The following is a 113,085-nucleotide window of genomic DNA, read 5'->3' on the forward strand; positions in this document are numbered from 1 at the left end:
CTGATCCCGAGCATGACCTTCAATGTACCCCATGCCCGAAGATTACACCGTCCCGGTACGCTCGGGAATCCACAACCCTGTTTTCGGACGGTCTGCTCCCGTTTACGGGAGGGGCTTTAGAACAAGAGTGAGGCATCCTCACTCACACCCATCGAAATTCCCGCACGCGAAACCCGGTTGACGAACCGTCGCCTCGCGCCCATTTGCCAATCGGACCAAATCCATCCGATTGGAGATCATGCGCCTTTCCAGCCTAGCCGATTATGCGGTCGTGATGATGACCGCCGCCGCGCGCGAGGGTGCCGGTGGGCGGAGCAATGCGACTCTGCTGGCCGGGCAGACGGGCGTGCCGCTGCCCACCGCGCAGAAGCTGGTCAGCCGTCTGGCCACCGCCGGGCTGATCGAGAGCACGCGTGGCACCGGCGGCGGAATCCGTCTGGCGCGCGACGCGGATGCGATCAGCCTGGCCGATATCGTCGAGGCGGTGGACGGCCCGATCGCGCTGACCGCCTGTGTCGAGGGGGCTGCGCATGAATGCGGCCTGGAGATGCAATGTCGCGTCCGGCCGCATTGGCATGTCGTCAATCAGGCGGTACGCGCCGCCTTTTCCGGGGTGACGCTCGCGACGCTCGCCGCCGATCCTGTTGAATCGCAAGTGATGGACGCTTCTCCGCGTCCGGGGGTATTCGCCTGATGGCCACGAAGAATGCAGAGGCGCTCGCCGCCGCCAACAAGAAATATGAGTGGGGCTTTGCCACCGAGATCGAGCAGGACTTCGCGCCCAAGGGGCTGAGCGAGGATACGGTCCGCTATATCTCGGCCAAGAAGAACGAGCCCGAGTGGATGCTCGACTGGCGGCTGAAGGCGTTCCGGCTGTGGCAGACGCTGGAGACGCCGGACTGGGCCAAGCTGAACATCCCGCCGATCGATTATCAGGACGCGTATTATTACGCGGAGCCCAAGCAGAAGAAGACGATCGCGTCGCTGGACGAGCTCGATCCGGAAATCCGGCGGACCTATGAGAAGCTGGGTATCCCGATCGCCGAGCAGGAAGTGCTGGCGGGCGTCGAGGGCGCGCGCAAGGTCGCGGTCGACGCGGTGTTCGACAGCGTCTCGGTCGCGACCACCTTCCGCAAGGAACTGGAAGCGGCGGGTGTCATCTTCCGCTCGATCTCCGAGGCGATCCGCGAATATCCCGATCTGGTCCGCAAGTGGCTGGGCAAGGTCGTGCCGCAGCGGGATAATTATTTTGCGACGCTCAACTCGGCGGTCTTCTCCGACGGCACCTTCGTCTACATCCCAGAGGGCGTTCGCTGCCCGATGGAGCTGTCGACCTATTTCCGCATCAATGCGGAGAATACCGGTCAGTTCGAACGCACGCTGATCGTCGCGGACAAGGGGGCCTATGTCTCCTATCTCGAAGGCTGCACCGCGCCGATGCGTGACGAGAACCAGTTGCACGCGGCAGTCGTCGAGTTGGTCGCGCTGGACGATGCCGAGATCAAATATTCGACCGTGCAGAACTGGTATCCGGGCGACGAGAATGGCGTCGGTGGCATCTACAACTTCGTCACCAAGCGCGCGCTGTGCCAGGGCAAGAACAGCAAGGTGTCGTGGACGCAGGTCGAGACCGGCTCGGCGGTGACGTGGAAATACCCGTCCTGCGTGCTGGCGGGCGACGGCTCGGTGGGCGAGTTCTACTCGGTCGCGGTGACGAACAATCGCCAGCAGGCCGATACCGGCACCAAGATGATCCATCTGGGCAAGAATACTCGCTCGACCATCGTGTCGAAGGGGATTTCGGCCGGGCGCTCGGACAACACTTATCGCGGCCTCGTCCGCGTGGCGGCGACCGCCGAGAATGTCCGCAACTTCACCCAGTGCGACAGCCTGTTGCTGGGCGACCAGTGCGGTGCGCACACCGTGCCGTACATCGAGGTGAAGAACCCCAGCGCGCAGATCGAGCATGAGGCGACGACCAGCAAGATCAGCGAGGACCAACTCTTCTACGCGATGTCGCGCGGGCTGGACCAGGAAGCGGCGGTCGCGCTGATCGTCAACGGCTTCGCGCGCGAAGTGCTGCAGCAGCTTCCGATGGAGTTCGCGGTCGAGGCGCAGAAGCTGCTGGGGATTTCGCTGGAAGGGTCGGTCGGGTGACACTGACGTCGCGCGACGATGCCCGACGCCTCGACACCCCTCCCCTTCAGGGGAGGGGCCGGGGGTGGGGCGTGTCCGCGCGGGTCATCGACCGTTTGTCGAGCCACGCTCGCCACATGCGTCGCGAACCGACCGAACCCGAAAAGCGGCTCTGGGCCCATTTGTCCCGGTCGCAACTGGGCGGCTTCAAGTTCCGGCGTCAGGCGGTGGTCGGCACCTATATTGCGGACTTCCTCTGCCCGCCGACCGGTCTGATCGTCGAGGTCGATGGCGATACGCATGCCGATGCGCAGCGGGATGACCGGCGCGATGCGGCGCTGGCGGAATTGGGTTTTAGGGTCGTTCGCATCGGAAACATCGATGTGATGCACAATATCGAGGGTGTTTTGGCGCACCTGCTCGGCACGCTTCAAGCGATGCCCGCGCGGCGGACGCCCCACCCCAACCCCTCCCCTGAAGGGGAGGGGCTGACAGGGATATGACAATGCTGAAAATTGAAAACCTCCACGCCGAGATTGACGGCAAGCCGATCCTCAAGGGCCTGACGCTCGAGGTGAATGCGGGCGAAGTCCATGCGATCATGGGCCCCAATGGCGCGGGCAAGTCGACGCTCGGCTATGTGCTGGGCGGGCGTCCGGGTTACGAAGTGACCCAGGGTTCGGTGACGTTCGACGGCGTCGATCTGCTCGAGCTGGAGCCGAACGAGCGCGCCGCCGCCGGGCTGTTCCTGGGCTTCCAGTATCCGGTCGAGATCCCCGGCGTGTCCAACGTCCAGTTCCTGCGCGAGAGCCTGAACGCGCAGCGCGGGCAGCGCGACGAGAAGCCGCTGTCGGGTGGCGAGTTCCTGAAGCTTGCCCGTGCGCAGGCCGATGGGCTGGGGCTGAACCAGGACATGCTCAAGCGTCCGGTCAATGTCGGCTTCTCTGGTGGCGAGAAGAAGCGCAACGAGATGGTCCAGATGGGCATCCTGAACCCCAAGTTCGCGATCCTGGACGAGACCGACTCCGGCCTCGACATCGACGCGCTGCGTATCGTCGGCGACGGCATCAACCGGATCATGCGCGCGCCCGACAAGGCGGTGCTGCTGATCACCCATTATCAGCGGCTGCTCGACTATGTGCAGCCCGACCGGGTGCATGTGCTGGCCGATGGCCGCATCGTGCGTTCGGGCGGCCCCGAACTCGCGCTCGAGCTGGAGCGTGAGGGCTATGCGGGCGTCGAGGGAGCGGTGGCGTGACCACCACGCTGGAACTTCCCTCGACCCGCGAAGAGGCCTGGCGCTGGGCCGATATCGACGCGCTTCGCCGCGCGGCGGAGAGCGAGCGGGCGGTGCCGGTCGCGGGTGCGGATCGCTTCCTCGATCTGCCGGGCGCGCGGTTGCTGTTCGTCGACGGCGTGCTGGATGAAAGCGCCAGCAGCCTCGGCCCGGTTCAGCTGACCCAGATCGACGCCAGCGACCATCCGCTGGGCCGCCAGGCGCTGGGGCGCGGCTGGTCGCTGCGGCTGGAGCGCGACGTGGTCGCGGAGCCCGTGCAGATCGTCCATGTCGCCAGCGGCGCGGCCAATCATCTGCCCGCCGAGATCGTGCTGGCCGAGGATGCGGCGGCGCAGGTCTATGAGACCTATGTCGGGCGCGGCTGGACCAATCGGCTGACGCGGCTGAAGCTCGCCGCATCGGCGCGGCTGATGCGCGCGGTGCGTCTGTTGCAGGACGACGGCTTCGTGTCGCTGCGCGAGGAAGCCGAGCTGGGCGAGGGCGCGAGCCTGACCGCGACCTTCCTGGCAGCGGGCAATATGGGCGCGCGGATCGATGGCGGGATCACCCAGACCGGCGACGGGGCCTATGCCGAGTTCGGGGGCGCGCTGCTGACCCGTGGCGAATTGAAGCAGGAGTGCGCGGTGGGCCTGCGCCATGCCGCGCTGAACGGCCAGAGCCACCAGCTGTGGCGCGCGGTCGCCGCCGATCGCAGCCAGGCGAGCCTAGCCGCGCGGGTCGAAGTGGCGCGCGATGCGCAGAAGACCGATGGCGAACAGTCGCTTCGCGGCCTGCTGCTCCAGCGGACCGCGACGGTGAACCTGAAGCCCGAGCTGGAGATCTTCGCCGACGACGTGAAGTGCGCGCACGGCGCGACCGTGGGCGAACTCGATGCCAAGGCGCTGTTCTATATGCAGAGCCGGGGTATTCCACGCCCACGCGCGCAGGCGCTGCTGACGCGGGCCTTCGTGGCGGACGCGATCGACCGGATCGGCAACGAGGTGGTGCGCGAGGCTTTTGCGGCGGACGCCGACGCCTGGCTGGAGGCCGCGCTTTGATGCCGACCACCCAAATCCTCCCTGCGCCTTGCGCGGGGAGGGGGACCGCTCGCGAAGCGAGGGGTGGAGGGGCCGGAGGGGCTTGCCTCTCCACCACCGCTTCGCGGCGGTCCCCCTCCCCATCGAAGATGGGGAGGATCGAGTGATGGCGACCGCGTATCCCCTGGACCGGGTCGCGGATTTTCCGGCGATCCCGGACGGCTGGGCCTATTTGGACACCGCTGCGACCGCACAGAAGCCGCAAGCGGTGATCGACGCCATCACGCGGGCCTATGACACCAGCTATGCCACCGTGCATCGCGGCGTCTATCAGCGTTCGGCCGACATGACCCTCGCCTATGAAGCCGCGCGCGAAGCGACCGCGCGGTTCATCGGCGCGGGGTCGCCGAACGAGATCGTCTTCACGCGCGGCGCGACCGAGGGGATCAACCTCGTCGCGCAATGCTGGGCCGCGACCCATTTGAAGGCGGGCGACCGTATCCTGCTGTCGATGCTGGAGCATCATTCCAACATCGTGCCCTGGCAGATGGTCGCGGAGAAGCTGGGCGTAGCGATCGACGTGTTGCCGCTGACGGCGGATCACCGCATCGATCTGGACGCGATGGAGCGGATGCTGACTCCGGCGCATAAGCTGGTGGCGCTGGGCCATGTGTCGAACGTGCTGGGCTCGGTGCTCGACGGGCGTCGTGCGGCCGATCTGGCGCATCGGGTCGGAGCGAAGATCCTGCTCGACGGGTGCCAGGCGGTGCCGCGCATCGCGGTCGACGTGAAGGCGCTCGACTGCGACTTCTACGTCTTCTCCGGCCACAAGCTCTATGGCCCCACCGGCATCGGCGTGCTGTGGGCGCGGCCCGACCTGCTCGACGCCATGCCGCCTTATCAGGGTGGCGGGTCGATGATCGACCGGGTCAGCTTCGAGAAGACCACCTATGCCCCGCCGCCCGGCCGGTTCGAGGCGGGGACGCCGCATATCGTCGGGGCGCTGGGACTCCATGCCGCGATCGACTATGTGTCGGCCATCGGACTGGACGCGATCCATGCGCATGAGGCGGCCCTGGTCGCGCAGGCGCGCGAGGGGCTGTCGGCGATCAACTCGGTGCGGCTGCTGGGCCCTGAGGACTCCGCCGGACTCGTCAGTTTCGCGGTCGAGGGGGTTCATCCCCACGACATCGGCACCATATTGGACGAGAGCCGGGTGGCGATCCGCGCAGGCCATCACTGCGCCCAGCCCCTGATGGAGGCGCTCGGCCTGCCCGCCACCGCGCGGGCGAGTTTCGGCGTGTATAACGGACCCGATGACGTCGCGGCGCTGGTGGATGGCGTCCGGCGGGTCACGAGGATTTTCGGATGAGCAGTTTCAAGATCGAAGAGGTCGAAAGCGTCGAGCAGCCGCCCAAGGCGCGCGTGCAGGACGTGGTCGAGGCACCGGCCGAGCGGCAGCGCGACTATCTGTCGGGCTTCCTCTCGCAAAAGCCGACCGCCGACGATCCGACCCAGCCGGGCGGCGCGCTGTACGACGGGATCATCGACGCGCTGAAGGAAATCTACGACCCCGAAATCCCGGTCAATATCTATGACCTGGGGCTGATCTACGGCGTCGAGGTGACTGAGGGCGGCCATGCGGTCGTCACCATGACGCTGACCACCCCGCATTGCCCGGTCGCCGAGTCGATGCCGGGCGAGGTCGAACTGCGCGTCTCGGCGGTGCCGGGGATCGCGACTGCCGACGTCAACCTGATCTGGGATCCGCCCTGGGACCCGCAGAAGATGTCGGACGACGCCAAGCTCGAACTGGGGATGCTCTGACCATGGCGACCACACTCCGCCCGCGTCCTGCTGCGCTGAACCTGACGCCCTCGGCCGAGGCGCGGATCGCCGATCTGATGGCGCGTGCGCCGGAGGGGGCGATCGGGGTCAAGCTGTCGACGCCGCGCCGGGGATGCTCGGGCCTGGCCTATTCGGTGGATTACGTCACCGAGGCCAAGGCGTTCGACGAGCGGATCGATACGCCCGGCGGCACGCTGTTCGTCGATGGCGGATCGATCCTGTACCTGATCGGATCGACCATGGACTGGGTCGAGGACGACTTCACCGCCGGGTTCGTGTTCCAGAATCCGAACGCCAAGGGCGCGTGCGGGTGCGGGGAGAGCTTCACGGTTTGAGGGGGGGGCACCCGACCGCCGTTCGCACTGAGCGACGTCGAAGTGCACGTCCAGACATGTGATCTTGGCCAAGTGAATCCCGTGGCCTTCGACTTCGCTCAGGCTGAACGGGGGTTGGGAAGGGGGCGCCTTCCGACAGGCCGTTCCCCGGCGAAGGCCGGGGCCCAGTTCTATTCGTTCGAGATGGTGGAATGTCTCCGCGTGGGAGGCAAATTTTCCGTGCCTCCGGCAACGCACCGCAACTGGACCCCGGCCTTCGCCGGGGAACAGGTGGGATCAAACCCGGTGTTCGAGCTTCAGGCTGGCGCCATCCCACTCCACCGCCAGGTCGCGATAGTCCGTCACCATCGCATGGGCGGTGTCCATCGCCCCGCGATGCGTCTCGGTAATCACCACCACCGTCATCCCCGCCGCCTCGGCCGCCGCGATCCCCGCCGGAGCATCCTCGAACGCCAGACAGTCCTGCGGCGCGATCCCCAGCTTCTTGGCGCCCAGCAGGAAGCCATCGGGGGCGGGCTTGCTCCGCTCGGCATCCTCGGCCGTCACGAACACGCCCGGTAGCGGCAACCCCGCCGCCTTCAGCCGCACCTCGGCCAGCCTTTTGGGCGCCGAGGTCACGATCGCCCAGCGATCCGGCGGCAGCACCGCCAGAAAGGCCGCCGCGCCTGCGATTGGCACGATGTCATCCAGGTCGAGCATCTCTGCCTCGGTCAGCGCATGCGCCTCCGCCACCGGATCGACGCCGGGCAGGTTGAGCCGCCGGATCGTCTCGACCGACTGGACGCCGTGGATGGTCGGCAGGAACGTTGCCACGTCCAGCCCCTGCCGCGTCGCCCAGGCGCTCCAGGCGCGTTCGGCCGAGGCGATCGAACTCAGGATCGTCCCATCCATGTCGAACAGGAAGCCGCCAAAGGCGCGGGTCGGCAGGGGTGTGGTCATGGTCGGCGGATCAGTTCGCCTGGAACACGCCGCAGGCGATGCGCCCGCCGCTATTGCCGCTGGGGTCGGTCTTCAGGTCGTCGGCGGCGGCATGGATGACGATCGCCGAGCCGTCCGCGTCGAGCAGCCCGGCCATGGTCGCGCCCGGCAACACGATGCCCAGGGTGCCGCGTCCGTCATTGCCGACCGTCATGTTGGGCATGTCGCCCTCATGCGGGCCCTGCGGGTTCAGGCTGCCATGCTGGCGCTGGGTGGGGTTCCAATGGCCGCCCGCGCTGGTGAAGTCGGGCGCGTCGCAGCGGCCGACGGTATGGATATGGACCCCGTGCATCCCGGCGGGGACGTTCTCGGCATCGAGCGTGATCCGCAGACCCCCCGCCACCTCGGTCGCGGTCGCGCGGCCCGCCGCCACACCGGCCCCGGTCTGGAGCGAGGCGGTCGCGCTGGCACCGCCCGGCGTGGGGGCGCCGGTTTCCACCTTGGCCTGGTCGCAACCGGCCAGGCCCAGGCCCAGCAGGGCGGCGGTCGTCAGCGCGAGATATTTCATGTCGGAGGCTCCCTGATCGAACGAAAAACGGATGTGCGCGCCGGTCCTTACCGGTCGATGTCGAGCGGCCAACGCATCACGGGTTCATAGGATGCGCCGCCATGCCCCAGCTCGCTGCGATACAGGACCAGATGCTCCATCATGAAGGGCGCGCTGGCAAGCCCGGCATGCGCGGCGCGCCATGCGCCGACCTCGGGCGCGGCCCCGGCGCTGCGTGGCATCCGGGCCAGCGTGATGTGCGGGCGATAGGCGCGGTGCTCGGGCGGCAGTCCGGCGCGGACACAGGCCTGGTCCACCTTGCGATGCAGATGCGCCAGCGCGTCGTGCGGCGTCACATCGGCCCAGAGCGTGTCGGCGCGCTCGCGCTTCTCGAAGGCGCCGACGCCCGCGATCCGGACGACGGGCGCGGGCGCATGGACCTGCGCCAGCATCGCCGCGACATCCTCGGCCACCGGGCGATCGACCTCGCCGATGAAGCGCAGAGTCAGGTGGAGCTGGTCGTCGTCCTGCCACCGGGCATGGGGCACGCCGTCCATGGCGTCGGTCAGCAGGTCGCGAATGGCGCGGGGCGGGCGGAGAGCGACGAACAGGCGGAGCATGACAAAATGTTTCTATCGCACGCACGCATGAAACGGGAACCGCTTTGGCTTGAAAAGCGTCCCCGAGAGAGCGATATTTCCATCAACCGGCATATGGCCGGTCAAAGGAGCAATAGTTCACCATGGCAAACTGGTCTGATCCACGGCCGAGCGCCGCGCCGTTCGGAACCACCGCCACCACGGGCTCGACCGCCTATGACGCGGGTCTGCGTTCGTACATGCTGTCCGTTTACAACTACATGTCGTCGGGCGTGCTGCTGACGGGTATCGTCGCGCTGCTCTTCGCATGGGGCGGGCGCGACAGCATGGCCGCGCAGGTCTTCCTCAATGGCGGCGCGCTGCGCTACGTCATCATGTTCGCGCCGCTGGGCTTCGTCTTCGCGCTGAGCATGGGCCAGACGCGGATGAAGACCTCGACGATGCAGCTGCTCTTCTGGGCGTTCGCGGTCGTCATGGGCCTGTCGCTGTCGACCATCTTCCTGGTCTATAGCGGTTCGTCGATCGCGGGCGCGTTCTTCGCCACCGCGGCGGGTTTCGCGGCGCTGAGCCTCTATGGCTACACCACGAAGCGCGACCTGTCGGCGTTCGGCACCTTCCTGATCATCGGTCTGGTCGGTCTGATCGTCGCGAGCGTGATCAACATCTTCCTGCAGTCGGGCACGATGGGCCTGGTCATCAGCTTCGTCGGCGTCCTGCTGTTCGCGGGCCTGACCGCCTATGACACGCAGCGCACCAAGTCGCTTTATTACGAGGTGCGCGGCACGTCGATGCAGGACCGCGTGGTCATCATGTCGGCGCTGAGCCTGTATCTCGACTTCATCAACATGTTCATGTTCATCCTGCGTCTGACCGGTTCGAGCCGCGACTGACGCCTGGAAACAGGGCAAGTCCCATGGGGCCCGGCGGATCGTCCGCCGGGCCTTTTTCGTGAAAGGATGACGGCATGCGCCTGTCGATCGAAGTGTCGCTCGACTATACCGTGACCGACCCCGCCGACATCCTGTTGCAGGTCGAGGCGGCGGCGATGCCCGACCAGCGGCTGGAGCATCAGGCACTGACCATCTGGTCCGACCATGGCGTGACGGCGGTGCCCGGCGATGACGGGATCGGCCAGCGTTGCTGGGTCCGGGTCGATCATGCGCTACGTGCGCGCTATGAAGCGGTGGTGGCGGTCGAGCGGCCGGTGGTGCTGCTCGATGCCCTGCCCGCGACGCCCGCACGGGCGCTGGGCGGTGATCTGATCCCCTATCTGCTGCCCAGCCGTTATTGCGAGTCGGACAAGCTGGAGGGGTTCGTGCGGCAACGCTTCGCCGGGCTGTCGGGCGGTGCGATGGCGGCGGCGCTGGCCGAATGGGTGGCGACGCGGATGACCTATCGCTCGGGCAGTTCGCAGGGGGGGACGACCGCGCTCGACACCTTCGCGTCGCGGACCGGCGTGTGTCGCGACTATGCCCATCTGCTGGTCGCGCTGGCCCGTGCGGCGGAGATTCCGGCGCGCTGCGTCTCGGCCTATGCGCCGGGCGTCGATCCGCCCGATTTCCATGCAGCCGCGGAATTGTGGCTGGGCGATGCATGGCATCTGGTCGACGCGACCGGCATGGCGCGCGCGGACGAAATCGTCCGGGTCTGCGTGGGGCGCGACGCGACCGATATCGCCTTCATGACCGTGTTCGGCGAAGCCTGGCTTTGCGATCAACAGGTTGAGGTGCGCCGTCTGGACTGAGCGCGGGCAGGAACGCTGTGCGTCATGGCTCGTTGATCCTGTCCAATCAGATGGGGAATTGCCATGAACGACAGCATCGACGATCGCGCGCTCGACAGCGTTTCCGTCGCGCCGGGCGGCGACCAGGCCGAGCAGGGCAACCGTCCGCGCCCGCCCGAGCAGGATGCGGGACAGGACCCCGACATCACCGGGAATCTGGCCAAGAACCCCGAGGATGTCGACGCCCAGCTCGACGAGAGCCTCGACGAATCGATGGATGCCAGCGATCCGCCCTCCAACACCCAGCCCGGCCGTGACGGCCCGGCGGAGTCGTCGGGCTACACCGAAGAGGATCGCTGAGGCGGTTCCGCGGTAAAGCCATGTCGGGGGCGACGGCGTCCCCGGCATCGCGCCCGTCGGTCGGGCAAGAGGCCCGCCGACCCTATGGCCGCGTGTGAAATGCATATCCGCCGCGACGGGCCTAAAACATCCCCGACATGCCTATTCGGAAAAATTCCGAACGTCATCCTGCACTTCGTCGCAATCAATGTTGCGGCGCGGCGAATTTCGTGATGCTCTGTGCCCGGTCGTTCAGCGTTGCGTTAACCTAATGCGCGCATGATGATCGGGTTAGTTTCGATGGGCGGGGTGAGCACATGGGATCGAAGAACAGACCGGCCGAAGGCGCGATGACACTGGCCGAGATGAAGGAATTTGCAGGTTTCGCGGCGGCGACCCAGCGTTACATCCGCCGCTCGCTCGACATCGGGCTGGACCGTGAGGATGCGATGGCGCGCTGGTCGCGCGACGTGGTCGAGGCGGCGAGCATCCGGGCGCAGGCGCGGCTGTATCGCAACCTGCCCGAGATCCGGCACCATATCCCCGTCGACAGCGGACTCGAGTCGCTCGAACCCTTCATGGCGCCGTTCGTGACGATCGCCGCCTTCGATCTGGGGCAGGGGCGTCTGACCAGCTTCTCGGCCTTCCGCTTCCTGTACGAGCGGCTGGTCGGGGCCGAGGTCCGGCCCTGGCTGCCCGCGGTCTTCTGCTCGGCGGCGGCGCTGCCGCATCTTCATCCCGAACTGCGGCGGCAACTGCTCCAGTCGATCAGCGAGGCGGCGGCGACCGCTTCGGGCTGGTCCAGCCGCCAGCCCGCCTTCTTCCCGCATTGGGTGGAGAAGGTCGACACCAACGGCACATCGCTGGCCAACTGAACCATGGCGGTGGCGGAGCGGGGGGCTCCGTCACCCTATCGACAGGCGCGCCAGCCCATCGGGCCGCGATAGGCCTGGTCCAGATGGAAATGGTCGGCATGGGCGGCATTGTAATCGGGTGACAGGGTCGTGGCGAACAGCCGACAGGCATCGTCGCGCACGCGGTGCAGGAAGCGCCCGGCCGGGCCGTCGTCCTTCCAGTCGCGCGCGACGCTGATCCGTCGCCCGTCGCTCAGGCGAAAGCCCGCCACGTCGATCGCATTGGCGCTGGCATGCTCGCTCCAGTCGCTGGACGAACGGCCGCTGATCCGGCGGCAATTATAGCTGCCCAGATGATCGATCGCGACGACCTGTGCGCCCAACAGGTCGCGCGCGGCGGGCTGGACGCTGTCCCATTCCCATAGCGCGAGCGAGGCCGCGACCGGGCAGGATATGCCCAGCGAGGCGGGGCGATAGCCGATCGTCCGCGCGCCGCCGGCAGTGAACCGCACGACATCGTCATAGCCGCATTGCGGCCCGTCGCGGCGGTCGGGAAGGCGACTATGCCGAATCCCTGCCCGCTCCAGCAGCGCGAGGCATTGCGCGTGATCCTGGGTGAGCGCCGTCAGCTTGCGCCCGGTGAACAGCCCGACCGGCTGCCCCAGGTCGAGCGGCGTCCAAGGCATGTCCTGGGGGTGGCGCCGCGCCATGCTCCAGAGCAACAGGCCCAGCATCGCGGCTCCGGCCAGCGCGACCACCAGGGTCGTCCAGCGCCGGAGCGCGCGCATCAGCCGCGTCGGGCCTGAGTCACCGGCTCGGCGGTGATCGGAAAGCCCAGATCGTCGGGAATGCAGATGCTGGGCACGCCGTCACGCTCCGCCAGGAAGGGGATGATCCGCCGGACCGGCCATGCACGGGCATCGGCGACGGCAGAGGGGAAATCCCGATAGAGCGCCAATCGTTCCAGCGTCCGGCGGGTCGGATAGATGATCCGTATCTCTTCCCGATCGGCGCGGGCCAGCGCCTCGGCGGCTGGCAGCCATTCGGCGCGGACGGTCTCGCCGCCGTCGATCCGGGGCGTGGACCGGCTCCGGTCGATCGCGGCGAGATAGAAGCGCGCATCGAACCGCCGGACCGGGACATGCTCGGGGCACCAGCGGGCAAATGGCGTCAGCGCCTCGGGCGTCAGCGTCGATCCGGTTTCGGCCAATAGCGTGGCGAGGCTCTCGCCTCGTCGCACCCCGTCGTACAGCCTTTCCTGTCGGGCGCCGTCAGGCGTCGGGGCGATGCCGACCACCAGCCCGACCTCCTCGATCGTCTCGCGAATGGCGGCGATCCGCGCGGCGCTGTCCTCCGGATCGGCATCGGCGGCGGCGACCATCGCGCGGTCGGCCGGATCGACCCGCCCACCGGGGAACACCATGGCGCCACCCAGAAAGGTCAGCGCCGCCCCGCGCTCGATCATCAGGATTTCGGGCGGGTCGCCTGCCTCGGCGCCCTTGCGCATCAGGATCAGCGTGGCGGCGGGGATGGCGTCCGAAGAGGCAGGGGGGATCGGGTCGGGAGTCATCGTCCGATCAACGCATCACGACGGCAAACGGCAAGGCGATGCGACGAAAGTCCGGGCGGACCGCCATGCTGTTGCGATGTGGGAATAAAAGGCGGGGTGGTGGAGCTGAGGGGAATCGAACCCCTGACCTCTGCAGTGCGATTGCAGCGCTCTCCCATCTGAGCTACAGCCCCGCCCCGTGCCCGACTATCGTCGGGAGCGACGCCATTAGCCGGTCATCGGGGGCGACGCAACACCGCTCGCGCGATACGCGCAAAAAAATTCGCGCGCCTCCGGTCCTTCGCCTCGGGCATCCCGTCGCGCCTGGCATGGCGGCAACGGAACCATGTCTTGATCTGCCTCATTGAAACACCCGGAAGGCACGACCCGCCGATCGAGTGGCGTCGGCCCCCGCAGGACCGAATTTCAGGAGGGTTTGAATGGCTTACGATCGCTATTCCCGCGGCGCCAACGGCGGAAACCGCGACTTCGACTATGGCCGGGACTACGGCTCGGGGCGGGATTACACCTATTCCAGCGCACGCGATTATGAAGCCGCCGGTGCGTTCGACGACGATCGCGGCAATGACCGGAACGACAGCCGTCGCGGTTATGGCGCACGCGACTATGGCCATCAGGGCTATGGCCGCCAGGGCTATGACCAGCGCGGCGAATATCGCGGCGGTTCGCGTCAGGATTTCGGCGGCCGTTATAATGAAGGGCGCTACGGCGAAGGCCGCTCGGGCGATTATGGCTATCGCAACGAGCGCGACCAGGGCCGCGATTCCTATCGCTCGGGCGACCGCGATCAGGGTTATCGGACGGCGAGCTATGGCGATTCGTCGCGCGGCTATGGCTATACCGGCGACCGTTACGGACGCGATGACCGCCAGGGTCGCTATGAGCAGGGCCGTTACGAGCAGGGGCGGGGCCAGGACCGTCGTCCGCAATCGGGTGGCGATTATGGCCGCCAGCCCCAGGGCTATGACTATGAGGATCGCGGCTTCTTCGCCCGCGCCGGGGACGAGGTCCGTTCGTGGTTCGGCGACGAGGAGGCCGAGCGTCGTCGCGAAGCGGATGCACAGTACGACGAGCGCTATTATGCGGCGCAGGACCGCGACTATGACAGCTGGCGCTCGGGCCAGATCGCCGCGCTCGACCGCGATTATGACGAATATCGCAGCGAGAACCGCACCAAGTTCCACAATGAATTCAACAGCTGGCGCACCGAGCGCGAGGGCCAGCGCGGCCTGCTGGGCAAGGTGACCGAGCATCAGGAAGTCGTCGGTTCGGACGGCAGCCATGTCGGCACGGTGGACAAGGTGCGCGGCGACCGCATCCTGCTGACCAAGAACGACAAGGATGCGGGCGGCCAGCATCATTCGATCCCGTCGCGCTGGCTGAAGTCGGTCGAGGACAAGGTCACGCTGACCAAGACCGCCGAGGAAGCCAAGGCCCAGTGGCGCGAGGAAGAGAATGCCCGCGCGATGTTCGGCGACCGCACCAGTGAGCAGGGCTCGAACCGTTACGGCCAGAACTCGTCCTATGGTCAGTCGACCGGCTATGGCCAGACGTCCGCGACCGGCCAGACCGCCGCGACCGGCAACTCGGCGGGCAGCACGGCGACCGGCACGACCACCGGCACCGGCAGCACGACGACGACGGGTGCCACGACCGGCTCGACCACGGGCCAGGATGGCAATCGGGGCTATTAAGGCCGAAATCGTCACGCATCAGTGACTTTTTCTTGGGGGCTCGGGTGGACAACATCTGGGCCCTTTCCCATGTCCGCAACCCACGACGAAAAGGACAAGATGATGAAGGCCTGGACTCTGGCGGCGCGTCCCAAGGGGATGCCGCGCGACGAGGATTTCGCGCTGGTCGAACAGCCGCTTCCCGAACTGGGCGACGGACAAGTGCGCGTGGCGAACCGCTGGCTGTCGGTCGATCCCTATATGCGCGGTCGGATGAATGACGGGAAAAGCTATGTCCCGCCCTTCCAGCTGGGCGAGCCGATGCAGGGCGGGGCGATCGGCGAGGTGGTCGAGAGCCGCGCAGAAACCGTCCCGGTCGGTACGCTGGTCAGCCATATGGCGGGCTGGCGCGACGAGGCGGTGATCCCGGTGCAGCATGTCCAGCCGCTTCCCGATCTGGGCGTCGATCCGCAGGCGTTTCTGGGGCAGTTCGGCATGCCGGGCATGACCGCCTATTACGGCCTGCTCCAGGTGGCCGAGGCCAAGCCCGGCGACACCGTCTTCGTCTCGGCGGCGGCGGGGGCGGTCGGGTCGACCGTGGTCCAGATCGCCAAGGCGAAGGGCATGACGGTGATCGGCTCGGCAGGCGGCCGGGACAAGACCGACTGGGTCCGTTCGCTCGGTGCCGATGCGGTCATCGACTATAAGGGCGATGTGTCGGTGGTCGAGGCGCTGGGCAAGGCCGCGCCGGACGGGATCGACGTGTATTTCGACAATGTCGGCGGCGACCATCTCGACGCGGCGCTGGCGCATGCCAGGCCGGGCGCGCGCTTTGCGATCTGCGGCATGATCGACGTCTATAACGACGCCAAGCCGACCAGCCTGAAATATCTGGCGCGCCTGATCGGCAACCGGGTGCGGATCCAGGGCTTCATCGTCAGCGACTTCAAGGACCAGCAGGGCTTTTACCGCGACATGGCGGCGATGCTGGGCGAGGGGAAGCTGCAGCGCGAGGAGACGGTGTTCGAAGGTCTCGACCGCACGCCAGAGGCCTTTCTGGCGCTGTTCTCCGGCGGCAACAAGGGCAAGATGCTCGTCAAGCTATAAGCCGGAACGCCGCCGCCCCGGCCATGTGCCGGGGCGGCGAACCGGGCGTCAGATCGCGCCCGAGAAGGTGTCGCACTGGGCCGGATCGCCCGTCTCGATCCCGCGCCGCAGCCAGCGCATGCGCTGTTCCGAGGTGCCATGGGTGAAGCTGTCGGGCACGACCCGGCCGGTCGCCTCGCGCTGGAGCGTGTCGTCGCCGATCGCACGGGCGGCGGTCATGCCTTCCTCGACATCGCCGGGCTCCAGCCGATCGCGGTTCTTCGCGGCCCAGACGCCCGCATAGCAATCCGCCTGCAACTCCAGCCGGACCGACAGGGCATTGCCCTCCGCCTCGCCCGCCGCCTGCTGCGCCTGCCGCACCTTGGTCGAGGTGCCGAGCAGGTTCTGGATGTGATGGCCGAACTCGTGCGCGACGACATAATAGCGCGCGAAATCGCCCTTTGCGCCGAAACGCGTTTCCAGCTCGTTGAAGAAGCTGGTGTCGAGATAGATGCCGCTATCGGTCGGGCAATAGAAGGGCCCCATCGCCGACTGCGCCGCGCCGCAGCCCGAGCGGCCCGATCCGCTGAAGAAGCGCAGGCCCGGCGCCTCGAATCGCTGACCGGCCTGGGCGAAAATCTTTTCCCAGGTGTTGTCGGCATTGCTGAACGCGCGGCAGGTTTCGCGGCGCTCGGGCGAGGCCTCGCACACCTGCCGGACGCTCTGTTCCCCCGACGAACCGGCGGAGCGGGTGACGGGCGCATTGCCGCCGCCACCGCCGCCGGTCAGCAGGCTGAGCGGGTTCAGGCCGACGACCGCCAGGATGATGAGGACGACGACGATCCCGCCGCAGCCGAATCGACTGCCGATCAGGGGCAATAGGCCGAAGAGCAGGCCGCCGCCGCCACCGCCGCCGAAGCCCCCGCCGGATTGCGCCTCGCCGACATTGATGTCGTTGTCATAATCGTCGAGCCGCATGGCGTCATTCCCCTTCGTTCCTGCCCCTATAACGGGTCTGTCATGCGTTGAACCCGCAAAGCCTTCCGGCGGTTGCACCGGGGGGCGTCTGCCAGCATGGTACGGGCGGACCAAGGGAGAATGGCATGTTCCTGAAGGGCAAGACGGCGGTGATTTCCGGTTCCACCTCGGGCATCGGCCTTGCCTATGCCAGGGCGCTGGCCGCCGAGGGCGCGGCGGTGATGCTGAACGGCTTCGGCGAGGCGGACGCGATCGAGGCGAACCGCGCCGCGCTGGCGGAGCTCAGCGGTGCCGCGGCGCTGTACGATGCCGCCGACATGACCCGGCCCGACCAGATCGAGGCGATGATCGCACGCGCGGCGGCGGAGACGGGATCGGTGGACATCGTCATCAACAATGCCGGTATCCAGCATGTCGCCCCGATCGCCGAATTCCCGGTCGAGAAATGGGATGCGATCATCGCGATCAACCTGTCCTCGGCCTGGCACATGATGCGCGCGGCGATCCCGCACATGCGGCAAAGGGGCTGGGGCCGGATCATCACCACCGCCTCGGCGCACAGCCTGGTCGCCAGCCCCAACAAATCGGCCTATGTCGCGGCCAAGCATGGCGTGGTCGGCATCACCAAGACGGTGGCGCTGGAGGTCGCGACCGACGGCATCACCGCCAATTGCATCTCGCCCGGCTATGTCTGGACGCCGCTGGTCGAGAACCAGATCCCCGATACGATGAAGGCGCGCGGGCTAAGCCGCGAGCAGGTGATCGAGGACGTGCTGCTCAAGGCACAGCCGACCAAGGAGTTCGTCACCGTCGAACAGGTCGCGGCGCTGGCGCTGTTCCTGTGCCGCGACGAGGCCAAGGCGATCACCGGCGCGAACCTGTCGGTCGATGGCGGATGGACCGCGCAGTGAAGGCGGCCGGGCTGTTGGCCGCGCTCGCCGTCCTGGCGACGGCGGCGCCCGCCCCGGCGCGCCGCGATGCGGATGCGACCGACTGGCGACGCGCGGCGACCGAGTCGGACCGTATCCGGCTGCGTGGCTGGCGCACCGCGTGGATGAAGGCGCTGGGGCAGGCGCGGGCAGGCGGTGCGGGCAAGGAGATCGATGGTCTGGGCGAACTGGCCGACCCCGATCATTCGATCGCCGAGCCGACCCTGCCCGATGGCGACTATCGCTGCCGGACGATCAAGCTGGGGTCGCAGGGGCGCGCGGTGCTGACCTATGTCGCCTATTCCTATTTCCGTTGCCGCGTGTCGGCGGGCGGAACGCAGCTGGCCAAGCTGGACGGGTCGCAGCGGCTCGCCGGGCGGATCTATGGCGACACCGATGCGCGCAGCATCTTCCTGGGCACGCTGATCCTGGGGGACGAAGAACGGTCCTATGCCTATGGTCGCGACGAGGCGCGCGACATGGCGGGCGTCTTGGAGCGGGTGGACGCCAAACGCTGGCGGATCGCCTTTCCCTATCCCGCTTATGAATCGGTGCTGGACATCGTCGAGCTGGTGCCCGCCGGGACCTGAGCCACCGGCGTAATGCTGGAAGGCGCGGTGGGGAGCGGCGGCAGCGAGGCGAGATAGGCCTTGCCGCTCTGGCCGATGACGGTCACGCGGCCGGCATTCGCCTGCGCCACGGTCTTCAGATAGGAGCGGGGCTTCTTCATCAGCTCGGGATGCTCCAGCCCGACCAGCCCCAGCCGCCGTGCCGCTTCCTGCACGAAATGGACGCAGTTGCGTTGGTTCAGGTTGTAACGGCCATCGCCCGTCTTCTCGTCCCAGGCGGCGACCAGCGCCAGGATGTCGCCATATTGCGCGTCGGTCATCACATAGGAAAATTGCGCGTCGCTGGTCGCGATATAGAAGGGCTTGGAGATATCCAGCCGCCCCTTGACCGTCCCCATCAGCAATGCCGGGGAAATCGACTTGGCGGTAAAGCCGTAATTGGCATCGACCGGCGCGCCGGTGGCGTCGACCGTGCCGCGCAGGCTGAGAAAGGCATGGGGAAAGCTGTTCCCCAGCTCATGGCTCCAGAAGGTGATGGTCACCGCCGCCTGGGCCGGAAGCGCGCCGAGGAGCGAAAAGGCCAGGGCGAGGGCAAGCCGCAAAAGCATCGACATCAACGCCCTTATAGCGGAGATTGGGGCATGGGCGGAGCGGCATTTTCATGCTTTTCCGGACGGATATAGATGGAGGACAGCATCGGCACCGCGCGGCGCAGATCGTCCTCCAGCATCTCGATCAGCGTCTCCGCCTCGCCCATCGGAACGGAGTCGACGAAATCCGCGCTGATCGCGGCGAAGATGCTGTCGGGCGCGGTGTGGATCGTGCGGACATGATTGACGTGCGCGATCCAGGGGCGGTCGGCGACGATCGTGCGGATCGTCTCCACCACCTGCGGGTCTGCGCGCTCGCCGATCAGCAGCCCCTTGGCCTCGCGCGCGAGCAGGATCGCGACCAGCCCCAGGACCAAGCCAATCAGGATCGAGGCGATGCCGTCGATCCGCGGATCGCCCAGCCGGTGCGACAGCCAGACGCCCAGCCCGGCGATGACCAGCCCGGCCAGCGCCGCCGAATCCTCGAACAGCACGATGAAGCCCGCCGGGTCCTTCGACTCATGGATCGCCTGCCACCAGCCGCCATCGCCCTTGGCCCGCGCGAATTCGCGCACCGCGATCGTCCAGGATGCGCCTTCGAGCGCGAAGGCGATGGCCAGGACGATATAGTTGACGGTGGGATCGCGCAGCTCTTCGGGCGTCTGGACATGCAGCCAGCCCTCATAGATCGAGATGCCCGCGCCCAGTGCGAAGATCAGGATGGCGACGACGAAGGCCCAGAAATACAGCTCGCGCCCATAGCCGAAGGGGTGGACCGCATCGGGCCCGCGCCGGGCGCGCTTCTGGCCATAGAGCAGCAGGATCTGGTTGCCGCTGTCCACCACCGAATGAACACCCTCGGTCAACATCGAGGACGAGCCGGTGATCCCGGCGGCGATGAACTTGGCGACGCCGATACCCAGATTGGCGGCGAGCGCGCCGTAAAGGACGATATTCTCGCGAATGCGCGCGGTCAGGCCGGTGTCGGGCATGGGCGGTCAAGCGCGCGATCGGGCCGCTTGTTCCGCAGCGCGAACAAACCCCGCCGATGCTGGATCGGCGGGGCGCTTCCTTCCCCAAGGAAGAGGGGTGATGGACCGGTGGCGGCGGGAGAAACCCTTATGACGCGATCCGCCCCAGCCGGTGGTAGAGGTGCGCGAACTTGATCGATCGCGGATCGTCGGCGACGCGCTTGACGTGTTCGGCGACGGCCTCCTTCATCAGCGCGAAATCCTCGGTGGAGAAGACGGCGCGGCTGCGTTGGGGTTCGTTCGGCATGGCATATTCTCCTCTCTTATGAACGGGTTCAGGCGGCCCGCTCGAACTGGGCGGCCTCGGTGGATTGGGCGAGCGCGGTGGTCGAGCTGTCGCCGCCCGCCACGGTCTGCGCGATCAGGTCGAAATAGCCGGTGCCCACCTCGCGCTGGTGGCGGGTCGCGGTATAGCCATGGCCCTCGGCGGCGAACTCGGCCTGTTGCAGCTCGGAATAGGCCGCCATGCCCCGGTCGCGATAGCCGCGCGCCAGCTCGAACATGCCGTAATTGAGCTGGTGGAACCCGGCGAGCGTGACGAACTGGAACTTGTACCCCATCGCCCCGATCTCCCGCTGGAAGCGGGCGATGTCGTCGCGGTCCAGATTCTTCTCCCAGTTGAAGCTGGGCGAACAGTTATAGGCGAGCATCTTGTCCGGATAGGCGCGCCGGATCGCCTCGGCGAAGCGGCGGGCATCGGCGAGATTGGGCTTCGACGTCTCCCACCACAGCAGATCGGCATGCGGCGCGAAGGCCAGGCCGCGCTTGATGCAATGATCGACCCCGGTGCCCTCCTTCAGACGGAAAAAGCCCTCGGGCGTCCGCTCGCCGGTCAGGAATTCGGCATCGCGCTCGTCCACGTCCGAGGTGATCAGCCGCGCGCTTTCGGCGTCGGTGCGCGCGCAGATCACCGTCGGCACGCCCGCCACATCCGCCGCCAGCCGCGCCGCATCCAGATTGCGGATATGCGCGGCGGTCGGGATCAGCACCTTGCCGCCCAGATGGCCGCACTTCTTCTCGGACGCCAGCTGGTCCTCGAAATGCACGCCCGCCGCGCCCGCCGCGATATAGGCCTTCATGATCTCGAAGCAGTTGAGCGGACCGCCGAATCCCGCTTCGGCATCCGCGACGATCGGGGCGAACCAGTCGCGGGTCGCGCCGCCCTCGGCATGTTCGATCTGGTCGGCGCGCGCCAGCGTCGCGTTGATCCGCCGCGCCAGCTCGGGCCCGGCATTGGCGGGGTAGAGCGACTGGTCGGGATACATCTGCCCCGCCGTATTGGCGTCGGCGGCGACCTGCCAGCCCGACAGATAGATGGCCTTCAGCCCCGCGCGGACCATCTGCATCGCCTGGTTGCCCGACAGCGCGCCCAGCGCATGGACATAATCCTCGGCCTTCAGCAATTCCCACAGCTTCAGCGCGCCGCGCCGGGCGAGCGTATGCTCCACCGCGATCGACCCGCGCAGCCGCGCGACATCCGCCGGGGTGTAGGGGCGGGCGATCCCGTCGAACCGCCCGGCAGGGGCCGGAACCAGGTCGGTGAAGCTCTGCGTCATGGCATGATCCTTTACAAAATCGCTATTCCCTGAGGCGGAGAATGCGGCTGTTCGGATCGATGGAACAGGCGGTTGCGCCGTTTTGGCGCGTGTCGGGGTCACGTCGCTGCGACCTGCAGCATGTCGCATTGTAAAGAATTGACAGCCTTTGCACGGCATAGCAGCATGATGCCGAAGGAGAGCCGGGCATGGGCGGAGCCAAGCTGATCGCGGGTCATGCGGTGCGCCGGTTGCGTCGCCAGCATGGATTGTCGCAGGCCGCGATGGCCGAGATGCTCGCCATCTCGCCCAGCTATCTCAACCTCATCGAGCGCAATCAGCGCCCCGTCTCGGCGGCGTTGCTGGTGCGGCTGGTCGAGACGTTCGACTTCGACCCGCGCGCGCTGGCGGCGGATGCGCCGGGGGGCGGGACGGCGGCGATGCGGCGGCGGCTGGCCGATCCGATGTTCGCCGATCTGGAGATCGACCGGACCGAGATGGAGGAATGGCTGGCGGCGGCGCCGGGCGGTGCGGAGGCCTTTGCCCGCGCGTTCGACCGGATCGCAGGGGTTGGCGAGGCGACGGCTGCGAGCCCGGCCGCGCCCGATCCGACGATGCTCGTCCGGCGCGAGATCGAGCGGTGGCGCAACCATTTCCCCGATCTCGACGCGGCGGCCGAGGGGCTGGCCGACGAACTGCGCATGGCGGCGGGCGATCTCTATGGCGCGCTGGCCGAGCGGCTTCGCGTCCGCCACGCGCTGACCATCCGCATCCTGCCGATCGACATATTGCCCGATCTGCTGACCCGGCTGGACCTCCATGCGCGCCAGTTGCAGCTGTCGGAGATGCTGGAGGCCCCGGCGCGCGTCTTTGCGCTGGCGACGCAACTCGCCCAGCTGGAGGCCCGCGCCGAAATCGACGCGCTGGCGCGCGGCGCGGCCTTTGGCGACCGGATCGCCGAGCGGCTGTTCCGACGCCACCTGCAACGCTATTTCGCGGCGGCTTTGGTCATGCCCTATGCCCGCCTCCTGCGCGCGTGCGAGGCGACCGGCTATGACCTGGAGATCGTCGCGCGGCGCTTCGGCGTTTCGTACGAGCAACTGGCGCATCGGCTGACCACCCTGGGGCGGGTCGGTGCGCGGGGGCTGCCCTTTTTCCTGATGCGCGTGGACCGTGCGGGGCAGGTGTCCAAACGCTATGCCGGTTCGGCCAATCCGGTGCTGGTCGAGGCCGAGGGACGGTGTCCACTATGGACCGTCTTCGCCGCCTTCGAGCGCGTGGGGGAGGCGGTGTTCCAACTGGTCGAGATGCCCGATGGCAGCCGCTTCGCGACCATCGCACTGGCCGGGAACCGCGCAGGGCGGTCGGTGTCGGGCGTGACCGCGCGTTTCGCGCTGGTCTTGGGACTGGAGGCCGGTCTGGCGGGCCAACTGGCCGCCGCGCGCGGGCATGCGCTGACCGGACCGGCGACGCCGATCGGGCCCGGCTGTCGCCATTGTCCACGCCCCGCCTGTCCGCAAAGATCCCTGCCCCCCATCGGCCGGGCGCTGATCGTGGGCGAACGGGACCGGCCGATCAACGCGCTGGTCTTTGCCCCGGATTGAGAAATGCGATCTGCTTTACTTAACCTGTTTTAAGGATTGATCGTATACAACGAACGCCATGACTTGGCTTCATCGTCGTATTCAGTCCCTGGAATTTCGTTTCGCGGCGATGCTGACCATCGTCTTGGGCATTTTCATGCTGCTCGGCGGCTGTGGACTTCTGTTGAACAACCAGTTGCTTACCATGGTCCAGTCGACGCGCCGGATCGCGACGCTGCTCGACCAGCATGACAAGAAGGACGCGCAACTGCGCGATTTCCGGATCCGAGTCGGTGCGCTGACCCGGCGGGTCGAGCAGGGGGGCAGCGTGCCTGCGCAACGCTGGCACATGCTGGACGCCAGCGCTCGGGCCTGGCTGGCCGCCTCGCGGGTCGAGGATGGCGGCGTGCCGCCGGACCTGGTGACGGCCTATGACGAAGAGCTGGCGGCGGAGCGGCAGCTTCTGCGCACGGCGCGGGACGTGATCCGTCGGGTGAGCGATCGGGATTCGATGAAGCGGACCATGCCGGTCTTCATCGCCGAACTGCACGTGCTGGAGGGGCGGCGAGACGCCGTGCACGAACGGCTGATCCGTCGGCTGGGATGGCAGACGCGGGAGGTGGAGGCGCTGGCCAGGCGTGCGCTGGTCCAGATGGTGCTGGCCGGATTGCTGGTCGTGATCCTGGTGTCCGGGTTGATCCTCTGGCTGCGGAACCGGATCATGCGCCCGCTGATGAACATCGTCGCGGCGATGCGCGCGATGAGCGCGGGCCTGACGCTGGAGCCGCTCTGCCTGGGCCGTCGCGACGAACTGGGCGAGCTGGCGCGCGGCATGGACGCGCTGGCCCGCGCCGCCGAGGAGCGCGAGCGTATCCAGCGACAGGTCGAATATCTGGCCCATCACGATCCGCTGACCGGGCTGGCCAACCGGGTCGTCTTTGAACGGCGGCTCAACGCGGCCTTGCAGGCCGGACGCCGGATCGCGTTGCTGGCGATCGATCTGGACGGGTTCAAGGGCGTGAACGACACGCTTGGCCATGCCACCGGCGACACCATGCTCCGGCGCGCCAGCGATCTGCTCGCCGCGGCGGTGGGCAGCGGCGATACCGTCGCGCGGATCGGTGGGGACGAGTTCGCCATCATCCACCATCTGGCCCCCGACGAACAGGATGCCGAGGCGCTGGTGCGCCGCATCTATGCCATCGTCGCCAACGATCCCGCCAGCCCGGCGGTGCGGATGAGCATCGGCGTCGCCCTGTCGCCGCGCCATGGTCGCGAAGCCGATGAGCTTCAGGCCTGCGCCGATATCGCGCTCTACCGGGCCAAGGCGGACGGCCGCCACCGTGCGCGCCATTATGACGCGGCGATGGACGAGGAACGCCGCCAGCGCCGCTGGCTCGCGCACGAACTGCGCGATGCGGGGGTGCGCGGCGAATTGCAGCTGGCGTTTCAGCCGATCGCGGATTGCCGGACCCGGCGGATCATCGGACAGGAGGCGCTGGCGCGCTGGACCCACCCGGTGCTCGGCCCGGTCAGCCCCGACGTCTTCATCGCCATCGCCGAGGAGGACGGCATGATCGGCGAGATCGGCCACCGGCTGCTGATCGAGGCGCTGATCGTCGCGCGCGCCTGGCCACGCGAATGGATGCTGGCGATCAACCTGTCGCCGGTGCAGCTGCGCGATCCGATGCTCGCTATGCAGATGCTGGCGACGATCCTCGACCATGGCTTCGACCCGCGCCGTGTGGAGGTGGAGGTGACCGAGGGCGTGCTGATCGAGCAGCGCGAGACCGCCACCGCCAATCTGTGCGCGCTGCGCCAGGCGGGGGTGCGGATCGTCATGGACGATTTCGGCACCGGCTATTCCTCGCTCAGCAGCCTCCAGCAATTCCGGTTCGACAAGATCAAGATCGATCGCAGTTTCACCAGCGGCATGGATTCGCACGGTCCCGCCTTGTCGATCGTCCGCGCCTCGATCGGACTGGGCCGCAGCCTGAACATCCCGATCGTCGCCGAGGGCGTGGAAACCGAGGCGCAACTGGCGACCCTGCGCGAACTGGGGTGCGACCAGATCCAGGGCTATCTGATCGGTCGTCCGGGCGTGGTCCAGGCCAGGGCGGCCTGACGCGAAAACGGGCCTGGGGTCAGGCCATTTCCTCCTCGATCATCCGGATGATCTCGTGCCCGACATAAGGCTTGGCGACGAAGCGAATATCGTCGGGCAGGTCGGTGGGGGCAAAGGCCTGATGCCCCGACGTGACCAGCACCGCGACGCGCGGATAGGCCCCCCGGATGCGCTCCGCCAGCGCCGCGCCGTCGAGCGAACCCGGCATCGCGACATCGGTGAAGACCGCGCGAATGTCCGGATGGCGGTCCAGCGCGATCAGCGCCTCGTCGGCATTCGCCGCCTGGATCACGGCATAACCGGCATCCTCGAACGCGAAGCGGACATGCAGCAACAGCAGCGGCTGGTCTTCGACGATCAGGACGGTCGGTCGCGGTGCGGACATGGGCTCTGATGACAAGGGAATGACAAGATTTTCCAAATTAATATAGTTTAATTTCGCTGTCTAGGCGCCGCTGGCGTCGAGTCGTGCCAGCTGGTCGTCGGTCAGGGTCAGGTGCATCGCGCGCGTCAATTCCCTCAGCTGGGTCACGCTGGTCGCGCTGGCGATCGGGGCGGTGACGCCCGCCTGTGCCATCAGCCAGGCCAGCGCCACCTGCGCCGGGGTGGCCCGCACCTCCTCCGCCACATCGTCGAGCGCGGCGAGGACATCGGCCCCCTTGCCGTGCAGCAACTCGCCCATCCGCGCGCCCCGCACGCTTTGCGACAGATCGGCCTCGCTGCGATATTTGCCGGTCAGGAATCCGGCGGCGAGCCCATAATAGGGGACGACGCCGATATTCTCGCTGACGCAGTAATCCTGCAATTGGCCCTCGAACTTGTGGCGGCTGACCAGATTATATTCGGGCTGAAGGACGTGGAAGCGCGGCAGTCCCGCGTCGCGCGCCGCGTCATTGGCGGATTTCAGCCGGGCGGCGTGGAAGTTGGACGCGCCGATCACACGGACCTTGCCCGCCTCGACCAGCCGGGCAAAGGCCTCCATCACCGCCTCCTGCGGCTGATCCTCGTCATCCTGATGCGCGAAATACAGGTCGATATGGTCGGTGCCCAGCCGCTTCAGCGACGCCTCGGCCGCCGCCACGATCCGCGCGGGCGCCAGCTTCTCGCCGCCTTCGCCGGGCAGCATCCCGACCTTGGTCGCGATCAGCACCCGGTCGCGCTTTCCACTGGCCTTCAGCCATTCGCCGATCATCGCCTCGGACTCGCCGCCTTGATGCCCGTCGACCCAGGCCGAATAGACATCGGCGGTGTCGATCATCGTGCCGCCCTGATCGACAAAGGCGTCGAGCACCGCGAAGCTCGCCGTGCGATCGGCGGTCCAGCCGAACACGTTGCCGCCCAGCACCAGGGGCGCGATCATCAGGTCGGTCGATCCCAGGCGGCGCAGATTCTTGTCGGTCATGGACGCTTAACCCTCGGTATCATGGGATGTTTCCCCCGTAACGTTCGAAGGCGCCATCGCGTTCAGATCGACCGCATTGGCATCGAGCATGGCGGCGGCCTCGTTGAGCTGGCGATTCTCCTCCTCGCTCAGACCCGTGGGCTGGGTGTTGGAGGAACAGGCGGCCAGCGACAGCAGCGCGGCGAGGGAGAGGATGGATTTCATGCCCGGATCATGGCGCAGGCCGGGTATCATCGGAAAGGGGGCGCGTGACGGCCGCGGGGAACCCGGCGGCGGGCGGAGGGCGTTATGACGCTCGACATTGGTTTCATAAAGGGTCGCGTCATGCTCGCATCGTTCAAAATGGGTCTGGTCGGTGGTCAGCGCGCCATGACCCCGCTGGCCGCGGTGTCGATCGCGGCGGCGCGTGGGGAATTGCGGCTGGGCAAGGGGCCGCTGAAATGGCTCGCCAACCCGCTGGTCGCGGCGGGCACGCTGGCGCTCGCCATCGGCGAGATGGCGGGCGACAAGCAGAAGACCGCGCCCGACCGGATCGTCCCGATCGGCCTCGCGGCCCGCTTCACCACCTCGGCGATCGCGGGCGCGGCGCTCGCCAGCCCGAAGCATCGCTGGCTGGGCGCGGCGGTCGGCGGCGTGACGGCGGTGATCGCCTCCTATCCCGGCTGGCGCGGACGCATGGCGGCGCTGGGCCGTTATGGCCAGACGAAGACGGGCTTTGCCGAGGACGCGGCGGTACTGGCCGGCGCGGTCGGGATCGTGCGGGGGCGCAAGGCCTGACGCCTTTACGCTCTTCTGGGTTGCTGCACCTCCACCGACGGAACGTCACGGCCCATGGCCAGGCAAGGGCGCATGGTCCGCGCCGTTTCCATGAAACCCAGCTTGGCCAGCACCCGCCCCGAAGCGGGATTATCCTCGAAATAGGACGAGGTGACGACCGACAGGCCGAACGGTCCGAATGCATGGGACAGCACCGCCTGTCCCGCTTCGGTCATGAGCCCGCCGCCCCATTGGTCAGGATCGAGCCAATAGCCGAGTTCGGCCCGGTCATCGCGTTTGTCCGGCGTCAGGCCGATGACGCCGATCAGCGCGTCCGCACCCGTTCTGGTGATTGCCCAGATCCATTCCTGCGGCGCCACCTGCTCCAGGAAAAAGCGGGCGTCGTCCGGTGTATAGGGATGGGGTACGCGGGCCAGTCGGCGTGCGACATCCCATTGCCCCACGATCCGGACGATCGCCGCCGCATCCCGTGTCGCCAGCCGTCGCAAGGACAGCCGGGGCGTCGACAGGTCGGGATAATCCGACAGGTTGCGTGTGCCGGCCATCATAGTCGAACCATCTTTCCCTAAAGTTCAGCAATATTCTCGATGCTATCGACTTCGGGAAACGCCGTCCATTTCTCGTCCGACGCGGCATTGGCGAGCGCGGCCTCGACAAAGGCCATGGTGCGCAAGCCCGGCACCAATCCCGGAAACCAGTCCGCCGCGCCGATCGCGCCGCCCTCTGCCGGGCCATCCTCGTCCAGCGTCCGGGCGACCGCGCGATAGAGATTGGCGAAGGCTTCGATATAGCCTTCGGGGTGGCCGCCCGGCGTGCGTTGGCGGGGCAGGGTGGTGTCGGCCAGCCCCGGCCCGCCCGCGCGGACGATCTCCGCCGGGCGGTCGAGCCAGCGCAGGGTCAGCGTGTTCGGCTCCATCTGCGACCATTCCAGCCCGCCCTTCTCGCCATGGATGCGCAGGCGCAGACCATTTTCCTCGCCCGCCGCCACCTGGGTCGCGCGTAGCGTACCGCGCGCGCCGCCGTCGAAGCGGAGAAGCACGTTCACATCGTCGTCGAGCATCCGCCCGTCGACATGGGTCGTCACGTCCGCCGACAAGGCCGCGACCCGGTGGCCCGAGACATGCTCGGCCAGTTGAAAGGCATGGGTGCCGATATCGCCCAGGCAGCCGCCCAGCCCGGCGCGCGCCGGGTCGGTGCGCCATTCGGCCTGTTTGTTGCCCTCGCGGTCGAGCGGGCGGCTCAGCCAGCCCTGGATATATTCGACATGGATCAGCCGGATCGCGCCGAAATCGCCGCGCGCCACCCGCGCCCGCGCCTCCTCGACCATCGGATAGCCGCTATAGGTGAAGGCGAGCGCATAAAGCCGGCCCGAGGCGCGGGCGACCTCGGCGATGGCGCGGGCTTCGGCGAGGTTCATCGCCATCGGCTTTTCGCTGAACACCGCGAAACCGGCATTCAGCGCGGCGATCGCCATCGGGGCGTGGAGATGATTGGGCGTGACGATCGCGACCGCATCGATCCGGTCCCCGGCGACACGCGCGCGCTCGTCGGCCAGCAGCGCGTCGAGCGTGTCATGGACCCGGTCGGGGGACAGGCCCAGCTGCTCGCCCGTCCGGCGGTTGCGCTGCGGATCGCTGCTGAACGCGCCCGCGACCAGATCCCAATCCCCGTCCAGCGCTGCGGCCATGCGGTGGATCGCCCCGATAAAGGCCCCTTCGCCGCCACCCGCCATCGCCAGCCGCAACCTGCGCTTCGCCATCATCCTCTCCTTTGCCCCGGTCGCTCACCTGGCGACATTCGATGCTTGCACACTAACGGTTTAGCGGTAAACTCGATCGCGAACCAGCGAGTCTGGGAAAGAAAATGACAGGAGAGTGAGGATGAGGCAGCTGCTCTGGCTGGCCGCATTGCCCGGTGCCATGACCATCGTCATCGCCGCCAATGCGCCATCGACCGCGCAATCGGCCCCCGCCGCGGGGGCGCAGGCCTTTGCCGCCTGCCGCGCCTGCCACACGCTCAACAAGGGCGGACGGAACGGCGTCGGTCCCAACCTGAACGGGGTCTTCGGGCGGCAGGCCGGGTCGGTGCCCGGCTTCAACTATTCGCCCGCGATGAAGGCCTCCGGCTTGAAGTGGGACGACAAGACGCTGAACGAGTTCATCGCCGCCCCGATGAAGAAGGTGCCGGGCACGCGGATGCCGATCGGCGTCGCCGATCCGGCCAAGCGCGCCGCGCTGATCGCCTATCTCAAGGCCGAGACCGCCAAGTGAGTGCGGTGCCCACCATGCGCGGGCCGGGCATCTTCCTGGCCCAGTTCATGGGCGATGCGGCCCCGTTCGACACGCTGGAGTCAGCGGCGCGATGGATGGCGGAGGCGGGCTATGAAGGCGTGCAGATCCCGACCTGGGACGCGCGCTGCATCGACCTGAAGGCCGCCGCCGAGAGCCAGGATTATTGCGACGACTTGGCCGGGCGCTGTGCCGAGGCGGGCGTCGCGATCACCGAACTCTCGACCCATTTGCAGGGGCAGCTGGTCGCGGTCCACCCCGCCTATGACGCCGCCTTCGACGGCTTCGCGCCCGAGGCGGTGCGGGGCAAACCCGCCGAGCGACAGGCATGGGCGGTCGAGCAACTTGGATACGCCGCCAGGGCGAGTCGGCGGCTGGGGTTGAAGGCGCATGCGACCTTTTCGGGCGCGCTGCTCTGGCCCTTCGTCTATCCCTGGCCGCAGCGGCCCGCCGGACTGGTCGCGGAAGGGTTCGCCGAACTCGGCAAGCGCTGGCGGCCGATCCTGGATGCGTTCGAGGAGGAGGGCGTCGACCTCTGCTACGAACTCCATCCCGGCGAGGATCTCCACGACGGCACGACCTTCGAGCGGTTCCTGGATTCGGTCGGCGGCCATGCCCGCGCCAACATCCTCTACGACCCCAGCCATTTCGTGCTGCAGGCGATGGATTATCTGCAATTCATCGACTTTTATCACGACCGCATCCGCATGTTCCACGTCAAGGATGCCGAGTTCAACCCGACCGGCCGCGCGGGCGTCTATGGCAGTTACAGCGACTGGATCGACCGGCCGGGGCGGTTCCGTTCGCTGGGCGACGGGCAGGTCGATTTTGGCGGGATCTTCTCGAAGCTGACCCAATATGGCTATGCCGGTTGGGCGGTGCTGGAATGGGAATGCTGCCTCAAGCACCCGGAGGACGGCGCGCGCGAAGGGGCTCCGTTCATCGCGGCGCATATGATCCGCCGGGCCGAGCGAGCCTTCGACGATTTTGCCGGCGGGGGCGATCCCGACGCCAATCGCCGCTGGCTGGGAATTTAACGATTGCAACGGCTTGACCATCCGCCTCGGACGGTAAAGTCTGCCAAAAAATATAAGCGGGAGAGGGGCATGGAAGCGATACCGGACAATCGGTCGCGTCTGTTCTGGCTGAGCGTGCTGGCCTTGTTCACGGCCGCCGCCAGCGCGGCGTTGCGCGCGGCGGTGGCGAGCAGCCTGAAGGCGCAGTGGATCGATCCCATCGCGCCAGTGCAGGCGGGGGAGCTGATCGGGTCGGCGCTGGGCTCGGCCTTTCTGGGCTTTGCGGCGACGCTGTTCGTGGCGAGCGCCTTGCTCGACCGGATCGGTGCGCGCCAGATGCTGATCGGATGCGGCCTGTGCTTTCTGGTCGGGACGGCGGCGATCGTCGGGGCGGGCTCGCTGGCCAGCGGCATGGCGGTCTATCACATCGTCTGGGGCGGGATGCTGCTCAGCGGGATCGGCTGGGGACTGGCGGAGGCGTCGATCAACCCGCTGACCGCGCGGCTCTATCCGGAAGAGACGACGCACCGGCTGAACGTGCTGCACGCCTGGTATCCCGGTGGACTGATCGTCGGCGGCCTGGCGGGCGTGCTGCTGGCGGAAGCTTTGTCGTGGCAGGCGATCATGGCGCTGGTGCTGATCCCCGCGCTGGGCGTGCTGGTGATGGCGGCGACCACCCGCTTCCCGCCGGTGCCGCGCGAAGTGCGCGATGTCGGCTTTGGCGGGATGATCGCGGAAGTCTTCAAGCGGCCGAGCTTCTTCGTCTGGTTCGGCGCGATGTTCCTGACCGCTGCGTCGGAACTGGCACCGGGGCAATGGCTCGACGTGGCGCTGAGCAGCCGCGTCGGGATGCGCGGCATATTGCTGCTTGTCTATGTCAGCGCGCTGATGTTCGTGTTCCGCCATTTCGCCGGGCGGATCGCGGGGCGGCTCTCCAATCCGGGGCTGCTCTGGGTGTCGAGCCTGATGGCGGGGATCGGCCTGTTCCTGCTGTCGCGCGCGCAGTCGCCGGTGGCGGCGGTGCTGGCCTCGACCGTCTGGGGGCTGGGCGTCTGTGCGATGTGGCCGACCATGCTGGCCTCGGTGGCCGAGCGTTATCCGCGCGGCGGGGCCTGGGCATTGGGGCTGGTCGGATCGGCGGGCGCGTTGGCGAGCTTCTTCGTCCTGCCGCGTCTCGGCGCGATGTTCGATGCCGCCAAGGTCGAGCTGGCCGGTGGGCCGGAGGCGTTCAAGCGGCTGACCGGCGAGGCGCTGCGCCAGGTCGAGGATGCGGCGGCGTCGCAGTCCTTCGCGCGGCTGGCGATCGTGCCGGTGATCCTGTTGTTCGTGTTCGGCGGCATCTGGCTGGCCGAGCGCCGCCGTCCTCGCCGCCCTGTCATGGAGACCGTCGCATGAGCTGGTCGCGACGCACCATCCTGGGCGGGATCGCCGCCGCCGCGCCGGTTGCCGCACTGGCGGCGCAGAAGGCGGGCCGGTCGTCCAACGCCGCGCGCTTCACCCTGGGCTTCGCGCCGCATCTGGGCAGCTTTGCCAGCCGGGGCGACAGCTCGGTCGAGCAGATCGCCTATGCCGCCGATCAGGGTTTCTGGGCCTGGGAGGACAATGAATATCGCCTCCGCCCGGTGGCCGAACAGGAGGCGATCGCCAAGGCGCTGCGCGACCGGAAGATGACGATGGGGGTGTTCGTCGCGTCGATGCCCAAATGGTCCGAGTCCCGGCCGCTGCTGGGCGGTGACGACGATGCCGAGCGACAGGCCTTCCTCGCCGATGTGACGAGCGCGGTCGAGGTCGCCAAGCGGGTCGGCGCGACGCGGATGACTGTCGTCACCGGCTTCATGGACAAGCGTCTGCACCCTGCGATCCAGATGGGGCGGATCATCGACGTGATGCGTCGCGCGGGCGATATCGTCGCGCCGCACGGGATGGCGCTGGTGATGGAGCCGCTCAATACCCGGACCAACCATCCCGGCGTCTTCATGCAGTCGATCGCGGAGGGCTATGCGGTCGCGCGGGGCGCGAACAGTCCGGGCGTGAAGGTGCTCGCCGACCTGTATCACGAGCAGATCCAGTCGGGAAATCTGATCCCGACCATGAAACTCTGCTGGGACGAGATCGGCTATATCCAGTTCGGCGACAATCCCGGCCGCAACGAGCCGGGCAGCGGCGAGATCAACTATGCCAATATCTGCCGCTTCCTGAAAGCACAGGGCTATGCCGGGGTGATCGGCATGGAACATGGCAATTCGGTCAAGGGCCGCGCGGGCGAAGAAAGGCTGATCGCCGCCTACCGCGCGATTGATCCTACAGCATGAGGAGGGGGGCGATGCGGATGCTATCGTTGATCGCGCTGGCCGTGGCGAGCGGCGCGACGGCCCAGGACAAGCCGGGCCTGGGGTTTCGCGACACGCCGATGCTGCCCGGTGGCCAATGGCATGTCCATGACCCGGACCGGCCCGCGCCGCGCGTCGTGACCCCGGCCGCGCAGCCCGGCGGCGCGCCGTCGGATGCGGTGGTGCTGTTCGACGGGCGCTCGCTGGACGCCTGGACGGCCAGCGGCAAGCCATGGCTGCTTCAGGGCGGCGTGCTGACCGTGCCGCCGCGCGACGGCAAGGCGGAGAGCGTGCTGGTCAGCAAGCAGAGCTTCGGCGATGTCCAGCTCCACCTCGAATTCCGCTCGCCCAACCCGCCGCGCAAATCGTCGCAGGACCGGGGCAATAGCGGCATCTGGTTCATGCAGCGCTATGAGGTGCAGATCCTCGACGGTTATAATAATCCGACCTATGCCGATGGGCAGGTGGGGGCGGTCTATGCCTGGAAGCCGCCGCTGGTGAACGCCGCGCGCAAGCCCGGCGAGTGGCAAAGCTATGACATCATCTTCGAGCGGCCGCGCTTCGGCGGCGACGGCAAGCTGCTCCGCCCCGCCTATGTCACCGCGCTGCTGAACGGCGTCGTCGTCCAGAACCATCAGGCGATGCTGGGCACCACCGTCTGGCGGCAGGTCGAAAAATACCAGGCGCATGGCGATGCCGCGCCGATCCAGCTTCAGGATCACGACTCGCCCGTCTCGTTCCGCAACATCTGGGTCCGCCCGCTGCCGCCCGAGGCGATCGCGCAGGACCTGCCGGAGGATGCCCGATGATCGCCCACCCCCATATCGACCGCAGACATGCCCTGGCGGGGATCACCGCCATGTTCGGCTCCGCGCTGTTCGCGCCCATCGCCCGTGCGGCGGGCGCGGTCGAGCAGACGCGCGGCGCCATTCCCGTCATCTCGAACGGCCCGCCCAGCGTCGCGGTCTTCACCCCCGTCCAGCGCGCGACGATGACCGCGCTGGCCGAACGCGTGCTGCCGACCACCGACACGCCGGGCGCGATCGCGGCCGGGGTGCCCGAATTCATCGAGAAGATGCTGGCCGACTGGTCGCTGCCCGCCGACCGGGTGCCGATCATCGCCGGGCTGAACGCGATCGAGGCGCGCAGTCAGAGCGTCAACAAGGTGGCCGCCGCCAAGGCGACGGCGGCGCAGCAGGACACGCTGCTGACCGAGGCGATGGAGGGCGTGCTGCCCGAGGGCCGCGCCTTCTTCGAGCCGTTCCGGCAACTGGTCATCACCGGCTATTACACGTCGGAGATCGGCATCACGCAGGAACGCGAATATCTGCCCGTGCCCGGCGAGTATAACGGCGCCTTCCCCTATTCTCAGGTCAACAAGGTATATTCGGCATGATCGATCGTCGTTCGCTGATGGGCGCGGGGTTGGGGATGGGATTGGGGCTGGGCGCGGGCGCGCTGCTGCCGGGCATGGCGCAGGCCGCTCGGCTGGGCGCCATCGGGCTCCAGCTCTACACGATCCGCGAGCTGTTCGCGGCCGATCCGGTCAAGACGCTCGAGGCGGTGGCGAAGATCGGATACCGCGAGATCGAATATGGCGGCGGCGGCTATGACGCGATGGACCATGCCATGCTCCGCCGCACGCAGGACCGGCTGGGGCTGAAGGCGCCGTCGGTCCATGTCCCCTATGACGCGCTGCTCGGCAATTTCGGGAAATGCGTGACCATGGCGAAGACGCTGGGCGCGGACACCGTCATCCTGCCCTATATGACCGACGAGCATCGGACCGAGGCGGGCTGGAACGCGGCGCTGCCCAACATCAACCGCTTCGCCGAGCAGTTGAAGAAGGCGGGACTGGGCTTTGCCTATCACAATCACGATTTCGAGTTCACCAACAAGCCCGGCGGCGTCAGCCTGTATGACCGGCTGCTCAAGGGCACCGATCCGAAGCTCGTGAAGCTGGAGATCGACCTGTACTGGGCGATCCATGCGGGCGAGGATGCGGCGGCGCTGATCCGGCGGCTGGCGGGGCGCATCTATGCCTATCACGTCAAGGATGCGCGCGCCGATGGCAGCATGACCGCGGTGGGGGCGGGCAAGATCGACTTCGCTGCGCTCTTCAGGCTCAACGGGCTGGCCGGCGTGAAGCATTTCTATGTCGAGAACGACCAGGCGCCCGCGCCTTACCTGCCCGACATCACGATCAGCTTCCGGACGCTGCAAGCGCTTCGATTCTAAAACGACAAGAACGATATAGGGAGGATAGGCCATGGCGGCGACGAACCGTTTCGACGCGATCGTGATCGGGTCAGGGATCAGCGGCGGTTTCGCCGCCAAGGAACTGACCGAAAAGGGCCTGCGCGTCCTGATGCTCGACCGGGGCGTCATGGTCGAACATGGCGAGGGTTATCCCTATGACGGCAAGCCGCCTTTCGAGGTGCCCGCGCGCAACATCATGCCCAAGCCCCTGGTGGAGAGCGATTATTTCATCGCCAAACAGGGCTATGTCGCGCCCAGCAACCAGAAATTCTACAATGACGACCGGCTGAACCCCTATGCCTATGACGAGGGGAGCAAATTCTACTGGATCCGCCCCGGCGCGGTCGGCGGCAAGTCGCTGATCTGGGGCCGCTGGTCCTTCCGCTGGAGCCCCGACGATTTCGAGGCGAACAAGCGCGAGGGCGTCGCCGCCGACTGGCCGATCCGCTATGAAGACGTCGCGCCGTGGTATTCCTATGTCGAGAAGTATATCGGCGTTTCCGGCTCGCGCGAGAATCTGCCCTATCTGCCCGACAGCGAGTTCCAGCCGCCGATCCCGATGAACGTCGCGGAGAAGTGGTTGAAGGAGCGGCTGGAGGGCCAGTTTCCGGGCCGCAAGCTGATCAACACCCGCCTGTCCAACATGACCGAGGACAAGCCCGACCAGAACCGCACCAAATGCCAGTTCCGCAACCAGTGCGGCAATGGATGCTCGTTCGGCGCCTATTTCTCGACCCAGGCGGTGACGCTGCCCGCCGCGCGCGCCACCGGGCGGCTGACGCTGCAATCGGACGCGGTGGTGACGGGGATCGACTATGACCCGGCCGCCAAGAAGGTCACTGGCGTCCGCTATGTCGATGCCAAGACGGGGCAGGCGCAGACGGTGGCGGCCAATCTCGTCTTCGTCTGCGCCTCGGCCATGGCATCGGTGCAGATCCTGATGAACTCGCGCGCGCCCGGCTCGGAGCGCAGCCATTTCGACAGCAGCGGGACGCTGGGCCGCTATGTCATGGACCATATCTTCCGCGTCGGTGTGTCGGGCGAGATTCCCGGCATGGAGGATCTGATCGAATATGGTCGCCGTCCGGGCGGGGTCTATGTGCCGCGCTTCCGCAATCTGAAGGGCGACGAAGGGCTGGGCTTCCGGCGCGGCTATGGTTATCAGGGCTCGGCCTATCGCAATGCCGCCAAGCCGGTCGGCTTCGGCGCGGAGATGAAGCACGGCATGCGCCGCTATGGTCCCTGGCAGTTCAGCATGGGCGCGTTCGGCGAATGCCTGCCCTATGAGGACAATCGCATCTCGCTGCACTCCAGCAAGGTCGATCGCTTCGGCGTGCCGCTGTTGAAGTTCGACGTGACCTTCCGCGACAACGAACTGAAGATGATGGCCGACGCCCGGCGCGAGGGCGAGGCGATGCTGCGCGCGGCGGGCCTGAGGAACGTGACCAGCGGCGAGCAGGAGCATGTGCCGGGCGACGCGATCCACGAAATGGGCGGCGCGCGCATGGGGGCGGACCCGCGTGCCTCGGTGCTCAACAAATGGAGCCAGGCGCATGACGCGTCGAACCTGTACGTGACCGATGGTGCGCAGATGGCGTCGGTGTCGTGCGTCAACCCGTCGCTGACCTTCATGGCGCTGACCGCGCGCGCGGCCGATCACGCGGTCAAGGGGTTGAAGGCTGGCGCCGTCTGACCTCCCGCGCATGACCGCCAGGCGCCCCGAAGGCGTCACCATCCGTGCGGTGGGCGAGCGGGCGGGCGTGTCGGCGATGACGGTGTCCAACGTCATCAACGGCGCGGGCCGGGTCGGTGCGGCCACGCGCGCGGCGGTGCTCGCGGCGATCGAGGAACTGGGCTATGTCCCCAATGTGGCCGCGCGTCGGCTGGCCAAGGCACGCGCGACCATGCTGGGGCTGGTCTATAGCGACCGGAGCACGCCCTTCATCGACTCGGTGCTGCTGGGGGCCTTGCGCGCCAGCAACGCGCGCGGGCTGCAATTCATCGCGCAGGGCGAGGAAGGGCTGACCCGCGACGCGGCCGAGGCGGCGGTGCGCGCGCTGGTGCAGAGCGGGGCGGCGGGGGTGCTGCTCGTGCCGCCCTTCGCCGAGCTGCTCAGCGGATCGGGACTGTTCGAGGAGCTGGGCGTCGCGGCGGCGGCGATCGCGACGGGGCAGGCGCTGCCCGACATCGCCACCGTCCGGATCGACAACCGTGCGGCGATGGCGGCGATGACCGCGCATGTCGCACGGGCGGGGCACCGGCGGATCGGCTTCATCGCCGGGCCGCAACGCTTTTCGGTCGCCGACGAGCGGCTGGCGGGCTTTCGCGACGGGCTGGCGGCTGCGGGCCTGGCCTATGACCCCGCGCTGGTGATCCAGAGCGGGTTCGATCCGCTGTCCGGCGCGGCGGCGGGGCGGGTCCTGCTGGACCTGGCGGACCGGCCGAGCGCGATCCTGTGCAGCAGCGACGACATGGCCGCCGGGCTGATCGGCGAGGCGCACCGCATGGGCCTGCGCCTGCCCGATGATCTGGCGGTGACGGGCTTCGACGATACCGCGATCGCATCGCGGGTCTGGCCACCGCTGACCGTCATCCGCCAGCCGGTCGAGGACATGGCGTTCGGCGCGGTGGAGCAGGTGCTGGCGGCACTACGCTCGCGGATCGTGGAGGACCGGGTGATGGCCTTTGAACTGGTCGTGCGGGAGTCGGTGGGGCGGGGGTAGGGGCCGTGCACGGTCCGGACCGGGCGGATGGGGATTCCCTTGGCCTTCGACTTCGCTCAGGCTGAACGGAAGGGGGGGGAGAGCTGGCCAATATCCCTGTTGACCCCGGCGGAGGCCGGGGCCCAGTTGCCATGTGGCTGGAACGACGGAATGAACCTGCCTCCCCCGCTTTGCCTGGCGCGCCATCGGCCGGGTGGCGCCTGGGCCCCGGCCTTCGCCGGGGTCGAAGGGGATACCTTCCTCCGTTCAGCCTGAGCGAAGTCGAAGGCCATGGGAAACCCTCACCCCGTCCGCCCATATTCCGCGACCAGCGCCACCTCCTCGGCATCGCCCAGCACCACGCCGACGCGCTGGTGCAGGCCGATCGCCTCGACATCCATGATCGGGATGGCGCCGTCGATCGCCGCGCCGCCTGCCTGTTCGATCAGGAAGCTCATCGGATTGGCCTCATACAGCAGGCGCAGCTTGGCCTTGCCCGACTGGCGGTGGTCGCCCGGATAGAGGAACACGCCGCCGCGCTTCAGGATGCGGTGGATGTCCGCCACCATCGAGGCGGTCCAGCGCATATTATAGTCCACCCCGCACGGCCCCTCGGTGCCCAGGATGCGTTCCTCGATATAGCGGGCGATGCCCGGCGACCATTGGCGGCGGCGCGCCATGTTGATCGCGAATTCGCGGTTCCCCGCCGGAATCCGCATCGGCCCGTCGGTCAGCCGCCACGAACCCAGCTCGCGGTCGAGCGTGAATTCATACACCCCGTCGCCGACCGTCAGCACCAGCAGCGTCTGCGGCCCGTAGATCGCATAGCCCGCCGCCACCTGCGCGCGGCCGGGTTGCAGGAAGTCCGCCTCGGTCACCTCGCGCCCCGCGCAATCCTCGGGCGCGCGCAGGACCGAGAAGATGGTCCCGACCGACAGGTCGACATCGACATTGCTCGACCCGTCGATCGGATCGAACAGCAGCAGATATTCGCCCTTGGGATAGCGGTTGGGGATGCGGTGGATCGTCTCCATCTCCTCCGACGCCATGGCCGCCAGGTGCCCGCCCCATTCATTGGCGTCGAGCAGCAGGTCGTTGGCGATCACGTCCAGCTTCTTCTGGACCTCGCCCTGCACATTCTCGCTGCCCAGCGAGCCCAGCACATCGCCCAGCGCGCCCTTGGAGATCGCCTGGTTCACCGCCTTGCACGCGCGCGCCACGGTTTCGATCAGCAGGCGCAGTTCGGGAGGGCAGGTCTCCGGCGAGCGGCGCTGCTGCTCGATCAGGAAACGGGTCAGCGTCGTCTGGCGCGCTATGGTCATCGTCGCGGTGTTCCGGGGAATGGATGGGGCCGTGGGACGATCGGCCGGGCGGGCTCCCTCCCGCCGACCGGGCCATGATGGTGCACCGAACCTGCCCCAGCCCCCCGAGCCGCGCAACCGTCCGTTAAGCAAAGCCCGTGCTTTATAGGGACGTAGCATTTCTGTTATATCCCATTCGCTAAGTGGGATATGTTGCCGGTCGGAGGATCATCATGACTACCCAAGCCCTGACCTCGACCGACCGCGCCGCCCCCGACGCCGCGACCGGCATCGACGCGATCGTCACGGGGCTGCGCCGCGCCCGCGACGGCTGGCGGCAGCGGCAGGATGCGGGCCGCGACGTCGAGCGTTTCCCGTCGCGCGCCGGGGTCGAGGATGTCGTCGCGCTGATCGCCGCCGCGCTCTATCCGCGCCGTCTGGGTCATTTCCGGGGGGCGGGGGTGGAGGAGGACCGTTTCGTCGCCGCCAAGCTGCTCGCCGGGCTGACCGCGCTGGAGCGTGAGATCGGGGCGGAGCTGGCCTATTGGCAGAAGGACGCCGATGCCGCTTTCCCGCCCGAACAGGCCGCGCTGATCGCCCGGCTGTTCGGCGCCACCCTGCCCAAAGTCCGCGACCTGATCGACAGCGATGTCGAGGCCGCTTTCCTGGCCGATCCGGCGGCGCGCAGCGTCGACGAAATCCTGCTCTGCTATCCCGGCGCGACCGCCAGCCTGCACCATCGCATCGCGCATGAACTGAACGAACTGGGGGCGCCCATCGTCGCGCGGATGGTCTCCGAACTGGCCAATGAGCGGACCGGGATCGACATCCATCCGGGGGCGACGATCGGGCGGCATTTCTTCATCGACCATGGCACCGGCGTCGTCATCGGCGAGACCGCGATCATCGGCGAGCGGGTGCGGCTGTACCAGCATGTCACGCTGGGTGCGCGTTCGGCGCTGGGCACCGCGCCGCGTTCGCCGCGCGACCGCTTCGCGCGCCATCCGATCGTCGAGGACGACGTCATCGTCTATGCCGGCGCGACGATCTTGGGCCGCGTGACGATCGGCGCGCGCTCGGTGATCGGCGGCAATGTCTGGCTGCTGGCGGATGCCGCGCCCGACAGCGTGCTGGTCCAGCCCGAGGCGCAGGCCCTGGCCATCGCGGAGGGCCGCGCGCTACGACAGGAACTGGAGGGACGGGCATGATCCGGGGCGGCAAGCCGATCATCGGTCTGATGTGCGGAAACGAGGAGGCGAACCGGCCGATCCAGGCGGTGGCGACGCGCTTTATCGATCCGCTGGTCAAGCTGGGCGGCGCCAGCGTCGTGCTGATCCCCGCCATCCCGGAGGCGGTCGACACGGTGATGATGGCCGACATGCTGAACGGCCTGTTGTTGACCGGGGGACGCTCGCATGTCGCGCCCGCGCAATATGGCGACTGCGCCGAACTCGCCCCCCAGGCGTGCGACCCGCGGCGCGACTCGGTCGCGCTGGCGCTGGGCGGGCGGATGATCGAGCGCGGCAAGCCTGTCTATGGCATCTGCCGGGGGATGCAGGAGATCAACGTGCTGTTCGGCGGGTCGCTGACTTGCCTGGGCGGCTCGGCGCGCCATCATCGTGGCAGCTGGGACGAGAGTTACGAGTCGCTGTTCGGCCATCATCACTCCGTCGACCTGATGCCCGGCGGCGTGCTGGCGGGGCGGGGCGGCGATCGGCGGCTGGAGGTCAATTCGGTCCACCAGCAGGGCGTCGACCGGCTGGGCTATGGCCTGGTGGTCGAGGCGCGCGATGCCGAGGACGGGCTGATCGAGGCGTTCCGCGCCCCTGGTTGCGGCGCGGATGTGCTGGCGGTGCAATGGCATCCCGAATGGGACGTCGCCCAGTGCCATGTCGCGCGCAGCTTCTTCACCCGCCTGGGCCATTCGGCGCGCGGCCATGCCTGAGGGAATGGCCCCTCAATAGATGTCGCGGGCATAACGCCCGGTCGCCGCCATCTCCTCCAGCACCGCGTCGCCGAGCAGCTCGGTCAGCGTGCGGTGCACATCGCCCGCCATGCCCTTCAGGCTGCCGCAGACATAGAGAGTCGCGCCCGCCGCCACCGCCGCGCGGATCGTGTCGCGCTCCATCGCCACCACGTCCTGCACATAGCGCGGGCCGGTCCCCAGCCGCGACCAGGCGGTCGCCATGCCGGTCAGCACGCCCGCCTGGCCGAGCGTCCGGCGCTCGGCGGCATGGTAATCGTCGTGGTCGGGATGCCGCTCGCCCCAGAACAGCCAGGCGGGGCCGCCGCCGGTCGCGGCGCGCTGGCGCAGATGGCCCATCAGCCCGGCCAGCCCGGTGCCGTTGCCGATCAGCACGATCGGCGTTCTGGGGTCGGCGGGGGAATGGAAGGCGGGATTGGCATGGACGCGCGCCTTGACCACCGAGCCGATCGCCGCGCCCCCGCACAGCCAGCCGGAGCCCAGGCCGGGCAGCCCGTCCTCGGCGGTGCAGAGCCGGACGATCAGTTCGACCCGGCCCGCCGCCGCGATCGAGGCGATCGAATATTCGCGGTGCGCGAGGGGGCGCAGCGTGTCGGGATCGAAACCGGGTCCGGCCTCGGGCGGCAGTATGCTGGTCATCAGCCGCGCGCGCATCGCGGGTGTGTCGGGCAGGCCGGTCGTCGCCAGGAAGGCGATGACCCGGCGGACATCCTGTTGCGGCAGGATTTCCAATATGTCGCCCGCCGCCCATTCGGCCGCGCCGTCGACCGGGGCGAGCGCGACATGCCAGGTCGGTCCGCCATGGCTGCCGGGATTGAGCAGGCGCCGCTCGACCAGCCGCCAGTCGGCCATCGGCGCGGGCGTCCAGTCGGGCTGGTCGGTCCGCGCGCCCAGGCTGGCAAGCTGCTGCTGCCAGAGCCGCTGGGCATCGGCATCGTCGCCGTCCAGCTCGATCGCGTCGAACAGCCGCTCCGCGCCGCCCGCATGCAGCCAGCGGTCGATCTGGTGCCCGAAGGCGCAGAAATCGCTATATTCGCGGTCGCCCAGCGCCAGCACGGCATAGCGCAGATGCGACAGGTCGCCCGGCGCCTCGGCCAGCGTCCGGGCAAAGCCGCGCGCGGCATCGGGTGGCTCGCCCTCGCCATAGGTGCTGGCGACGACGAACAGCTGCCGCAATCCCGCCAGCCGCGCCGGGTCGAGCGCAGTCACGGGCACGGTGGCGGCATCGGGCAGCGCCTGCGCGGTCAGCCGGGCGATCCGCTCGGCCGATCCGGTCTGGCTGGCATAGGCGACCAGCGTCGTCGTGGCTCCGGGGGCCGCGACCGGCGTCCCGGCCAGCACCGCGCCCAGCGCCTTCTTGCGTCGCCGCCGCGCGAAATAGAGGAGGAAGCCCGTCACCGTGAACAGCGGCATGGTCAGGCTGGTCAGCGCCATGACGATCCGCCCGACCAGCCCGAAATAGGCCCCGCGATGAATCTCATAGACGCTGGTCACGATATCGTCGCCCAGCGGGCGCGTCGCATAGGGCGTGTCGGAGACGATCCGCCCGGTCGCGCCGTCCACCGTCACCTCGTCCGACACGCGGTCGTGCCGTCCGCCGGGCAGCTTGGCACGGAACTGGACGGCGCCGTCGCGGACCGAGGCGGTGATCCGTTCATAGTCGCGCCCGCCGGTCGCCTGGGTGAAGCTGTTCCAAACGCGCGACAGGTCGGGCCTGGCGTCCTTCGCGCCGCCGCCGCGCCGTCCTTGCTCGACCTGCTCGGTCGTCAGCAGATGGCGCACGCCGTCGCGATACCAGCCATAGGACCACCATAGCCCGGTGCCCGCGCTGATCAGGTAGAAGACCAGCACCCATCCGCCGACCACCGCATGCAGCGCGCGGTAGAGGTTGCGCCCCGTCTTGCGCAGGTCGAGCACCAGCCAGTTGCGCCAGTCGAGCGGGCGGCGCGGCCAGCGCAGATAGAGGCCCGACAGCGCGAAGAAGATCAGCGACAGCGCGGCAAAGCCGGTCAGCTGCCGCCCGATGCCATTGCCCTTGCCGGGCAGCGCCAGCCAGCGGTGGAGATTTTCGACCGTCTCGAAAAAGCCGCTGCCCCGCGGTTCGCCGAGCAGCGCGCCAGTCGCGGGATCGACATAGGCGCGTTCGCGCTTCTTGCTGTCGCCGATCGTATAGCCGACCATCGCCGCACGGGTCGGATCGCGCTCGACGATCAGCCGCTGGATGCGCAGGCCGGGTATCTCCGCCTGGATGCGCGCGATCAGCGCGGGCGCGGGCAAAGGCGGCGTCCGGCCGGGGGTGACGGTCACGATACCGGGATTGGTCGCGGCCAGGATCTCGGGCTCGAAGCTGATCAGCGCGCCGGTCACGCCCATCACCGCCAGCACCAGTCCGGCGGTGATGCCCAGGAACCAGTGGACCTGAAACAATATCGTGCGCGTCGAGATCACGGTCGATCCAGGCTTGTTATTGATAATGAGTAGCGTTAGGGCGCCTCGCGATTCGGGTCAATGGTTTCGAGGGGGTAATGATGCATAAGGTTGGAGCGAATGCTCGGTCGGGTCTGCGCCGGGCGTGGCTTGCCAGCAGCGCGGTCGCGCTATTGACGATGGCGGCACCCGCCGTCGCGCAGGTCCGACCCGCCGCCGAGCAGGGCGCGGCGGACGAGGCCGACAAGCAGGAGGTCGTCGTCACTGCCGCGCGCACCATCCTGCCGCCCAACGCGTTGCCGCTGACCATCGACCTCATCGACAAGGCGGCGCTCGACCAGCAGATCGCGATCTCGGGCAGCACGACCGATGCCATATCGGTCCTGACGCCCAGCTTTTCCCCGACTCGCGGCAAGCTGTCGGGGGCGGGGGAGACGCTGCGCGGACGTTCGCCGCTCTATGCGATCAACGGCATTCCGCAAACGACCCCGCTGCGCGACGGCAGCCGCGACGGTTTCACCATCGACGGCTTCTTCATCGACCGGGTCGAGCTGATCTATGGCTCCAACGCGCTTCAGGGCGTCGGCGGGACCGGCGGCATCATCAACCAGGTGACGGTCGGCCCACCCCGGGCCGAGGGCTGGTCGGGCCGTGCGCTGGTGCAGGGCACCACCGCCGACGGGTTCGAGGGCGAAGGGCTGGGCGGCAAGGCGGCGGGCCTTGTCCAGTACAAGTCCGGTATCTTCGACGCGACGCTGGGGGCGTCCTATGAACGGCGCGGCGTCTTCTACGATGCGCAGGATCGCCGGATCGGGATCAACCTGACGCAGGGCGAGACGCAGGATTCGCACGCGCTCGACCTGTTCGCGCGGCTGGGCGTGCAGTTGCGCGACACCGGGCGGCTGGACCTGATCGCCAATCGCTACACGCTGGACGGCGAGGGACGGTTCGTGCCGCTGGCGGGCAATCGCCTGACCGGCGTGCCGACCAGCGCGGTACGCGGCAACCCGCCCGGCAAGCCCGCCGCCAACCAGGCCGAGGCCCTGTCGCTATCCTATACCGACAGCGATGTGGCAGGCGGCAACCTGACGGCGCAGCTGTTCTTCAACCGCACCTATGACACGTTCGGCGGCGAGCCGACGGCGATCGCGACCTTCCAGGACCCGGCGATCGCGCCGGTCGGCACGCTGCTCGACCAGTCGGAGAACCGGTCGCGCAAGCTGGGCGCACGGGCCAGCTATGAACGCGCGGTGCCGGGGTTCGAGGCGCTGGTCGCGACGATCGGCTTCGACGCGCTGTGGGACAAGTCGGAACAGCGGCTGATCATCACCAATCGCGTCTGGGTGCCACCCGCCGATTTCCGCAGCCTAGCGCCCTTCGCCCAGGCCAATCTGAAGCTGTTCGACGGCGTGGTCCGTCTGGCGGGCGGCGTCCGGTGGGAGAATGTGAAGGTCCGCATCAACGATTACCACACGCTCGCCTCCAACACCTATGACGGCAAGAATGCGGCGACCTATGGCGGCGTCAGCGTCAAGGGCGGCGAACCGGGCTTTGATCAGCTGCTGTACAATGGCGGCGTGATCCTGGAGCCGTGGAAGGGCATCCGCGCCTATGCCAGCTATGCGCAGGGCTTCACCATGGCCGATATCGGCCGCATCACCCGTGCGGTGTCCACCCCCGGCACCGACCTCAGCAATTTCCGCGCGATCGATCCGGTCATCTCGAACAATCGCGAGATCGGCGTCGAGGTGAAGCGCGGGCCGATGGACGCCAGCGCCACCTATTTCTGGTCGTCCAGCGACAAGGGCCAGGTGCTGCTGGCGCTGGGCAACGGCATCTTCGAGGTGCAGCGCCAGCGGGTCGAGATCCAGGGGCTGGAGCTCAATCTGGGCATGAAGATGCCGATCGAGGGGCTGCGCCTGTCGACCGGCTATGCCCATCTGATCGGCAGATATGACAGCGATACGCGCAATCCGGACGGCAAGGTCGACACCGATCTGGACGGCACCAACATCTCGCCCGACCGGATGAACGTGGCGGCCGACTTCGCCTCCGGCCCGGTTTCGGCGCGGGTGCAGACGCAATTGTATCTGGCGCGCAATTTCCACGGCAAGGCCAATCCCGATCCGCGCAACAATTTCGGCGGCTATACGGTGACCGACGCCTATCTGCGCTACCAGACGCGGATCGGCGGATTCTATGTCAGCGCGCAGAACATCTTCGATCGCTTCTATATCGACTATAACAGCGACACCCGTCTGCCCAACGACAACCTCGCCTTCTTCGCCGGGCGCGGGCGGACCTTCACCATCGGGTGGGACCAGCGCTTCTGATCGCCATGCGGCCGGGGACGGGTCAGCTTTGCGGCCGCCCGTCCTCGGTCATGGACAGGTCCAGGTGGCGCAGCATCGCGGTCATCGCATCGGTGCCGCGCTGGGTCAGGGTGACGGCCAGCCGGCGGTGATCCGCCGGGTCGGTCCGCCGCCGGATCAGCCCGGCCCCCTCCAGCCGGTCGATGCGGCGCAGCGCGCTGGTCGAGCTTTCGCCCGAGACGAGGATCAGTTCCTTGACGCAGAGGGGGCGGTTCTGCTGCTCGGCGATGAACAGCTCCAGCATCATGTCCCAGGCGGAATCGCGGAACACGTCGCGGGGAAAGAATTGGGCGGTATTGGCGCGCATCGCCTGGATCTGGCGGGCGAGGGCGAGCAGGGTGGGGCCGTTATGCCCCCGGATCGGCGCGGCGGACATCGCCGTGCGACCATGGGTGGCGGGGTAGCGGGCTGCCAGGTTTTTCGACATCGACATATCCTGAGCTGAGGCCGGGGATGACGGTCATCCCTGGGATGGCGTGGGATGGGATGGGAGTGGGGCGACTACCGCTCACGCATCGCCTCGCGCGCGCGGTTGAGCGGTTTCAGAAGATATTGCAGCACGGTCTTGCTGCCGGTGTGGATGTCGGCGGTGGCGATCATGCCGGGCACGATCGGAAAGCGCTTGCCCGCCTTGTTGACCAGCGAGTCGGCCGTCGTCCGCACGAAGACGCGGTAATAATAGACGTCCGGGTTCACCTCGTCGCGGATGGTGTCGGGCGAGATGCTGCTGACCTTGCCCTCCAGCCCGCCGAAGATCGCATAGTCATAGGCGGTGATCTTGACGCTGGCGCGCTGGCCTGGGCGGATAAAGGCGATGTCGCGCGGCGCGATCCGTGCCTCGACCAGCAGGCGTTCGTCCAGCGGCACGATCTCCATGATCTTGCCATTGGGCGGGATCACGCCGCCGATGGTCGACACCTCGATATTCTTGACCACGCCGCGCACCGGCGAACGCAGGGTCAGGCGGCTGAGCGTGTCCGAGCGGCCGCGCACCACGGGGGCGAGCGCCTCCACCTCCTCGCTGACCTTGGCCAGGTCCTGCCGTGCCTCGACGATATATTGCGAGCGCAGGTCCGATTTCTTCAGGTCCAGATCGGCGCGCTGGCGCTTCAGGCGCAGCACCTCGACATTGCTGGCCGCGCCGACCGCGATCAGCGACTCCCCGATCCCCACTTCGCGGCCGATCAGCGCGAGCGACTCGTCGATCAGCCCGATCGAACTGGCCAGGCTGCGGCGGCGCGCATCATATAGCCGCTGCTGCTCGGCCTTGAGCGCGGGGAAAGCGTTCAGCTCGGGCGAGAAGGTCAGGGGCGTGCCGTTCACCTCCGCCTGCAACCGCGCCTGCGCGGCGAGCGCGGCGCGGTATTTGGCGGCGCTTTCCTCGACCGTCGATCCGGCTTGCGTGGGGTCGAGCTGCGCCAGGATCTGGCCGGGCTTCACGATATCGTCCTGCCGCACCAGCATCCTGGCGAGGATGCCGCCCTCCAGCGATTGCAGCACCTGTTCGCGGCTGGTCGGCACCACCCGGCCACTGCCCGTCGCGACCTCGTCCAGCTCGGCGAACCACGCCCAGCCGAGCGCCACGACGAACAGCGCGGTCAGCACCCAGGTCATCCGCTTGGCCGCCAGCAGCGGCGCGCCGCCCTCGTCGGCGAAGGGCAGGTCGGCGGGGTGAGTCAGCGCGGTCATGCCGCCTGGCTCCGTGCGCCACCTTGTCCGGCCTTGGTCATGGTCGCCAGCGCATTGGCCTTGGGCTGGTCGAGCAGGATCTGGCCCTGGTCGATCACGATGATCCGGTCGACCAGTTCGAGCACGCGCATCCGGTGGGTGGCGACGATAACGGTGCGGCCCCGGCTCCACTCGCGGAACCGTTCGATGAACTGGCGCTCGGCGGTTTCGTCCATCGCGGCGGTCGGTTCGTCAAGCAGCACGACCTGCGGCTGGCGGATCAGCAGCCGGGCGAGCAGCAGTGCCTGTTGCTGCCCGCCCGACAGGCCACGCCCGCCCTCCAGCACGCGGTGCTCCAGCCCGTCGCGCAGCCGCCGGACGAAATCGACCGCGCCGACCATGGCGAGCGCCGCCAGGATCGCCTCGTCGCGCGCCATCGGTGCGCCCATGGTCAGGTTCTCGCGCAGCGTCCCGTGGAACAGGCGGCTGTCCTGGGTCAGCAGCGCGACGTCGCGGCGGACATCGCCGGGATCGATCTGGTGCAGCGCGAGATCGTCGAGCAGCACCTCGCCCGATATCGGCTGGAGCATCCCAGACAGGCCCTGCAGCAGCGTGGACTTGCCCGCCCCATTGCGGCCGAGCAGCGCGATCGTCTCGCCCGCCCCAATGTCCAGCCGTGGGACGGTCAGCGCCGGGGGGGCATCAGGATCGGCATAGCCGAACACCGCCGAGCGCAGCGCGAAGCGCCCGGCGACCGAGGGCAGGGGGATGCGATGCTCGGCATCGGGATGGTCGACCGGCAGCGCCATGATCTGGTTCAGGCTCTGCGCGGCGACCTTGGCATGCTGATAGCGGCCGAGCAGGTGCGAGACCTGTCCCATCGGCGCCATCATCCGGCTGGCCAGCATCGAGGTCGCGACCAGCGCGCCGGTCGTGATGTCGCCCGCGATGACCATCGGCGCGCCGACGAAGATCACGGTCGCATAGACCGCATTCTGCACGCTCTGCGCCCAGGTCGACAGGCTGGCGGTCAGCCCGCGCAGGCGCAGCTGCGCCTCGCCCGCGACCGCGTTGCAATGGTTCCACTGGCGCTGGAAACGCTCCTCGGCCTGGAGCGTCTTGATATCCTCGATCCCCTGCACCGCCTCGACCAGCAGGGCGTTGCGCAGCGAGGTCTCGCGCATCGACTCGGTGGCATGCGCGCGCAGGCGACGCTGGGCGAGAAGGCTCGGCAGCAGGAGCGCGACCAGCGCCACCACCGGCACCAGCGCCAGCGTGCCGCCGATGAAGCAGAGGATGACGAGGAACAGCAGGAAGAAGGGCAGGTCCGCCACCGCCGCGACGGTGGTCGAGGTCAGCATGTCGCGCACCTGGTCCAGATCGCGAAGCTGCGCGATGAAGGTGCCGGTCGAGGTCGGCCGCGCGCGGTTGCGGACGCGCAGCGCATGGCCGAACACCCGATCGGACAGCCGCAGATCGGCACGCTTGCCAAGGATATCGGTGATGCCGACCCGCAGCCGCCGCAGGACGAAATCGAATCCGGTGGCCAGCAGCACGCCCAGGAACAGGATATAGAGCGTCGGCATCGACTGGGCGGGGACCACCCGGTCATAGACCTGCATCGAGAACAGCACGCCCGCCAGCCCCAGGCAGTTGGTCACGACCGAGGCGACGGCGACATGGCCGTAGCCCCGTGCGTCCTGAAGCAGGATGTCGCGCAGCCAGTGCGGCTGGAAGGGGCGGATATAGCTGTCGACCCGGACATCGGCGGCCGAGCGCGACGGGCGCGGGATGACGAAGACGCGGGTCTGTTCGACCAGCGCGGCGAGCGGTCGCTGCACCGCCAGATCGCCCTCGCCCGCGACGGTGAACAGCGCCTGCCCCTCGGCGTCGATCGCGGTGATCAGCGCCAGCTCGCCGTCCGCCAGGCAGGCGATGACCGGTAGCCGCCAACTGGTCAGCCGGACGCTGGCCGGGGCGGCGAAGCGCACCGACAGGCCCGAGGCGCGGGCGAGCGCGCGGACCCGCGTCTCCTCGTCGCCCTCGCCCTGCCACAGCGCGGTCAGCCGCGCGCGCTGTTCGGCAAAGGGCATGCGGTAATGGCGGGCGACCTGACCCATCATGTCGATCCAGCCCTGCGCATCGGCGGGCGCGGTCACAGCGTCACCCCCCGGATGCTGGTGCCGGTCAGCCCGAAATCGTCGCGCGCCTGGCCCGAGACATAGAGGCATTCCACCGCCAGCCGCCGCAGGTCATGCTCGGTATTCGCCGCGTCGAAGCGGGCCTGCTGCAATTCCTGTTCGGCGTTGAGCAGGTCGACCAGCGTGCGCGTGCCCATCTCGAGATATTGCAGGCGATAGAGCTTGCCCGTCTCGACCATATTGTCCTGCCGTTCGGCGAGCGTGGTGAGCAGTTGCGACAGCCCGGCCATCTGCTGCTGCGCCTCGGCGAGTTGCTGGCCCGCCTCGTTGCGGGCCTGGCGCTCGGCCGCCTCGGCGGCGCGGACGCCGTAATCGGCGCTGCGCGCGCGGGCGCGCACCGCATTGCCGCCGAACACGTCGCTGGTGACGTTCAACCCGAAATTATAAAGGCTGCGGTCGGAAAAGGGCGACGACACATCGGCCGAGGCATCGCCCGCCAGCGCGATGGTGGGCAGCCGCCCGGCATGGGCGCGCCGCGCCTCGGCGGTCGCCTGTTCATATTGCGCGCGGGCCCGCATGATCGCGGGCACATCGGCCCAGTCGACCGTCATCGCGCGGCCGCAGCTGCGCAACAGCCAGTCGGGCACCTGCGGATCGACCGCGGGCGCGCTCTCGCGGCCCAGCAGGAAGGACAGGCTGGTGGTCCAGCGGCGCTGTTCCGCCTCGATCCGGGTCAGCGTCGCGCGCGCGGCGGCGACCCGCGACTGCGCCTGGAGCGCGTCGGAGCGCGTCGTCGCGCCCTTGCCGAACCGCTTTTCGACCAGCGCGCTGATATCCTCGATCCGTGCCAGCTGCTCCACCGCGATGGCGCGCAGCGCGGCGTTGCGCTGGACCTCGATCATCGCAAAGCCGGTGTCGCGGATCAGGGCATCCACCGCCAGCAACAGGTCGGCGCGCCCGATCCGGGTGCCCGCGCGCGCCGATTCCACCGCGCCCGCGACCTTGCCGAAATCATACAGCATCTGCGAGGCGGACAGTTGCGGCCTGGGGCGCCAGCCGGTGCTGATCCGGCTGTCATAGCCGCTGCCGACGCCCGCGCTGATCCGGGGGAGATAGCCCGCGCGCGCAACCTCGACATCCTCGCCGCGCGCGTCCAGCGTCGCGCTGGCCTGCGTGACCGAGGGGTGCCAGGCCAGCACCTCGCGCATGGCGCTTTCCATCGTGACGGCCGGTTCGGCCGATACGGGGGGGCTTGCCATGATCACCGCCAGAACAGCCGCCATCACCCTTTCCCATCGTCGCTGATAGCGTTCACGCCACTCTGTTCTCATCAGGCGCCTTTCCTAGCCTCTCCAGCGCCGGAGTTCGGCTAAACTGCTTTAATAAAAGAAGAAAAGTGCCGAAGGCTGGCGCCTTCGGCACTGTCAATCACGTCCATTTCCGGAGTGGTGACCGCATTCGTCACATTATGTGCATGGTCGCCAGCTTCTCCTGCTCGGAGTCGGCCGAAACGGTCAGATAGCCCAGCGGATCGTCGACGATCGGCGCGGCGTCGATGGGACCGGTATCGGTGGCGATCGCGGTCGATCCCCGATCGTCGGTCAGGGTGACGGTCGCGGGCTGCCGCGTATCCAGATAGCGGGTCAGCACCGCCTCCAGATCGCCCTGGCCCTCCATCATCGACAGGGCGATCCGCGCGTCGCCATGGTCGGCGGCGACCACCGGCGCGGGCTGGTCGATGTCCGCCATCATCGGCACCACGTCGAGCGCCAGATGATCCATGCCATCGGCATCGAGCGCGGTGATCGTCGCGGCCGGGAAGGCCGGGGCGACGCCGTTGTTGATGTCGACCGCGACGTCCAGCCGCGCGGTCGCCACCTGCCCGTCGGGCTGGACGATCTGATAGGTGAAGCTGTCCACCGGATCGACCGCCGAATAGCCCAGCGTCGCGCTCGGCTGATAGCTATACTGTCCAACCTCGTTGATCGTCAGCGTGCCGTGCGCGCCCGTCAGCGTCAGCGGCGTGTCGCCCACCGCGACGAAGCGGCCGCCCGACAACATCCGGATTTCCAGGAAGTCGCTGCCCGGCGCGTCGTTCGCCAACAGGTCGCCGCTGACCGGGGTCGTGCCGGTCAGCGCGAACTGGTCGAGATGGGTGACCGTCTGGGCGACATAGACGCTGCTCGTATAGCCGGTGCCCAGCGCGTTGGTGCTGGTGACGGTGTAGTTGTAGGTGCCCGAGGGCAGCCCGGTCATCGTCACGCTGAGCCCCGTGCCCAGCACCCCGCCAATGCCCGCCACGCCGGTGCCCGAGTTGGTGCCGACCACCGTGCCCGCCGCATTGGTGACGGTGATCGTATAGCTGGGCAGCAGCGCCAGCCCCGGCGCGATGACCGCCGACAGGGTGACGTTGGCGACGCTGTTGGCGTCCACCGTGAAGCTGTCGACGGCCCGCCCGGTCTGCGGCCCGGACAATATGCTCGCCAGCGGCGTGGTGAAGCTGGTGTCGACGACCGGCGCGCGCGTCTCGACCACGTTGACGAAGCTGGCCGCGGCGGTGGCGATGTCGTTCACGGCCAGGGGCGCGCCGGTCACGTCGGGGCTGCCGATCGTGATGGTCAGCGTGGCGCTCTCGCGTTCATTGTCCGAGGCGTCGAGCAGCGTGTAGGTGAAGCGGTCGACCTTGCCGAGCACCGCCGCATTCGCATCGGGGATATAGGTATAGCTGCCGTCGCGCGCGATGGTCAGCGTACCCCATAGACCCGCGACAATCGTGGTGTCGGCCGTCACCGCCGTCGTCACGCCGTTCAGCGTCACGCTCTCCACGACCGTCTGCGGGCTGACCACGTCGATCTGGCCGCTAGTGCCGGGATCGGTGATGACGTTGCCGTTGGTGACGGCGGGTATGACCTGCGCGATGTCGGTGAAGTCGGAATCGACCCCGGTGACGCTCAGCCCGCCCAGCAGCCCGACGCCCAGCATATTGTCGAAGGTGACGAAGGCGCGGTACTGGCCCGGCCCCAGATCGGCATTGGCGACGAGGTTGCCGTTCAGCAGCCCGACCTCCAGCAGCGACGACGTGCCGCCGCCATCGACCGCGACCCAGCTGGTCCCGTTGAACCGCTGGACCACCACCGAATAGCCACTGGCGACCCCGACATTGGCCAGCGAGTCATAGGTGAAGGTCGCCGCCAGCGTATGGCCCGCATCGACGGTGAACTGGACATTGGGGATGGCCAGCACCTGCGCATCGAGGTTGACCAGCCCCAGCGAGACCAGCGCGGTATAATTGGCGCTGCCCAGATTCTCGTTGGTCTGGACCGGGACCAGATCGACCAGCGCCGTGGCGGTGTTGTCGAAGGCGCCGATGTCGAAGGGCGCGACGATCGACACCGCCGCCGAGACATTGCCCGCCCCGTCGCGCAGGCCCACGCTCAGCGTCTCGCCCGCCAGCTGCGGGCTGGGCAGGGTGACCGCATAGAGCCCTCCGGGGGCGACCGTGCCGGTGCCGATGACGGTCCCGGCGGCGTTGCGCACCTCCACCGTGGCGCCCGGCTCGCCCAGGCCGCTGACCACCGTGCCGCCCGGATTGATCGTGGCGGTCGGGGGCGCGGGGGGCGTGATGTCGGGGGCGTTGGCGACGATCCGGACCGAGGCATTGCCCGCCGCATCGGTCTGGGTCACGCTCAGCAGCTGGCCATTGGCCTGCGGCGTGGACAGCGTCGCGCTATAGCCGCCATCCGCACCGACCAGCGCGGTGCCGACCAGCTGTCCGGCGGGATCGAGGATGCGGATCGTCGCCCCCGCTTCGCCGGTGCCGGTGACGGTCGTGCCCGTGCCGTTGACCGTCGCCAGCGGGGCGGCGGGCGGGGTGATGTCGGGCGCGATCACGCTGCCGGGCAGCGAGGCATTGCCCGCGACATCGGCCTGCGTCACCTGAAGGAGCTGGCCATTGGCCTGCGGCACGGTCAGCGTCACGCTATAGCTGCCATTGGCCGCGACGATGCCGGTGCCGATGACCGTGCCCAGCGGATCGCGGACGGTGACCGTCGCTCCGGCCTCGCCGGTGCCGGTGACCAGTGTACCGACGCCGTTGATCGCGGCGGTCAGCCCGATCGGGGCGGTGATGTCGGGTGCGGTCGCCTGCGCGGTCGCCGAGACATTACCCGCCGCATCGGCCTGGCTGAGCGACAGGAGCTGGCCGTTCGCCTGCGCCGGGACGAGCGGCACGGTGAAGCTGCCGTCCGCCGCGACCAGTGCGGTGCCCAGAATGGCGCCGCCCGGCCCCCGGATGGTGACGGTCGCCCCCGCCTCGCCGGTGCCGGTCAGGGTGGTGCCGTCCCCCGACACGATGCCGACCGGCGCCAGCGGCGCGGTGAGGTCGGGTGCGGTCACGGCGGCAGCGGCCCCGACATTGCCCCCGGCATCGGCCTGGGTCACGGACAGCGCCTGGCCGTTGACCTGCGGCGTGGCGAGGATGGCGGCATAGGTGCCGTTGGGGGCCACCACCGCCGTGGCGATCGCCGTGCCGCCCGCGTCGCGGATGGTGACGGTCGCGCCCGCCTCGCCTTGGCCGGAGATCAGCGTTCCCGCGCCGTTGATCGCGGCGGTCAGGCCGACCGGCGCGGTGATGTCGGGGGCGCTGACCTGCGCGATCGGCGAGACATTGCCCGTCGGATCGCTCTGGCTGAGCGACAGCAGCTGGCCATTGGCCTGGGGAGGGGTCAGCGTCGCGGTGAAGCTGCCGTCCCCGGCGATCAGCGCGGTGCCCAGCACGATGCCGCCGGGGCCACGAACGGTGACGGTGGCGCCCGCCTCGCCGGTGCCGGTGATGGCGGTGCCGTCGGCCGCGACGATGCCGACCGGCGCGAGCGGCGCGGTCAGGTCAGGCGCGGTGACGGGGGCGGGGGTGCCGCTATTGCCCGCCGCATCCACCTGGGTCGCGACCAGCAGCTGGCCGTTCACCTGCGGCGTGGTCAGGAGCGCGGCATAGCTGCCGTTCGCGGCGACCAGCGCCGTGCCCAGCACCGTCCCGGCGGCATCGCGGATGGTGACGGTCGCCCCCGCTTCGCCCTGGCCCGTGACGATGATGCCTGCGCCGTCGATCGCGGCGGTCAGGCCGACCGGCGCGCTGATGTCGGGCGCGGCGATCTGCGCGATCGGCGAGACATTGCCCGCCGGATCGGCCTGGGTCAGCACCAGCAGCTGGCCATCGGCCTGAGCGGGCGACAGCGTCGCGGTGAAGCTGCCGTCCCCGGCCACCAGCGCGGTGGCCAGGATCGTGCCGCCGACGTCGCGGATGGTGACGGTCGCCCCCGCCTCGCCGGTGCCGGTGACCGTCGTCCCGTCCCCGGATACGGTCCCCAGCGGCGCGAGGGGCGCGGTGAGGTCGGGCGCGACGACGCCGACGCCGGGCGAGGCATTGCCCGCCGCATCCGCCTGCGTCGCGGTCAGCGGCTGGCCATCGGTCTGCGGCGTGGACAGCACCACCACATAGCGGCCGGTCGCGCCGACCACCCCGCTGCCCAGCAGCGTGCCGCCCGCGTCGGCGATGCGGACGGTCGCACCGACTTCCCCGGCGCCCGTCACCACCGAGCCGGTGGCGTCGATCGTCGCGGTCGGCGCGGCGGGTGGGGTCAGGTCCGGCGCGATGGCGATGGCGGGGGGCGAGACATCGCCGTCCGCATCGGCCTGGGTCACGCGGACCGTCTCGCCATTGGTCTGCGGGATGGTGAGCGTGGCGCTGTAGCTGCCGTCCGGATTGACGGTGGTACCGCCGATGACGGTGCCGGTCGCATCGCGCACGGTGATCGTCGCGCCCGCCTGTCCGGTGCCCGATACGCTCGCGCCGTCCAGCGCGACGCTGGCGGTCGGTGCGCCCGGCGTGTCGTTGGGCACCAGATCGGGGGCGATCGCCGCACCCGGTGCCGAGACATTGCCCGCCGCATCCGCCTGGGTCAGCGTCAATAGCTGGCCGTTGGTCAGCGGCGGGGCGAGCGCGACGGTGAAGCGGCCGTCCGCGCCGACCGGCACGGTGGCGATCACCAGCCCGACCGGATCGGTGATGGTGACGATCGCGCCGATCTCGCCGGTGCCGGTCAGGCTGGCGCCATCGGCCGCCACGACGGCGGCGGGCGCGTTCGGCGGCGTCAGATCGAGCGCGGCAACGCTGGTGCTGCCCGAGATATTGCCGGTGGCATCGGCCTGGCTGACCGACAGGATCTGCCGGTCGATCTGCGCGACGGGCAGGAGCACGGCATAGCTTCCCCCCGCATTGACGGTCGCGGTGCCCAGCACGTTGCCGCCCGCATCGCGCACCGTCACGGTCGCGCCGACCTCGCCCGTGCCCGACACGATCCTACCCGTCGGATCGAGCGAGGCGAGCGGCGCGCCCGGCGCGGTGATGTCGGGCGCGATCGCGGTGGTCGCGCCCGAGACATTGCCCGTTGCGTCGGACAGGGTGGCGCTGATCGTCCCGCCATTCGCCTGGGCGGGGGTCAGGGGCACGGCGAACAGGCCATCGGCACCGATCGCGCCGCTGCCGATCACCGTCCCGTCGGCGTCGCGGATGGTGACGGTCGCTCCCGCTTCGCCGCTGCCGCTGGCCAGGGTGCCGTCGGCGTTGACGGCGACCAGCGGCGCATCGGGCGCGGTGAAGTCGGGCGCGGTCACCGTCACCGGGGCGGAGGCATTGCCCGCCGCATCGGCCTGCGTCACCAGCAGGGTATCGCCGTCGATCCGGGGCGGGGCGAGGACGACCGTATAGGCGCCGTTGGCGGCGGCGGTCGCGGTGGCGACCACCGTGCCGCCCGCATCGCGCACGGTAACGGTCGCGCCCGCTTCGGCCAGCCCGGTCACGACCGTGCCGGTGGCATCGATCGCGGCGGTCAGCCCGACCGGCACGCTGGTATCGAGCGCGATCAGCGCCAGCGGCGCCGAGACATTGCCCGCCGCATCCGCCTGGGTGACGGTCAGCGTCTGGCCGTTCACCTGCGGCGTGGTCAGCGTGACGGCGAAGTTGCCGTCCGCTCCGACCTGCGCGGTGCCCAATACCGTCCCGTCCGCCGCGCGTACGGTGACGGTGGCGCCGACCTCGCCGGTGCCGCCGACCGTGATGCCCTCGGCCGACAGCGTGGCGACGGGCGCGGCGGGGGCGGTCAGGTCGGGGGCGATGGGGGCGACGGAGAGCGAGGCATTGCCCGCCGCATCCGCCTGCGTCACCTGCAACGTCTCGGCATTGCGTTGCGGGGTGGTCAGCGTCGCGACATAGCTGCCGTCCGCACCGACGATGGCGGTGCCGATGACGATACCGGCAGGATCGCGAATGGTGACGCTCGCACCCGCTTCGCCCAGGCCGGTCACCAGCGTTCCGTCGCCGCTGACCGTCGCGGTCAGCCCGGTGGGGGCGGTGATGTCCGGCGCGGTGACGATGACGACGGGCGAGGCATTGCCCGCCGCATCGGTCTGGACGATCTGCACGGTCTCGCCATTGGCCTGGGGCGTGGCGAGCGGGACGGTGAAGCCGCCGTCCGCGCCGACCTGCGCGGTGCCCAGCAGGGTGCCGTCGGCGGCCCGCACGGTGACGGTCGCGCCGGGCTCGCCGGTGCCCGCCAGCGTCACCCCGGCATCGACGACCGATCCGGTCGGCGCGAGCGGCGCGGTGATATCGGGCGCGGTCAGCGGGACGGGGGCGGAGACATTGCCCGCCGCATCGGCCTGGGTCACGCTCAGCACCTGGCCATTGGCCTGCGGGGTGGTCAGCGTCGCGCTATAGCCGCCATTGGCATCGACCTGCGCGGTGCCGATCGCCGTGCCGCCCGCATCGCGGATGGTGACGGTCGCACCGGGCTCGCCGCTGCCGGTCACGACGATGCCGTTGCCGTCGATCGTCGCGGTCAGCCCGGTCGGGGCGGTGATGTCGGGCGCGGTGAGGGTGACCGAGGACGAGCTGTTCCCGCCGCGATCGGTCTGGCCGACCGTCAGGGTCTCGCCATTGGCCTGGGCGGGGGACAGGGTGACGCTATAGCCGCCGTCCGCGCCGACCACCGCGCTTGCCAGCGGCGTGCCGTCCGGCCCGCGCACGGTGACCGTGGCGAAGGGCTCGCCGGTGCCGATGACCGCGCTGCCATCCGGCGCGATCGTCGCGACGGGCGCATCGGGGGCGGTCACGTCGGGGGCCGCGACGATGCTGGGGTCGGAGACATTGCCCGCGGCATCGGTCTGCGTCGCGGTCAGGACCTGGCCGCCGGTCTGCGGCGTGGCGAGCGACACGACGAAGCTGGTGTCGGCGGCGACCACCGCGCTGCCCAGCAGATTGCCGTTCGCATCGACGATCCGCACCGTCGCGCCGGGCTCGCCATTGCCATAGACCGCCGCGCCGTCACCCGACAGCGTGACGCCGGGCGCGTCCGGCGGGGTGATGTCTGGGGCGACCGTCATCATCGGCGGCGAGATATTGCCCGCCGCGTCGGTCTGCGTGACCATCAGCATCTCGCCATTGGCCTGCGGCGTCGGCAGCGTCACCGAGAAGCTGCCGTCCGCCGCCACGGGCGCGGTCGCGATCAGCGTGCCGTCGGCGTCGCGAATCTCGACGATCGCGCCCGCCTCGCCGGTGCCGGTGACGACCGTGCCCTCGGGGCTGAGTGCGACCGAGGGCGCGTCGGGCGCCGCCAGATCGGGCGTGACGGTGGTGACGGCGGCGGAGACATTGCCCGCCGCGTCGGTCTGCGTCGCCGACAGCGTCCGGCCATCGGCGGTGCCGGTGGGCAGCGCGATGCTGAACGTGCCATCCGCGCCGACGATGGCGGTACCGATCGGCAGGCCATCGGCGTCCGTGACCCGCACGGTCGCACCGGGCTCGCCCGTCCCGGTCAGCACCGTGCCGTCCGCGCTGACCGCGACGACCGGCGCGCCGGGGGCGCTGGTATCCGGCGCGGTCAGCGTGGCCGCAGCCGAGACATTGCCCGCCGCATCCGCCTGGGTGACGGTCAGCGTCTCGCCATTGGTCTGCGGCGCGGTCAGCGTCAGCGTATAATTGCCCTGCGCATCGACCGTGGCGGTGCCGATGACCTGTCCTGCCGCATCGCGAACCGAAACCGTCGCGCCGGGCTCGCCGGTGCCGGTGACGGTATCGCCATTCTGCCCGAGCGTGGCGGTTGGTGCGGCGGGCGCTGTCGTATCGGACACAGTCAGCGTGGCGGCGGGCGAGACATTGCCCGCCGCGTCGGCCTGCGTGACGGTCAGCGTGCCGCCATTGGCCTGCGGCGTGGTGAGGGTCAGCGTGTAGTTACCCTGCGCATCGACGGTGGCGGTGCCGATGACCTGCCCGGTTGCATCACGAACCGATACCGTCGCGCCGGGTTCACCGGTGCCGGTGACGGTGTCGCCATTCTGCCCGAGCGTGGCAGTCGGCGCGGCGGGCGCGGTCGTATCGGACACAATCAGCGTGGCGGCGGGCGAGACATTCCCGGCCGCGTCGGCCTGCGTGACGGTCAGCGTGCCGCCATTGGTCTGCGGCGTGGTGAGGGTCAGCGTATAGTTGCCCTGCGCATCGACGGTGGTGGTGCCGATGACCTGCCCGGCCGCGTCACGAACCGAAACCGTCGCGCCGGGCTCGCCGGTGCCGGTTATCGTCGTGCCATTCTGGCCGAGCGTCGCGGTCGGTGCGGCGGGCGGGGTGATGTCGGGCGCGGTCAGCGTGGCGGCGGACGAGACATTGCCCGCGGCATCCGCCTGGGTGACGGTCAGGGTGCCGCCATTGGCCTGCGGCGTGGTCAGCGTCAGCGTGTAGTTGCCCTGCGCATCGACCGTCGCGGTGCCCAGCACGTTTCCGGCGGCATCGCGGACGGTGACGGTCGCACCGGGCTCGCCGGTGCCGGTGATCGTCGTGCCCTGGCCGTTCACGGTGGCGGTGGGGGCGGTGGGGGGCGTGATGTCGGGGGCGGTGACGCTCGCGCCGGGCGAGACATTGCCCGCCGGGTCCGACTGGGTGACGGTGACCGGCTGGCCATTGGTCTGGGGCGGGTTGAGCGTGATGGCATAGCTGCCGTCCGCGCCGACCGTGCCGGTCCCGATCACCGTGCCGGTGGGATCGGTGACGCGGACCGTCGCCCCGGCCTCGCCGGTGCCGGTGACGCCGGTTCCGGCCGGGTTGAAGATGGCGGTAGGCCGCGCGGGCGCTTGCGTATCGGCGGTCGGTGGGGTGGCGGGGGCGCGATCATCGTCACCGCCGCCACCCGAGACGGCCGCGACCAGACCGCCGACCCCCGCCACGCCCAGCACGGCGGGCAGGATGAATGACGCGCCGCCGCCCTGCGCCGCCCCCTGCGCGGCCAGCAGGTCGTCGAGGCTGGTCAGCGCGGTGAAGCGGCCCGCGCCACTGGCGGCGGGATGCGCCAGCCACTGACCGCCCTGATCGTCGCGCAGGACGAGGTCGCTGATGGTGCCGCGCTGTTCGTTGTAGAAATGGTCGATACGGATGGTCTGGCCATCGGCCAGGCGGATGATCAGGTCGTTGCCCTGCCGTTCCATCGCGGCGACCTGCGCGCGGTCGAGGTCGAGCCGGACGACGCTGGGCGCATCCAGCGTGATGACATTGGCGGTGGTGGTCGTCGTGGTTCCGCTGGCCTTGGCGATGATCTCGGTCTGCATGCCCTGCTCCTCCCAAAAGCTGTTCCCGGCGTCCGGCACGGAATGCCGGACGGGGGCGACGGCGCATGGGTCGCACAGAGATGCGGACGCACGGCCTGCCCCTTATGAAGCGGGAACCACGGCCTGGGGCGGCGGATGCTGGGATTCCGAATCCGGATTTGATTCAGATGGTTAACGGAAGTTTACGCGTCCCCGTCACCGCCGGGGCGAAAGGGTCGGCGCATCGTCGTCGGTCATCGTCACGCGGCGGATGCCGCCGTCCGGGGCATAGCCGATCCGGTCGATCGCCACGACCCGTTCGCCCCGGAACGGACCGGGTCCGGCCGCGCGGTCCCAGCGGTGATAGACGATCAGCCAGCGCCCGTCGGGCGTCTTCACGAAGCTGTGATGCCCCGGCCCCTGATGCCGCGCGTCGCTGGTCAGGATCGCACCGCGATAGCGCCATGGTCCGATGGGCGAGGGGGCGGTCGCGTAATGGACCGAATAATCGGGTCCGTCGAAGCGGCCATGGCTGTAGGACAGGTAATAGAGGCCGCCGCGTTCGTGCATGAACGCGCCTTCGGTGAAGTTCGGCGGCTGCGGCACCGGAATCTCGCGCGCGATCGATACCATGTCGGGCTTCAACTGCCAGACGCGCAGCCTCGCCCCCGCGCTGCCGCCCGCATAGAGATAGGTCCGGCCCGACTTGCGGTCGGTAAAGACCATCGGGTCGATCGCCTCGAACCCCGGGCCGCCGGTGACGAGCGGGCGGCCGCTGTCGCGATACGGTCCCTCGGGCCGGTCGGCGACGGCCACGCCGATCCGGCTGGGCGTCGGATTTTGCGGGCCGACCGAATAATAGAGATAATAGCGGCCACCCCGCACCGCGACGCCGGGCGCCCAGAGGAAATGGTCGCGGGCGCCGTCATCCTTGATCCAGCCGATCTGGTCGCGGCGGATCAGCGCGCCGCGTGGCCGCCAGTCCTTGAGGTCGCGGCTGGAAAAGGCGCCGAACCGGTCGGCGGCCCAACTGCCCCCCGGCCCGCCGGTGGGAAAGATCCACATCTCGTCGCCGATCATCATGGCATGCGGGTCGGCCCCCTCGAATTGCGGGTTCCGCGCGGCGACCGAGACGGTGGTCGCCAGCGCCAGTCCGGCGGCGGCGCAATAGTGGAACGCCCTCATCCTGATCCTCTCTCATGGTTGCGGCCGACCTGTCGCGGTCGATCCGATTGGTCGTACAATATCCTGTAACATCGACGGAATTTTCTCTAGCCTCCTCGCGCAAAAGACCAACAAGACAAGGGAGAGGATGGGATGAAGCCATGGATGCTGGGCGGAATCGCGCTGCTCGCGCTGTTGCCCGCCGCACCGGCCGAGGCGCGGGACCGCTGGACCGAGGCGCAGGCCCGGGTCTGGTATGATCGCCAGCCCTGGCTGGTGGGGGCGAATTACACCCCCGCCTCGGCGATCAACCAGCTGGAGATGTGGCAGGCGGCGACCTGGGACCCGGCGCGGATCGACCGGGAACTGGCGCTGGCGCAGGGCATCGGGATGAACACGATGCGGGTGTTCCTGCACGACCAGCTCTGGGCGCAGGACCCGGAGGGGTTCAGGCAGCGGATCGGCGCGTTCCTGACCATCGCCAGCGCGCATGGCATCCGCCCGCTCTTCGTGCTGTTCGACAGCTGCTGGGACCCGGACCCCCGGCCGGGGCCGCAGCATCCGCCGATCCCCGGCGTCCACAATTCGGGCTGGGTGCAGGGGCCGGGAATGGCGGGGTTGCGCGACCGTGCGCGCTGGCCCCGCTACCGCGCCTATGTGCAGGGCGTCATCGGCGCCTTCCGCGACGATCCGCGCATTCTGGGCTGGGACGTGTGGAACGAGCCCGACAATGGCGCCGACCAATATAAGGGGCAGGAGGGCAAGGAGCCGCTGGTCCGCGCGATGCTGGCGCAGGTGTTCGACTGGGCCCGCGCGGCGGAGCCGTCGCAGCCGATCACGTCGGGCGTATGGCTGGGCGAGGACTGGGCGCCGGGCGGGCGCGCCTCGCCGATGGAGAGGCTGCAACTGGCGCAGTCGGACGTGATCTCGTTCCACGACTATAGCTGGCCCGAGACGTTCGAGCGGCGGGTCAAGCAGTTGCTCCCCTATAACCGCCCGATCCTGTGCACCGAATATATGGCGCGCGGCAACGGATCGACCTTCGACGGATCGCTGCCCATCGGCAAGCGGTACAATGTCGCGATGATGAATTGGGGCTTTGTCGATGGGAAGACGCGGACGCGGCTGCCATGGGATAGCTGGAAGAAGCCCTATGTCCTTGAGGAACCGACCATCTGGTTTCACGAGGTGTTTCGCGGCGACGGCACGCCCTATCGCCCGGCGGAGACCGATCTGATCCGCCGCCTAGCCGCCGCGCCCAAGGGGGTGGTGCCCGCCGCCCCCTGATCCTTCGCGCTATCCACCTTCGGGAAAGGGTGTCCAGCGGGCGGCACAATCCCCAGTCGCAGCCTGGGCTGGGGGCAGGGCGGGGCCCGGCGGTGGCGGAGAGACGCCGCCCGGCCCGGCGGCGATCCGCGCATTCTCGACCTGCCATGTCGCGCCGGGTGCGAAGCGGACGCCGTCCATCGTCACCTCCAGCGGATGGCCCGCATCATGCCCGCGCAGCACCAGCGTGCCGTCGGTGCCGGCCACGTCGTGCAGCGTGATGTCGCGGTAGAGCGGGATCGCAAACCCCTGTGCCGAGGCATCATAGCGCGTGTCGAAATCGATCGGCCGCCGGTTGCCGCGCAGACATATCCCGTCATAGCGGACCCGCGTGACCAGCCCGCCCCGGCTGGCGTCGCTCTTGATCCGCAGCCCCGAGGTCGTGCCGTCGAGCGTCAGATGGCGGACGAGGATATCGCTGACCCCGGCCTGCGTCTCGCTGCCGATCGACAGGCCGTGCCCCGCATAGAAATGGCTGTCGAGGACCGAGACATGCCGGGTCGGGCCCTTGCCCGCCTTGATCGCGACATTGTCGTCGCCGGTCCGGATGAAGGCGTGCGCGATGGTGATGTCCTGCGACGCGCCCGGATCGATGCCGTCGGTGTTGCGCGCATCGGCGGGCGTGTCGATGCGCACGCCCCAGAAGGTCGCCCCCTGCACATCGTCGAGCACGACATGGAAATTGGGGGCGTTGCGCAGGGTGACGCGGTAGAAGACGAGATTGCGGGCATGATCGGCCTCGAGCAGCCGGGGATTGTTCTGTTGGCCGCCCTCGCGCTGGGCACGGCGGGCGAGTTGCCACCAGCTTTCGGCATGGCCGGTCATCGGGATGCCGCCCGCACCGTCGATCGCGCCGTCCCCGACGATGCCGCCGCCACGCGTGCCGTCGAAGCGGATGAAGGGCGTGCAGCCATTGCCCTTTGCCGCGATCGTGCCGCACACGCCCTGACCGCGATCATAGATGCGCGGATCGGACAGGGCGGTCAGGACAACGCCGCGATCAGGCCGAGCGCGAGGAGAGGGGCGAAGCGTAAGCGGGGAAAGCGGGCAGCCATGCGGCGGTTCCTGCCATGGTCGGGATCGACCCCGCCTTACCGCCGGAGGACAGTGGGTTCATCCGCCATGCCGGTTCGCGTCAGGCGCGCAGGCGATAAAGCCCCGATCCATGCGGCGGCAGGGTCTGCGCGAAACGGCCGTTCGCCCGGCCGAGCGATTGTCCGCTCCACAGGTCGGTCACGCCGACCCCGCCCTTCAGGCCCAGATAGGACAGGGCCAGGCCGACCTCCCTGGGCTTGTCGGTGGTGTTGAACAGCGCGAGATAGCGGTCGCGCGGCGCACCCTCGGGCGTGGCGGCCCAGATGCGCGCGCCGTCCTCGACGAAATGCGGCCGGTTGTCGGTCGAGGCCTGGTTGACCGCCAGCACCGCGCGGTTGGTCAGCAGCGCCAGCGTCGGCGCGTCCAGATGGCGCAGGTCCCCGCCCATGATCAACGGCGAGCGCGCGATCGACCACAGCGTCATCAGCGTCCGCTGCTCGTCGGGGGTGAACTTGGTGTCCCGCTTGCCCAGCGCGAGGCGGCCGAGCGGCAGCATGTCGGCATCGGGCCAGCCGCCCGGCCCGCAATAGGGCGTCCAATTCTCCAGCCGGGTGAACTGCGCCTCCAGCATCGGCCATTCGTCCCAGAAATCGTCCGAGATGCGCCACATCTGCGCATGGCGGCGGACATGTGGGCCCCGGATCACCGGCGTCTCGCCAGGCGACAGGCTGAGGATGATCGGGCGGCCGCTATTGCCGATCGCCTTGTGCGCCGCCTCGATCTCGGGGGCATGGGCGTCATAGGGGCGGCTCATATCGTCCATCTTGACGAAATCGACGCCCCAGGAGGCATAGAGCGCGAACACGCTGTCATAATAGGCCTGCGCGCCGGGCCGGGTCATGTCGACGCCGTACATGTCGGGATTCCAGGCGCAGATGCTGCTCGTGTCGGCGATGTCGGCGGCGCGGTAGCGGGTGCCGAGGACCGGCAGGTTGCGCTTCACCGCCAGCCGGGGAATGCCGCGCATCAGGTGGATGCCGAACCGCATCCCCATGGCGTGCACGTCCGCCGCCAATTTCGTGAAGCCCGATCCGTCGGCGCTGGAGGGAAAGCGGTTGGGCGCGGGGATCAGGCGGCCATGACCATCCATCGCGGGCACCGGCGCGGCGCTATATTCATAGCTGGCGGCGTTGGGCTCATACCATTGGATGTCGACGGTGAAGATATCATAGCCGAAGGGCAGCAGTCGGTCGCGCATGATCGCGGCGGTCTCGCGCGCCTGCGCCTCGGTGATGGTGGTGGCGAAGCTGTTCCAGCTGTTCCAGCCCATGGGCGGGCGCGGGGCGAGCGGCCCTGCGGGCGCGGCGGCGCGGGCGGTCCCGCCGGCCAGCATCGCCGTGCCCGTCCATGCCGCCCCGGCCAGCGCCTGGCGCCGGTTGATCCCGCTTTCGTCCATCCTCACCACTCCCGGCCTGTTATTCTGTCCTTGTCCCCGCAGGTTAGGGAGCATCCCCGGAGGCGGCAACCCGGTCGATATCCGCGCCCCAGGGATCGCGACCGACCATGACCGTTCCGGCGGGCGTGAAATCCGCCAGCGTGTCGGCGGCACGGCCATAGCGGTCCCAGCGGGGCAGGCCCGCGCCATTGGGGTCGCCGGTCTTCACGAAATTGACGAGATAGCCGCTCATCGCCCGGCCCATCGCCCGGTCGCGCGGGGTCGTGGCGGTGCCATATTTGATCGCCTGGTTGTCGAAGAAGAAGGGGATGTCGGTCGCATGCTGCGCGCCTGGCTGGCCGACCGAGGAGGCGACATAGGAAAAGCGATATTCCCAGACCGGCACGCGCTTGTCGGCCAGCATTCCCGCCACCGCGCGTGCGCCGCCGACCATATAGCCGGTCTTGCCGCCGATATCGGCATCGGTCGCGCCGACCACCATCGGCACCCGCGCGAAGCGGTCGGCCCGATAGGCCGCGTGCGGATCGACGATCACCTTGCCGTCGACAAAGGGGCCGGAAAAGGTCGGCTCGCCGCCTGCGGGGTTGAAGAGCTGCGCCAGGTTCAGCCCGTCGGTCACCTGCTCGGCGGACAGCGCGCGCAGCCGCGACAGCGCGTCGGGGGCGGCGGGGTCGATCCCCTTGGTGCGGGCGAAGGCCGCGCCGATCCGCTCGACGGCGGCGAGCGTCCTGCGCGGATCGCTGCGCGCATCGCCGCCCGACATGACGAAGGCCCGGGCGAACAGTCCTTGCGCCTCGGGTGAGGTGACGAGTTGGTGCACCGACATGCCGCCCGCGCTCTCGCCGACGATAGTGACCCTGGCCGGATCGCCGCCGAACGCCGCGATGTTGCGCCGGACCCAGCGCAGCGCGGCGATCTGGTCCATCGTGCCGTAATTGCCCAGCCGCCCGCCATCGGCATTCTCGGCGGTCAACTGCGGCAGCGCGAAGGTGCCGAACCGCCCGACCCGGTAGTTGAAGCTGACGACCATCACCCCCTGGCGCGCCAGGTTCGCCCCCGCATAGGTCGGCGGCGATGCCCCGCCATTGACGAAGCCGCCGCCATAGATCCAGACCAGCACCGGCAGCTTGCCTCCGCTCCCGGCGGGCTTCCAGACATTGGCGTAGAGGCAGTCCTCCGACGGCCGGGTGCCGAGCGGCGCGGCGTCGCTGGGAAAGGGTTGCTGCATGCAGTCGGTGGCATAGGCGGTGGCGTCGCGCACGCCCTGCCAACGCGCCGCCGGTTGCGGCGCGCGCCAGCGGAGGGGGCCGACCGGCGGCGCGGCAAAGGGAATGCCCTTCCAGCTGGCCACACCGTCCGCGACGGTGCCACGCACCTGCCCCGTCTCGATCCGGACCGTGGCGCCGTCGGACCGGGCGACGGCCGGGGCGGCCAGGGCGAGCGCCGACAGGGTCAGGACGGTCAGGGACTTCATCATCGGGCTCTCCTCCGCGCCGCTCCGGGCGTTCCGGGGCAAGGGGTACAACCCGATCATGCCGCCGCGCAATGCGGGGCGGCGAATTTATCGCTTTGTTATCAGGGTATTCAGGCGCCTTCGCAGGGGCGCGTCCCAATAATGATGCGCGGCCGCGGCGAACAGGATCGTGAACAGATAGAGCGAAACCGCGATCGCCGCGGTCGTCGCGCCGCTGGCCGGTCGGGTCGCCACCCAGTTCATATAGACGTACACGAACGGATAATGGGTGATGTAGAGCGGATAGGAGAGCCGCCCCGCCAGCCTGCACAGCCGCAGCGTCGCGGGGCCGCCCGCCGAATGTCGGCCCGCCACGATGATGGCGGGAAACAGGATCAGCACGCACCCGGCCTGGTACAGCCCGTTCAGCGCGATGCCGTGCCACGTCCCCAGCACCGGCGCGGCGAACAGCGCGAGCAGGATCGCGCTCAACAGCGGGAAACCCAGGGTGAGGCGCGGCAGCCGGTCGCCCAGCCGATAGAGCAGCAGTCCCGCGAGAAACGGATAGGCCAGCCGGATCGGCGCGCCCCAGAAATTGGCCAGCCCCCAGCCGGTATCGTAGGACCCCAGCGACAGCGCGGTGACCAGCGAGGCCATCGCCGCCAGCCCGGTCAGCGCGATCAGCGCCCGCATCCGCAGCCGACGCAGGACCAGCGCATAGGCGAGATTGCCGATATATTCCTGAAACAGGGTCCAGGCCGGGGCATTGAGCGGATGGCTGTCCCCCAGCCGATTGGGCAGCGGCGGCGAGGGCAGGGCGAGCATCGCCGCGACGAAGGCCAGAGCCACCCATGCGGCCGAGGCATCCTGCCGCCCATCGGCAAAGGGATCGCCCAGATAACTCGCCAGCCCGAGCAGGGCACCCAGCATGACGAGCGGATGCAGGCGAAGCAGGCGTCGCGCGAGGAAGTCGCGCACCGTCATCGCGCCCCATCGGTCGTCATAGGCATAGCCGATCACGAATCCCGACAGCGCGAAGAAGAAATCGACCGCGAGATAGGCATGGGGCAGCATCAGCCGCGCCGGATCGAACAGCACGGTGATGCCCTGGATATGGAAGGCGACGACCAGCAGCGCCGCCGTGCCGCGCAGGCCGTCGAGCGTCTCGAAATGCGGCTTGCCCGTGCCGGTCCGGTCGAGCCGGGCGCTCATCGTCCGATCGGCCGGGCGGGATTGCCCGCCACCGTCGCGCCTTGGGCGACGTCACGGGTCACGACGCTGCCCGCGCCGATGATCGCATCGTCGCCGATGGTGACGCCGGGCAGGATCAGCGCACCGCCGCCGATCCAGACATTGCCGCCGATCCGGATCGGTCGCCCCCATTCCAGACCCTGCGCGCGCTGCGCGGGGTCGCGCGGGTGGTCGGCGGTCAGGATCTGGACGCCGGGCCCGACCTGCGTCCCCGCGCCGATCTCCACCGCCACGACGTCCAGGATGACGCAGCCGAAGTTCAGGAAGACCCCTTCGCCCAGCGCGATGTTATAGCCATAGTCGCAGTGGAAGGGCGGTCGCACGACGACGTTGCGCCCGACCTTGCCCAGCCCCGCGACCAGCAGCGCATGACGCTCTGTCGCATCGGCGGCGAGCGACGCGTTGTAGCGCGCCATCCAAGCCGCCGCCGCCGCCTGGTCGGCCGCCAGTTCGGGATCGTCGGCGGTATAGGGCTCGCCCGCCAGCATCCGGTCCTTCTGGCGCATCGATCAGCTCAGATCGTGCAGGTCTTTGCCCAGCGGGGCGGTGATGCGCAGGTCGGAAAAGCGGACGCTCAACCCGCTGCGCTCCGGGGTGCAGGCCATCGGCCCGACCTGATAGGCGGTGGCGACGGGAAAGGGGGCCAGCCGGACGAGCGGCCATGTCCGGCCGTCCGCCGACACCTGCAACCGCAACACGCCCCTGGCGACCGTGGCGCGCATCCAGAAGTCGCCGGCATCGCCCATATAGGGGCCGGTCGCCCAGTCGGAGCGGCCATCGGTCAGCACGCTGCTCAACATCGCGCGGCCATCGGACAGCTCGATCCCCGCCTTGACCCAGCGGCGTTCGTCGACGCGCACCATGATGCCCGCCTGATCGTAGAGCTTGTCGTAACGGCCCCGGATGCGCAGTTGCGCGGTGAAGGCGTCGGGGGCGGTGAAGCCCAGGAAATGGCCGCTGTCGCGCGTGAAGCCATAATGAGTCTCGCGCCAGAAATCGGTGCCCTGATCGGTGACCAGGGTCAGGTCGCCCGCCGCATCGACGCTCCATTGCCGGGGCTCGTTCAGCCAGCGGCCGTCGCGGCGGCCCAGCACCGGCCTGCCCGCGCCTTGCGCCGCAGCCACGCCGCCGATGCCCGGCACCGTCAGCGCCATCGCACCCCCCATGACCGACCGGCGCGACATTCGCGTTTCCTGCATGACATCCATCCTTTCCGAGCAGCGGATCGACGGCGATGTGTACATTTGTACACATGCAATGCAAGCGGTTTGCGGACGGCGGGGCGGGCGGGTTCACCGCACCGGGTGGTGCCCGCTCATCTCCGCCCCCGCATCGGCAGCGAAGCGGCGGTTCCAGATCACGGCGGAGGCCGAGATCGCGGCAACCACCAGGAACGCCGCCGAAAACACGGTCAGCGTCGGCTGCGCCTTGCCCTCGACCAGCGTCCCCAGCTCCAGCACCGTCGCCGCCGTGCAGATGCCCAGCGACAGGGTCAGCTGCTGGAAGGTCGCATAGAAGCTGGTCGCCGCGCTCATCCGTTCCTTCTCGACATCGGCATAGGCGATCGCGTTGAAGCCGGTGAACTGGAACGAGGTGAAGAAGCCCGACAGCGCGAGCACGCCGATCATCGCGGCGGTCTGCCAGTCGGGGCGGAACAGCGCGCAGGTCGCATAGCCCGCGCTGCTGACCAGCCCCGACACGATCAGGCTGCGTCGAAAGCCCCAGCGGCGCAGCACGCGCGGCGCCAGCGCCTTCATCGCCAGCGCGCCTACGGCGCCCGCCATGGTGATGGTGCCCGTCTTCGCGGCGGTCAGCCCGAAGCCCAGCTGGAACATCAGCGGCAACAGAAAGGGCTGCGCCCCCTGCGTGATCCGGGTCAGCGAGCCGCCGATCACCGACAGGCGGAAGGTCGGCACGCGCATCAGCGTCAGGTCGAGGATCGGATCGCTGACCCGCCGGGCATGGCGGATATAGGCGACGGCCAGCACCGCACCGACCGCCAGCAGCGCCAGCGCGGCCCAGCCCGTCCCCGGTCGGCTCGCCAGCTCGAACCCGAACAACAGGCAGCCGAGCGCAATCCCCGACAGGAGGAAGCCCGACACGTCGAACCGCGCCCGCGCATCGCCGGGCACGTCGGGCACCAGCAGGATCGCGCCGATCATGCCCAGAACGCCGATCGGGATGTTGAGATAGAAGATCCAGCGCCAGTCGAGCCAGGTCACGATGAACCCGCCCAGCGGCGGCCCCAGGATTGGCCCGATCAGCGCGGGCATGACCAGCCAGGACAGCGCCTGGACCATATCCTCCTTGGCGACGCTGCGCAGCAGGACGAGGCGGCCGACCGGCACCATCATCGCCCCGCCGATCCCCTGCAGGAACCGCGACGCGACCAATATGGGCAAGGTCCCCGCCTGCGCGCACAGCACCGAGCCGAGCAGGAAGATGCCGATCGCCGAGCAGAAGACGGTCCGCGACCCGAAACGGTCGGCCAGCGTGCCGCTGGCGGGAATGAACAGCGCCAGCGCCAGCAGATAGGCGGTCAGCGCGAAGCTGAGGCTGGTGGCCGATGTGCCCAGGTCGCGCGCCATGGTGGGCAGCGCGACGGTCAGGACGGTGCCGTCCAGCTGCTGCATGAACAGGGCCGATGCGACGACCAGCGCGATGACCCGATATCCGCGTTCGGGGGGGCGGGCGTCCGGGGCGGGGGTGGGGCGCGAACCACTCGTCACCGCCTCGACGGCCGGGGCCAGTCCATCGCCCACATCCGCACTCATCGAAGCCAAATTACGCCGCCGCCATCGCATGCCGTCCCGTCACCTCATCGTCCGCCATTGCCGAGTCTCGATCCCTTTACACGCAAATGCCGCAAAACGATCGATTTTGGGTCATGATGGCTGACGAATTGGGGCGGTAGAGAGTTCCCGATGGCGCGCGCTATCGGCGCGGCGACGGTCCGGGATGCGCGTGCGCCCAGTCGAGCGCCTGTTGCAGCGTGGCGACCCAGACGTCACGGCGATGTGCCTTCAGCCAGGCGACGAAGGCGCGGTGCTGCGCATCGGTGACTGCCAGGTGATCGCCGCCGACGCCGTGGAACAGCAGCACCGCCATGCCGCCGCCCGCCTCGGCCTGTTCGACGAAGCCGATCATCTTCGCGGCATCGTCCCCCTCGCCGAAACCGCGTGCGGGGATGTGCATCGGGTCGATCCGCGCGACGTCCGCCGCCAGTTCGGCCGGGCTGGCGCTGACCCCGCGCGCATAGGTGACGAGGCCGGCGGCGCGCAGCGGCTCGAGATAATCGACCCCGCCTGCTCGCGTCTCGCCACAGGGTGTCGCAAAGCCGTGGCGCATCCTGCCGTCGAGCGCGGTCAGCAGGACATTCTGCTGCGCGATCTCCTTGATCATGCTCGCCGGGGTATAGGCCTCGGTGGTGTAGCGCGGATCGGCGGGAAAGGCGGCGGCGCGGCAGGGGTGGAAGATGGTGTGATTGCCCAGCTCATGCCCTTCATGCGCCACGGCGCGCCAGCGACCGACATCCTGCGCACGGACATTGGCGAGGAAGAAAGTGCCCTTCAGCCCGGCGGCGTCGAGCGCGGGCACCGCATGGTCGAGCTGCGAGGGCAGCGCATCGTCATAGGTCAGCACCACCGCCGCCTTCGCACCATGGGGCCAGCGGGGCGCGGCCTGGGCGGGCATGGCGGCGGCCGCAACGGAGAGCAGCGTCAGGAGGCGGCGCATCAGCGGCGCGTCCATATATCGGGTCGGGCATCGATGGCCCGTTCGATCGCGGCGGCGACCTTACGATCGTCATCGGTGTCGGGATGAGCGTCGCAGCCGGTAAAGCCCAGCCCGTCGACGGGCACGAAGGCGATGCGCCGTTCCCCGCCCGCGCGCAGCCGGTCGACGACCTTGCCGACCTCGCGCTTGATCTCGCCATCGGCCAGATCGGTCGCCCACAGGACGAAGAAGGCGCGGGGATAGTGGCGGCGCAGGCGGCCGACGAAATCGACATAGCGCCGCTCGTAATCGGCGTGGAGCGCGTCGCGGTCGGCCCAGCGCTCGCCGGGCTTCAGCGGCGTCGAGAAGTCGTTGGTGCCCAGCGCGATGACCACGACCTGCGGGTTCCAGCCGGGCGTCGCCGCCGGGGTGCGGCCGTCGAACAGCGCATAGGGATAGGCGTCCGGCAAGGTCGGCGCGGCGAAGCCGCCATAGTTGCGCACGATCCCGCGACCGGAAATGGCGTTGACCTGATAATCGGCGTCATAATGGCGCGCGGCGATACCGGGCAGGCCCAGCGTCGTGTCGGTCGTCCGCCAGATCGCATCCTGGCTGCACTGACGTGTGGGGGAGGTGTTGCCATAGCCGACCGTGTGCGAATCGCCGATGAACTCGATCTGTCGCGCGCGCGGCGCGGGTGCGGGCAGCGGGATCGTGCCGGTGGGGGCGAACAGCCCGCGCAGCACCGTCCATCCAGCCTGGCTCTCGCTGGCGACATCGACGCGGATGCGGTGCGGCCCCGTGCCCCGTGCGGCGATGCGATAGAGGCCGGGGGCGGGGCGGACCAGCGGCATGGGCGCGCCGCCATCGACACGGATGCGCAGCGACACGGCACCGGGTCCGACCCCCAGATCGACCGTCGGTCCCCGGAACGCGCCCTCGATATAGGTGCCCGGCCATTGCCGCCGATAGCCGTCGGTCGCGACCACGCGCCCGCCGATATGAAGCGGCAGCGGTCGCCCCGCCCGCGTTTCGGCCCCGAGCGCGCGGATGCCCTCGGCCGCACTCAACTGGGCGGGCAGAGCGGCGGGCAGGCCCATCGTCAGCGACAGACCGGCGAGCATCAGGCGGCAGCTCCGTGTCGGGGGCAGGATATGCGGCATCGTCTCTCCTGACGGGGCCGATGTTCCGCCCCATATGTTATCGCGTGCTACCCTTGGCGCGGCGCAACGCAACGAAAATCATTTCCTTTTCCCGTCCGGGCCTGACACGGATCGAACCGTGATGAGACAGGATTCCGAAGCGAGCGCGACCGCCGACTGGATCGCCCAGGCCCCCCGCGTCGCGGAGCGGAGCGCGCCGACCACGCAGGACGGTTTCCTCGCGCTGGTCGAGGCGGCGACGCCGGTGGTAATGCGCGGTCTGGTCGAGGGCTGGCCGGTGGTCGCGGCGGGGCGGCGGGGAGTGGCGGCGCTCGCCGACTGCCTGCGCGGCTATGACGGGGGCAGGCCGCTGGGTCTGATGGCGGGCGATCCCGCGATCGGCGGGCGATTCTTCTACCGCGACGATTTCGGCGGCTTCAATTTCGAGCGCGCGCAAATCCCGCTTCCCCTGTTGCTCGAGGCGTTGCTGCGCAACGAGGGGCAGGATGAACCGCCCGCGCTTTATGCCGGGGCCAGCACCGCGGCCGAGCATTTCCCCGGCTGGACCCGCAACCATCCGCTGCCCTTGCCGGTCGGCGATGCGCAGGCGCGGCTGTGGATCGGCAATGGCAGCCGGGTGTCGGCGCATTACGACATGGCCAGCAACATCGCCGCCGTCGCGGCCGGACGCCGCCGGGTCGTGCTGTTCCCGCCCGAACAGGCCGCCAACCTCTATGTCGGGCCGCTCGACATGACGATGGCGGGGCAGCCGACCAGCATGGTCGACCTCGAACGCGCCGACCTGACCCGCTTTCCCCGTTTCGCCGCCGCGCAAGCCGCCGCCCAGGTCGCCGAGCTGGGGCCGGGCGACGCCATCTATATCCCCGCCATGTGGTGGCACGAGATTCGCGCCGACGGGCCGCTGAACCTGCTGGTCAATTACTGGTGGACGCGCGGCACGTCGGATGCGCCCTTCGCCGCGTTGGTCCATGCCATATTGGCGGTGCGCGACCGACCGGCGGCGGAGCGCGCGGCGATGCGCGAATGGTTCGACCACTATGTCTTTGGCGAGGATGCCGCACGGGTGGCGGATCACCTGCCCCCGGCGGTGCACGGCATATTGGGGCCGCCCTCGCCCGAGCGGGACGAGCGGATTCGCGGCTATCTGTTGCGGATGCTGGGCGCCGGTCAGCCCTGACCGGCGACGATCCGCGCCAGCGCCACCGCATGCGGCGGCAGGCCCGCCACGGCGGTCGCGGTCGCCTGTCGCATCTGGCGCAGCGCGGCGAGCACCCGGTCGTCGTCCAGCGCGTCGATCACCGGGTCATAGCCTTCGGGCATCACCCCCTGGCCCAGCAGCACCGCGACCCAGCTGGGCGTCGCGAACAGCTCGTCCTCATAGCGGAAGATGCGCCCCTTTTCGCGGAATAGCGCGATCTTGCGGGTCAGCGTGTCGGGCAGGGCCATGGTGCGGACATGGTCCCAGAAGGGCGAATCGTCGCGCGCCGTCGCATGATAGTGAAGGATGATGAAGTCGCGGATCGAGCGGTAATTGTCGCCCATCTGCCGGTTATACTCGTCACGCTCGACCGGCGAGAGCCGCTTGTCGGGGAAGAGCGCGAACAGTTTCGAGATGCCCTGCTGGATCAGGTGGATGCTGGTCGATTCCAGCGGCTCCAGAAAGCCCCCCGCAAGGCCCAGCGCGACGACGTTGCGCTCCCACAGGCGCTGGCGACATCCGGCGGTGAAGGACAGCCGCCGGGGCGTCGCGGTCGGCGCGGCGTCGAGCCGGGACAAGAGCAGGCGCTCCGCCGTATCGTCGTCCATGAAACGGCTGGCATAGACCACGCCATTGCCGGTCCGGTGCTGGAGCGGGATGCGCCATTGCCAACCCGCTTCGTGCGCGGTGGCGCGGGTATAGGGGAGCAGCGGCTCGGTCCGCTCGGTCGGCACCGCGATGGCGCGGTCGCAGGGCAGCCAGTGCGACCAGTCCTCGAACGGCACGCCCAGCGTGTCGCCCAGCAACAGGCTGCGGAAGCCCGAACAGTCGACGAGCAGGTCGCCCGCGACCCGGCGGCCATCCTCCAGCCGCACGCCCGCGACATCGCCGTTTTCGTGCCGCTCGACCGCGACGATCCGTCCCTCGACCCGCGCGACCCCGTCCGCCTCCGCGCGTCGGCGCAGAAAGGCGGCATAAAGCCCGGCATCGAAATGATAGGCATAGGCCAGCCCCGACAGCGGCGAGCGCGGATCGGGCAAGGGCTTGCCGAACGCGGCCCGCTCCATCGCGACGGTCGAGGCGGAATAGTCGCCGATCGGCCCGACGCCCGGCTGCCCCTGCATCTTCAGCCAGAGCTGATGGAAATTCAGCCCCTGAATGTCGCGGCCATGATGGCCGAACGGGTGGATATAGTGGCTGTCGGGGCGGTGCCAGCCGGTGAATGCGATACCGAGCTTGAAGCTGCCCTGGGTGGCGCGCAGGAACTCCGCCTCGTCGATGCCGAGCAGCGCGTTGAAGTTCAGGATCGAGGGGATGGTCGCCTCGCCGACGCCGACCGTGCCGATCGCGTCCGATTCCACCAAGGTGATCCGGCGGCGGCCATTGTCCAGATAGCGCCCGGCGGCGGCCGCCATCATCCATCCGGCGGTGCCGCCGCCGACGATCACGACATGTTCGATGGGGGAAGGGGTCATGATCCGCGCTTTCCGGCGGCGGCGCGCCACTGTCCAGCCCTGTCGAGCACGGCCCGGCGCGCGACCTCGCGCGGAATGCCCATCGCGATGGGGTCGGGCCGCTCGGGGCGCAGGCCCTGGCCGATCAGTATCGCGATCCAGGCGTCGCGCTCGACCGAGTCCTCGTCCGCCGGGGGCAGGGTGCCGCGCCGCTCGAACTGGGAGATTATGGTCGCCAGCGACGGGGTCATGGCGGGCGGCGTCGTGGTGGCGATGTAATGCGCGGCGAGGAAGTCGCGCATCCGGTCGGCGCGCTGGTTCGCGCGGCGATTATATTCGGCCGACAACAGGGGCATGTCCGCGCCGGTCGGCAGCAATTCCAGCGCCAGCGCGATCTGGGCCAGCGCCAGCGTGAAGCCGGTCAGGCCCAGCGGCCCCGGCTGCACCGCCGCCTCGCCCAGCGCCAGGACGTTGCCGCGCATCGGCGCCGACAGGCGGCCGGGGACAAGGGCGATCGCGCCCGGTGCCGCGTCCCGGCTGGCGCTCACCGACGCGCCGGGCCATGTGGCGGTCCAGCCGTCCGCCACGGCGCGATAGCTGTCGATGGGGGAGGGGGCGGGGGCGGACGGCTCCAGCCGAAGGTGATGGCAGGGCAGGCTGTCGCCCCAGCCCTCGAACCCCTGGGAGGTGGCGAGCAGCCGCGCCGGGCCGGTCGCGTCGATGACCAGATCGCCCTCGATCCGATTGCCATCGGCCAGATGCAGCGCCGTCACGCCGCCGGTGTCGGTCGTCGCTTCGGCGAGCGGGGCACTTGCTCGGCCAACCCCCGCCTGCCGGGCGAGCGAGGCCAGCCCGTCGCGCAGCCGCCGCGCATCCAGATGGAGCCCAGGCTCGACATCGCGGGGAACCAGGCCCGCCTCGGCGGCGACGCAGGCGGGGTGGAGCGCGTGGAACGGCATCGGCGCCCCGGCCCGGAGCCAGAGCTGGTGCAGCGGTGCCCCGGCAAGCGGCGGGGCGGGCTCGTCCGCGACCATCCACGCCGTCCCGTCAGCGCTCCAGTCGAGGAAGCGCGTGGCGAGGCGCGGCGTCGCCACGCCGTGCGCCAGCAGCATGTCGGGCGGGCAATGCAGCCGCGCGAGCATCGCATGGGCGGACGGCAGGGCGAGCGGCCAGCGATCCGCCAGCGCGGCATCGGGCACGGGCGCGGGGACCAGCGTGACGCGCGTGCCCGGCATGGCCTGCGCAAAGGTGAGCGCGGCAGCGAAGGCGACCGGCCCGCCGCCCGCGACCGCGACGTGGGCGGGAAGGGTGCGGCGGTTCATGCGCCTGCTCCCGCCGCGATGGCCGCCAAGGCGGCGTCGTGCGTGGGCATCCGCGCCACCCGATCGGCGATCGCGCGCGACAGGCCGGACAGGGCGCGGTCGAGCCCGGCGCCTTCGGGCCGGTCGGCGCGCGGGTCCCAGCCATGCGGCACGACGCCCTGGCCCAGATAGACCGCGACCCAGCTCGGCTCGAGGAACAGGCCATGGCGATAATGCGCGACCTGCGCGGTGGCGCGCCACAACTCCATCTTCTCGGCCAGCGTGTCGGGCACCGTCATGGTGCGGACATGGTTCCAGAAGGGGGAGTCGTCGCGGGTCGTGGCGTGATAATGCAGGATCAGGAAATCGCGGATCCGGTCATATTCGGCATCGATCGCGGCGTTGAACCCGTCGCGGTCGCCATCGGCGACCTGGGCGTCCGGGAAATGCTCGACCAGCGCGGTGATCGCGGCCTGGACCAGATAGATGCTGGTCGACTCCAATGGCTCGAGAAAGCCTGAGGCGAGCCCGACCGCCACGACATTGCCGACGAAGCTGCGCCGCCGCCGCCCCGCGCGGAATTTCAGGAAGCGCGGCTCGGCGAGCGCGGGGCCGTCCAACCCGGCCAGCAGCAGTTCGGCCGCCCGTTCATCGTCGCAGAATGCGCTGGCATAGACATGGCCGTTGCCGACCCGGTGGCGCAGCGGGATGCGCCAGCGCCAGCCTGCAAGGGTCGCGGTGGCCCGGGTGAAGGGCTCGGTCGGGGCGTCGGGGCTGGCGCTCGGCACCGCCACCGCACGGTCGCAGGGCAGCCAGTGCGACCAGTCCTCCCAGGGTTCGGCCAGTTCCTGCCCCAGCAACAGGCTGCGAAACCCCGAGCAGTCGATGAACAGGTCGCCCTCGATCCGCGTACCGTCGGCCAGCGTCACGGCCCGGACCGCGCCGTCGCCCGCATCGCGCTCGACCGCCACGACGCGCCCCTCGGTCCGCCGCGCGCCGCGTGCCTCGGCCCAGCGGCGGAGAAAGGGCGCGAAGCGGGTCGCGTCGAACTGATAGGCATAGCCGAAGCTGGTGGTGGGATCGTCGGGGTCGGTGCCCGGTCGCTCGAACCGGCGGGCCTCGGCGGCTGCGACCCCGGCAGAATAGGCGCCGATCGGCAGCACCGGCGCGCCTTCGGCATGGCGACGCAGCCAGTAATGGTGAAAGCCGATATCGGCGAGCGGGCGGCCATAGGTGCCGAAGGGGTGGATATAGCGGTCGCCGATCCGGCCGAAATCGCGGAATTCGATCCCCAGCTTGTAGGTGGCATCGGTCGCCGCCATGAATTCGGCTTCGTCGATGCCCAGCCGTTCGAGATAGGCGCGCAGATGCGGCAGGGTCGCCTCGCCGACGCCGACGATGCCGATCTCCTCGGACTCGACCAGGTGGACGGTGCACGCCGCGGGCAACAGGCCGACCAGCCCCGCCGCGGTCATCCAGCCCGCCGTGCCGCCGCCGATCACGATGATGCGCACCCGGTCGTCCGCCGATGGATCGCCGCTCACTAGACCCTCTCCCGATCTTGCCCGCAGGGATCCTGTGGAGTGTCACCTGGCAGCAACAGTTCGATGCAATTCCTCAATAATTAAATCAAGTTTAGATATTTCCCTTGAGTCCGGATCGGCACCGATTTAGCCGCATGATAACCGCTATCACGCGGCACGAAAAAACGGGGGCGCTTCCATGACGAAGCGCATCGGAGAGGATCGGGAAGGTACATGCACACCATGCGAATCTTGGCTGACGGCGTCAGCCGCAAGCGGCTGGCGGCCACGGTTTCGGTCGTAGCCCTTTGTGCGGCCGTGCAAATGGTCCCCGCGACCGCGTCGGCCCAGACGACGCCCGCACCCGCTTCCCGCGACGACGAGTCCGTACCGCAGACCAATGTCGGCGCCGGTACCGCCGGGCAGGCCAGCGTGCCGGCCGGTGCCAATGCGGGCAAGAAGCCGCTGTCAAACAGCGCGTCGATCGCCAACCAGACCGCGCCCGACCAGTCCAATGTGACCGCTACCGACGTCGCGACGCCCGCCGCCGAGGGCAATCAGGGTGACATCGTTGTCACGGGCCTGCGCCAGTCGCTCGCCAATGCCCAGTCGATCAAGCGCAACGCCGATACGGTGGTCGATGCGATCACCGCCGAGGACATCGGCGCGCTTCCCGACCGTTCGGTCAACGAGGCGTTGCAGCGCGTCCCCGGCGTCGCCATCACCCGCTTCGCCGCCGCCAACGATACCGCCCACTTCTCGGTCGAGGGTTCGGGCGTCACCATCCGTGGCCTCAGCTATGTGCGCGGCGAGTTCAACGGCCGCGACAGCTTCGGCGTGTCGGGCGGGCGTGAGATCGGCTTCAACGACGTGCCGACCGAACTGGTCGGCTCGGTCGACGTGTACAAGAACCTGACCGCCGACCTGATCGAAGGCGGCATCTCGGGCACGGTCAACATCAACACCCGCAAGCCCTTCGACACCAAGGAGACGCTGGTCTATCTGTCGGGCAGCGTGAACTATGGCGACTTCTCGAAGCGCAGCGCACCCGCCGTCGTCGGCCTGTTCTCCAAGCAGTGGCAGCTGGGCAATGGCGGCCGCTTCGGCATTCTCGCCAGCGGCAGCTACAACCAGCAATATAGCCGGTCGGACTCGGTCTTCTATTCGGCGTTCATCCCGCGCTACAATGACGACACCAACGGCAATGGCCAGCAGGACGCGGGCGAGGGGCGGACGATCAACGCGGGCACGCCCTATGCGTCGACCGCCTATGACCATTATCCGGTGCCGTCGGGCCGCAACGTCGTGTACGTGCCGCTGGGCGCAGGCTCGCGCATGCAGCAGTTCGACCGCACCCGCATCGGCTATGCCGGTTCGGCGCAATATGAGAATGGTCGCGGCAACCTGCTGATCACCGCGCAGTTCCTGCGCGCCGAGTCCAAGCAGACCTGGCTGGACCGCACGGTCGAGCCGAACGTCTATTATGCCGACGCCAACCAGATCTTCCCGCAGGGCTATAACCCCAATGCGCCGATCGCGGGGCAGAACTTCAGCCAGCCGACCTATGACGCCAACGGCCTGTTCACCTCGGGCACGCTGATCCGCAACGGCGGCGGCCAGTACACCACGCTCGCCAACCGCTATTTCAAGACGGACGGCGCGACGCAGGACCAGTCGGTCAACGTCAAGTGGGACCCGACCGAACGGCTGCACCTGAACTTCGACGGACAATATGTCTTCTCGAAGGGCCGCGATTCGGACGACACGGTCGAACTGGCGACCTTCTCGGGCGTGCGGATCGACGGTAGCAACGGTGCGCCGCTGATCAACGTGATCCCGCCCAACGGCCAGTCCGCCGCCGCCTATTTCGGCGACCCGACCAAGATCTTCATCCGCGACGCGATGAACAACCGCACGCACAGCGACGGCGACGAGTGGGCGTTCAAGGCCGATGCGCAATATGACGTGTCCGAGGACTCGTTCCTGCGCAAGGTGCGGGTCGGCGGCCGCTATTCGGACCGCAACCAGACGGTGAAGACCAACGACTATAACAACTGGGGCGCGGTGTCCGACACCTGGACCTCCAGCACCGCGACGCTCGACAAATATTCGAGCGCGGTGACCGGCCTGAACTTCACCGATTTCTATCGTGGTCAGGTGGTGACCCCGCCGACGACCTATGGCCTGCGCGATGCGCTGCTGACCGATCACGACGCGCTGACCGCGCTGCTGCGCGAGGCGACCAAGGCGTCGGGCGGCGGCTATGTCCCGCTGGAGGATCGCGGCTCCGACCTCGTCGACGGCTATTTCCGGCCGAACGAAGTCTACAAGATGCGCGAGCGGACCTATGCGGCCTATGCGCGCGTGGATTTCGGGATCGACAATATCGGCGGCGGCGAGACCAGCCTGTCGGGCAATATCGGCCTGCGCTATGTCCATACGCGGGATGAATCGACCGGCGGCATCACCTTCCCGCAGATCGGCACGACGATCGGCAATTTCCCGACCGTCGCGGCCTATTGCGCCTCGCCCAACGACACCAACACGGTGCGCCCGATCTGCACGCTGACCAGCGCGCAGCAGGCGGCGGTCGTCGCCTTCTCGAACGGCGCGTCGACTACCGACGTGGCCAAGCAGAGCTTCGACAAGTGGCTGCCCAGCCTGAACCTGAAGTACCAGGTGACGCCGACCCTGCTGTTCCGTCTGGCCGCGTCCAAGGCGATCTCGCGCCCCGGCTTCACCGATCTGCGCAACTTCGTCGGCCTCAGCCCGTCGGGCAGCAACACGACCGGGTCCTATGGCTTCCAGTCGAGCGCGCGGAACCCCTATCTGCGTCCGGTCGACGCCAAGCAGGTCGACCTGACCGCCGAATGGTATTTCGCCAAGGTCGGCTCGCTGACGGGTGCGGTGTTCTACAAGGAATTGTCGAACATCATCCTCGACAATTACGGGTTCGTCCGCGACTTCACCAACAACGGCCAGACCTACGCCGTGTCGGTGAACGGCCCCGCCAATGCACCGGGCACGGCGCATATCAAGGGCGCGGAAATCTCGTACCAGCAGACCTACGACTTCCTGCCCGGCATCCTGCGCGGGCTGGGGACGCAGGCGACCTTCACCTATGTCGATCCGGGCAAGATCCCCAATGCGACGCCGAACAACGGGCCTGCCGACGGCAACCGTCCGCCGGTCGACGTGGCGGGGCTGTACAGCACGCTGCCGCTGGCCCAGCTGTCGAAGTACAACTTCAACGTGTCGGCCTTCTATGACTATGCGGGCATCTATGCGCGCATCGCCTATAGCTGGCGGTCCAAATATCTGCTGACCAACCGCGACTGCTGCTTCCCGTTCCTGCCGGTCTATTCGCTGGCGGCGGGCCAGGCGGACGCCTCGCTGTTCTACACGGTCAACAAGCAGTTCAAGATCGGTCTGCAGGTCCAGAACCTGCTCGACGCGACGACGCGCACGACCTTCGTGCTGAACAGCTCGGGCCTGGAAGCGCCGCGTTCGTACTTCAAGAGCGATCGCCAGTTCCAGCTGAGCGTCCGCCTGACCTACTGATCGGTCGGGATGACCTCATGAAAAAGGGCTGCGGTGGCGACACCGCGGCCCTTGTTTTTTCCCGAGCCGATCAGCGGGCGATGGGCCGGGGCGCGGGCCTGGCCAGCGCGGTGCGGATCGCGGCCTCGGCCACCGGGGCCATCACGGCATAGCCCGCCTCATTGGGATGGACGCCGTCATAGGTCAGGCTGACGCGCGTGGCCTGGCCGTCGTGCAGCGCGGACCAGTAATCGGCATAGGTCGCGCCCGTGCGCGCCGCATAGCCCTTCATCCAGTCGTTGAGCACCGCGATCCGCGACGCGGTGTCGAGGCCGGGCCGCCAGGGGAAATGATCGGCGGGCGGGATCGAGGCCAGGATGACGCGGATGCCGTGCGCGCGCGCCAGCTCGGCCATCGACATGATGTTCGCTTCGGTCTGTTCGGGCGTCATCGGGCCGGTATTGCCCGCAATGTCGTTGGTGCCCGCCATGATCTGGACGACCTTCGGCTTCAGGTCGATCACGTCCTGGCGGAAGCGCAGCAGCATCTGCGTCGTCGTCTGGCCGCCGATCCCGCGCCCGATCCGGCCCGGCGTGAAGAAGCCCGGCATCTTGTCGAACCAGCCTTGCGTGATGGAATCGCCCATGAAGACGATCGTCACCGGCCCGGTCACGCGGGCATTGGCCTGTTGGTAGCGACCCAGCCAGCCGAAATCATTGTGGAGCCGGATCTCGCCCTCGTCGGGCTTGGCGGCGGCGGGCGGCGTCTGCTGGGCGGAGGCTCCGGCACCGAGCAGCAGCAGAAGGGCAGGGGCGTAGCGCATCAACGTCTCCAGCAAGCATCAGGCGGTCGCAAGGCACGGCGCCGCCTTTGTTTTTCGTGCCCTCGGTCATGTCCGACGAAGCCATTGCGAAGCGTAGAGCGGTAAAAAGAAAATTTGAAATATGTTTTGTTGACAGCGCTGTCATGAAACCGGAACGTCGCATGAAAATCGACAGGAGAGGATGTACCATGCCGTTTTCCCGCACGCTGGCCCTGATGGTGGCCGCAACCGCGCTCAGCAGCGGCGTTTCCGCCCAGACAGCCGGGCAACAGGCCGCCAGCCCCGCCGAGGCCTCGGCGGTCGCGCATCCCGATCTCTGGCCCCGCCTGCCCTTGAAGCGACAGCGTGACCCGAAGGTCGAGGCGCGGGTCGAACAGATCCTGTCCAAGATGAGCATCGAGGACAAGGTCGGCCAGCTGATCCAGGTCGACATCGCCTCGATCACGCCCAAGGACCTGGAGACGTACAAGCTCGGCTCGATCCTGAACGGCGGCAATTCGGCGCCCAATAATGACGAATTCGCGCCCGCGCCCGAATGGCTGAAGCTGTTCGACGCCTTTTACGACGCCTCGGCGAAGCGCAGCGACGGTCGTCCGCAGGTGCCGCTGATCTGGGGCACCGATGCGGTGCACGGCGCGAACAATATCGTCGGTGCGACGCTGTTCCCGCACAATATCGGGCTAGGCGCGGCGCGCGACCCCGAGCTGATCCGCAAGATCGGCGCGGCGACGGCGGCGGAGACGGCGGCGACCGGCATCGACTGGAGCTTCGCGCCGACCGTGGCGGTGGTGCAGGACGATCGCTGGGGCCGCACCTATGAAAGCTATTCTGAGGACCCGGCGATCGTCGAATCCTATGCCGGAAAGATGGTCGAGGGCATTCAGGGCAGCGTCGGCGGCGACTTCATGAAGCCGGGCCATGTCATCTCGTCGATCAAGCATTTCCTGGGCGATGGCGGCACCGGCGGTCGCGACCAGGGCGATACGCGCGTGTCCGAAGAGGTGCTGCGCGACGTCCATGCGGCCGGCTATCGCAGCGGCCTGGTCGCGGGCGCGCTGACCGTGATGCCCAGCTTCTCCAGCTGGAACGGCACCAAGATGACCGGCAACAAGAGCCTGCTGACCGGCGTGCTGAAGGACAAGCTCGGCTTTGACGGCTTCACCATCGGCGACTGGAACGCCCATGGCCAGGTGCCCGGCTGCAATAACGAGGATTGCCCGGCGGCGATCAATGCCGGGCTCGACATGTTCATGTATTCGGGCGCGGGCTGGAAGCAGCTTTACGCCAACACGCTGCGCGAGGCGAAGGACGGCACGATCCCGGCCGCGCGGCTGGACGATGCGGTGCGCCGCATCCTGCGCGTGAAGCTATTGGCGGGCAGCTTCGAGGCGGGTCGTCCGTCCTCGCGGCCCGTCTCGGGCAAGTTCGACCTGATCGGTTCGCCCGAGCACCGCGCCATCGCCCGCCAGGCGGTGCGCGAGTCGATGGTCCTCCTGAAGAACAATGGTAGCCTGTTGCCGCTCAAGCCCGGCGCCAATATCCTGGTCGCGGGGCGCGGGGCCGACAATATCGGGCAGCAGGCGGGCGGCTGGTCGATCACCTGGCAGGGCACGGGCGTCACCAACGCCAACTTCCCCAACGGCCAGTCGATCTGGGCGGGCATCGACGAGGCGGTCCGCGCGGGCGGCGGCAAGGCGGTGCTGGCGGTCGATGGCTCTTATAGCGCCAAGCCCGACGCCGCGATCGTGGTGTTCGGCGAGACCCCCTATGCCGAGTTCACCGGCGACCGCCCGACGCTGGAATACAGCCCCGAGGACAAGAGCGACCTGGCGTTGCTCAAGAAGCTGAAGGCCGCCGGTGTCCCGGTCGTCGCGGTGTTCCTGTCGGGGCGTCCGCTCTGGGTGAACCCGGAGATGAACGCGGCGGACGCATTCGTCGCGGCCTTCCTGCCCGGCACCGAGGGCGGCGGCGTGGCGGACGTGCTGATCGCCGGGCGCGACGGCAAGCCGCGCCACGACTTCCATGGCAAGCTCAGTTTCTCGTGGCCCAAGCGGCTCGACCAATATGTGCTGAACAAGCGGGATGCCAATTACGACCCGCTCTTCCCGATCGGCTATGGCCTGACCTATGCGCAGGGCGCGACCGTGCCGGTGCTGAGCGAGGCGCGTCCGGCGGTGGCGGCGGGGGACCAGAATGCGCTGTTCGTGCGCGGCCGGGTGGTCGCGGGCGCGCGGCTGGATGTCGCGGGCGCGGTGCAGCAGAGCCGCGTCGACCGCGCCGCGCAGGAGGACAGCCTGCGCTTCACCTTCGCGGGCACCGGCCCGGCGAGCGCCGCGATCGAGGAAGCCAAGCCGATCGACATCACCCGCGAGTCCAACGGCCAGCTGAGCCTGTTGGTCGATTACCGCGTGACCCAGGCCCCGACCGCCGAGGTCCTGCTGGGCATGGAGGGCGGTAAGCCCGCAACGGTGCCGATCACCGGCGCGCTGAAGGGGACGCTGGGCGAATGGCGCCAGCTGGCGGTGCCGCTGCGCTGTTTCGCGGATGGCGGCGTGACCATGGCCTCGGTGACGAAGCCCTGGACGCTCGCGACGACCGGCAAGCTGGGCCTCGACATCTCGTCGATCCGCATCGCCAGCGCGCCGCCGGGCCCGGTCAGCTGCGGGATGCGCTGATCGCCAATCCTCTCCCGTAAGGGAGGCGCTGCGAAAACACCTGACCATCCCGGCGCAGGCCGGGATCCAGTTGGGCAGGCGCTGGTAGGTTGTTGCCATCGCCCCGCGACTGGACCCCGGCCTTCGCCGGGGTGGCGGGTAGGGGCCGACTACTCAAAATACCGCAAGCAATTTGCATTATTCTTCGTTATGCCAATGGGATCAGGTCGATCGACCTGCACCATGACGACGGCAAAGCCGCGTCGGGAAACGATATGAGGGGGAGGATGCGGGCATGACCATGGATATCGATCGTCGCGGCTTTCTGGGGGCGGCGGCCTTGCTGGCGGGATGCGCGGGCGTGGCGGCTGGTGCCGATGCGGCTGGCGCGAAGCGGGAGCTGTTCGTCCGTCGCAAGGGCACCCGCCTGATGATCGGCGATGCGGTCTATCGCTTCGTCGGGGCCAATATGTGGTACGCCGCCTATCTGGGGGCCGATGCCCCTTATGGCGACCGCGCCCGGCTGCGGCGTGAGCTGGACGCGCTGGCCGCGATGGGCGTGACCAATGTCCGCATCCTCGCCTCGGCCGAAGAAGGCCCCTTGCGCGACTCGATCAAGCCGGGCTTTCGCACCGCCACCACGACCAACCGGACCTTGCTCGCCGGGCTCGACTATGCGCTGGCCGAGATGGCGAAGCGCAACATGCGCGCGGTCCTGTACCTGACCAATTTCTGGGAATGGTCGGGGGGCATGATGACCTATCTGTCCTATGTGAACGGCGGCAAGTTCCTGAATGCGAACGACCCGGCGCATCCCTGGCCCGCCTTCGCCAATTTCAACGCGCAATTCTATGGCAATGCGCGCGCCAAGGACATGTACCGCGACTGGATCCGCACCATCGTGTCGCGCACCAACAGCGTCACCGCAAAGCCCTATGCGGCCGACCCGACGATCATGGCGTGGCAGCTGTCCAACGAGCCGCGCCCGGCGGGCGATCTGGCGCATGCCGATCTCGACCAATTCCATGGCTGGGTCCGCGACAGCGCGACGCTGATCAAGTCGCTCGATCCCAACCATCTGGTTTGCACCGGATCGGAAGGGCTGAAGGGCACGCTGGAAAAGCCCGACATCCTGCTGGCCGAACATGGCATCGACGCGATCGATTACCTGACCGCGCATATCTGGCCCAACAACTGGGACTGGGTGAAGCAGGCTGATCTGGCGAACACCTATAAGCGCGGCGAGACGCTGACCCAGGACTATATCGCCCGCCATGTCGGCTATGCCCGCCAGCTGGACAAGCCGCTGATCATCGAGGAGTTCGGCTATCCGCGCGATGGCGGCAGCAACGATCCGAAGGTGGCGACGACCTATAAGGACCGCTTCTATCGCCTGATCTATGCCGCCGCGCTGCGCGACATGGCGGCGGGCGGGCCGATTGCGGGGACCAATTTCTGGGCCTGGAACGGCGAGGCGCGCGCGCAGCATCCCGACTATCGGTTCCGCGACGGCGACGGCCAATATATGGGCGACCCGCCGCACGAGCCGCAGGGCTGGTACGGCATCTTCACCGGCGACACGACGGTCCGCATCGTCGCGGACCATGCCGCGGCCGTCGCCCGGCTCCCCAAGACCCGATAAGCGCAAGGAGAGGCCGCCATGCTCCGCCGTTTCGCCCGCCCGCTCGCCGCCGCCGCGCTGCTGCTCCAGATGGCCGTTCCCGCCACGGCGCAGGAGGTGCTGGACACCGACCCCAACACGCTCGCCCCGTCCCAGGACCCCAAGCGCACCGCCAACGGCCTCGCCCAGACCCCGCCCATGGGCTGGAACAGCTGGAACAAGTTCGCCTGCAACGTGAACGAAGACGTGATCCGCCGGACGGCGGATGCGATGGCCTCCAATGGGATGAAGGCGGCGGGATATGAATATATCGTCATCGACGATTGCTGGCACGGCGCGCGCGACGCCAATGGCTTCATCACCGAGGATCGCCAGCGCTTTCCCGGCGGGCTGAAGGCGCTGGGCGACTATATCCATGCCAAGGGGCTGAAGTTCGGCATCTATTCGGATGCGGGCACCAAGACCTGTGGCGGGCGTCCGGGCAGCCAGGGGCATGAATATCAGGACGCGCTGCAATATGCGCGCTGGGGCGTCGACTATCTGAAATATGACTGGTGCTCGACGGGCGTGCGCAATGCCGAGGAAGCCTATGCGACCATGGCCGATGCGCTGCGCGCGACGGGGCGGCCGATCCTGTTCTCGCTATGCGAATGGGGCCATTCGCGGCCCTGGCTATGGGGTGCGAAGATCGGCAATATGTGGCGCACCACCGGCGACATCACCGACAAATGGGAAGGCAAGCACGGCTATAGCTGGGGTGTCGCGTCGATCGTCGACATGAACGAGCCGCTCTGGCCCTTTGCCGGGCCCGGCCATTGGAACGATCCCGACATGCTGGAAGTCGGCAATGGCGGATTGAGCGACACCGAATATCGCGCGCATTTCTCGCTCTGGGCGATGATGGCGGCGCCGCTGATCGCGGGCAACGACGTGGCGGGCATGACGCCCGCGACCCGCGACATCCTGCTCAACCGTGACGTCATCGCGGTCGATCAGGACCCGCTGGGCGCGCAAGGCCACCGGGCGGCGCGCGACGGCCAGCGCGAGGTCTGGGTCAAGCCCATGGCCGATGGCGGCCGCGCCCTGCTGTTCTGGAACCGGGGCGAGACCCCCGCGCGGATCGGCGCGGACTGGACGCAGCTGGGCCTGCCCGCCACGACCCGGCTGCGCGCGCGCGACCTGTGGACGCATAAGGATCTGGGCCGTCTGTCCCGCCGCTACGAGGCGGAGGTCGCGCCGCACGGCGTGGCGATGATCCGCCTCCAACCCTGAAACGGCGGCGGGCGCCAGCGATCAGAGGCCCGCGCCGCCCCCGCCGGGCGTCTCGATGACGATCCGGTCCCCCGCCTGAAGCTCGACCTGATCGACGCCGGGCAGGGCGTGCCGGGTGCCGCCCGCCTGGACCAGCCATTGTCGTCCCACGGCTCCGGCACCGCCACCCGCCAGGCCGAAAGGCGCGACGGTCCGGCGCGAGGCGACGATGGTGGCGGTCATCGGTTCCAGCGCGGTGATCTCGCGAATGGCCCCGTCGCCGCCGCGATGGCGACCGCTGCCCCCCGACCCCTGGCGGATGTCAAACCGGTCGAGCCGGACGGGATAGCGGAGTTCCAGTATCTCGGGATCGGTGATCCGCGTGTTCGTCATATGGCTGTGCACCGCCGATGCGCCGTCAAAACCCGGCCCGGCACCGGTTCCGCCGCAGATCGTCTCGTAATATTGATAGCGGTCGTTGCCGAACAGGAAGTTGTTCATCGTCCCCTGCGACGCGGCACAGGCCCCCAGCGCGCCGAGCAGGGCGTTGCAGACGGCCTGGCTCACCTCGGTATTGCCCGCCACCACCGCGCTGCCGGGCGGGGGCGACAGGAAGCTGCCCGCCGGGATGATGATGGTCAGCGGTGCCAGGCATCCCTCGTTCAGCGGCAGGTCCTCGCCGATCAGGCAGCGAAAGGCATAGAGCACGACCGCGCGGGTGACCGCCGGGGGCGCGTTGAAATTGCCGGGGCGGGCAGGGCCGGTTCCGGTGAAGTCGATCGTCGCCGCCCGCGCCGCGCGGTCGACCGTGACCCGCACCGCCAGCGGCGTGCCGTCGTCCATCGCATAGGCGAAGGTCCCGTCCTCCAGCCGCGACAGGACACGGCGGATGCTTTCCTCCGCCTGGTCCATGACATGCCCCATATAGGCATGCACCATCGGCCAGCCGCTGGCCGCGATCAGCGCGTTCAGTTCGGCGATGCCGGTCGCGTTGGCGGCCAGCTGCGCCTTGATGTCGGCGACATTGGTGTCCGGGCTGCGCGCCGGATAACGCGCCCCGGCCAGCAGGTCGCGAAACGCCGCCTCGCGCAGCGTGCCGCCATCGACCAGCAGGAAGTCGTCGATCACCACGCCCTCTTCCTCCAGCGTGCGCGACAGGGGCGGGGTCGATCCGGGGGTCAGCCCGCCGATATCGGCATGATGGCCGCGATTGGCGACGAAGAAGCGGATATGCTCGCCCGCCTCGTCGAAGACAGGGGCGATCACCGTCACGTCGGGCAGGTGGGTGCCGCCGTTGAACGGATTGTTGAGCGCGACGACATCGCCGGGCTTGAGCGTGGCCGACCGGCTGGCGATGACGGCGCGGACGCTTTCGCCCATCGCGCCCAGATGGACGGGGACGTGCGGCGCGTTGGCGACCAGTCGCCCCTCGCCGTCGAAGAGCGCGCAGGAGAAGTCGAGCCGCTCCTTCATGTTCACGCTGCGCGAGGTGTTGCGCAGGACCACGCCCATCCGCTCGGCGATGCCCATGAAGCGGGTGTTGAACAGTTCGAGCTGCACCGGATCGACCAGGCGCGGGTCGGGGGCGCTGCGCATGCCCGATGCGTCATGCGCGAGCAGCAACTCGCCGCCATCGCCGACGCGCAGCGTCCAGCCCGGCTCGACCATCGTCGTCGCGATCGCCTCGCGGATCAGCGCGGGGCCGGCGATGCGATCGCCGGGTCTCAGCGCGGCGCGGTCATGGACGGGGGTCGGATGCTCCTCGCCGTTCGTCCAGACCGACACATGCGAAAGCGGCGGCGGCAGCGGACCTTCTCGCGCCGGGAGCGGCGGGGGTGTCACCGGCTCGCCGGGCAGGATCGCCTCGACCATCACGCTTTCGACGACCAGTTCGGCGTTCGGGCTGACGAAGCCGAAGCGCGCGCGGTGCGCCGCCTCGAACGCGGTGTGCATGGCGTCGTCCCCGGCCCAGTCGACGGGCAGCGCGGTGTCGGTCCCCGCATAGCGCAGGTGAACGGTGGCGACGCGGCGTGCCCCGGCGCCGACCTCCGCCGCCGCTTCGTCGCCGAGCGCCGCCATGATGGCGTCCAGCGGCGCGCCCAGCGGCTGCTCGACCGATCGCTGACGGATCGCCACCCGGTCGGCCAGCCCCATGCCATAGGCCGACAGCACGCCCGCGAGCGGATGGATCAGGACCGTGCGCATCCCCAGCACCTCGGCGACGCGGCAGGCATGTTGCCCACCGGCCCCGCCGAAACATTGCAGCGCGAAGCCGGTGACGTCCTCGCCGCGCTCCAGCGCGACACGCTTGATGGCCGCCGCCATATGCGCGACGGCCACCTCCAGGAACCCTTCCGCCACGGCGCGGGGATCGGCCATGCCCATCTCCGCCGCCACCTCGGCAAAGGCGCGCCGGGGTGCCTCCATGTCGAGCGGCTGGTCGCCGTTCGGGCCGAAGACCGCCGGGAAATGCGCGGGCTGGATCTTGCCGACCAGCACATTGGCGTCGGTCACGGTCAGCGGGCCGCCGCGCCGATAGCAGGCGGGGCCGGGATGGGCGCCCGCGCTGTCCGGGCCGACGCGGAACCGCGATCCGTCATAATGCAGGATCGATCCGCCGCCCGCCGCGACCGTGTCGATCGCCATCATCGGCACGCGCATCTCGACGCCCGCGACCTCGGCGTCGAGCACCCGCTCGAACCGCCCGGCATAGAGCGCGACGTCGGTGGAGGTGCCCCCCATGTCGAAGCCGATCACCCGGTCGATCCCCGCCGCCTGCGCGGTGCGCGCGGCGGCGACGACGCCCCCGGCCGGGCCCGACAGGATCGCGTCCTTGCCCTGAAAGGCGCGCGCATCAGCCAGCCCGCCGCTCGACTGCATGAAATGGAGCGGGATCGGCCCCAGCGCACCCGCGACCCGATCGACATAGCGGCGCAGCACCGGCGACAGATAGGCATCGACCACCGCCGTCCGTCCGCGCGCGACCAGGCCGATCATCGGGCTGACGACATGGCTGGCCGAAATCTGGGTGAAGCCCGCCGCGCGCGCCAGCGCGGCGACGCGCGCTTCGGTGTCGCCATGCGCCCAGCCATGGGTGAGCGCGATCGCGACCGCCTCGAAACCCTCCGCGCGTTTCGCCGCCAGCTGCGCGGCGCACGCCGCCTCGTCCAGCGGCAGGACCACCATGCCGTCGGCATCGATCCGGCCGCCAATCTCGATCACCCCGTCATGAAGCGGGGCGGGGCGGCGAATGGCGAGGTCGAACAGGCGCGGGCGGGTCTGGTCGCCGATGACGAGCAGATTGGCAAAGCCCCGGTCGACCACCAGCAGCGTCCGCGCACCTTTGCGTTCCAGCAGCGCATTGGTCGCGACGGTCGTCCCCATCTTGACCTCGGCGATGCGATCGGCGGGCAGGGGCGCGTCGTCCGCCAGCCCCAGGATCGTGCGGATGCCCGCGATGGCCGCATCGGCATAACGTTCGGGCGCCTCGCTCAACAGCTTGGCGGTGTTCAGCGTCCCGTCGGGTGCGCGGGCGACCACGTCGGTAAAGGTGCCGCCACGATCGATCCAGAACGACCAGCCTGCCATCGCGCCACCTCCATGAGAAATTGTCGACGAATCGTCGATAAACTATCGGCGATGGATTGACAGCCCATAGAAACGCCGCAACCCTGAACGTGCAGGAGGCGGCATGACCAACGACAAGCGGGCGATCGTATCTTCGGCGCATCTGGCCGATGGCGCGGCCCCGGCGCTGTCCGAGCTGGAGTTCAGCCTGACGCTGGCCGCCGCCGCCTATCAACGCTGGATCGTGCGCTGCGCGGCGGCGGCGGGACTGGCGCTGGCGCCGCTGGAGGTGCTGATCCTGCACACCGTCCGCCACCGCGATCGTGCCAAGCGGATCGCCGACATCGCTCTGGTGCTGGATGTCGAGGACACGCATCTCATCACCTATGCGATCCGCAAGCTGGAACGCGCCGGGCTCGTCGCCACCGATCGGTCCGGCAAGGAAAAGCGGATCGCGGCGACCGAGGCGGGCCGCGATTTCTGCCTGCACTATCGCGACATCCGCGAACGGGTGCTGGCCAGCGCCGTCGTCGCCGACGGTCCGGACGGCCAGGCGCTGTCGGAGGCGGCGGACCTGCTGCGCTCGCTGTCGGGCCAGTATAACCAGGCGGCACGCGCCGCCGCGACGCTTTAGCGAGAGGCCGCCATGCTCGTCCTGTCGGGAATCGCGATCATCATCATCGGCTTCGCGCTGGGCGTGAACCCCTTGCTGGTGGTGACCGTCGCCGCGCTGGCCAGTGCGGCGGCGGCGGGGTTCGGGCCGGTCGCGGTGATCGCGATGATCGGGCGGGCCTTTGTCGATGCGCGGTTCCTGGCGGTCCCGTTCCTGGCGCTGCCGATGATCGGCCTTCTGGAGCGCGCGGGGCTGCGCGAAAAGGCGCGCGACATCGTGCGGGGGCTGCGCCGGGCGACGACCGGGCGGGTGCTGCTCGGTTACCTCGCATTGCGTCAGATCACGGCGGCGCTGGGGCTGGTGTCGTTGGGCGGGCATGTCCAGATGGTCCGCCCGATCGTCGCCCCCATGGCGGAGGGGGCGGAGGAGCGCGACGAGCGCCAGCCGCTCGACCCCGACACGCGCGACCGGATCCGCGCGCATGCCGCCGCCGTCGACAATATCGGCGTGTTCTTCGGCGAGGATGTGTTCATCGCGATCGGATCGATCCTGCTGATCCGCGCGATCCTCGAACAGGACGGCGTGGCGGTCGCACCGCTGGACGTCGCGCTCTGGGCGATCCCGACCGCCATCGCGGCGTTCCTGATCCATGGCGCGCGCCTGTTGCTGCTCGACCGGCGATTGCGGCGGCGGGCATGATCGGGCTCGACGCGATCGGGATGGCGGCGGCGACGCTGCCCGCGGCGGTGGCGGCGCATCATGCCTGCGACCGGGAAGCGCCGACGCGCTGGCGCAACGCCGGGTTCTGGGGACTCTTCGCGGTGCTGCTCGGGGTGGGGCCGTGGCTGCCCGATCTGCTCGCCGGGTGTCTCGTCCTCGTGATGGTGGGCCTCGCGACCTGGGGGCTGCGTCCCTCGGCCGTCGCCAGCAGCGACGCGGAGCAGCGCGCCGCCTCCGCCGCGCGACTGGGCGGCCGGCTGTTCGTGCCCGCGCTGATGCTGCCCGCCGTCACGCTGGCGGGGACGCTATCGGTCGGCAAGGGCCGGATCGCGGGAATGGCGCTGATCGACCCGAAGCAGGTGACCCTGGTCGCGCTGGTGGCCGGGTCGATCGTCGCCCTCCTGCTGGCCGTTCGTCTCACCCGGCCGCCGCGCACCGCGCCGGTCGCCGAGGCGCGGCGGCTGGTCGACTCGATCGGCTGGGCGATGGTCTTGCCCCAGATGCTGGCGGCGCTGGGCGGCGTGTTCGCGATGGCGGGCGTGGGCAAGGTTGTTGCGAGCGGCGTCGTGAACGTCGTCGCGCTCGACACGCCGCTGGCCGGGACGATCGCCTATTGCGTCGGGATGGCGCTGTTCACGATGGTGCTGGGCAATGCCTTTGCCGCCTTTCCGATCATGACGGCGGGCATCGGCCTGCCGCTGCTGATCCGCCATTTCGGCGGCGATCCGGCGGTGGTTGCGGCGCTGGGCATGTTGTCGGGCTTTTGCGGGACGCTGATGACGCCGATGGCGGCGAACTTCAACCTGGTGCCCGCCGCGGTCCTTGAACTGCGGGACCGGTTCGGGGTGATCCGCGTCCAGTGGCCGACCGCGCTGATGCTGCTGGCGTTCAATATCGCGGTGCTGACGCTCTGCGCCTTTCCTGGAGGATTGCGATGACCCCCATTCGTGCCGCGACATTCGCGCGGATCGCGCTCGGCCATGTCGCCCGCGAATATCCGCACAAGGCCGATCATGTGATGACCGGCGAGGACGACCCGTATCGCCCGCGCGCGGTTCATCCGATCTTCTTCGGCAGCTTCGACTGGCATAGCTGCGTCCATGGCTATTGGCTGCTCGCCCGGATACGGCGGCTGTTCCCCGATCTGGCCGAGGTCGCCGCCATCGACGCGCTGTTCGACGCGGCCTTCACCCCCGAAAAGGTCGCGGCGGAGTGCGCCTATCTCGACCGGCCGAGCGCGCGCGGGTTCGAGCGGCCCTATGGCTGGGCGTGGCTGTTGATGCTCCAGAGCGAGTTGATGGTCGCGGAACTGGGCCATGCGGACACGCTGCGGCCGCTGGCGGAGGCCTTTGCCGCACGATGGCGCGCGCATTTGCCGCTGATGACCTATCCGGTGCGCGCGGGGACGCATGCCAACACCGCCTTCGCGCTGGTGCTCGCCGATCGCTATGCGCGGGTCGCCAACGACCAGGCGATGCGCGGCGCGATGATCGAGCGTGCGCGCCACTGGTTCGGCGCGGATCGCCAGGCCCAGGTCTGGGAGCCGAGCGGCGAGGATTTCCTGTCCCCGACGCTGATGGAGGCCATGGCGATGCAGCGCCTGTCGCCTGCCGACGCCTTTGCCGACTGGTTCGCGGCGTTCCTGCCGGGGCTTCCCGATACGTTGGCCACCCCGGCGCGCGTCAGCGATCGCAGCGACGGCCGGATCGCGCATCTCGACGGCCTGAACCTCAGCCGCGCCTGGGCGATGCAGGCGCTGGCGGCGACACCGGAGGCAAGGCTGCGCAACGCCCTGCAAGCCGCCGCCGCCGACCACCTCGCTGCGGCGATCGACGAGGTCGCAGGCGACTATATGGGCGAACACTGGCTGGCGAGCTTCGCCATGCTGGCCTGCACGGGCACGGATTGAGGCGGGGTGCCGTATCTGGTCGGGAGCGATCGACTTGTGAAAAGGTCGCTGGTCGGAAGGGTGTGGCTCTTCGCCTATCAGCACATGGCTGAACCACAACAAGCGCTATCCAACCTCTGAAAAGGCTGGTGACCCCTACGGGACTCGAACCCGTGTTTTCGCCGTGAGAGGGCGACGTCCTAGACCGCTAGACGAAGGGGCCGTTTGCGGTGGAGGGGCGCAATTAGCGGGGGTGGGGCGGGGCGTCAAGCAGACGGTGTACGGAAACTGTGGATAAGATCGGGGCGGGGAGCCTTGCGGCTTCCCCGCCCCGAAATCCGGATCAGGCGGCGGCCTTGCGGCGTTCAGCCATTTCCTCGTTGAGCATCTCGGCTAGCAGGAAGGCCAGCTCCAGGCTCTGGCCCGCATTCAGGCGCGGGTCGCAATGCGTGTGATAGCGGTCGGCCAGCGACTGTTCGGTGACGTCGATCGCGCCGCCGGTGCATTCGGTGACGTTCTGCCCGGTCATCTCGGCATGGATGCCGCCGGCATGCGTCCCCTCGGCACGGTGGACGGCGAAGAAGCCGCGCACCTCGGCCAGGATTCGGTCGAAGGGGCGGGTCTTGTAGCCGGTCGCCGCCTTGACCGTGTTGCCGTGCATCGGGTCGCACGACCAGACGACCGGATGTCCCTCGCGCGTGACGGCACGGACCAGCCTGGGCAGATGCGCCTCGATCTTGTCATGGCCATAGCGGGTGATCAGCGTCATCCGGCCCGGCACGCGGCCGGGGTTCAGCGTGTCGAGCATGCGCAGCAGCGCCTCGGGCTCGAGGCTCGGGCCGCATTTCACGCCGATCGGGTTGTCGATGCCGCGCAGGAACTCGACATGCGCCGAGCCCTCGAAGCGGGTGCGGTCGCCGATCCACAGGAAGTGGGCCGAGGTGTCGTACCAGTCGCCGGTCAGCGAATCCTGCCGGGTCAGCGCCTGCTCATAGGGGAGCAGCAGCGCCTCGTGGCTGGTGTAGAAGCTGGTCTGCGCCAGCTGGGGGACCGAGGCGGGGTCGATGCCGCAGGCCGCCATGAAGTCCAGCGCCTCGCCGATGCGGTCGGCGGTCTCGGCATATTTCTGTGCCCAGGGGCTGCGGCCCATGAAGTCATGGGTCCAGCGATGCACCTGGTGCAGATTGGCATAGCCGCCCTGCGCGAACGCGCGCAGCAGGTTCAGCGTCGCCGCCGACTGGGCATAGGAGCGAAGCATCCGCTGCGGATCGGGCACGCGCGCCTCAGACGTGAAGGCGATGTCGTTGACATTGTCGCCGCGATAGCTGGGCAGCTCGACCCCGCCGATCACCTCGGTATCGGCCGAGCGCGGCTTGGCGAACTGGCCCGCCATGCGGCCCAGCTTCACCACCGGCAGCTTGGAGGCGAAGGTCAGGACGACCGCCATCTGGAGGATGACGCGGAAGGTGTCGCGGATGTTGTTGGCGCTATGCTCGGCAAAGCTCTCGGCACAGTCGCCGCCCTGGAGCAGGAAACCCCGGCCCGCCGCCACCTCGGCCAGTTCGGCGGTCAGGCTGCGCGCCTCGCCCGCAAAGACCAGCGGGGGATAGGTCGCCAGCGTACGGGTCGCGGCGTCCAGCGCATTGCGGTCGGGATAGTTGGGAAGCTGGCGGGCTTCGGCGCTCGTCCAGCTGTGGGGGGCCCATTTCGCGGCCATGATATCCTGCTCTTTCGTCTTCTTTGTTGATTTGCCCGCCATGCGCCGAATCGTGGGGATACGCAATGAAGTTGGCGTTTGAGCCCCTCAAGTCGCGCCGATTGTTGCGCATGATACGGCTTTGCGCCGAGCCGTTGGCGGTTGCGGCGGCGGGCTTTGCGGATCGGTGGGGAAGCGATTAGCAGGGGGGCCATGTCGCGTTCGCTCTTCCCATCGGCCGCCATGGTCGCGCTGTCCGCTCTATCGCTGGCCGTGGCGCCGCCCGTGCCGGCCCACGCCGTGTCCACGGTTGCGGTGGAGGCGACGGACGACCGGGCGCTGTTCGACGCGATGCGCGCGGCCGACCTGCGGCTGGCGACGATCGCGTGGCGGCTGGCGACGGCCAATGTCACGCTGTGCCGGGATACGGCGCCGACCCCCGGCCTCGTCATCCATGCGATCGACCAATATGAGCCCGCGCTGCGCAAGGAACTCCCGGCGACCTTCGGGTTCGAGGGGCCGGTCGCGGTCGAGGCGGTGGTGCCGGGCAGCGCGGCGGACAAGGCGGGGATCGCCCCCGACGACACCATCCTGGCGGTCGATGGTCAGCCCCTGGCGGTCGATCCGGCCGGTGCGACGCAGGCCAACAGCGCCACGCGCGACGCCGCCCAGCGGCGGATCGCCGCCGAGCCCGCCGGTCGTCCGCTGCGCCTGACCATCCTGCGCCATGGTGAGCGGCGCGACGTGACGGTGGCCGCGCAGCCGGGGTGCCGGTCGCGGTTCGAGATGAGGATCGGACCCGACCTGACCGCCTCGGCGGACGGGGACATCGTCCAGATCGGATCGCGCTTCTTCGAGCGGTTCGACGACCGGATGATCGCGGTCGTCGTCGCGCATGAATTCTCGCACAACATCCTGCACCATCGCGAGCGGCTGGACGCGGCGGGCGTCAAGCGCGGGTTGCTGTCGGAGTTCGGACGCAACGGGCGGCTGTTCCGTCAGACCGAGACCGAGGCCGATCTGCTGGGCGCGCACCTGATGCGCAATGCGGGCTATGACCCGCAGGATGCGGTGCGCTTCTGGCGCGAGCATGGCGGCGAGGTCGATGGCGGCCTGTTCCGCAGTCGGACCCATCCCTCGTCCTCGGCGCGTGCCGATGCGGTGGCGGCGGAGATCGCCGCGATCCCGGCTGGGGCGCCGATCCCCTATCGCCCCGCGCTGATCGACCGGGCGGGGGCGGCGCTGCAATAAACGGCCCGTCGCAAAACCCATTCCCTGTGTAACGGTTTAACCAACTATTTGGAGTCACCGCTTAGGAGTCGGCGGCAATCGGAAGCGAAGGGGCTTTCGACCTGCCAGGATTCGTCATGCTCTCTTCCATGCCCATACCGAAGAAAATCGGTCTGTCCTTCGCCATCGTCGTCCTGTCGGTGCTGGCGATGATGGGGACCTTGTGGTGGGCATTGTCACGGATCGAGGGGACGACGAAAAAAAGCGTCCATGCGCAGACCACCTATACCACCACGCTGGACATGGAGGGCGGCGTCCAGCGCGAGAACAGCCAGATGCGCGGCTTCCTGATCACCGGGGACGAGGCCTATCTGACGCAATATTATACGGCACGGGCCGCCGAGAGGCAGGCGGCGGCGGAGCTGGACAGGGCGCTGGTCGAGGATCCCAGGGCGCGCGCCGAGGTAGCGGCGTCGCATGCCAGGATGGAGGAATGGCGCCGCGACATCGGCGACCCGCTGATCGCGCGCAGCCGGACCGACCGCGAGGGCGCGCAGGCCTGGCTCCGCGCCAATAGCGAGCGGTCGCGGGTCACGGTGATCCTGCAACCCTTGCGTGATCTGCGCGCCCGGATGGTCGAGGTGATGGGGGCGGTCCGCAACGAGCGCAAGATCGTGCTGTGGACGGCGCAATGGAGCCTCATCATCGGTGGTCTCATCATGATCAGTGTCGCCGTCGCGATGGCCATTTTGTTGTCGCGGGCGCTGGGTCGGCCGATCGTCCGGCTGACCGGGGTGATGGATGCGCTGGCGCGGGGGCGGAACGACATCGCGATTCCCGATGCCGAACGCGGCGACGAACTGGGCAGCATGTCGCGCGCCGTCGTCGTCTTCCGCGACACCGCCGTCGCCAAGGCGCAGGCCGATGCCGAGCAGAACCAGATGGTAAGCCAGATCGGCGAGGCGCTGGAGCAGCTCGCCGGTTCGGACCTGACGGTCAAGCTGAGCGGCTTCCCGCCTTCCTATGCCGCCATCGAGCGCGACTTCAACATGGCGGTGTCGCGGCTGTCGGGCTCGCTGGGCGCGGTGCGGGTCAATGCGGCCGGGATCAGCAGCGGCACGGTGGAGATGAACCAGGCCGCCGACGATCTGGCCCGCCGCGCCGAGCAGCAGGCGGCCAGCATCGAGGAGACCTCCGCCGCGATGAACGAGATCGCCCAGTCGGTCACCGCCGCCGCGGCCAAGGCGCAATCGGCGCAGACGATCGTCCGCAAGGCAAGCAGCGACGTCGGCAACAGCGAGGAGATCGTCCGCCGCACCGTGTCGGCGATCGGCGATATCGAGCGTTCGTCGAGCGAGATCGCCGAGATCATCGCGGTGATCGACGGCCTGGCCTTCCAGACCAATTTGCTCGCGCTGAATGCGGGCGTCGAGGCGGCGCGCGCGGGTGACGCGGGCAAGGGCTTTGCGGTGGTCGCCTCCGAAGTGCGTGCGCTGGCCGAACGCTCGGCGGAGGCGGCGCGCGACATCAGCGCGCGGATCACCACCACGGTCGACCGGGTGCGCAGCGGCGTGGAACTGGCCAACAAGACCGACGATTCGCTGCGCCTGATCGCGACCGGGATGCAGGACATCGCCGGACTGGTCGAATCGATCGCGGGCGGAGCGTCCGAGCAGGCGACCAGCATCCAGCAGGTCAATCTGGCGATCAACGACATGGACGGCGTGACCCAGGCCAATGCCGCCATGGTCGAGGAGGTGACGGCCGCCGTCCGGGCGCTGTCCGCCGAGACCCAGGCGCTGGAGGAGCAGATCGGCCGCTTCCGGATCGAGGGCGGCTTGCCCCAGCCCGCAGCACCCGTCGTCGCGATCCGGCGGCCGGCGGCGGTATCGCCCGCGCCGCGCCGCATGGCCGCGCCGGTGCCCTCTCAGGGCAATCTGGCGGTCAGGCAGGACGATGACGATTGGAGCAGCTTCTGATCGGCGTCCTATCCCGTTGAGCGGTCGATAAAAGGCCCGCCATCCCGGTCGTCGGGGTGGCGGGCCTTTCGCATTCGGAGGAAGGGGGCTTGTCACCCCTGTCCGGGCCGGGCAAGCGGCCGCCATGGATATTCCCGCACGCTATGCCGCCTTCATCCAATGGGTCGGCGACGGAACCGGCATGGCCGACAGCCTGCTGCACGTGCATTCGGGCATGGCGGTGCTGTTCCTCGCCCGCATCCTGACCCGCAAGTCGCTGGCGACCCCGATCCCGCTGCTCTGCGTCGCGCTGGCCGAGGCGGGCAACGAGGTCCTCGACCGGCTGCATTACGGGTCGTGGCGCTGGGCCGACACGCTGGGCGACATCGCCAATACGATGTTCTGGCCCACCGTGCTGTTCATCGGCCTGCGCCTGCGGTCGCCGCGCGGCGGATATGGCGGCTGGCGCCGGGGATCAGGCGGCCGGTAACACCGGCTTCCAGTCCCAGCCCAGCGGGTCGCCGTCCATCACCTCGACCCCGGCGGCGAGCAGCGTGTCGCGGATCGCATCCGACCGGGCAAAGTCCTTCTCCGCCCGCGCCGCGCGCCGCTCGGCCAGCTGTGCCTCGATCCCCGCCTCGTCCAGCGTGGCCGCCTTGGGCCGGGTGCGCAGGTCGGCGCGGGTCAGCGTCGCGAGTTGCAGCCCCAGCGTTGCGTCGAAATCGGCGAGCGCAGCCAGCCGGACGCCGGGCGAGAGCTTCTTGTCGGCCAGCATCTCGTCGAGCACGGGCAGCGCGCGCGGCGTCGCGAGATCGTCCGACAGCGCGGCGTCCAGCCGCTCGCGATAGGCCGCCGCATCGCCCTTGGCGGGGGCATCGGCCCGCATGCGCAGCCCCTCGACCGTCTGGACCAACCGCTTCAATCGCACCTGCGCGGCGGCGAGGCCGTCCCAGCCAAACTCCATTTCCGAACGATACTGCGCCTGAAGGCACATCAGCCGATAGGCGAGGGAGTGGAAGCCGCGATCGACCAGCGCCTGGAGCGTCAGGAACTCGCCCGAGGACTTGGACATCTTGCCGGTGCGGTCGACCAGGAAGTTGTTGTGCATCCAGATATTGGCGCCACTGTCAGCGGTGCAGCTGTGCGCCTGATTCTGCGCGATCTCGTTGGGATGGTGGATTTCGCGGTGGTCGATGCCGCCGGTATGGATGTCGAACTGCGCACCCAGATATTGCTTGCTCATCACCGAGCATTCCAGATGCCAGCCCGGCGCGCCGCGGCCCCAGGGGCTGTCCCATTCCATCTGGCGATTTTCGCCGGGCGCCGAGGCGCGCCAGATCGCGAAGTCCGCCGGATGGCGCTTGCCCGCGACGGGATCGATCCGGCTTTCGCCCTCATCGTCCTGATGGCGGGCGAGGCGGCCATAATCAGGCACCGTCGTCACGTCGAAATACAGCCCGTCGGGCAGGCGATAGCAATGCTTGGCCTCGATCGCCTTGGCGAAGGCGATCATCTGGGGCACGTGATCGGTCGCCAGCGGAAAGCGGGTCGGCTCGGCGATGCCCAGATCCTTCAGATTCTGCTTGAAGGTCCGGGTGTAATGCGCGGCGATCGCCCAGATGTCCTGGCCACTCTTCTTCGCGGCGGCCTCCATCTTGTCGTCGCCCGCATCGGCATCGGAGGTCAGGTGGCCGACATCGGTGATGTTGATGATATGGGTCAGCGGCCAACCCTTCCATCGCAGCACGCGCGCCAGGGTGTCGGTGAAGACATAGGCGCGCAGATTGCCGATATGCGCATAGTTATAGACGGTCGGCCCGCAGGAATAGACGCGGACATTGGCCGGATCGATCGGCCGGAACGTCTCGGGCGCGCGGGTCAGGCTGTTGTAGAGGATCAGCGGATTGGAAATGTCGGGCGCGGTCATGCGGCCTGCCTTAGCCATGTCGCCTGTCCCCCGAAAGGGGGCCCCGGTCCGACGGGAGTTCGGACCGGGGCAAACGCAGCGACAGGGGAGGCGCCGCGTCATGATGCCGGTCACTCGGGGGAATGAGCCGACATGTCATACAGGGGTGTCCGGTACACGGGGATGAAACCGGACGAACGGCGTGATAGCGGTGGCGACATCACGTCGGCATGGCTGGCACATGACATTATGGTTCATGTCGCCTTGGCGGACGGGGCGAAATCCGCACCGACGGGTTGTATTGGGCAGACTCCCCTGCTAGGAGCGCCCAACGATGCGGCTACAGTTGTTCTGTGGCCGCTTTATCCTGTTTTGCCGGAGCAATTCGTTTTTATGCAGATCATCGTTCGCGACAACAATGTGGATCAGGCCCTCCGCGCGCTCAAGAAGAAGCTGCAGCGGGAAGGCGTGTATCGCGAGATGAAGCTCCGTCGCCACTACGAGAAGCCGTCGGAAAAGCGCGCTCGTGAGCGTGCGGCGGCGGTTCGTCGTGCGCGCAAGCTGGAGCGCAAGCGCGCCGAGCGCGACGGCGCCCGGTAATTTCCGGCGGATCGTCCCCGCCCCGTCGCTCCGAGCGGCCTGGGGTGGGGAACGGTCCCACCGGCCATCGATTCGCCTGGACGAATCGATTCGCGCTTCGCGCGCCGCATCCTTGATGCGTACCACGAACGCCAACGCACAGAGCGAGAAACAGGCATGTCCGTAACCGCTGTTCCCCTTCGTCCCGTCCGGCGTGCCTATCTGGTCTGGATATGGGTCGCGGTGGCTGCCGCGATCGTGGTGGCGGCCTTGCTGGCGCGCCAGGGCGATGCCGCGCTCCTGCGCGAGGCGCGTGGGCCGGGTGTCGAGACGACCGCTTCGGGCCTGCAGTACAAGGTGCTGGTGCCCGGCAATGGCGGTGCGCATCCGACCGCCAGCGACGTGGCGCTGATCAACTATACCGGTCGTCTGATCGACGGCACCGTCTTCGACAAGTCGCAGCAGCCGGCCCCGATGCCGCTTTCGGGTGTCCTGCCGGGCTTTGCCGAGGCGCTCAAGCTGATGCCCAAGGGCGCGAAGTATCGCTTCTGGCTGCCCGCCAAGCTGGGCTATGGCGACCGCGCGAACGGTGCGATCCCGGCGAATTCGACGCTGGTGTTCGATGTCGATCTGATCGACTTCATCCCCGAATCGGTCCTGCGCCAGATGCAGGCCCAGCAGTCGATGATGGGCGGTGCGCCCGGGGCGATGCCCGGCGGCGTCCCAGGCACCCGCTCGCCGCGCTGACGGGGCGGTCGCACGAGCGACCCTCCTGCCGATCGAAAATGGTCGCCGGGGTCCTATGGGCTCCGGCGATTTTCGTGGGGATGGCAGTCTATTGTAGCCGTTCGACGCTGCCTCCTTGCGACTTTCCAGGGAGGAAGCGGATCAGCATAACTCTACTTTCGCCGGTCGACCCGAGCGAAGTCGAAGGCCAGGGCGGTGCCTGTCTTGCGCTAAATCCCCAGCTATGGATCTAGGCCGGATCGACATTCATATTGTGTCTTTTCCCCTCTCCCCTGGACAGGGGAGAGGGTTAGCGAAGCTTGCCAGCCTGCTGGCTAGCGCAGCTTGGGTGAGGGGTTGAGCGAGCCGAAAGGCTCGCGCGCTCGCTTCGCGAGCGCCCACCCCTCACCCAGCTCCGACTAAGCCTTTGCTCTTGCAAAGGCCAAGTCTGCGCAACCTTCTCCCCTCTGCGAGGGACGAGGGAAGGGTAAGGCATCGCTGAATGTCGATCGGCCCTAGGCCGGTCTGGCGGTTTCAGCCCAAAAGGAAGTGCGATTTAGCTGGATCGCTGCGCGACACCCCCCGGGCATTCCAAGCGCCATAGCCCGGCGAGCCTCGGACATCAGGCAAAAAAATAGCGGCCCGAAGGCCGCTATTCCTTTCAGCCGTGAGGCTGAAGCAGCTTAGTTGCTGTCCGACGAGTCGGCGACAACCACGATGCCGGCGACGACGGCAGCAGCCGCCAGAACCGCAACGAGAACGCCACCACCGGCCAGGCCGTTCTTCTTGGCAGCCGGAGCCGAAGCGCGAACCGACTTCGAAACCGAGAGGCTGGCAGCCGGGTTCGCAGCCATCGCCGGAGCAACGGTCATCGAAACAGCGGCGGCGGCGACGAGAAACTTCCCAAGACGCATGTTAAACTCCCTTGATAAATGTCAGTGGGGTCATGACACGGCAGCCGTACCATGGCAACCCCACCAACGAGTGCGGGACAGTTATGCTCCCACACTGATGCGGCATTGCAACATTGCTTCACCGCTTGGCGGCTATACTGTGCTTTGCCGACAAACGGAATGCCTCGGCAAACCTTTCGCCTCGGTAAACCGACCTCAAGTGGTGAAAATCTCCTGGATGCCGTCTTCCAGCATCAGCGCCGACAGGCGATCGGTTTGATAGGCGCCGGTGTCTATGCCGATGCGATGCGGCAGGATTTCCACCTCGTCCGCGACCGTATGGCCATGCACCACGACCTTCTCCAGCACCCCGCGATGGTCGAGAAAGGGATCGCGGATCCAGCGGGTCTCGGCCAGCTTCTGGTCGGCGATGGCGATACCCGGCCGGACGCCCGCATGGACGAAGGCATAATCGCCCAGCACCATGATCTCTTTCAGATCGCTCAGGAACTCGCGATGCGTCGCGGGAATGACGGCCTTCAACCGCTCGGCGACCTCGGCATAGTCGAGCCGTTCATAGTCCTCGGCCGTCACACCATAGCTCAGCATGGTCTCCCGCCCGCCGACGCGGCAGAACAGCCGGAGCGCCTTGTCCTCGCCCTGGAGCGCGCGAATCAGGATCTCCTCGTGATTGCCCATCAGGCAATGCACCCGGTGGTCCGCCGCGCACAGTCCGCGCACCCGCTCCAGCACCCCGGCGGAATGGGGGCCACGGTCGATCAGGTCGCCGAGAAAGATGATATGCCGCTCGGCCGGACCGCGCGCCGCGTCATCGGCCTCGATCCGTGCCAGCAGCGTGTCGAGCAGGTCGAGCCGACCGTGAATGTCACCGATCGCATAGACCCGAAGGCCAGGCTGCATGAAGGGCACGAACTCGGGCGCGCGTTTGCGCAGATTCAATAATTTGGCAAGCATGGGTGGCTTTAAATCCGCAACAGGCGGTTGTCCTTAATCTCCCCCGGCCCCCCACGCAAACGCGAAGCGCGGTCTCAGGCCTGGTCGGGCCACAGCCCGCGCGTATCCAGCACCGTCTTGCCGCGTCGCTCTTCCAGGGGAACCGATCGGAAGATGTCGTGATCGACCAGAACGACCATGGCGTCGCAAGTTTCCAGCGCGGTGTCGATGTCGATCAGGGTGGCGCCGGTCCCGTCGAAGCCGGAGGGCAGCGATCGGGCATAAGGCTCGACGATCTGGATTCGCGCGCCGAAGCGTCGGGCCAGGGCGGCGGCGACCTTCAGCGCGGGGCTTTCGCGGAAATCGTCGATATTCGCCTTGAAGGCGAGGCCGAGACAGGCGACCGGGCAGTCCGGTCCCTGCGCCTCGATCATCGCGCTGGCGCGGGCGATGATATGCGCGGTCTTGCCGTCATTCACTTCGCGCGCGGTGCGGATCAGCGGCGTGTTCTGCGGGTCGGCGGCGACCAGGAACCAGGGGTCGACCGCGATGCAATGCCCGCCGACGCCGGGGCCGGGCGACAGGATGTTGACGCGCGGATGGCGGTTGGCGAGGCGGATCACCTCCCACACATCGACGCCCAGCGTGTCGGCGACGAGGCTGAGTTCGTTGGCGAAGGCGATGTTGACGTCGCGGAACGCGTTTTCGGTGAGCTTGGTCATCTCCGCCGCGCGTGCGGTCGTGGTGACGCAGGCGCCGCGCACGAAGCGCCGGTAGAAGGCCAGCGCCTTGCGCGCGCAGCGCGGGGTGATGCCGCCGATCACCCGGTCATTGTCGATGAGCTCGACCAGGATGCGCCCCGGCAGGACGCGTTCGGGGCAATAGGCGATGGCCAGATCGGCCTGTTCGCCCGCACGCGCCAGCCCCGGCATCTTCAGGTCGGGGCGCAGGGTGGCGATCAGGTCGCGCACCTGCTCGGTCGTGCCGACGGGCGAGGTCGATTCGAGGATCACCGTGTCGCCGGTCTTCAGCACCGGCGCGATCGCGCGCGCGGCGTCGAGGACATAGGTGATGTCGGGCTGCCGCGCCTCGGTAAAGGGCGTCGGCACCGCGATGACGAACACGTCGGCGGGCGCAACCGTCAGCGCCGCCCTGAGCAATCCGCGCGACACCACGCCCGAGACGAGACCGTCGAGATCGACCTCCTCGATATGCACGCGGCCCGAATTGATCGTCTCCACGACCGACGGCGTGACGTCGACGCCGGTCACCATCGCGCCGGTGCGCGCGATGATCGCGGCGGTGGGCAGGCCGATATAGCCCAGCCCCATGACCGTGACCGCGAATTCAGTGTCCAAGGGCATGTGTGATGATCCTGCTGATCCGGTCGGCGCTGTCGCCGTCGCCGAAGGGGTTGTGGGCGCGCGCCATCGCGGCATAGCGGTCGGGCTGGTCGAGCAGCGCGAACAGTTCGGCGACGATCCGGTCCTCGTCGGTGCCGACCAGCCGCGCGGTGCCCGCCGTCACGCCCTCGGGCCGCTCGGTCGTCTCGCGCATAACGAGCACCGGCTTGCCGAGCGCGGGGGCTTCCTCCTGCACACCGCCCGAATCGGTCAGGACGATATGCGCGGCGTCCAGCGCCCGGACGAAATGCGGATAGTCGAGCGGCGCGATGCGCGCGATACCGGGATGGTCGCCCAGCTCGCGGTCCATCACGCTGGCGACCTGCGGATTGGGATGGACGGGAAAGAGGATGCCGACATCCGCCCGCGCGGCGATCCGGCGCAGCGCACGGGCGATGGCGGCCATGCCGTCGCCGAAATTCTCCCGCCGATGGGTCGTGACCAGGACGATCCGTCGACCCGCCATCCGCGCGAGCACCGGATCGAGATCGGCGGCCAGCGCAGGGTCGGCGGCGATGCGCGAGCGGGTCCAGTGCAGCGCATCGATCACACTGTTGCCGGTGACATGCACGCGGTCGGCGGCGATTCCCTCGGCCCGCAGCGCGGCGGCGGCGGTTTCGGTCGGGGCGAAATGAAGCGCGGCGATCGGGGCGATCATCCGCCGGTTCACTTCCTCGGGCCAGGGTTGATAGATATCGCCCGAACGCAGTCCGGCCTCGACATGCGCGACCGGCACCTTGCGGTAATAGGCGGCCAGCGCGCCCGCCATGGCGGTGGCGGTATCGCCCTGCACGACGACCATCGCGGGGGCCTCGCGGTCCATCACCTCGCCCAGCCCGGTCAGCAGCCGCGCGGTCAGCCGATCGAGCGACTGGCCCGGTTCCATCAGGTCCAGATCATGGTCGGGCGTCAGCCCGGCGATCGCCAGCACCTGGTCCAGCATCCCGCGATGCTGCGCGGTGACGCAGGTCCGCACCGGCCGCCCCGTCGCCAGCGACAGGGCCCGGATCACGGGAAACAATTTGATCGCTTCGGGTCTTGTGCCGAAGACGACGAGGATGGGGGCCCGATTCATGCGGTTTACCTGTAGCTTGTCGCATTTAAAGACACCCTAATCGCGTTTTGTCATCACGGCACTTTGTTGCAGTGCATGATGCAGATAGGGCCGCTTCGTCCCAGGGAGGTTTCATGACGATCAAGAAAGTTCGCAAAGCGGTTTTCCCGGTGGCCGGGCTCGGTACGCGGTTCCTGCCGGCGACCAAGTCGATGCCCAAGGAAATGCTGACCGTCGTCGACAAGCCGCTGATCCAATATGCGGTCGAGGAAGCGCTGGAAGCGGGGATCGAGCAGATCATCTTCGTCACCGGTCGCGGCAAGGGCGCGCTGGAGGATCATTTCGACATCTCCTACGAACTGGAAGCCACGATGAAGGCGCGCGGCAAGTCGCTCGCCGTGATCGAGGGCATCCGCCAGAAGCCGGGCAGCCCGGTCTATGTCCGCCAGCAGGAGCCGCTGGGCCTGGGCCATGCCGTGTGGTGCGCGCGCGAGATCGTCGGCGACGAGCCGTTCGCGGTGCTGCTGCCCGACGAACTGATGGTCGGCGGCTTCATGAAGCAGATGGTCGAAGCCTATGACAAGGTCGGTGGCAACGTCATCGGCGCGCTGGAAGTGCCCGACAGCGAGACCGACAAATACGGCATCATCTCGCCCGGCAAGCAGGACGGTCGCCTGACCGAAGTGACCGCGCTGGTCGAGAAGCCCAAGGGCAAGGCGCCGTCGAACCTGATGATTCCCGGCCGCTACATCCTCCAGCCCGAGGTCATGCAGATCCTCGACGCGCAGGAGCCGGGCGCGGGCGGCGAGATCCAGCTGACCGACGCGATGGCCAAGCTGATCGGCAACCAGCCGTTCCATGGCTTCACCTTCGACGGCCAGCGTTACGACTGCGGCGACAAGGCGGGCTGGCTGACCGCCAACCTGGCGCTGGGCCTGGCACGCGAGGACATCGGCCCTGCGGTGCGCGAGTTCGCCAAGACGCTGCTCGGCTGATCGCCTTCCTTGTGTTTGGAGAAGGGGCGGGGCCGAAAGGCCGCCGCCCCTTTTTCATTCCCTCCCCCGAGCGCCGACTGGGGAGGGGGACCATCGCGTCAGCGATGGTGGCGGGGCTTTGCCGCCCCGGATCGGTCTTTCATCGCCCTCGCCGCGACAGCCAGGCGAAGGTCAGCAGGATCACCGTCGGCCACAGCATCGTCGCCCACATGTCCGACCAGCTGGCGGCCAGATTGCCCTCGTCGGTGGGGTAGAAGGGCTGGAGCAGGTCATAGGCTTCATTGACCGTCTCGATCGCCAGCACGGTCAGCCAGCACCGCCAGTCCCAAGGCTTGCGCCGCATCACCAGCGCGGCCAGCACCAGGATCGCCATGCCCGCATGCACATGCAGCGTGCTGTCGGGCAGGCCGGTGACCTGGCCGATCCACCCCTTGTCCCCCGTCCAGTCGAGCCAGCCCGAGGGCGGCCGGGGAGCCCCGCTCATGCCGCCGCCGCCACGCCTGCACAGCGGCAGCCGGGGTCCTTGGGCAAAGCGAGCGTGCGGAAGCGCAGCGACAGGAGATCGGCGATCAGCACGTTCCCCGCGCTGTCGCGACCGAAGGGGGCGATGGCGCGCAGCACCTCCAGCGCGGCCAGGCTGCCCATGATGCCCGTCACCGGCCCCAGCACACCGTCATCGGCACAGGTCAGCCCGGCCTGATCGACCGCGTCGCCGACGAAGCAGCGATAACAGGGCTTGTCGGCTTCCCAGCCGCGATAGGTCGCCAGCTGCCCCTCGAACTGCCCGACCGCCGCCGAGACCAGGGGGATGCGCCGCGACAGCGCGGCATCAGCCACCGTCAGCCGGGTGGCGAAATTGTCGCATCCGTCGAGCACGACATCGGCGCCGTCGATCAGCGACAGCACGGTGTCGGGCATCACCCGCGCGCGGTGCGTGTCCACCGCGACATGCGGGTTCAGGCGGCGCGCGAAGCGGGCGGCGGCCTCCACCTTGGGCGTGCCGCGATCCTCTGTCGTAAAGATCGTCTGGCGTTGCAGATTGGACGGCTCGACGACATCGTCATCGATCAGGACCAGCGACCCGACCCCGGCGGCGGCGAGATACTGGATGGCGGGGGAGCCGATCCCGCCCGCGCCGATCACCGCGACCCGCGCCTGTTTCAGCCGGAGCTGGCCCCCGCCGCCAAACTCGCGCAGCACGATGTGACGGGCATAGCGGGCCAGTTCGTCGTCGGTCAGGATCATCCCGGCCATGTATAGGTGATGACGGTCCGATACCAGCGGTCGCCCTGGCGCGTCATGCGGTACGGCATTTGCCGGATCATCCGCTGTGCCACGCCCGCGCTATATTGCTCGACCGTGGGGCAGCCGATGGCCAGCGGCACCACGCTCTGCGCGCTGCCATCGGCGTTGAGCCAGACCGCCATCGGCACGACCAGCACCACCTGCCCTTCCTCGGTCACGCGGTCGCGCGGGCAACGCCCGGCCTGGACCTCGGCGCGGACGAAGCGGACCATATCCGGCCCGGCGGGCGGCAGGGTGAGGGTGGGAAGCGTGGTCCAGTCGTGCGGTGGCTCGCTGGCAGAGGGTGCTGCCGCCGGGGGCGGGGGCTGGGGCGCCGTCACCTGCGGCGCGACCGACACGGTCTGGAGCGCGAACAGGGTGGCGAGCGCGATCATCGGCCGGTCGATCCGAAACCGCCGCTCCCGCGCTCGGTCGCGTCCAGTTCATCGACTTCGGCCAGCACGGCGCGCTGGACGGGGGCGGGGACGAGCTGCGCGATCCGCTCGCCGCGCACCACCGCAAAGGGCTCGTCGCCCAGATTGGCGAGGATCACCTTCACCTCGCCGCGATAATCCTCGTCGATGGTGCCGGGGGTGTTGAGGCAGGTGATGCCATGCTTGAGCGCCAGGCCCGAGCGGGGGCGCACCTGCACCTCGTAACCCGGCGGGATGGCGATGGCGAAGCCGGTCGCGACGGCGGCGCGCCGACCGGGCTCCAGCGTCAGCGTCTCGGCCGCGACCACGTCCATCCCGGCCGCGCCGGGCGTGGCATAGCCGGGCAGGGGAAGCCCCTCGCCATGGGGCAAGCGTTTGAGAGCAATCGAAATGGGTGCAATCGTCATGACCGCGCTTGTAGCGCATCGGCAATGCGTTGCGCGAGCCCCCTGGCGACGGCGTCCTTGCCCATCCGGTCCCAGCTCTCGACGCCGTCGGCGGTGACCAGGTGGATGCTGTTCGCCTCGCCCCCGAACACGTCCGAGGATACGTCATTGGCGACGATCCAGTCGGCGCGCTTGCGGGCGCGCTTGGCGACGGCATGGTCGATCACATGCTCGGTCTCGGCGGCGAAGCCGACGACCAGCACGGGACGGTTCGGCGCGGCGGCGACGCTTGCCAATATGTCGGGATTTTCGACCAGCGTCAGGGCAGGGGCCGCGCCGCCGTCCTTCTTGACCTTCTGCCCGGCCGCCTCGACCCGCCAGTCGGCGACCGCCGCGACCATCACCGCGGCATCGGCGGGCAGCGCGGCGGCGACGGCGTCGGCCATCTGGCGCGCGGTCTCGACATCGATCCGGTCCACCCCCGCAGGCGTCGGCAGCGTGACCGGCCCCGCGACCAGGGTCACGCGCGCACCCAGCCGGGCGAGCGCCTCGGCCATGGCGAAACCCTGCCGCCCCGAGGAGCGGTTGGCGATATAGCGCACGGGGTCGATCGGCTCATGCGTCGGCCCGGCAGTGACGAGGATATGGCGGCCGGTCAGCGGACCGGCCTTGGGGGCCAGCGCGGCCTCGATCGCGGCCAGGATGGCGGGCGGCTCGGGCAGGCGGCCGGGGCCGAACTCGCCGCAGGCCATGGCGCCTTCGTCGGGGGCCATGACGGTCAGCCCGTCCGCGCGCAGCCGCGCGACGTTGCGCTGTGTCGCGGGATGCTGCCACATGCGGACGTTCATCGCGGGCGCGACCAGCACCGGCGTATCGGTAGCGAGCAGCAGAGTCGTCGCCAGATCGTCGGCATGGCCGCCGGCCATCCGCGCCATCAGGTCGGCGGTGGCGGGCGCGACGACGATCAGGTCGGCCTGGCGGCTGAGCTGGATATGCCCCATCTCCGCTTCGTCCTTCAGGTCCCACAGGGTGGTGAAGACCTGATTCTCCGACAGCGCGGCCAGCGTCATCGGGGTGACGAAATGGCTGCCCCCCTCAGTCAGGACACAGCGCACGCCATGCCCGTTCCGGCGGAGCAGGCGGATCAGTTCGCACGCCTTGTATGCGGCGATGCCGCCGCCGACGATCAACAGGATTTGGCTCATCGCACGACTCGCGTCACGGTGATGCGTCGCCGGTCGCGCGCGGCCGCGATCAGCTCGCGAACCGCATCGGGGGCGAAGACGACGCCGAGGAAGAAGATTGGCGACAGGCCCAGCACCATGGCGGGCGACCCCGTCACCAGCGCCAGCGCCGCATAGACCGCCATGGTCGCGACCGCCCGCCGAGCGACGGGTTGCCGCCAATGCGCCCAGCCGAGCGCCGCCAGCACGGCCAGCGGCACGATCATGCTGATCGGCAGGCCGCCGACCGGCTGCGCCGCCGCGATCGATGCGATCAGCGTGCCGGGCGCGATCGGATGGACCGGGCCGTCCATCGCCGGGTCGATCGCGGTCACCATGCCGTGCAGCGCATGCGCATGCGCCGCCAGCACCAGCAGCGCGACCGCCAGCGCGGTCATCCATCCGATCGCCTCGCGCCGCGCGCCCGCCCGCGCCGCCAGCACCAGCATGATGACGGCATAGGGCAGCGCCATCGGAGTCAGGATCATCGCGACCAGCCCCAGCGCCACCGCGCTCAGCCCCGCCTCGGGCCGCCGCTGGACCAGCGACAGCGCGATCAGCACCCCCGCCCAGCCTTCGGGCGTGGTCACCATCGGCAGGTTGGGAAGCGGGAAGAAGCCCGCGATCAGCAGGACCGCCGCCAGCCCGATCGCGATCCGCCCCTCCAGCACCGGCACGATCCGCCGCAGCCAGCCCATGACCAGCCCGACGCCCAGCACCATCATGCCCGCATGCCAGACCAGCGGCGGCAGGGCGGCCAGCGTGACGAACAGCGCGGGCAGCGGAACCGCCAGCAGCGCGGGGCGAAGCGCCCGGCCATTCTCGCGCAAAGCGTCGAGTGCTGCCGGATAGAAGGACTGGCCGTGGCGCACATGGTCGAGGATCGCCATGGTCACCGGCGACAGCCGCTCGGCCACCGGCTCGAAGGCGCCCTGCGTGGCATAGCCGATCGCGACCAGCAGGATCAGCAGCGCCAGCACCGCGCGCGCCACCATGGGCGACACGCCCGTCATCCGCCCCGGCTGGCCCAGCCAGAGCGGCCGCGACAGGCGGCGCACGGGAACAGGCGGCG

General features: G+C 68.7%; 96 protein-coding genes and 2 tRNA genes. 47 read left to right on the forward strand and 51 right to left on the reverse strand.

The window, feature by feature from the left end:
• Positions 1–238 precede the first annotated feature (238 nt).
• The 8 genes from ABIC44_RS06405 to ABIC44_RS06440 all read left to right on the forward strand — a co-directional run bounded on the left by ABIC44_RS06405 (position 239) and on the right by ABIC44_RS06440 (position 6,632).
• Positions 239–694, forward strand: coding sequence for an SUF system Fe-S cluster assembly regulator (locus tag ABIC44_RS06405; RefSeq protein ID WP_309698661.1), 456 nt, complete (start codon positions 239–241; stop codon positions 692–694).
• Positions 694–2,157 (forward strand): Fe-S cluster assembly protein SufB, encoded by a 1,464-nt coding sequence (sufB, locus tag ABIC44_RS06410; RefSeq protein ID WP_309693596.1) that lies wholly within the window; start codon positions 694–696, stop codon positions 2,155–2,157. Before ABIC44_RS06405 ends, sufB begins: the two co-directional genes overlap by 1 nt.
• 71 nt (positions 2,158–2,228) lie before the next feature.
• Positions 2,229–2,639, forward strand: coding sequence for an endonuclease domain-containing protein (locus ABIC44_RS06415; RefSeq protein ID WP_354294365.1), 411 nt, complete (start codon positions 2,229–2,231; stop codon positions 2,637–2,639).
• 2 nt (positions 2,640–2,641) lie between these two features.
• Positions 2,642–3,394, forward strand: a complete 753-nt coding sequence (gene sufC, locus ABIC44_RS06420; RefSeq protein WP_354294366.1) for a Fe-S cluster assembly ATPase SufC — start codon at positions 2,642–2,644, stop codon at positions 3,392–3,394.
• A complete protein-coding gene (locus ABIC44_RS06425; protein ID WP_354294368.1) occupies positions 3,391–4,470 on the forward strand; it encodes a SufB/SufD family protein in 1,080 nt (359 codons plus the stop codon). Before sufC ends, ABIC44_RS06425 begins: the two co-directional genes overlap by 4 nt.
• Before the next feature lie 145 nt (positions 4,471–4,615).
• Complete coding sequence (locus tag ABIC44_RS06430) at positions 4,616–5,821, forward strand: aminotransferase class V-fold PLP-dependent enzyme (protein ID WP_354294369.1); 1,206 nt, start codon at positions 4,616–4,618, stop codon at positions 5,819–5,821.
• A complete protein-coding gene (locus tag ABIC44_RS06435; RefSeq protein ID WP_307103911.1) occupies positions 5,818–6,276 on the forward strand; it encodes an SUF system Fe-S cluster assembly protein in 459 nt (152 codons plus the stop codon). Before ABIC44_RS06430 ends, ABIC44_RS06435 begins: the two co-directional genes overlap by 4 nt.
• A gap of 2 nt (positions 6,277–6,278) precedes the next feature.
• Complete coding sequence (locus ABIC44_RS06440; RefSeq protein WP_306998889.1) at positions 6,279–6,632, forward strand: HesB/IscA family protein; 354 nt, start codon at positions 6,279–6,281, stop codon at positions 6,630–6,632.
• Positions 6,633–6,908: 276 nt separating this feature from the next.
• On the opposite strand, the gene ABIC44_RS06445 is transcribed toward ABIC44_RS06440, so the two are convergent.
• Genes ABIC44_RS06445 through thpR form a run of 3 tightly spaced genes read right to left on the reverse strand, consistent with a single transcriptional unit; the run spans position 6,909 to position 8,717 of the window.
• The gene (locus ABIC44_RS06445) at positions 6,909–7,571 is read right to left on the reverse strand and encodes an HAD-IA family hydrolase (RefSeq protein ID WP_309693611.1); all 663 of its coding nucleotides are present in this window, start codon (positions 7,569–7,571) and stop codon (positions 6,909–6,911) included.
• A 10-nt stretch (positions 7,572–7,581) separates the two neighbouring features.
• Complete coding sequence (locus ABIC44_RS06450) at positions 7,582–8,118, reverse strand: superoxide dismutase family protein (protein ID WP_307103917.1); 537 nt, start codon at positions 8,116–8,118, stop codon at positions 7,582–7,584.
• A gap of 47 nt (positions 8,119–8,165) precedes the next feature.
• On the reverse strand, positions 8,166–8,717 hold the full coding sequence (gene thpR / locus ABIC44_RS06455; protein ID WP_354294370.1) for an RNA 2',3'-cyclic phosphodiesterase: 552 nt from the start codon (positions 8,715–8,717) through the stop codon (positions 8,166–8,168).
• 122 nt (positions 8,718–8,839) lie between these two features.
• On the opposite strand from thpR, the gene ABIC44_RS06460 reads away from it, so the two are divergent.
• From ABIC44_RS06460 to ABIC44_RS06475, 4 genes are all read left to right on the forward strand, one after another.
• Complete coding sequence (locus ABIC44_RS06460; RefSeq protein WP_309693618.1) at positions 8,840–9,586, forward strand: Bax inhibitor-1/YccA family protein; 747 nt, start codon at positions 8,840–8,842, stop codon at positions 9,584–9,586.
• 74 nt (positions 9,587–9,660) lie between these two features.
• Positions 9,661–10,440: a transglutaminase-like domain-containing protein gene (locus tag ABIC44_RS06465; protein WP_354294372.1), complete on the forward strand. Its 780-nt coding sequence runs from the start codon at positions 9,661–9,663 to the stop codon at positions 10,438–10,440.
• A gap of 63 nt (positions 10,441–10,503) precedes the next feature.
• Positions 10,504–10,779: a hypothetical protein gene (locus tag ABIC44_RS06470; RefSeq protein WP_309693622.1), complete on the forward strand. Its 276-nt coding sequence runs from the start codon at positions 10,504–10,506 to the stop codon at positions 10,777–10,779.
• Positions 10,780–11,075: 296 nt separating this feature from the next.
• Complete coding sequence (locus tag ABIC44_RS06475) at positions 11,076–11,633, forward strand: hypothetical protein (protein ID WP_307103923.1); 558 nt, start codon at positions 11,076–11,078, stop codon at positions 11,631–11,633.
• A gap of 35 nt (positions 11,634–11,668) precedes the next feature.
• Here ABIC44_RS06475 and ABIC44_RS06480 read toward each other — a convergent pair whose 3' ends face one another.
• The 3 genes from ABIC44_RS06480 to ABIC44_RS06490 all read right to left on the reverse strand — a co-directional run bounded on the left by ABIC44_RS06480 (position 11,669) and on the right by ABIC44_RS06490 (position 13,355).
• On the reverse strand, positions 11,669–12,400 hold the full coding sequence (locus ABIC44_RS06480) for an extensin-like domain-containing protein (RefSeq protein WP_354294373.1): 732 nt from the start codon (positions 12,398–12,400) through the stop codon (positions 11,669–11,671).
• Positions 12,400–13,182, reverse strand: coding sequence for an NUDIX hydrolase (locus ABIC44_RS06485; RefSeq protein WP_354294374.1), 783 nt, complete (start codon positions 13,180–13,182; stop codon positions 12,400–12,402). Before ABIC44_RS06485 ends, ABIC44_RS06480 begins: the two co-directional genes overlap by 1 nt.
• A gap of 97 nt (positions 13,183–13,279) precedes the next feature.
• Positions 13,280–13,355, reverse strand: a tRNA-Ala gene (locus tag ABIC44_RS06490).
• A gap of 246 nt (positions 13,356–13,601) precedes the next feature.
• On the opposite strand from ABIC44_RS06490, the gene ABIC44_RS06495 reads away from it, so the two are divergent.
• Together ABIC44_RS06495 and ABIC44_RS06500 are read left to right on the forward strand one after the other, a co-directional pair.
• Positions 13,602–14,876, forward strand: a complete 1,275-nt coding sequence (locus ABIC44_RS06495) for a DUF2171 domain-containing protein (protein ID WP_354294375.1) — start codon at positions 13,602–13,604, stop codon at positions 14,874–14,876.
• A 69-nt stretch (positions 14,877–14,945) separates the two neighbouring features.
• Positions 14,946–15,962, forward strand: a complete 1,017-nt coding sequence (locus ABIC44_RS06500) for an NADP-dependent oxidoreductase (RefSeq protein WP_502959820.1) — start codon at positions 14,946–14,948, stop codon at positions 15,960–15,962.
• Positions 15,963–16,010: 48 nt separating this feature from the next.
• Here the strand turns inward: ABIC44_RS06500 and ypfJ are convergent, their stop codons facing one another.
• Entirely contained in the window at positions 16,011–16,919 is a 909-nt protein-coding gene (gene ypfJ, locus ABIC44_RS06505) for a KPN_02809 family neutral zinc metallopeptidase (RefSeq protein WP_354294376.1), read from the reverse strand.
• Between the two features lie 125 nt (positions 16,920–17,044).
• Here ypfJ and ABIC44_RS06510 point away from each other — a divergent pair, with 125 nt between their 5' ends.
• Positions 17,045–17,830 carry a 3-hydroxybutyrate dehydrogenase gene (locus ABIC44_RS06510; RefSeq protein WP_354294378.1) on the forward strand — a complete coding sequence of 262 codons (786 nt, stop codon included), beginning with the start codon at positions 17,045–17,047 and terminating at the stop codon, positions 17,828–17,830.
• Positions 17,815–18,438: a DUF4893 domain-containing protein gene (locus tag ABIC44_RS06515; protein ID WP_354294380.1), complete on the forward strand. Its 624-nt coding sequence runs from the start codon at positions 17,815–17,817 to the stop codon at positions 18,436–18,438. The genes ABIC44_RS06510 and ABIC44_RS06515 overlap by 16 nt, the downstream gene beginning before the upstream one ends.
• On the opposite strand, the gene ABIC44_RS06520 is transcribed toward ABIC44_RS06515, so the two are convergent.
• The 4 genes from ABIC44_RS06520 to aceA form a co-directional block, all read right to left on the reverse strand.
• Entirely contained in the window at positions 18,390–19,031 is a 642-nt protein-coding gene (locus tag ABIC44_RS06520; protein WP_354294382.1) for a hypothetical protein, read from the reverse strand. The genes ABIC44_RS06515 and ABIC44_RS06520 overlap by 49 nt on opposite strands.
• Positions 19,032–19,039: 8 nt before the next feature.
• Entirely contained in the window at positions 19,040–19,999 is a 960-nt protein-coding gene (locus ABIC44_RS06525) for a cation diffusion facilitator family transporter (protein ID WP_354294383.1), read from the reverse strand.
• A 127-nt stretch (positions 20,000–20,126) separates the two neighbouring features.
• The gene (locus tag ABIC44_RS06530) at positions 20,127–20,285 is read right to left on the reverse strand and encodes a hypothetical protein (RefSeq protein WP_354294385.1); all 159 of its coding nucleotides are present in this window, start codon (positions 20,283–20,285) and stop codon (positions 20,127–20,129) included.
• A 28-nt stretch (positions 20,286–20,313) separates the two neighbouring features.
• Complete coding sequence (aceA, locus tag ABIC44_RS06535; RefSeq protein WP_307103945.1) at positions 20,314–21,594, reverse strand: isocitrate lyase; 1,281 nt, start codon at positions 21,592–21,594, stop codon at positions 20,314–20,316.
• A gap of 188 nt (positions 21,595–21,782) precedes the next feature.
• Here aceA and ABIC44_RS06540 point away from each other — a divergent pair, with 188 nt between their 5' ends.
• Positions 21,783–23,177: a helix-turn-helix domain-containing protein gene (locus ABIC44_RS06540; protein WP_354294386.1), complete on the forward strand. Its 1,395-nt coding sequence runs from the start codon at positions 21,783–21,785 to the stop codon at positions 23,175–23,177.
• A 58-nt stretch (positions 23,178–23,235) separates the two neighbouring features.
• A complete protein-coding gene (locus tag ABIC44_RS06545) occupies positions 23,236–25,281 on the forward strand; it encodes a putative bifunctional diguanylate cyclase/phosphodiesterase (protein WP_354294387.1) in 2,046 nt (681 codons plus the stop codon).
• Between the two features lie 19 nt (positions 25,282–25,300).
• Here the strand turns inward: ABIC44_RS06545 and ABIC44_RS06550 are convergent, their stop codons facing one another.
• The 3 genes from ABIC44_RS06550 to ABIC44_RS06560 are packed head-to-tail and all read right to left on the reverse strand — an operon-like array spanning position 25,301 to position 26,887.
• The gene (locus ABIC44_RS06550) at positions 25,301–25,666 is read right to left on the reverse strand and encodes a response regulator (protein ID WP_354294389.1); all 366 of its coding nucleotides are present in this window, start codon (positions 25,664–25,666) and stop codon (positions 25,301–25,303) included.
• 60 nt (positions 25,667–25,726) lie between these two features.
• Entirely contained in the window at positions 25,727–26,683 is a 957-nt protein-coding gene (locus ABIC44_RS06555; protein WP_354294390.1) for an aldo/keto reductase, read from the reverse strand.
• A gap of 6 nt (positions 26,684–26,689) precedes the next feature.
• Positions 26,690–26,887, reverse strand: a complete 198-nt coding sequence (locus tag ABIC44_RS06560) for a hypothetical protein (protein ID WP_354294391.1) — start codon at positions 26,885–26,887, stop codon at positions 26,690–26,692.
• A gap of 120 nt (positions 26,888–27,007) precedes the next feature.
• On the opposite strand from ABIC44_RS06560, the gene ABIC44_RS06565 reads away from it, so the two are divergent.
• Entirely contained in the window at positions 27,008–27,460 is a 453-nt protein-coding gene (locus ABIC44_RS06565) for a DUF4126 family protein (protein ID WP_354294393.1), read from the forward strand.
• Positions 27,461–27,465: 5 nt separating this feature from the next.
• Here ABIC44_RS06565 and ABIC44_RS06570 read toward each other — a convergent pair whose 3' ends face one another.
• Both ABIC44_RS06570 and ABIC44_RS06575 read right to left on the reverse strand, forming a co-directional pair.
• The gene (locus ABIC44_RS06570) at positions 27,466–28,008 is read right to left on the reverse strand and encodes a GNAT family N-acetyltransferase (RefSeq protein ID WP_354294394.1); all 543 of its coding nucleotides are present in this window, start codon (positions 28,006–28,008) and stop codon (positions 27,466–27,468) included.
• Positions 28,009–28,025: 17 nt separating this feature from the next.
• A complete protein-coding gene (locus tag ABIC44_RS06575; protein ID WP_354294395.1) occupies positions 28,026–29,219 on the reverse strand; it encodes a Gfo/Idh/MocA family protein in 1,194 nt (397 codons plus the stop codon).
• Between the two features lie 160 nt (positions 29,220–29,379).
• Between ABIC44_RS06575 and ABIC44_RS06580 the strand changes: the two genes are divergently transcribed.
• The 9 genes from ABIC44_RS06580 to ABIC44_RS06620 all read left to right on the forward strand — a co-directional run bounded on the left by ABIC44_RS06580 (position 29,380) and on the right by ABIC44_RS06620 (position 38,076).
• Positions 29,380–29,730, forward strand: a complete 351-nt coding sequence (locus ABIC44_RS06580) for a c-type cytochrome (RefSeq protein ID WP_309704013.1) — start codon at positions 29,380–29,382, stop codon at positions 29,728–29,730.
• 14 nt (positions 29,731–29,744) lie between these two features.
• Positions 29,745–30,785 carry a sugar phosphate isomerase/epimerase family protein gene (locus tag ABIC44_RS06585; RefSeq protein ID WP_354294537.1) on the forward strand — a complete coding sequence of 347 codons (1,041 nt, stop codon included), beginning with the start codon at positions 29,745–29,747 and terminating at the stop codon, positions 30,783–30,785.
• 69 nt (positions 30,786–30,854) lie between these two features.
• Positions 30,855–32,159, forward strand: coding sequence for an MFS transporter (locus ABIC44_RS06590; protein WP_354294397.1), 1,305 nt, complete (start codon positions 30,855–30,857; stop codon positions 32,157–32,159).
• The gene (locus ABIC44_RS06595; protein WP_354294399.1) at positions 32,156–33,076 is read left to right on the forward strand and encodes a hydroxypyruvate isomerase family protein; all 921 of its coding nucleotides are present in this window, start codon (positions 32,156–32,158) and stop codon (positions 33,074–33,076) included. The genes ABIC44_RS06590 and ABIC44_RS06595 overlap by 4 nt, the downstream gene beginning before the upstream one ends.
• 17 nt (positions 33,077–33,093) lie before the next feature.
• Complete coding sequence (locus ABIC44_RS06600; RefSeq protein ID WP_354294400.1) at positions 33,094–33,903, forward strand: 3-keto-disaccharide hydrolase; 810 nt, start codon at positions 33,094–33,096, stop codon at positions 33,901–33,903.
• Complete coding sequence (locus tag ABIC44_RS06605; protein ID WP_354294402.1) at positions 33,900–34,490, forward strand: gluconate 2-dehydrogenase subunit 3 family protein; 591 nt, start codon at positions 33,900–33,902, stop codon at positions 34,488–34,490. Before ABIC44_RS06600 ends, ABIC44_RS06605 begins: the two co-directional genes overlap by 4 nt.
• A complete protein-coding gene (locus tag ABIC44_RS06610; RefSeq protein ID WP_354294404.1) occupies positions 34,487–35,332 on the forward strand; it encodes a sugar phosphate isomerase/epimerase family protein in 846 nt (281 codons plus the stop codon). Before ABIC44_RS06605 ends, ABIC44_RS06610 begins: the two co-directional genes overlap by 4 nt.
• Before the next feature lie 31 nt (positions 35,333–35,363).
• Complete coding sequence (locus ABIC44_RS06615; RefSeq protein ID WP_354294405.1) at positions 35,364–37,046, forward strand: GMC family oxidoreductase; 1,683 nt, start codon at positions 35,364–35,366, stop codon at positions 37,044–37,046.
• A 10-nt stretch (positions 37,047–37,056) separates the two neighbouring features.
• Entirely contained in the window at positions 37,057–38,076 is a 1,020-nt protein-coding gene (locus ABIC44_RS06620) for a LacI family DNA-binding transcriptional regulator (protein ID WP_354294407.1), read from the forward strand.
• Between the two features lie 281 nt (positions 38,077–38,357).
• Here the strand turns inward: ABIC44_RS06620 and ABIC44_RS06625 are convergent, their stop codons facing one another.
• Positions 38,358–39,377, reverse strand: a complete 1,020-nt coding sequence (locus ABIC44_RS06625) for a class 1 fructose-bisphosphatase (protein WP_309693677.1) — start codon at positions 39,375–39,377, stop codon at positions 38,358–38,360.
• Positions 39,378–39,589: 212 nt separating this feature from the next.
• On the opposite strand from ABIC44_RS06625, the gene epsC reads away from it, so the two are divergent.
• Both epsC and ABIC44_RS06635 read left to right on the forward strand, forming a co-directional pair.
• Positions 39,590–40,564 (forward strand): serine O-acetyltransferase EpsC, encoded by a 975-nt coding sequence (gene epsC, locus ABIC44_RS06630; RefSeq protein ID WP_354294409.1) that lies wholly within the window; start codon positions 39,590–39,592, stop codon positions 40,562–40,564.
• A complete protein-coding gene (locus ABIC44_RS06635; protein WP_354294410.1) occupies positions 40,561–41,301 on the forward strand; it encodes a gamma-glutamyl-gamma-aminobutyrate hydrolase family protein in 741 nt (246 codons plus the stop codon). Before epsC ends, ABIC44_RS06635 begins: the two co-directional genes overlap by 4 nt.
• Before the next feature lie 12 nt (positions 41,302–41,313).
• Here the strand turns inward: ABIC44_RS06635 and ABIC44_RS06640 are convergent, their stop codons facing one another.
• On the reverse strand, positions 41,314–43,788 hold the full coding sequence (locus tag ABIC44_RS06640; protein WP_354294411.1) for a PepSY domain-containing protein: 2,475 nt from the start codon (positions 43,786–43,788) through the stop codon (positions 41,314–41,316).
• A gap of 77 nt (positions 43,789–43,865) precedes the next feature.
• On the opposite strand from ABIC44_RS06640, the gene ABIC44_RS06645 reads away from it, so the two are divergent.
• Positions 43,866–46,100, forward strand: coding sequence for a TonB-dependent receptor (locus ABIC44_RS06645; RefSeq protein ID WP_354294413.1), 2,235 nt, complete (start codon positions 43,866–43,868; stop codon positions 46,098–46,100).
• Positions 46,101–46,122: 22 nt separating this feature from the next.
• On the opposite strand, the gene ABIC44_RS06650 is transcribed toward ABIC44_RS06645, so the two are convergent.
• The 6 genes from ABIC44_RS06650 to ABIC44_RS06675 form a co-directional block, all read right to left on the reverse strand.
• Complete coding sequence (locus ABIC44_RS06650; protein ID WP_309698590.1) at positions 46,123–46,566, reverse strand: MarR family transcriptional regulator; 444 nt, start codon at positions 46,564–46,566, stop codon at positions 46,123–46,125.
• Positions 46,567–46,640: 74 nt separating this feature from the next.
• The gene (locus tag ABIC44_RS06655) at positions 46,641–47,828 is read right to left on the reverse strand and encodes a beta-barrel domain-containing protein (protein WP_354294415.1); all 1,188 of its coding nucleotides are present in this window, start codon (positions 47,826–47,828) and stop codon (positions 46,641–46,643) included.
• Positions 47,825–49,966, reverse strand: coding sequence for a type I secretion system permease/ATPase (locus ABIC44_RS06660; RefSeq protein ID WP_354294417.1), 2,142 nt, complete (start codon positions 49,964–49,966; stop codon positions 47,825–47,827). Before ABIC44_RS06660 ends, ABIC44_RS06655 begins: the two co-directional genes overlap by 4 nt.
• The gene (locus ABIC44_RS06665) at positions 49,963–51,231 is read right to left on the reverse strand and encodes a TolC family protein (protein ID WP_354294418.1); all 1,269 of its coding nucleotides are present in this window, start codon (positions 51,229–51,231) and stop codon (positions 49,963–49,965) included. The genes ABIC44_RS06660 and ABIC44_RS06665 overlap by 4 nt, the downstream gene beginning before the upstream one ends.
• Positions 51,232–51,409: 178 nt before the next feature.
• The gene (locus ABIC44_RS06670) at positions 51,410–60,598 is read right to left on the reverse strand and encodes a BapA/Bap/LapF family large adhesin (protein WP_354294420.1); all 9,189 of its coding nucleotides are present in this window, start codon (positions 60,596–60,598) and stop codon (positions 51,410–51,412) included.
• A 195-nt stretch (positions 60,599–60,793) separates the two neighbouring features.
• Positions 60,794–61,762, reverse strand: a complete 969-nt coding sequence (locus ABIC44_RS06675) for a family 43 glycosylhydrolase (protein WP_354294421.1) — start codon at positions 61,760–61,762, stop codon at positions 60,794–60,796.
• A gap of 132 nt (positions 61,763–61,894) precedes the next feature.
• Here ABIC44_RS06675 and ABIC44_RS06680 point away from each other — a divergent pair, with 132 nt between their 5' ends.
• On the forward strand, positions 61,895–63,028 hold the full coding sequence (locus tag ABIC44_RS06680; RefSeq protein ID WP_354294422.1) for a glycoside hydrolase 5 family protein: 1,134 nt from the start codon (positions 61,895–61,897) through the stop codon (positions 63,026–63,028).
• 9 nt (positions 63,029–63,037) lie between these two features.
• Here the strand turns inward: ABIC44_RS06680 and ABIC44_RS06685 are convergent, their stop codons facing one another.
• From ABIC44_RS06685 to ABIC44_RS06725, 9 genes are all read right to left on the reverse strand, one after another.
• Complete coding sequence (locus tag ABIC44_RS06685) at positions 63,038–64,009, reverse strand: glycoside hydrolase family 28 protein (protein ID WP_354294424.1); 972 nt, start codon at positions 64,007–64,009, stop codon at positions 63,038–63,040.
• A 193-nt stretch (positions 64,010–64,202) separates the two neighbouring features.
• Positions 64,203–65,558, reverse strand: coding sequence for a glycoside hydrolase family 27 protein (locus ABIC44_RS06690; protein ID WP_502959823.1), 1,356 nt, complete (start codon positions 65,556–65,558; stop codon positions 64,203–64,205).
• Between the two features lie 43 nt (positions 65,559–65,601).
• The gene (locus ABIC44_RS06695; RefSeq protein ID WP_354294540.1) at positions 65,602–67,032 is read right to left on the reverse strand and encodes a carboxylesterase/lipase family protein; all 1,431 of its coding nucleotides are present in this window, start codon (positions 67,030–67,032) and stop codon (positions 65,602–65,604) included.
• A gap of 87 nt (positions 67,033–67,119) precedes the next feature.
• A complete protein-coding gene (locus ABIC44_RS06700; RefSeq protein ID WP_354294425.1) occupies positions 67,120–68,223 on the reverse strand; it encodes an acyltransferase family protein in 1,104 nt (367 codons plus the stop codon).
• Positions 68,220–68,768, reverse strand: coding sequence for a sugar O-acetyltransferase (locus tag ABIC44_RS06705; protein WP_354294426.1), 549 nt, complete (start codon positions 68,766–68,768; stop codon positions 68,220–68,222). The genes ABIC44_RS06700 and ABIC44_RS06705 overlap by 4 nt, the downstream gene beginning before the upstream one ends.
• Positions 68,769–68,771: 3 nt before the next feature.
• A complete protein-coding gene (locus ABIC44_RS06710; RefSeq protein ID WP_354294427.1) occupies positions 68,772–69,461 on the reverse strand; it encodes a DUF1349 domain-containing protein in 690 nt (229 codons plus the stop codon).
• A gap of 93 nt (positions 69,462–69,554) precedes the next feature.
• On the reverse strand, positions 69,555–71,036 hold the full coding sequence (locus tag ABIC44_RS06715) for an MFS transporter (RefSeq protein ID WP_354294428.1): 1,482 nt from the start codon (positions 71,034–71,036) through the stop codon (positions 69,555–69,557).
• A gap of 160 nt (positions 71,037–71,196) precedes the next feature.
• Positions 71,197–71,997 carry a polysaccharide deacetylase family protein gene (locus ABIC44_RS06720; protein WP_354294429.1) on the reverse strand — a complete coding sequence of 267 codons (801 nt, stop codon included), beginning with the start codon at positions 71,995–71,997 and terminating at the stop codon, positions 71,197–71,199.
• Positions 71,997–73,139 carry an SGNH/GDSL hydrolase family protein gene (locus ABIC44_RS06725; RefSeq protein ID WP_354294430.1) on the reverse strand — a complete coding sequence of 381 codons (1,143 nt, stop codon included), beginning with the start codon at positions 73,137–73,139 and terminating at the stop codon, positions 71,997–71,999. Before ABIC44_RS06725 ends, ABIC44_RS06720 begins: the two co-directional genes overlap by 1 nt.
• A gap of 121 nt (positions 73,140–73,260) precedes the next feature.
• Between ABIC44_RS06725 and ABIC44_RS06730 the strand changes: the two genes are divergently transcribed.
• Entirely contained in the window at positions 73,261–74,316 is a 1,056-nt protein-coding gene (locus ABIC44_RS06730; RefSeq protein ID WP_354294431.1) for a cupin-like domain-containing protein, read from the forward strand.
• Here ABIC44_RS06730 and ABIC44_RS06735 read toward each other — a convergent pair.
• From ABIC44_RS06735 to ABIC44_RS06745, 3 genes are read right to left on the reverse strand one after another with little or no spacing between them, the layout of a single operon-like run.
• Entirely contained in the window at positions 74,307–75,812 is a 1,506-nt protein-coding gene (locus ABIC44_RS06735) for a tryptophan halogenase family protein (RefSeq protein ID WP_354294433.1), read from the reverse strand. The genes ABIC44_RS06730 and ABIC44_RS06735 overlap by 10 nt on opposite strands.
• Positions 75,809–77,113 (reverse strand): tryptophan 7-halogenase, encoded by a 1,305-nt coding sequence (locus tag ABIC44_RS06740; protein WP_354294435.1) that lies wholly within the window; start codon positions 77,111–77,113, stop codon positions 75,809–75,811. Before ABIC44_RS06740 ends, ABIC44_RS06735 begins: the two co-directional genes overlap by 4 nt.
• Complete coding sequence (locus ABIC44_RS06745; RefSeq protein ID WP_354294437.1) at positions 77,110–78,636, reverse strand: tryptophan halogenase family protein; 1,527 nt, start codon at positions 78,634–78,636, stop codon at positions 77,110–77,112. Before ABIC44_RS06745 ends, ABIC44_RS06740 begins: the two co-directional genes overlap by 4 nt.
• A 222-nt stretch (positions 78,637–78,858) precedes the next feature.
• On the opposite strand from ABIC44_RS06745, the gene ABIC44_RS06750 reads away from it, so the two are divergent.
• Positions 78,859–82,176, forward strand: a complete 3,318-nt coding sequence (locus tag ABIC44_RS06750) for a TonB-dependent receptor (protein ID WP_354294438.1) — start codon at positions 78,859–78,861, stop codon at positions 82,174–82,176.
• Positions 82,177–82,246: 70 nt separating this feature from the next.
• Here the strand turns inward: ABIC44_RS06750 and ABIC44_RS06755 are convergent, their stop codons facing one another.
• On the reverse strand, positions 82,247–82,978 hold the full coding sequence (locus tag ABIC44_RS06755) for a GDSL-type esterase/lipase family protein (protein WP_354294439.1): 732 nt from the start codon (positions 82,976–82,978) through the stop codon (positions 82,247–82,249).
• Positions 82,979–83,166: 188 nt separating this feature from the next.
• Here ABIC44_RS06755 and ABIC44_RS06760 point away from each other — a divergent pair, with 188 nt between their 5' ends.
• The 3 genes from ABIC44_RS06760 to ABIC44_RS06770 all read left to right on the forward strand — a co-directional run bounded on the left by ABIC44_RS06760 (position 83,167) and on the right by ABIC44_RS06770 (position 88,525).
• On the forward strand, positions 83,167–85,653 hold the full coding sequence (locus tag ABIC44_RS06760) for a glycoside hydrolase family 3 protein (RefSeq protein ID WP_354294441.1): 2,487 nt from the start codon (positions 83,167–83,169) through the stop codon (positions 85,651–85,653).
• Positions 85,654–85,927: 274 nt separating this feature from the next.
• Positions 85,928–87,274: a glycoside hydrolase 5 family protein gene (locus tag ABIC44_RS06765; protein WP_354294443.1), complete on the forward strand. Its 1,347-nt coding sequence runs from the start codon at positions 85,928–85,930 to the stop codon at positions 87,272–87,274.
• An 18-nt stretch (positions 87,275–87,292) separates the two neighbouring features.
• Complete coding sequence (locus tag ABIC44_RS06770; RefSeq protein WP_354294444.1) at positions 87,293–88,525, forward strand: glycoside hydrolase family 27 protein; 1,233 nt, start codon at positions 87,293–87,295, stop codon at positions 88,523–88,525.
• Between the two features lie 21 nt (positions 88,526–88,546).
• Here ABIC44_RS06770 and ABIC44_RS06775 read toward each other — a convergent pair whose 3' ends face one another.
• Complete coding sequence (locus tag ABIC44_RS06775; protein ID WP_354294446.1) at positions 88,547–92,092, reverse strand: hydantoinase B/oxoprolinase family protein; 3,546 nt, start codon at positions 92,090–92,092, stop codon at positions 88,547–88,549.
• Positions 92,093–92,195: 103 nt separating this feature from the next.
• On the opposite strand from ABIC44_RS06775, the gene ABIC44_RS06780 reads away from it, so the two are divergent.
• Genes ABIC44_RS06780 through ABIC44_RS06795 form a run of 4 tightly spaced genes read left to right on the forward strand, consistent with a single transcriptional unit; the run spans position 92,196 to position 95,313 of the window.
• Positions 92,196–92,705, forward strand: a complete 510-nt coding sequence (locus ABIC44_RS06780) for a winged helix DNA-binding protein (RefSeq protein WP_307104032.1) — start codon at positions 92,196–92,198, stop codon at positions 92,703–92,705.
• Between the two features lie 12 nt (positions 92,706–92,717).
• The gene (locus ABIC44_RS06785) at positions 92,718–93,383 is read left to right on the forward strand and encodes a DUF969 domain-containing protein (RefSeq protein ID WP_354294447.1); all 666 of its coding nucleotides are present in this window, start codon (positions 92,718–92,720) and stop codon (positions 93,381–93,383) included.
• Positions 93,380–94,342, forward strand: a complete 963-nt coding sequence (locus tag ABIC44_RS06790) for a DUF979 domain-containing protein (RefSeq protein ID WP_354294449.1) — start codon at positions 93,380–93,382, stop codon at positions 94,340–94,342. Before ABIC44_RS06785 ends, ABIC44_RS06790 begins: the two co-directional genes overlap by 4 nt.
• The gene (locus ABIC44_RS06795) at positions 94,339–95,313 is read left to right on the forward strand and encodes a DUF2891 domain-containing protein (RefSeq protein WP_354294450.1); all 975 of its coding nucleotides are present in this window, start codon (positions 94,339–94,341) and stop codon (positions 95,311–95,313) included. Before ABIC44_RS06790 ends, ABIC44_RS06795 begins: the two co-directional genes overlap by 4 nt.
• Positions 95,314–95,439: 126 nt before the next feature.
• Here the strand turns inward: ABIC44_RS06795 and ABIC44_RS06800 are convergent.
• A tRNA-Glu gene (locus ABIC44_RS06800) sits at positions 95,440–95,515 on the reverse strand.
• A 120-nt stretch (positions 95,516–95,635) separates the two neighbouring features.
• A complete protein-coding gene (locus ABIC44_RS06805; RefSeq protein WP_354294451.1) occupies positions 95,636–97,009 on the reverse strand; it encodes a class II 3-deoxy-7-phosphoheptulonate synthase in 1,374 nt (457 codons plus the stop codon).
• A 192-nt stretch (positions 97,010–97,201) separates the two neighbouring features.
• Between ABIC44_RS06805 and ABIC44_RS06810 the strand changes: the two genes are divergently transcribed.
• The 3 genes from ABIC44_RS06810 (at position 97,202) to ABIC44_RS06820 (ending at position 100,666) form a co-directional block, all read left to right on the forward strand.
• Complete coding sequence (locus ABIC44_RS06810; protein ID WP_354294453.1) at positions 97,202–98,239, forward strand: M48 family metalloprotease; 1,038 nt, start codon at positions 97,202–97,204, stop codon at positions 98,237–98,239.
• Between the two features lie 116 nt (positions 98,240–98,355).
• The gene (locus tag ABIC44_RS06815) at positions 98,356–100,197 is read left to right on the forward strand and encodes a methyl-accepting chemotaxis protein (protein WP_354294454.1); all 1,842 of its coding nucleotides are present in this window, start codon (positions 98,356–98,358) and stop codon (positions 100,195–100,197) included.
• A 124-nt stretch (positions 100,198–100,321) separates the two neighbouring features.
• Complete coding sequence (locus tag ABIC44_RS06820; RefSeq protein ID WP_354294456.1) at positions 100,322–100,666, forward strand: hypothetical protein; 345 nt, start codon at positions 100,322–100,324, stop codon at positions 100,664–100,666.
• Here the strand turns inward: ABIC44_RS06820 and cysS are convergent.
• On the reverse strand, positions 100,652–102,103 hold the full coding sequence (gene cysS / locus ABIC44_RS06825; protein ID WP_354294457.1) for a cysteine--tRNA ligase: 1,452 nt from the start codon (positions 102,101–102,103) through the stop codon (positions 100,652–100,654). The two genes, ABIC44_RS06820 and cysS, sit on opposite strands and share 15 nt — an antisense overlap.
• A gap of 372 nt (positions 102,104–102,475) precedes the next feature.
• On the opposite strand from cysS, the gene rpsU reads away from it, so the two are divergent.
• Both rpsU and ABIC44_RS06835 read left to right on the forward strand, forming a co-directional pair.
• Positions 102,476–102,682: a 30S ribosomal protein S21 gene (gene rpsU, locus ABIC44_RS06830; protein ID WP_007404630.1), complete on the forward strand. Its 207-nt coding sequence runs from the start codon at positions 102,476–102,478 to the stop codon at positions 102,680–102,682.
• Between the two features lie 156 nt (positions 102,683–102,838).
• Positions 102,839–103,408, forward strand: coding sequence for an FKBP-type peptidyl-prolyl cis-trans isomerase (locus ABIC44_RS06835; RefSeq protein WP_354294459.1), 570 nt, complete (start codon positions 102,839–102,841; stop codon positions 103,406–103,408).
• 662 nt (positions 103,409–104,070) lie between these two features.
• On the opposite strand, the gene ABIC44_RS06840 is transcribed toward ABIC44_RS06835, so the two are convergent.
• The 4 genes from ABIC44_RS06840 to wecB form a co-directional block, all read right to left on the reverse strand.
• Positions 104,071–104,301, reverse strand: a complete 231-nt coding sequence (locus ABIC44_RS06840) for a hypothetical protein (RefSeq protein WP_307104054.1) — start codon at positions 104,299–104,301, stop codon at positions 104,071–104,073.
• A gap of 195 nt (positions 104,302–104,496) precedes the next feature.
• Complete coding sequence (locus ABIC44_RS06845) at positions 104,497–105,255, reverse strand: metallophosphoesterase family protein (RefSeq protein ID WP_309693787.1); 759 nt, start codon at positions 105,253–105,255, stop codon at positions 104,497–104,499.
• A gap of 74 nt (positions 105,256–105,329) precedes the next feature.
• On the reverse strand, positions 105,330–106,598 hold the full coding sequence (gene wecC, locus ABIC44_RS06850; protein ID WP_354294460.1) for a UDP-N-acetyl-D-mannosamine dehydrogenase: 1,269 nt from the start codon (positions 106,596–106,598) through the stop codon (positions 105,330–105,332).
• Complete coding sequence (gene wecB / locus ABIC44_RS06855) at positions 106,582–107,712, reverse strand: non-hydrolyzing UDP-N-acetylglucosamine 2-epimerase (protein WP_354294462.1); 1,131 nt, start codon at positions 107,710–107,712, stop codon at positions 106,582–106,584. The genes wecC and wecB overlap by 17 nt, the downstream gene beginning before the upstream one ends.
• 113 nt (positions 107,713–107,825) lie before the next feature.
• Between wecB and galU the strand changes: the two genes are divergently transcribed.
• Positions 107,826–108,686, forward strand: coding sequence for a UTP--glucose-1-phosphate uridylyltransferase GalU (galU, locus tag ABIC44_RS06860; RefSeq protein ID WP_354294463.1), 861 nt, complete (start codon positions 107,826–107,828; stop codon positions 108,684–108,686).
• A 139-nt stretch (positions 108,687–108,825) separates the two neighbouring features.
• Here the strand turns inward: galU and ABIC44_RS06865 are convergent, their stop codons facing one another.
• The 6 genes from ABIC44_RS06865 to ABIC44_RS06890 are packed head-to-tail and all read right to left on the reverse strand — an operon-like array spanning position 108,826 to position 113,071.
• The gene (locus ABIC44_RS06865) at positions 108,826–109,170 is read right to left on the reverse strand and encodes a hypothetical protein (protein WP_307104064.1); all 345 of its coding nucleotides are present in this window, start codon (positions 109,168–109,170) and stop codon (positions 108,826–108,828) included.
• A complete protein-coding gene (locus tag ABIC44_RS06870; protein ID WP_354294465.1) occupies positions 109,167–109,931 on the reverse strand; it encodes a HesA/MoeB/ThiF family protein in 765 nt (254 codons plus the stop codon). The genes ABIC44_RS06865 and ABIC44_RS06870 overlap by 4 nt, the downstream gene beginning before the upstream one ends.
• The gene (locus ABIC44_RS06875) at positions 109,928–110,365 is read right to left on the reverse strand and encodes a hypothetical protein (protein ID WP_354294466.1); all 438 of its coding nucleotides are present in this window, start codon (positions 110,363–110,365) and stop codon (positions 109,928–109,930) included. The genes ABIC44_RS06870 and ABIC44_RS06875 overlap by 4 nt, the downstream gene beginning before the upstream one ends.
• Positions 110,362–110,811, reverse strand: a complete 450-nt coding sequence (dut, locus tag ABIC44_RS06880) for a dUTP diphosphatase (protein ID WP_354294468.1) — start codon at positions 110,809–110,811, stop codon at positions 110,362–110,364. Before dut ends, ABIC44_RS06875 begins: the two co-directional genes overlap by 4 nt.
• A complete protein-coding gene (coaBC, locus tag ABIC44_RS06885; RefSeq protein ID WP_354294470.1) occupies positions 110,808–111,995 on the reverse strand; it encodes a bifunctional phosphopantothenoylcysteine decarboxylase/phosphopantothenate--cysteine ligase CoaBC in 1,188 nt (395 codons plus the stop codon). Before coaBC ends, dut begins: the two co-directional genes overlap by 4 nt.
• Entirely contained in the window at positions 111,992–113,071 is a 1,080-nt protein-coding gene (locus tag ABIC44_RS06890; protein WP_354294472.1) for a hypothetical protein, read from the reverse strand. The genes coaBC and ABIC44_RS06890 overlap by 4 nt, the downstream gene beginning before the upstream one ends.
• Positions 113,072–113,085 lie beyond the last annotated feature (14 nt).

Origin of the sequence: Sphingomonas sp. 1185, assembly GCF_040544655.1 — a bacterium.
Lineage (GTDB): Bacteria > Pseudomonadota > Alphaproteobacteria > Sphingomonadales > Sphingomonadaceae > Sphingomonas.

What these genes read in the sequence shown, in the direction of transcription:
- ABIC44_RS06405 (WP_309698661.1), top strand. Translation starts at nt 239, where the DNA reads ATGCGCCTTTCCAGCCTAGCCGATTATGCGGTCGTGATGATGACCGCC.
- sufB (WP_309693596.1), top strand. Translation starts at nt 694, where the DNA reads ATGGCCACGAAGAATGCAGAGGCGCTCGCCGCCGCCAACAAGAAATAT.
- sufC (WP_354294366.1), top strand. Translation starts at nt 2,642, where the DNA reads ATGCTGAAAATTGAAAACCTCCACGCCGAGATTGACGGCAAGCCGATC.
- ABIC44_RS06430 (WP_354294369.1), top strand. Translation starts at nt 4,616, where the DNA reads ATGGCGACCGCGTATCCCCTGGACCGGGTCGCGGATTTTCCGGCGATC.
- ABIC44_RS06435 (WP_307103911.1), top strand. Translation starts at nt 5,818, where the DNA reads ATGAGCAGTTTCAAGATCGAAGAGGTCGAAAGCGTCGAGCAGCCGCCC.
- ABIC44_RS06440 (WP_306998889.1), top strand. Translation starts at nt 6,279, where the DNA reads ATGGCGACCACACTCCGCCCGCGTCCTGCTGCGCTGAACCTGACGCCC.
- ABIC44_RS06445 (WP_309693611.1), bottom strand. Translation starts at nt 7,571, where the DNA reads ATGACCACACCCCTGCCGACCCGCGCCTTTGGCGGCTTCCTGTTCGAC.
- ABIC44_RS06450 (WP_307103917.1), bottom strand. Translation starts at nt 8,118, where the DNA reads ATGAAATATCTCGCGCTGACGACCGCCGCCCTGCTGGGCCTGGGCCTG.
- thpR (WP_354294370.1), bottom strand. Translation starts at nt 8,717, where the DNA reads ATGCTCCGCCTGTTCGTCGCTCTCCGCCCGCCCCGCGCCATTCGCGAC.
- ABIC44_RS06460 (WP_309693618.1), top strand. Translation starts at nt 8,840, where the DNA reads ATGGCAAACTGGTCTGATCCACGGCCGAGCGCCGCGCCGTTCGGAACC.
- ABIC44_RS06465 (WP_354294372.1), top strand. Translation starts at nt 9,661, where the DNA reads ATGCGCCTGTCGATCGAAGTGTCGCTCGACTATACCGTGACCGACCCC.
- ABIC44_RS06470 (WP_309693622.1), top strand. Translation starts at nt 10,504, where the DNA reads ATGAACGACAGCATCGACGATCGCGCGCTCGACAGCGTTTCCGTCGCG.
- ABIC44_RS06475 (WP_307103923.1), top strand. Translation starts at nt 11,076, where the DNA reads ATGGGATCGAAGAACAGACCGGCCGAAGGCGCGATGACACTGGCCGAG.
- ABIC44_RS06480 (WP_354294373.1), bottom strand. Translation starts at nt 12,400, where the DNA reads ATGCGCGCGCTCCGGCGCTGGACGACCCTGGTGGTCGCGCTGGCCGGA.
- ABIC44_RS06485 (WP_354294374.1), bottom strand. Translation starts at nt 13,182, where the DNA reads ATGACTCCCGACCCGATCCCCCCTGCCTCTTCGGACGCCATCCCCGCC.
- ABIC44_RS06495 (WP_354294375.1), top strand. Translation starts at nt 13,602, where the DNA reads ATGGCTTACGATCGCTATTCCCGCGGCGCCAACGGCGGAAACCGCGAC.
- ABIC44_RS06500 (WP_502959820.1), top strand. Translation starts at nt 14,946, where the DNA reads ATGTCCGCAACCCACGACGAAAAGGACAAGATGATGAAGGCCTGGACT.
- ypfJ (WP_354294376.1), bottom strand. Translation starts at nt 16,919, where the DNA reads ATGCGGCTCGACGATTATGACAACGACATCAATGTCGGCGAGGCGCAA.
- ABIC44_RS06510 (WP_354294378.1), top strand. Translation starts at nt 17,045, where the DNA reads ATGTTCCTGAAGGGCAAGACGGCGGTGATTTCCGGTTCCACCTCGGGC.
- ABIC44_RS06515 (WP_354294380.1), top strand. Translation starts at nt 17,815, where the DNA reads ATGGACCGCGCAGTGAAGGCGGCCGGGCTGTTGGCCGCGCTCGCCGTC.
- ABIC44_RS06520 (WP_354294382.1), bottom strand. Translation starts at nt 19,031, where the DNA reads ATGTCGATGCTTTTGCGGCTTGCCCTCGCCCTGGCCTTTTCGCTCCTC.
- ABIC44_RS06525 (WP_354294383.1), bottom strand. Translation starts at nt 19,999, where the DNA reads ATGCCCGACACCGGCCTGACCGCGCGCATTCGCGAGAATATCGTCCTT.
- ABIC44_RS06530 (WP_354294385.1), bottom strand. Translation starts at nt 20,285, where the DNA reads ATGCCGAACGAACCCCAACGCAGCCGCGCCGTCTTCTCCACCGAGGAT.
- aceA (WP_307103945.1), bottom strand. Translation starts at nt 21,594, where the DNA reads ATGACGCAGAGCTTCACCGACCTGGTTCCGGCCCCTGCCGGGCGGTTC.
- ABIC44_RS06540 (WP_354294386.1), top strand. Translation starts at nt 21,783, where the DNA reads ATGGGCGGAGCCAAGCTGATCGCGGGTCATGCGGTGCGCCGGTTGCGT.
- ABIC44_RS06545 (WP_354294387.1), top strand. Translation starts at nt 23,236, where the DNA reads ATGACTTGGCTTCATCGTCGTATTCAGTCCCTGGAATTTCGTTTCGCG.
- ABIC44_RS06550 (WP_354294389.1), bottom strand. Translation starts at nt 25,666, where the DNA reads ATGTCCGCACCGCGACCGACCGTCCTGATCGTCGAAGACCAGCCGCTG.
- ABIC44_RS06555 (WP_354294390.1), bottom strand. Translation starts at nt 26,683, where the DNA reads ATGACCGACAAGAATCTGCGCCGCCTGGGATCGACCGACCTGATGATC.
- ABIC44_RS06560 (WP_354294391.1), bottom strand. Translation starts at nt 26,887, where the DNA reads ATGAAATCCATCCTCTCCCTCGCCGCGCTGCTGTCGCTGGCCGCCTGT.
- ABIC44_RS06565 (WP_354294393.1), top strand. Translation starts at nt 27,008, where the DNA reads ATGCTCGCATCGTTCAAAATGGGTCTGGTCGGTGGTCAGCGCGCCATG.
- ABIC44_RS06570 (WP_354294394.1), bottom strand. Translation starts at nt 28,008, where the DNA reads ATGATGGCCGGCACACGCAACCTGTCGGATTATCCCGACCTGTCGACG.
- ABIC44_RS06575 (WP_354294395.1), bottom strand. Translation starts at nt 29,219, where the DNA reads ATGGCGAAGCGCAGGTTGCGGCTGGCGATGGCGGGTGGCGGCGAAGGG.
- ABIC44_RS06580 (WP_309704013.1), top strand. Translation starts at nt 29,380, where the DNA reads ATGACCATCGTCATCGCCGCCAATGCGCCATCGACCGCGCAATCGGCC.
- ABIC44_RS06585 (WP_354294537.1), top strand. Translation starts at nt 29,745, where the DNA reads ATGCGCGGGCCGGGCATCTTCCTGGCCCAGTTCATGGGCGATGCGGCC.
- ABIC44_RS06590 (WP_354294397.1), top strand. Translation starts at nt 30,855, where the DNA reads ATGGAAGCGATACCGGACAATCGGTCGCGTCTGTTCTGGCTGAGCGTG.
- ABIC44_RS06595 (WP_354294399.1), top strand. Translation starts at nt 32,156, where the DNA reads ATGAGCTGGTCGCGACGCACCATCCTGGGCGGGATCGCCGCCGCCGCG.
- ABIC44_RS06600 (WP_354294400.1), top strand. Translation starts at nt 33,094, where the DNA reads ATGCTATCGTTGATCGCGCTGGCCGTGGCGAGCGGCGCGACGGCCCAG.
- ABIC44_RS06605 (WP_354294402.1), top strand. Translation starts at nt 33,900, where the DNA reads ATGATCGCCCACCCCCATATCGACCGCAGACATGCCCTGGCGGGGATC.
- ABIC44_RS06610 (WP_354294404.1), top strand. Translation starts at nt 34,487, where the DNA reads ATGATCGATCGTCGTTCGCTGATGGGCGCGGGGTTGGGGATGGGATTG.
- ABIC44_RS06615 (WP_354294405.1), top strand. Translation starts at nt 35,364, where the DNA reads ATGGCGGCGACGAACCGTTTCGACGCGATCGTGATCGGGTCAGGGATC.
- ABIC44_RS06620 (WP_354294407.1), top strand. Translation starts at nt 37,057, where the DNA reads ATGACCGCCAGGCGCCCCGAAGGCGTCACCATCCGTGCGGTGGGCGAG.
- ABIC44_RS06625 (WP_309693677.1), bottom strand. Translation starts at nt 39,377, where the DNA reads ATGACCATAGCGCGCCAGACGACGCTGACCCGTTTCCTGATCGAGCAG.
- epsC (WP_354294409.1), top strand. Translation starts at nt 39,590, where the DNA reads ATGACTACCCAAGCCCTGACCTCGACCGACCGCGCCGCCCCCGACGCC.
- ABIC44_RS06635 (WP_354294410.1), top strand. Translation starts at nt 40,561, where the DNA reads ATGATCCGGGGCGGCAAGCCGATCATCGGTCTGATGTGCGGAAACGAG.
- ABIC44_RS06645 (WP_354294413.1), top strand. Translation starts at nt 43,866, where the DNA reads ATGATGCATAAGGTTGGAGCGAATGCTCGGTCGGGTCTGCGCCGGGCG.
- ABIC44_RS06650 (WP_309698590.1), bottom strand. Translation starts at nt 46,566, where the DNA reads ATGTCGAAAAACCTGGCAGCCCGCTACCCCGCCACCCATGGTCGCACG.
- ABIC44_RS06655 (WP_354294415.1), bottom strand. Translation starts at nt 47,828, where the DNA reads ATGACCGCGCTGACTCACCCCGCCGACCTGCCCTTCGCCGACGAGGGC.
- ABIC44_RS06665 (WP_354294418.1), bottom strand. Translation starts at nt 51,231, where the DNA reads ATGGCGGCTGTTCTGGCGGTGATCATGGCAAGCCCCCCCGTATCGGCC.
- ABIC44_RS06670 (WP_354294420.1), bottom strand. Translation starts at nt 60,598, where the DNA reads ATGCAGACCGAGATCATCGCCAAGGCCAGCGGAACCACGACGACCACC.
- ABIC44_RS06675 (WP_354294421.1), bottom strand. Translation starts at nt 61,762, where the DNA reads ATGAGGGCGTTCCACTATTGCGCCGCCGCCGGACTGGCGCTGGCGACC.
- ABIC44_RS06680 (WP_354294422.1), top strand. Translation starts at nt 61,895, where the DNA reads ATGAAGCCATGGATGCTGGGCGGAATCGCGCTGCTCGCGCTGTTGCCC.
- ABIC44_RS06690 (WP_502959823.1), bottom strand. Translation starts at nt 65,558, where the DNA reads ATGGACGAAAGCGGGATCAACCGGCGCCAGGCGCTGGCCGGGGCGGCA.
- ABIC44_RS06695 (WP_354294540.1), bottom strand. Translation starts at nt 67,032, where the DNA reads ATGAAGTCCCTGACCGTCCTGACCCTGTCGGCGCTCGCCCTGGCCGCC.
- ABIC44_RS06700 (WP_354294425.1), bottom strand. Translation starts at nt 68,223, where the DNA reads ATGAGCGCCCGGCTCGACCGGACCGGCACGGGCAAGCCGCATTTCGAG.
- ABIC44_RS06705 (WP_354294426.1), bottom strand. Translation starts at nt 68,768, where the DNA reads ATGCGCCAGAAGGACCGGATGCTGGCGGGCGAGCCCTATACCGCCGAC.
- ABIC44_RS06710 (WP_354294427.1), bottom strand. Translation starts at nt 69,461, where the DNA reads ATGCAGGAAACGCGAATGTCGCGCCGGTCGGTCATGGGGGGTGCGATG.
- ABIC44_RS06715 (WP_354294428.1), bottom strand. Translation starts at nt 71,036, where the DNA reads ATGAGTGCGGATGTGGGCGATGGACTGGCCCCGGCCGTCGAGGCGGTG.
- ABIC44_RS06720 (WP_354294429.1), bottom strand. Translation starts at nt 71,997, where the DNA reads ATGCGCCGCCTCCTGACGCTGCTCTCCGTTGCGGCCGCCGCCATGCCC.
- ABIC44_RS06725 (WP_354294430.1), bottom strand. Translation starts at nt 73,139, where the DNA reads ATGCCGCATATCCTGCCCCCGACACGGAGCTGCCGCCTGATGCTCGCC.
- ABIC44_RS06730 (WP_354294431.1), top strand. Translation starts at nt 73,261, where the DNA reads ATGAGACAGGATTCCGAAGCGAGCGCGACCGCCGACTGGATCGCCCAG.
- ABIC44_RS06735 (WP_354294433.1), bottom strand. Translation starts at nt 75,812, where the DNA reads ATGACCCCTTCCCCCATCGAACATGTCGTGATCGTCGGCGGCGGCACC.
- ABIC44_RS06740 (WP_354294435.1), bottom strand. Translation starts at nt 77,113, where the DNA reads ATGAACCGCCGCACCCTTCCCGCCCACGTCGCGGTCGCGGGCGGCGGG.
- ABIC44_RS06750 (WP_354294438.1), top strand. Translation starts at nt 78,859, where the DNA reads ATGCGAATCTTGGCTGACGGCGTCAGCCGCAAGCGGCTGGCGGCCACG.
- ABIC44_RS06755 (WP_354294439.1), bottom strand. Translation starts at nt 82,978, where the DNA reads ATGCGCTACGCCCCTGCCCTTCTGCTGCTGCTCGGTGCCGGAGCCTCC.
- ABIC44_RS06760 (WP_354294441.1), top strand. Translation starts at nt 83,167, where the DNA reads ATGCCGTTTTCCCGCACGCTGGCCCTGATGGTGGCCGCAACCGCGCTC.
- ABIC44_RS06765 (WP_354294443.1), top strand. Translation starts at nt 85,928, where the DNA reads ATGACCATGGATATCGATCGTCGCGGCTTTCTGGGGGCGGCGGCCTTG.
- ABIC44_RS06770 (WP_354294444.1), top strand. Translation starts at nt 87,293, where the DNA reads ATGCTCCGCCGTTTCGCCCGCCCGCTCGCCGCCGCCGCGCTGCTGCTC.
- ABIC44_RS06775 (WP_354294446.1), bottom strand. Translation starts at nt 92,092, where the DNA reads ATGGCAGGCTGGTCGTTCTGGATCGATCGTGGCGGCACCTTTACCGAC.
- ABIC44_RS06780 (WP_307104032.1), top strand. Translation starts at nt 92,196, where the DNA reads ATGACCAACGACAAGCGGGCGATCGTATCTTCGGCGCATCTGGCCGAT.
- ABIC44_RS06785 (WP_354294447.1), top strand. Translation starts at nt 92,718, where the DNA reads ATGCTCGTCCTGTCGGGAATCGCGATCATCATCATCGGCTTCGCGCTG.
- ABIC44_RS06790 (WP_354294449.1), top strand. Translation starts at nt 93,380, where the DNA reads ATGATCGGGCTCGACGCGATCGGGATGGCGGCGGCGACGCTGCCCGCG.
- ABIC44_RS06795 (WP_354294450.1), top strand. Translation starts at nt 94,339, where the DNA reads ATGACCCCCATTCGTGCCGCGACATTCGCGCGGATCGCGCTCGGCCAT.
- ABIC44_RS06805 (WP_354294451.1), bottom strand. Translation starts at nt 97,009, where the DNA reads ATGGCCGCGAAATGGGCCCCCCACAGCTGGACGAGCGCCGAAGCCCGC.
- ABIC44_RS06810 (WP_354294453.1), top strand. Translation starts at nt 97,202, where the DNA reads ATGTCGCGTTCGCTCTTCCCATCGGCCGCCATGGTCGCGCTGTCCGCT.
- ABIC44_RS06815 (WP_354294454.1), top strand. Translation starts at nt 98,356, where the DNA reads ATGCTCTCTTCCATGCCCATACCGAAGAAAATCGGTCTGTCCTTCGCC.
- ABIC44_RS06820 (WP_354294456.1), top strand. Translation starts at nt 100,322, where the DNA reads ATGGATATTCCCGCACGCTATGCCGCCTTCATCCAATGGGTCGGCGAC.
- cysS (WP_354294457.1), bottom strand. Translation starts at nt 102,103, where the DNA reads ATGACCGCGCCCGACATTTCCAATCCGCTGATCCTCTACAACAGCCTG.
- rpsU (WP_007404630.1), top strand. Translation starts at nt 102,476, where the DNA reads ATGCAGATCATCGTTCGCGACAACAATGTGGATCAGGCCCTCCGCGCG.
- ABIC44_RS06835 (WP_354294459.1), top strand. Translation starts at nt 102,839, where the DNA reads ATGTCCGTAACCGCTGTTCCCCTTCGTCCCGTCCGGCGTGCCTATCTG.
- ABIC44_RS06840 (WP_307104054.1), bottom strand. Translation starts at nt 104,301, where the DNA reads ATGCGTCTTGGGAAGTTTCTCGTCGCCGCCGCCGCTGTTTCGATGACC.
- ABIC44_RS06845 (WP_309693787.1), bottom strand. Translation starts at nt 105,255, where the DNA reads ATGCTTGCCAAATTATTGAATCTGCGCAAACGCGCGCCCGAGTTCGTG.
- wecC (WP_354294460.1), bottom strand. Translation starts at nt 106,598, where the DNA reads ATGCCCTTGGACACTGAATTCGCGGTCACGGTCATGGGGCTGGGCTAT.
- wecB (WP_354294462.1), bottom strand. Translation starts at nt 107,712, where the DNA reads ATGAATCGGGCCCCCATCCTCGTCGTCTTCGGCACAAGACCCGAAGCG.
- galU (WP_354294463.1), top strand. Translation starts at nt 107,826, where the DNA reads ATGACGATCAAGAAAGTTCGCAAAGCGGTTTTCCCGGTGGCCGGGCTC.
- ABIC44_RS06865 (WP_307104064.1), bottom strand. Translation starts at nt 109,170, where the DNA reads ATGAGCGGGGCTCCCCGGCCGCCCTCGGGCTGGCTCGACTGGACGGGG.
- ABIC44_RS06870 (WP_354294465.1), bottom strand. Translation starts at nt 109,931, where the DNA reads ATGATCCTGACCGACGACGAACTGGCCCGCTATGCCCGTCACATCGTG.
- ABIC44_RS06875 (WP_354294466.1), bottom strand. Translation starts at nt 110,365, where the DNA reads ATGATCGCGCTCGCCACCCTGTTCGCGCTCCAGACCGTGTCGGTCGCG.
- dut (WP_354294468.1), bottom strand. Translation starts at nt 110,811, where the DNA reads ATGACGATTGCACCCATTTCGATTGCTCTCAAACGCTTGCCCCATGGC.
- coaBC (WP_354294470.1), bottom strand. Translation starts at nt 111,995, where the DNA reads ATGAGCCAAATCCTGTTGATCGTCGGCGGCGGCATCGCCGCATACAAG.